Source organism: Nonomuraea sp. NPDC049141 (assembly GCF_040648415.1).
GTDB lineage: Bacteria > Actinomycetota > Actinomycetes > Streptosporangiales > Streptosporangiaceae > Nonomuraea.
On sequence record NZ_JBEZDR010000017.1, the window covers coordinates 1 to 115,343 of the forward strand.

The 115,343-nt window shown below is 68.7% G+C and carries 106 protein-coding genes, 2 tRNA genes, 1 pseudogene and 1 riboswitch (1 of these 110 running past the window's edge); of the genes and pseudogenes, 66 read left to right on the forward strand and 43 right to left on the reverse strand.

Features of this window, described 5'->3' with window-relative positions; translation table 11 throughout:
* Positions 1-350 precede the first annotated feature (350 nt).
* From AB0B91_RS41360 to AB0B91_RS41385, 6 genes are all read right to left on the reverse strand, one after another.
* A complete protein-coding gene (locus tag AB0B91_RS41360; RefSeq protein ID WP_358332277.1) occupies positions 351-2,915 on the reverse strand; it encodes a valine--tRNA ligase in 2,565 nt (854 codons plus the stop codon).
* Positions 2,916-2,997: 82 nt separating this feature from the next.
* Complete coding sequence (gene clpX, locus AB0B91_RS41365) at positions 2,998-4,281, reverse strand: ATP-dependent Clp protease ATP-binding subunit ClpX (RefSeq protein WP_358332280.1); 1,284 nt, start codon at positions 4,279-4,281, stop codon at positions 2,998-3,000.
* A 174-nt stretch (positions 4,282-4,455) separates the two neighbouring features.
* Positions 4,456-5,079: an ATP-dependent Clp protease proteolytic subunit gene (locus AB0B91_RS41370; protein WP_214637437.1), complete on the reverse strand. Its 624-nt coding sequence runs from the start codon at positions 5,077-5,079 to the stop codon at positions 4,456-4,458.
* Between the two features lie 10 nt (positions 5,080-5,089).
* Positions 5,090-5,722 carry an ATP-dependent Clp protease proteolytic subunit gene (locus tag AB0B91_RS41375; protein WP_358332908.1) on the reverse strand — a complete coding sequence of 211 codons (633 nt, stop codon included), beginning with the start codon at positions 5,720-5,722 and terminating at the stop codon, positions 5,090-5,092.
* A gap of 174 nt (positions 5,723-5,896) precedes the next feature.
* A complete protein-coding gene (tig, locus tag AB0B91_RS41380; RefSeq protein ID WP_358332283.1) occupies positions 5,897-7,279 on the reverse strand; it encodes a trigger factor in 1,383 nt (460 codons plus the stop codon).
* Between the two features lie 170 nt (positions 7,280-7,449).
* Positions 7,450-8,316 (reverse strand): helix-turn-helix transcriptional regulator, encoded by an 867-nt coding sequence (locus AB0B91_RS41385; protein ID WP_358332286.1) that lies wholly within the window; start codon positions 8,314-8,316, stop codon positions 7,450-7,452.
* 248 nt (positions 8,317-8,564) lie between these two features.
* Here AB0B91_RS41385 and AB0B91_RS41390 point away from each other — a divergent pair, with 248 nt between their 5' ends.
* Both AB0B91_RS41390 and AB0B91_RS41395 read left to right on the forward strand, forming a co-directional pair.
* Positions 8,565-9,026, forward strand: a complete 462-nt coding sequence (locus AB0B91_RS41390; RefSeq protein WP_246654869.1) for an ATP-binding protein — start codon at positions 8,565-8,567, stop codon at positions 9,024-9,026.
* A gap of 158 nt (positions 9,027-9,184) precedes the next feature.
* Positions 9,185-10,006: a M48 family metalloprotease gene (locus tag AB0B91_RS41395; RefSeq protein WP_358332289.1), complete on the forward strand. Its 822-nt coding sequence runs from the start codon at positions 9,185-9,187 to the stop codon at positions 10,004-10,006.
* A gap of 3 nt (positions 10,007-10,009) precedes the next feature.
* On the opposite strand, the gene AB0B91_RS41400 is transcribed toward AB0B91_RS41395, so the two are convergent.
* Both AB0B91_RS41400 and AB0B91_RS41405 read right to left on the reverse strand, forming a co-directional pair.
* On the reverse strand, positions 10,010-11,365 hold the full coding sequence (locus AB0B91_RS41400; protein ID WP_358332292.1) for a M1 family metallopeptidase: 1,356 nt from the start codon (positions 11,363-11,365) through the stop codon (positions 10,010-10,012).
* Between the two features lie 416 nt (positions 11,366-11,781).
* Entirely contained in the window at positions 11,782-12,558 is a 777-nt protein-coding gene (locus tag AB0B91_RS41405; RefSeq protein WP_358332295.1) for a hypothetical protein, read from the reverse strand.
* A 7-nt stretch (positions 12,559-12,565) separates the two neighbouring features.
* Between AB0B91_RS41405 and AB0B91_RS41410 the strand changes: the two genes are divergently transcribed.
* Entirely contained in the window at positions 12,566-13,060 is a 495-nt protein-coding gene (locus AB0B91_RS41410) for a hypothetical protein (RefSeq protein WP_358332298.1), read from the forward strand.
* A gap of 1,240 nt (positions 13,061-14,300) precedes the next feature.
* The gene (locus AB0B91_RS41415) at positions 14,301-16,190 is read left to right on the forward strand and encodes a hypothetical protein (protein WP_358332301.1); all 1,890 of its coding nucleotides are present in this window, start codon (positions 14,301-14,303) and stop codon (positions 16,188-16,190) included.
* 226 nt (positions 16,191-16,416) lie between these two features.
* Here the strand turns inward: AB0B91_RS41415 and AB0B91_RS41420 are convergent, their stop codons facing one another.
* The 3 genes from AB0B91_RS41420 to AB0B91_RS41430 form a co-directional block, all read right to left on the reverse strand.
* Positions 16,417-17,025, reverse strand: coding sequence for a hypothetical protein (locus AB0B91_RS41420; RefSeq protein ID WP_358332305.1), 609 nt, complete (start codon positions 17,023-17,025; stop codon positions 16,417-16,419).
* A gap of 76 nt (positions 17,026-17,101) precedes the next feature.
* A complete protein-coding gene (locus AB0B91_RS41425; protein ID WP_358332308.1) occupies positions 17,102-17,971 on the reverse strand; it encodes a Scr1 family TA system antitoxin-like transcriptional regulator in 870 nt (289 codons plus the stop codon).
* A 17-nt stretch (positions 17,972-17,988) separates the two neighbouring features.
* On the reverse strand, positions 17,989-18,735 hold the full coding sequence (locus AB0B91_RS41430; RefSeq protein WP_358332311.1) for a DUF6879 family protein: 747 nt from the start codon (positions 18,733-18,735) through the stop codon (positions 17,989-17,991).
* A 1,332-nt stretch (positions 18,736-20,067) separates the two neighbouring features.
* On the opposite strand from AB0B91_RS41430, the gene AB0B91_RS41435 reads away from it, so the two are divergent.
* On the forward strand, positions 20,068-20,895 hold the full coding sequence (locus AB0B91_RS41435; RefSeq protein ID WP_358332314.1) for a hypothetical protein: 828 nt from the start codon (positions 20,068-20,070) through the stop codon (positions 20,893-20,895).
* Positions 20,896-21,641: 746 nt separating this feature from the next.
* On the opposite strand, the gene AB0B91_RS41440 is transcribed toward AB0B91_RS41435, so the two are convergent.
* Both AB0B91_RS41440 and AB0B91_RS41445 read right to left on the reverse strand, forming a co-directional pair.
* A complete protein-coding gene (locus AB0B91_RS41440; protein ID WP_358332317.1) occupies positions 21,642-22,289 on the reverse strand; it encodes a 2'-5' RNA ligase family protein in 648 nt (215 codons plus the stop codon).
* Between the two features lie 9 nt (positions 22,290-22,298).
* The gene (locus AB0B91_RS41445; protein ID WP_358332320.1) at positions 22,299-23,084 is read right to left on the reverse strand and encodes a GntR family transcriptional regulator; all 786 of its coding nucleotides are present in this window, start codon (positions 23,082-23,084) and stop codon (positions 22,299-22,301) included.
* Positions 23,085-23,232: 148 nt separating this feature from the next.
* On the opposite strand from AB0B91_RS41445, the gene AB0B91_RS41450 reads away from it, so the two are divergent.
* The 9 genes from AB0B91_RS41450 to AB0B91_RS41490 all read left to right on the forward strand — a co-directional run bounded on the left by AB0B91_RS41450 (position 23,233) and on the right by AB0B91_RS41490 (position 29,386).
* Positions 23,233-23,562, forward strand: a complete 330-nt coding sequence (locus AB0B91_RS41450) for a hypothetical protein (RefSeq protein WP_358332323.1) — start codon at positions 23,233-23,235, stop codon at positions 23,560-23,562.
* Between the two features lie 93 nt (positions 23,563-23,655).
* Positions 23,656-25,029, forward strand: coding sequence for an FtsK/SpoIIIE domain-containing protein (locus tag AB0B91_RS41455; RefSeq protein WP_358332326.1), 1,374 nt, complete (start codon positions 23,656-23,658; stop codon positions 25,027-25,029).
* Positions 25,030-25,116: 87 nt separating this feature from the next.
* Positions 25,117-25,812 carry a DUF2637 domain-containing protein gene (locus AB0B91_RS41460; protein ID WP_358332328.1) on the forward strand — a complete coding sequence of 232 codons (696 nt, stop codon included), beginning with the start codon at positions 25,117-25,119 and terminating at the stop codon, positions 25,810-25,812.
* Entirely contained in the window at positions 25,809-26,225 is a 417-nt protein-coding gene (locus AB0B91_RS41465) for a hypothetical protein (protein ID WP_358332331.1), read from the forward strand. The genes AB0B91_RS41460 and AB0B91_RS41465 overlap by 4 nt, the downstream gene beginning before the upstream one ends.
* Positions 26,222-26,362, forward strand: a complete 141-nt coding sequence (locus AB0B91_RS41470; RefSeq protein WP_358332334.1) for a hypothetical protein — start codon at positions 26,222-26,224, stop codon at positions 26,360-26,362. Before AB0B91_RS41465 ends, AB0B91_RS41470 begins: the two co-directional genes overlap by 4 nt.
* Before the next feature lie 199 nt (positions 26,363-26,561).
* Positions 26,562-26,687, forward strand: coding sequence for a hypothetical protein (locus AB0B91_RS41475; RefSeq protein WP_358332337.1), 126 nt, complete (start codon positions 26,562-26,564; stop codon positions 26,685-26,687).
* Positions 26,684-28,054 (forward strand): replication initiator, encoded by a 1,371-nt coding sequence (locus tag AB0B91_RS41480; RefSeq protein WP_358332340.1) that lies wholly within the window; start codon positions 26,684-26,686, stop codon positions 28,052-28,054. Before AB0B91_RS41475 ends, AB0B91_RS41480 begins: the two co-directional genes overlap by 4 nt.
* The gene (locus tag AB0B91_RS41485; protein ID WP_358332343.1) at positions 28,047-28,232 is read left to right on the forward strand and encodes a helix-turn-helix domain-containing protein; all 186 of its coding nucleotides are present in this window, start codon (positions 28,047-28,049) and stop codon (positions 28,230-28,232) included. Before AB0B91_RS41480 ends, AB0B91_RS41485 begins: the two co-directional genes overlap by 8 nt.
* Entirely contained in the window at positions 28,229-29,386 is a 1,158-nt protein-coding gene (locus tag AB0B91_RS41490) for a tyrosine-type recombinase/integrase (RefSeq protein WP_358332346.1), read from the forward strand. Before AB0B91_RS41485 ends, AB0B91_RS41490 begins: the two co-directional genes overlap by 4 nt.
* A gap of 55 nt (positions 29,387-29,441) precedes the next feature.
* Here the strand turns inward: AB0B91_RS41490 and AB0B91_RS41495 are convergent.
* Positions 29,442-29,518, reverse strand: a tRNA-Pro gene (locus AB0B91_RS41495).
* A gap of 89 nt (positions 29,519-29,607) precedes the next feature.
* Here AB0B91_RS41495 and AB0B91_RS41500 point away from each other — a divergent pair.
* Positions 29,608-29,681, forward strand: a tRNA-Gly gene (locus AB0B91_RS41500).
* A gap of 363 nt (positions 29,682-30,044) precedes the next feature.
* On the opposite strand, the gene AB0B91_RS41505 is transcribed toward AB0B91_RS41500, so the two are convergent.
* Positions 30,045-30,647 (reverse strand): hypothetical protein, encoded by a 603-nt coding sequence (locus AB0B91_RS41505; protein WP_358332349.1) that lies wholly within the window; start codon positions 30,645-30,647, stop codon positions 30,045-30,047.
* Between the two features lie 374 nt (positions 30,648-31,021).
* Between AB0B91_RS41505 and AB0B91_RS41510 the strand changes: the two genes are divergently transcribed.
* The 9 genes from AB0B91_RS41510 (at position 31,022) to AB0B91_RS41550 (ending at position 38,402) form a co-directional block, all read left to right on the forward strand.
* Positions 31,022-31,513: a hypothetical protein gene (locus tag AB0B91_RS41510; RefSeq protein ID WP_358332352.1), complete on the forward strand. Its 492-nt coding sequence runs from the start codon at positions 31,022-31,024 to the stop codon at positions 31,511-31,513.
* 29 nt (positions 31,514-31,542) lie between these two features.
* Complete coding sequence (locus tag AB0B91_RS41515) at positions 31,543-32,085, forward strand: flavoprotein (RefSeq protein WP_358332355.1); 543 nt, start codon at positions 31,543-31,545, stop codon at positions 32,083-32,085.
* A gap of 100 nt (positions 32,086-32,185) precedes the next feature.
* Complete coding sequence (locus AB0B91_RS41520; protein ID WP_358332358.1) at positions 32,186-32,452, forward strand: hypothetical protein; 267 nt, start codon at positions 32,186-32,188, stop codon at positions 32,450-32,452.
* Between the two features lie 60 nt (positions 32,453-32,512).
* The gene (locus tag AB0B91_RS41525) at positions 32,513-33,148 is read left to right on the forward strand and encodes a uridine kinase (protein ID WP_358332361.1); all 636 of its coding nucleotides are present in this window, start codon (positions 32,513-32,515) and stop codon (positions 33,146-33,148) included.
* An 18-nt stretch (positions 33,149-33,166) separates the two neighbouring features.
* Positions 33,167-34,477, forward strand: a complete 1,311-nt coding sequence (locus tag AB0B91_RS41530) for a TrpB-like pyridoxal phosphate-dependent enzyme (RefSeq protein ID WP_358332364.1) — start codon at positions 33,167-33,169, stop codon at positions 34,475-34,477.
* Positions 34,478-34,735: 258 nt separating this feature from the next.
* A complete protein-coding gene (locus AB0B91_RS41535) occupies positions 34,736-35,515 on the forward strand; it encodes a DeoR/GlpR family DNA-binding transcription regulator (protein WP_219537457.1) in 780 nt (259 codons plus the stop codon).
* Entirely contained in the window at positions 35,512-36,582 is a 1,071-nt protein-coding gene (gene galT / locus AB0B91_RS41540) for a galactose-1-phosphate uridylyltransferase (RefSeq protein ID WP_214637421.1), read from the forward strand. The genes AB0B91_RS41535 and galT overlap by 4 nt, the downstream gene beginning before the upstream one ends.
* A gap of 69 nt (positions 36,583-36,651) precedes the next feature.
* A riboswitch (cyclic di-AMP (ydaO/yuaA leader) is annotated at positions 36,652-36,794 on the forward strand.
* A gap of 6 nt (positions 36,795-36,800) precedes the next feature.
* Positions 36,801-37,772 (forward strand): hypothetical protein, encoded by a 972-nt coding sequence (locus AB0B91_RS41545; protein ID WP_358332368.1) that lies wholly within the window; start codon positions 36,801-36,803, stop codon positions 37,770-37,772.
* A 36-nt stretch (positions 37,773-37,808) separates the two neighbouring features.
* Positions 37,809-38,402 carry a hypothetical protein gene (locus AB0B91_RS41550; protein ID WP_358332370.1) on the forward strand — a complete coding sequence of 198 codons (594 nt, stop codon included), beginning with the start codon at positions 37,809-37,811 and terminating at the stop codon, positions 38,400-38,402.
* Between the two features lie 9 nt (positions 38,403-38,411).
* Here the strand turns inward: AB0B91_RS41550 and AB0B91_RS41555 are convergent.
* Both AB0B91_RS41555 and AB0B91_RS41560 read right to left on the reverse strand, forming a co-directional pair.
* Positions 38,412-38,828: pseudogene (locus tag AB0B91_RS41555) on the reverse strand (M55 family metallopeptidase); the annotation flags it as partial.
* Between the two features lie 118 nt (positions 38,829-38,946).
* The gene (locus AB0B91_RS41560) at positions 38,947-40,251 is read right to left on the reverse strand and encodes a M50 family metallopeptidase (protein ID WP_358332373.1); all 1,305 of its coding nucleotides are present in this window, start codon (positions 40,249-40,251) and stop codon (positions 38,947-38,949) included.
* Positions 40,252-40,406: 155 nt separating this feature from the next.
* On the opposite strand from AB0B91_RS41560, the gene AB0B91_RS41565 reads away from it, so the two are divergent.
* The gene (locus AB0B91_RS41565; RefSeq protein WP_358332376.1) at positions 40,407-41,006 is read left to right on the forward strand and encodes a response regulator transcription factor; all 600 of its coding nucleotides are present in this window, start codon (positions 40,407-40,409) and stop codon (positions 41,004-41,006) included.
* Between the two features lie 191 nt (positions 41,007-41,197).
* Here AB0B91_RS41565 and AB0B91_RS41570 read toward each other — a convergent pair whose 3' ends face one another.
* Complete coding sequence (locus tag AB0B91_RS41570) at positions 41,198-42,313, reverse strand: PP2C family protein-serine/threonine phosphatase (RefSeq protein ID WP_358332379.1); 1,116 nt, start codon at positions 42,311-42,313, stop codon at positions 41,198-41,200.
* 118 nt (positions 42,314-42,431) lie between these two features.
* Here AB0B91_RS41570 and AB0B91_RS41575 point away from each other — a divergent pair, with 118 nt between their 5' ends.
* Both AB0B91_RS41575 and AB0B91_RS41580 read left to right on the forward strand, forming a co-directional pair.
* Positions 42,432-43,658 carry a GNAT family N-acetyltransferase gene (locus tag AB0B91_RS41575; protein WP_358332382.1) on the forward strand — a complete coding sequence of 409 codons (1,227 nt, stop codon included), beginning with the start codon at positions 42,432-42,434 and terminating at the stop codon, positions 43,656-43,658.
* A gap of 45 nt (positions 43,659-43,703) precedes the next feature.
* A complete protein-coding gene (locus tag AB0B91_RS41580; protein WP_358332385.1) occupies positions 43,704-43,850 on the forward strand; it encodes a hypothetical protein in 147 nt (48 codons plus the stop codon).
* Here AB0B91_RS41580 and AB0B91_RS41585 read toward each other — a convergent pair.
* Positions 43,847-44,314, reverse strand: a complete 468-nt coding sequence (locus AB0B91_RS41585; RefSeq protein ID WP_358332388.1) for a ribose-5-phosphate isomerase — start codon at positions 44,312-44,314, stop codon at positions 43,847-43,849. The genes AB0B91_RS41580 and AB0B91_RS41585 overlap by 4 nt on opposite strands.
* A gap of 103 nt (positions 44,315-44,417) precedes the next feature.
* Here AB0B91_RS41585 and def point away from each other — a divergent pair, with 103 nt between their 5' ends.
* Together def and AB0B91_RS41595 are read left to right on the forward strand one after the other, a co-directional pair.
* Positions 44,418-44,903: a peptide deformylase gene (def, locus tag AB0B91_RS41590; protein WP_358332391.1), complete on the forward strand. Its 486-nt coding sequence runs from the start codon at positions 44,418-44,420 to the stop codon at positions 44,901-44,903.
* A gap of 9 nt (positions 44,904-44,912) precedes the next feature.
* Positions 44,913-45,641, forward strand: coding sequence for an SDR family oxidoreductase (locus AB0B91_RS41595; RefSeq protein ID WP_358332394.1), 729 nt, complete (start codon positions 44,913-44,915; stop codon positions 45,639-45,641).
* On the opposite strand, the gene AB0B91_RS41600 is transcribed toward AB0B91_RS41595, so the two are convergent.
* Positions 45,638-47,041 (reverse strand): aldehyde dehydrogenase family protein, encoded by a 1,404-nt coding sequence (locus AB0B91_RS41600; RefSeq protein WP_358332397.1) that lies wholly within the window; start codon positions 47,039-47,041, stop codon positions 45,638-45,640. The two genes, AB0B91_RS41595 and AB0B91_RS41600, sit on opposite strands and share 4 nt — an antisense overlap.
* Before the next feature lie 137 nt (positions 47,042-47,178).
* Positions 47,179-47,811 (reverse strand): disulfide bond formation protein DsbA, encoded by a 633-nt coding sequence (locus tag AB0B91_RS41605; protein ID WP_358332400.1) that lies wholly within the window; start codon positions 47,809-47,811, stop codon positions 47,179-47,181.
* Between the two features lie 79 nt (positions 47,812-47,890).
* Between AB0B91_RS41605 and pepN the strand changes: the two genes are divergently transcribed.
* From pepN to AB0B91_RS41660, 11 genes are all read left to right on the forward strand, one after another.
* Entirely contained in the window at positions 47,891-50,449 is a 2,559-nt protein-coding gene (pepN, locus tag AB0B91_RS41610; RefSeq protein ID WP_358332402.1) for an aminopeptidase N, read from the forward strand.
* Between the two features lie 132 nt (positions 50,450-50,581).
* Positions 50,582-51,898 carry an ROK family transcriptional regulator gene (locus AB0B91_RS41615; RefSeq protein WP_358332405.1) on the forward strand — a complete coding sequence of 439 codons (1,317 nt, stop codon included), beginning with the start codon at positions 50,582-50,584 and terminating at the stop codon, positions 51,896-51,898.
* Positions 51,895-52,845, forward strand: coding sequence for a sugar ABC transporter permease (locus tag AB0B91_RS41620; protein WP_358332408.1), 951 nt, complete (start codon positions 51,895-51,897; stop codon positions 52,843-52,845). Before AB0B91_RS41615 ends, AB0B91_RS41620 begins: the two co-directional genes overlap by 4 nt.
* Positions 52,838-53,644 (forward strand): carbohydrate ABC transporter permease, encoded by an 807-nt coding sequence (locus AB0B91_RS41625; RefSeq protein WP_358332411.1) that lies wholly within the window; start codon positions 52,838-52,840, stop codon positions 53,642-53,644. The genes AB0B91_RS41620 and AB0B91_RS41625 overlap by 8 nt, the downstream gene beginning before the upstream one ends.
* A 15-nt stretch (positions 53,645-53,659) precedes the next feature.
* A complete protein-coding gene (locus tag AB0B91_RS41630; RefSeq protein ID WP_358332414.1) occupies positions 53,660-54,922 on the forward strand; it encodes a sugar ABC transporter substrate-binding protein in 1,263 nt (420 codons plus the stop codon).
* Between the two features lie 18 nt (positions 54,923-54,940).
* Positions 54,941-56,014, forward strand: a complete 1,074-nt coding sequence (locus tag AB0B91_RS41635; RefSeq protein WP_358332911.1) for a glycoside hydrolase family 15 protein — start codon at positions 54,941-54,943, stop codon at positions 56,012-56,014.
* Positions 56,011-58,284, forward strand: a complete 2,274-nt coding sequence (locus AB0B91_RS41640; RefSeq protein ID WP_358332417.1) for a TIM-barrel domain-containing protein — start codon at positions 56,011-56,013, stop codon at positions 58,282-58,284. Before AB0B91_RS41635 ends, AB0B91_RS41640 begins: the two co-directional genes overlap by 4 nt.
* A gap of 13 nt (positions 58,285-58,297) precedes the next feature.
* Positions 58,298-61,570: a TIM-barrel domain-containing protein gene (locus AB0B91_RS41645; protein ID WP_358332420.1), complete on the forward strand. Its 3,273-nt coding sequence runs from the start codon at positions 58,298-58,300 to the stop codon at positions 61,568-61,570.
* Positions 61,567-64,395, forward strand: coding sequence for a TIM-barrel domain-containing protein (locus AB0B91_RS41650; protein ID WP_358332423.1), 2,829 nt, complete (start codon positions 61,567-61,569; stop codon positions 64,393-64,395). Before AB0B91_RS41645 ends, AB0B91_RS41650 begins: the two co-directional genes overlap by 4 nt.
* 49 nt (positions 64,396-64,444) lie before the next feature.
* On the forward strand, positions 64,445-65,872 hold the full coding sequence (locus AB0B91_RS41655) for a serine/threonine-protein kinase (protein WP_358332426.1): 1,428 nt from the start codon (positions 64,445-64,447) through the stop codon (positions 65,870-65,872).
* Between the two features lie 55 nt (positions 65,873-65,927).
* Positions 65,928-66,875 carry a hypothetical protein gene (locus AB0B91_RS41660; RefSeq protein ID WP_358332429.1) on the forward strand — a complete coding sequence of 316 codons (948 nt, stop codon included), beginning with the start codon at positions 65,928-65,930 and terminating at the stop codon, positions 66,873-66,875.
* A gap of 94 nt (positions 66,876-66,969) precedes the next feature.
* Here AB0B91_RS41660 and AB0B91_RS41665 read toward each other — a convergent pair whose 3' ends face one another.
* The gene (locus AB0B91_RS41665; protein WP_358332432.1) at positions 66,970-67,332 is read right to left on the reverse strand and encodes a DUF5130 family protein; all 363 of its coding nucleotides are present in this window, start codon (positions 67,330-67,332) and stop codon (positions 66,970-66,972) included.
* A 5-nt stretch (positions 67,333-67,337) separates the two neighbouring features.
* Complete coding sequence (locus AB0B91_RS41670) at positions 67,338-67,628, reverse strand: hypothetical protein (protein ID WP_358332435.1); 291 nt, start codon at positions 67,626-67,628, stop codon at positions 67,338-67,340.
* 90 nt (positions 67,629-67,718) lie between these two features.
* Here AB0B91_RS41670 and AB0B91_RS41675 point away from each other — a divergent pair, with 90 nt between their 5' ends.
* Positions 67,719-69,464, forward strand: a complete 1,746-nt coding sequence (locus tag AB0B91_RS41675) for a serine/threonine-protein kinase (protein ID WP_358332438.1) — start codon at positions 67,719-67,721, stop codon at positions 69,462-69,464.
* An 8-nt stretch (positions 69,465-69,472) separates the two neighbouring features.
* Here the strand turns inward: AB0B91_RS41675 and AB0B91_RS41680 are convergent, their stop codons facing one another.
* Both AB0B91_RS41680 and AB0B91_RS41685 read right to left on the reverse strand, forming a co-directional pair.
* Entirely contained in the window at positions 69,473-70,168 is a 696-nt protein-coding gene (locus AB0B91_RS41680; RefSeq protein ID WP_358332441.1) for a winged helix-turn-helix domain-containing protein, read from the reverse strand.
* Between the two features lie 54 nt (positions 70,169-70,222).
* Positions 70,223-71,629, reverse strand: a complete 1,407-nt coding sequence (locus tag AB0B91_RS41685; protein WP_358332444.1) for an amidase — start codon at positions 71,627-71,629, stop codon at positions 70,223-70,225.
* 191 nt (positions 71,630-71,820) lie between these two features.
* On the opposite strand from AB0B91_RS41685, the gene AB0B91_RS41690 reads away from it, so the two are divergent.
* From AB0B91_RS41690 to AB0B91_RS41705, 4 genes are all read left to right on the forward strand, one after another.
* The gene (locus AB0B91_RS41690) at positions 71,821-72,594 is read left to right on the forward strand and encodes a nuclease-related domain-containing protein (protein ID WP_358332447.1); all 774 of its coding nucleotides are present in this window, start codon (positions 71,821-71,823) and stop codon (positions 72,592-72,594) included.
* 458 nt (positions 72,595-73,052) lie between these two features.
* Entirely contained in the window at positions 73,053-74,891 is a 1,839-nt protein-coding gene (gene ilvD / locus AB0B91_RS41695) for a dihydroxy-acid dehydratase (protein ID WP_358332450.1), read from the forward strand.
* Between the two features lie 312 nt (positions 74,892-75,203).
* Positions 75,204-75,686: a WYL domain-containing protein gene (locus AB0B91_RS41700; RefSeq protein ID WP_358332453.1), complete on the forward strand. Its 483-nt coding sequence runs from the start codon at positions 75,204-75,206 to the stop codon at positions 75,684-75,686.
* A gap of 81 nt (positions 75,687-75,767) precedes the next feature.
* Complete coding sequence (locus AB0B91_RS41705; protein ID WP_358332456.1) at positions 75,768-76,694, forward strand: serine hydrolase; 927 nt, start codon at positions 75,768-75,770, stop codon at positions 76,692-76,694.
* Positions 76,695-76,815: 121 nt separating this feature from the next.
* Here AB0B91_RS41705 and AB0B91_RS41710 read toward each other — a convergent pair whose 3' ends face one another.
* The 3 genes from AB0B91_RS41710 to AB0B91_RS41720 form a co-directional block, all read right to left on the reverse strand.
* Entirely contained in the window at positions 76,816-77,013 is a 198-nt protein-coding gene (locus AB0B91_RS41710; RefSeq protein ID WP_214637382.1) for a zinc ribbon domain-containing protein, read from the reverse strand.
* A gap of 9 nt (positions 77,014-77,022) precedes the next feature.
* The gene (locus AB0B91_RS41715) at positions 77,023-77,832 is read right to left on the reverse strand and encodes a GNAT family N-acetyltransferase (RefSeq protein ID WP_358332459.1); all 810 of its coding nucleotides are present in this window, start codon (positions 77,830-77,832) and stop codon (positions 77,023-77,025) included.
* A 78-nt stretch (positions 77,833-77,910) separates the two neighbouring features.
* Complete coding sequence (locus AB0B91_RS41720) at positions 77,911-78,420, reverse strand: HNH endonuclease (protein ID WP_358332462.1); 510 nt, start codon at positions 78,418-78,420, stop codon at positions 77,911-77,913.
* A 278-nt stretch (positions 78,421-78,698) separates the two neighbouring features.
* On the opposite strand from AB0B91_RS41720, the gene AB0B91_RS41725 reads away from it, so the two are divergent.
* The 5 genes from AB0B91_RS41725 (at position 78,699) to AB0B91_RS41745 (ending at position 83,205) form a co-directional block, all read left to right on the forward strand.
* Positions 78,699-80,762 carry a prolyl oligopeptidase family serine peptidase gene (locus tag AB0B91_RS41725; protein ID WP_358332465.1) on the forward strand — a complete coding sequence of 688 codons (2,064 nt, stop codon included), beginning with the start codon at positions 78,699-78,701 and terminating at the stop codon, positions 80,760-80,762.
* 8 nt (positions 80,763-80,770) lie between these two features.
* On the forward strand, positions 80,771-81,556 hold the full coding sequence (locus AB0B91_RS41730) for a helix-turn-helix domain-containing protein (protein WP_358332468.1): 786 nt from the start codon (positions 80,771-80,773) through the stop codon (positions 81,554-81,556).
* Positions 81,557-81,566: 10 nt separating this feature from the next.
* Entirely contained in the window at positions 81,567-81,917 is a 351-nt protein-coding gene (locus tag AB0B91_RS41735; RefSeq protein WP_358332471.1) for a VOC family protein, read from the forward strand.
* Positions 81,918-81,994: 77 nt separating this feature from the next.
* The gene (locus AB0B91_RS41740; protein WP_358332474.1) at positions 81,995-82,783 is read left to right on the forward strand and encodes a DsbA family oxidoreductase; all 789 of its coding nucleotides are present in this window, start codon (positions 81,995-81,997) and stop codon (positions 82,781-82,783) included.
* Entirely contained in the window at positions 82,780-83,205 is a 426-nt protein-coding gene (locus tag AB0B91_RS41745) for a PPOX class F420-dependent oxidoreductase (RefSeq protein WP_358332477.1), read from the forward strand. Before AB0B91_RS41740 ends, AB0B91_RS41745 begins: the two co-directional genes overlap by 4 nt.
* A gap of 227 nt (positions 83,206-83,432) precedes the next feature.
* Here the strand turns inward: AB0B91_RS41745 and AB0B91_RS41750 are convergent, their stop codons facing one another.
* On the reverse strand, positions 83,433-84,104 hold the full coding sequence (locus tag AB0B91_RS41750; protein WP_358332914.1) for a helix-turn-helix domain-containing protein: 672 nt from the start codon (positions 84,102-84,104) through the stop codon (positions 83,433-83,435).
* Between the two features lie 100 nt (positions 84,105-84,204).
* Here AB0B91_RS41750 and AB0B91_RS41755 point away from each other — a divergent pair, with 100 nt between their 5' ends.
* Entirely contained in the window at positions 84,205-85,197 is a 993-nt protein-coding gene (locus AB0B91_RS41755) for an NADP-dependent oxidoreductase (protein ID WP_358332480.1), read from the forward strand.
* A gap of 9 nt (positions 85,198-85,206) precedes the next feature.
* On the opposite strand, the gene purU is transcribed toward AB0B91_RS41755, so the two are convergent.
* Positions 85,207-86,058 carry a formyltetrahydrofolate deformylase gene (purU, locus tag AB0B91_RS41760; protein ID WP_358332483.1) on the reverse strand — a complete coding sequence of 284 codons (852 nt, stop codon included), beginning with the start codon at positions 86,056-86,058 and terminating at the stop codon, positions 85,207-85,209.
* Between the two features lie 92 nt (positions 86,059-86,150).
* Here purU and AB0B91_RS41765 point away from each other — a divergent pair, with 92 nt between their 5' ends.
* The 3 genes from AB0B91_RS41765 to AB0B91_RS41775 are packed head-to-tail and all read left to right on the forward strand — an operon-like array spanning position 86,151 to position 88,216.
* On the forward strand, positions 86,151-87,089 hold the full coding sequence (locus tag AB0B91_RS41765; RefSeq protein ID WP_358332486.1) for an inorganic phosphate transporter: 939 nt from the start codon (positions 86,151-86,153) through the stop codon (positions 87,087-87,089).
* A 22-nt stretch (positions 87,090-87,111) separates the two neighbouring features.
* On the forward strand, positions 87,112-87,744 hold the full coding sequence (locus tag AB0B91_RS41770) for a DUF47 family protein (RefSeq protein WP_214637371.1): 633 nt from the start codon (positions 87,112-87,114) through the stop codon (positions 87,742-87,744).
* Positions 87,745-87,763: 19 nt separating this feature from the next.
* Positions 87,764-88,216 carry an NUDIX domain-containing protein gene (locus AB0B91_RS41775; RefSeq protein ID WP_358332490.1) on the forward strand — a complete coding sequence of 151 codons (453 nt, stop codon included), beginning with the start codon at positions 87,764-87,766 and terminating at the stop codon, positions 88,214-88,216.
* 11 nt (positions 88,217-88,227) lie between these two features.
* Here the strand turns inward: AB0B91_RS41775 and AB0B91_RS41780 are convergent, their stop codons facing one another.
* From AB0B91_RS41780 to AB0B91_RS41815, 8 genes are all read right to left on the reverse strand, one after another.
* The gene (locus AB0B91_RS41780; protein WP_358332493.1) at positions 88,228-88,971 is read right to left on the reverse strand and encodes an MBL fold metallo-hydrolase; all 744 of its coding nucleotides are present in this window, start codon (positions 88,969-88,971) and stop codon (positions 88,228-88,230) included.
* 20 nt (positions 88,972-88,991) lie between these two features.
* A complete protein-coding gene (locus tag AB0B91_RS41785; RefSeq protein WP_358332496.1) occupies positions 88,992-89,774 on the reverse strand; it encodes a hypothetical protein in 783 nt (260 codons plus the stop codon).
* Between the two features lie 77 nt (positions 89,775-89,851).
* Positions 89,852-91,006, reverse strand: a complete 1,155-nt coding sequence (locus AB0B91_RS41790; protein WP_358332499.1) for a pyridoxal phosphate-dependent aminotransferase — start codon at positions 91,004-91,006, stop codon at positions 89,852-89,854.
* A gap of 56 nt (positions 91,007-91,062) precedes the next feature.
* The gene (locus tag AB0B91_RS41795) at positions 91,063-91,518 is read right to left on the reverse strand and encodes a hypothetical protein (RefSeq protein ID WP_358332502.1); all 456 of its coding nucleotides are present in this window, start codon (positions 91,516-91,518) and stop codon (positions 91,063-91,065) included.
* Between the two features lie 2 nt (positions 91,519-91,520).
* Complete coding sequence (locus tag AB0B91_RS41800; protein WP_358332505.1) at positions 91,521-93,236, reverse strand: tetratricopeptide repeat protein; 1,716 nt, start codon at positions 93,234-93,236, stop codon at positions 91,521-91,523.
* A gap of 197 nt (positions 93,237-93,433) precedes the next feature.
* Positions 93,434-94,642, reverse strand: coding sequence for a DMT family transporter (locus AB0B91_RS41805; protein ID WP_358332508.1), 1,209 nt, complete (start codon positions 94,640-94,642; stop codon positions 93,434-93,436).
* A gap of 306 nt (positions 94,643-94,948) precedes the next feature.
* Positions 94,949-95,464: a GNAT family N-acetyltransferase gene (locus AB0B91_RS41810; RefSeq protein WP_358332511.1), complete on the reverse strand. Its 516-nt coding sequence runs from the start codon at positions 95,462-95,464 to the stop codon at positions 94,949-94,951.
* Positions 95,461-96,999, reverse strand: coding sequence for an XRE family transcriptional regulator (locus tag AB0B91_RS41815; RefSeq protein WP_358332513.1), 1,539 nt, complete (start codon positions 96,997-96,999; stop codon positions 95,461-95,463). Before AB0B91_RS41815 ends, AB0B91_RS41810 begins: the two co-directional genes overlap by 4 nt.
* 398 nt (positions 97,000-97,397) lie before the next feature.
* Between AB0B91_RS41815 and AB0B91_RS41820 the strand changes: the two genes are divergently transcribed.
* From AB0B91_RS41820 to AB0B91_RS41835, 4 genes are all read left to right on the forward strand, one after another.
* Positions 97,398-97,586 (forward strand): hypothetical protein, encoded by a 189-nt coding sequence (locus tag AB0B91_RS41820; protein WP_250905750.1) that lies wholly within the window; start codon positions 97,398-97,400, stop codon positions 97,584-97,586.
* Positions 97,587-98,025: 439 nt separating this feature from the next.
* A complete protein-coding gene (locus AB0B91_RS41825) occupies positions 98,026-99,009 on the forward strand; it encodes a mechanosensitive ion channel family protein (RefSeq protein WP_358332516.1) in 984 nt (327 codons plus the stop codon).
* Positions 99,010-99,018: 9 nt separating this feature from the next.
* A complete protein-coding gene (locus AB0B91_RS41830; RefSeq protein WP_358332519.1) occupies positions 99,019-99,399 on the forward strand; it encodes a globin in 381 nt (126 codons plus the stop codon).
* Between the two features lie 16 nt (positions 99,400-99,415).
* Complete coding sequence (locus AB0B91_RS41835) at positions 99,416-100,915, forward strand: glycoside hydrolase family 13 protein (protein WP_358332522.1); 1,500 nt, start codon at positions 99,416-99,418, stop codon at positions 100,913-100,915.
* Here the strand turns inward: AB0B91_RS41835 and AB0B91_RS41840 are convergent.
* Positions 100,907-102,115: an MFS transporter gene (locus tag AB0B91_RS41840; RefSeq protein ID WP_358332525.1), complete on the reverse strand. Its 1,209-nt coding sequence runs from the start codon at positions 102,113-102,115 to the stop codon at positions 100,907-100,909. The genes AB0B91_RS41835 and AB0B91_RS41840 overlap by 9 nt on opposite strands.
* Complete coding sequence (locus AB0B91_RS41845; protein ID WP_358332528.1) at positions 102,112-102,492, reverse strand: thioesterase family protein; 381 nt, start codon at positions 102,490-102,492, stop codon at positions 102,112-102,114. The genes AB0B91_RS41840 and AB0B91_RS41845 overlap by 4 nt, the downstream gene beginning before the upstream one ends.
* A gap of 160 nt (positions 102,493-102,652) precedes the next feature.
* Between AB0B91_RS41845 and AB0B91_RS41850 the strand changes: the two genes are divergently transcribed.
* Together AB0B91_RS41850 and AB0B91_RS41855 are read left to right on the forward strand one after the other, a co-directional pair.
* Positions 102,653-103,549, forward strand: coding sequence for an SDR family oxidoreductase (locus tag AB0B91_RS41850; protein WP_358332531.1), 897 nt, complete (start codon positions 102,653-102,655; stop codon positions 103,547-103,549).
* Between the two features lies 1 nt (position 103,550).
* Positions 103,551-104,402, forward strand: a complete 852-nt coding sequence (locus tag AB0B91_RS41855; RefSeq protein WP_358332534.1) for a MaoC/PaaZ C-terminal domain-containing protein — start codon at positions 103,551-103,553, stop codon at positions 104,400-104,402.
* Positions 104,403-104,440: 38 nt separating this feature from the next.
* Here the strand turns inward: AB0B91_RS41855 and AB0B91_RS41860 are convergent, their stop codons facing one another.
* Positions 104,441-105,052, reverse strand: a complete 612-nt coding sequence (locus tag AB0B91_RS41860) for a TetR/AcrR family transcriptional regulator (RefSeq protein WP_358332537.1) — start codon at positions 105,050-105,052, stop codon at positions 104,441-104,443.
* Between the two features lie 101 nt (positions 105,053-105,153).
* Here AB0B91_RS41860 and AB0B91_RS41865 point away from each other — a divergent pair, with 101 nt between their 5' ends.
* The gene (locus AB0B91_RS41865; protein WP_358332540.1) at positions 105,154-106,308 is read left to right on the forward strand and encodes an acyl-CoA dehydrogenase family protein; all 1,155 of its coding nucleotides are present in this window, start codon (positions 105,154-105,156) and stop codon (positions 106,306-106,308) included.
* A gap of 1 nt (position 106,309) precedes the next feature.
* On the forward strand, positions 106,310-107,785 hold the full coding sequence (locus AB0B91_RS41870; protein ID WP_358332543.1) for a CoA-binding protein: 1,476 nt from the start codon (positions 106,310-106,312) through the stop codon (positions 107,783-107,785).
* Between the two features lie 68 nt (positions 107,786-107,853).
* Here the strand turns inward: AB0B91_RS41870 and AB0B91_RS41875 are convergent, their stop codons facing one another.
* Entirely contained in the window at positions 107,854-108,363 is a 510-nt protein-coding gene (locus AB0B91_RS41875; protein WP_358332546.1) for a VOC family protein, read from the reverse strand.
* A 154-nt stretch (positions 108,364-108,517) separates the two neighbouring features.
* On the opposite strand from AB0B91_RS41875, the gene AB0B91_RS41880 reads away from it, so the two are divergent.
* Both AB0B91_RS41880 and AB0B91_RS41885 read left to right on the forward strand, forming a co-directional pair.
* Positions 108,518-109,834: an MFS transporter gene (locus tag AB0B91_RS41880; protein ID WP_358332549.1), complete on the forward strand. Its 1,317-nt coding sequence runs from the start codon at positions 108,518-108,520 to the stop codon at positions 109,832-109,834.
* Between the two features lie 259 nt (positions 109,835-110,093).
* Positions 110,094-110,864 carry a PIG-L family deacetylase gene (locus AB0B91_RS41885; RefSeq protein ID WP_358332552.1) on the forward strand — a complete coding sequence of 257 codons (771 nt, stop codon included), beginning with the start codon at positions 110,094-110,096 and terminating at the stop codon, positions 110,862-110,864.
* 199 nt (positions 110,865-111,063) lie between these two features.
* On the opposite strand, the gene ettA is transcribed toward AB0B91_RS41885, so the two are convergent.
* On the reverse strand, positions 111,064-112,728 hold the full coding sequence (gene ettA / locus AB0B91_RS41890; protein WP_358332555.1) for an energy-dependent translational throttle protein EttA: 1,665 nt from the start codon (positions 112,726-112,728) through the stop codon (positions 111,064-111,066).
* 471 nt (positions 112,729-113,199) lie between these two features.
* On the opposite strand from ettA, the gene AB0B91_RS41895 reads away from it, so the two are divergent.
* Positions 113,200-113,499 (forward strand): hypothetical protein, encoded by a 300-nt coding sequence (locus AB0B91_RS41895; RefSeq protein ID WP_358332558.1) that lies wholly within the window; start codon positions 113,200-113,202, stop codon positions 113,497-113,499.
* A gap of 150 nt (positions 113,500-113,649) precedes the next feature.
* On the forward strand, positions 113,650-115,343 hold the 5' portion of the coding sequence (locus AB0B91_RS41900) for a serine/threonine-protein kinase (protein WP_358332561.1). It continues 979 nt past the right edge of the window; only the first 1,694 of its 2,673 coding nucleotides appear in the window; its start codon is at positions 113,650-113,652; its stop codon lies beyond the right edge, outside the window.

Genomic DNA, 115,343 nt, shown 5'->3' on the forward strand with positions numbered 1-115,343 from the left:
ATGGACATGACGGGGTTGTGCATCATGCACTGGCTTTTAACACACTGTTGAGTTCTCAAGAAACGGACGCGTACTCCCCAACCTGCGAGAGGCGCACATTTCGCTTTACCCATTTTACCAGATTTGGGCGATTCTTGTCAAATCGTCCGGATCCGGTTCGTTCCGGGGCAACCCTCTAAACTTACCCGAACTTCTCGTCCGTGTCCAATCGCATGCGGACACAGCCTGAAGCTCGGAAGTGATCAGAGAGTTTGGCAGGACCACTGCCCTGCGTTGAAGACTCTAGCAGCCCCAGCGCGGGGGAAGACCCAACTTCGGTAACGAATAGGTCTTCCCCCGGTGTGTCTCGCTCAAACCACCAAGCCGGCGAGCTGGCTCTCGAGCCGCGCGATGTCGGCCGCCGACTGCTCCGCACGCCCTCTGACCTTAGCGACCACGTCCTCGGGCGCCTTGGCCATGAACTGCTCGTTGCCCAGCTTGGCCGTGGCCTGGGCCGCCTCCTTACGGGCGACCGCCAGATCTTTCTCCAGCCGCTTGCGCTCGGCCACCACATCGATGGCGCCCGCGGTGTCGATCTCCACGGTCACCCCGCCCACGGTGAAGCGGGCGGTGGCTGAAAAGGCGTCAGACGGCTCGGTCAGCCGCAGGAGCGAGCGAATAGCCCCTTCCTGCCCCGTAAGAGCCGTGCCGACCAGCCCGAGCCGCGCGGCCACCTTCTGGCCGGGCTTCAGCCCCTGATCCGAACGGAACCGCCGAACCTCCGTCACCAGCTCCTGCAGCGCGACGATCTCCGCCTCGGCCACCGGATCGGTACGGCCGGAGTCGACCTGCGGCCACGATGCCACGACGACCGACTCGCCACCCGTGACGGCCCGCCACAGCTCCTCGGTGACGAACGGCACCAGCGGGTGCATCAGCCGCAGCAGCGTGTCGAGCACGTGGCCCAGCACGAGCCGCGTATGCTCCAGCCCCTCACCGAGCTGGATCTTGGCCAGCTCCAGATACCAGTCGCAGACCTCGTCCCACGCGAAGTGGTAGAGCAGATCGGACGCCTTGGCGAACTCGAACTCCTCGAAGGCCGCGTCGGCCGAGGAGATCACGCTCTGCAGCCGCGACAGGATCCATCGGTCCGCCGCCGTCAGGTCGAGCCCGTCGAGAGAGCCGGTGGCCGCGCCGTTCATCAGCGCGAAGCGCGTGGCGTTCCAGATCTTGTTACAGAAGTTGCGCGAGCCGGCCGCCCATTCCTCGCTCACCGCGACGTCGGCGCCGGGGTTCGCGCCGCGCAGCAGGGTGAAGCGGGTGGCGTCGGCGCCGAAGCGCTCGATCCAGTCGAGCGGGTCGACGACGTTGCCGAACGACTTGGACATCTTCTTGCCGTACTGGTCGCGGACCATGCCGTGCAGCGCCACCACGCGGAACGGCGGCTCGCCGTCCATGGCGTACAGGCCGAACATCATCATCCGCGCGACCCAGAAGAACAAGATGTCGTAGCCCGTGACCAGCACGGACGTCGGGTAGAAGCGCTCAAGCTCCGGCGTCGCGTCGGGCCAGCCCAGCGTGGAGAACGGCCACAGCCCTGAGGAGAACCAGGTGTCGAGCACGTCGGAGTCCTGGACGTAACCGGCGGGCGGGTCCTGGTCGGGGCCCACGCACACGACCTCGCCGGCCGGGCCGTACCAGACCGGGATGCGATGCCCCCACCAGAGCTGGCGCGAGATGCACCAGTCGTGCATGTCGTCGACCCAGTCGAAGTAGCGCTTGGCCAGCTCGGGCGGGTGGATGCGGGTGCGTCCGTCGCGCACCGCGTCACCGGCGGCCTTGGCCAGCGGCGAGACGTTGACGAACCACTGCAGCGACAGCCTCGGCTCCACCACGGTCTTGCAGCGCGAGCAGTGGCCGACCGAGTGGACGTACGGGCGCTTCTCGGCGACGATCCTGCCCTCGGCGCGGAGCGCGGCGACCACGGCGGGTCGCGCCTCGAACCGGTCGAGTCCCTCGAACGGCCCATGCGCGGTGATCACGCCGCGCTCGTCCATGATGGTCAGCGACGGCAGCGAATGGCGCCGGCCGATCTCGAAGTCGTTGGGGTCGTGGGCCGGCGTCACCTTGACCGCGCCGGTGCCGAAGGCCGGGTCGACGTGCTCGTCGGCGACAACCGGGATCTGACGGCCGGTGAGCGGCACCTCGACGAGCGTGCCGATCAGATGGGCGTAGCGCTCGTCCGAGGGGTGCACGGCCACGGCGGTGTCGCCGAGCATGGTCTCCGCGCGGGTGGTCGCCACCACGATCTCGTCGGAGTAGCGGATGGAGACGAGCTCGCCGTCGTCCTCGCTGTGCTCCACCTCGATGTCGGACAGCGCGGTGAGGCAGCGGGGGCACCAGTTGATGATGCGTTCGGCCCGGTAGATCAGCCCGTCGTCGAACAGCCGCTTGAAGATCGTTTGGACGGCCCGCGAGAGCCCCGTGTCCATGGTGAAGCGCTCGCGCGACCAGTCGACGCCGTCGCCGAGCTTGCGCATCTGGCCGAGGATCCGGCCACCGGACTCCTCCTTCCACTGCCAGACCCGCTCCACGAACTCCTCACGCCCGAGGTCGTGGCGCGACAGGCCCTGCTTGGCCAGCTCACGCTCGACGACGTTCTGGGTGGCGATGCCCGCGTGGTCCATGCCGGGCAGCCACAGCGTCTCGCGCCCCTGCATGCGGGCCCGGCGGGTGAGCGCGTCCTGGATGGAGTGGTCGAGCGCGTGCCCGATGTGCAGGACGCCGGTCACGTTCGGCGGGGGAAGGACGATGCTGTACGGCACGCGCGGGCTGCCCGGGTCGGCGTGGAAGAAACCTCCGGTTACCCAGCGCTCGTAGCTCCGGGTTTCGACGTCGGCCGGGGTGTACTGGGTAGGCAGCTCTGGCGTTGTCACAGTGACCAATTCTAGGGAAGGAGGAAAGCGAAACGCCCCGGGGAGTGGTACTCCGCGGGGCGCTTGGCCGAAAGGGAAAGGATCAGGCGGACTTTTCCCGCGGTGTGCGCTGCTGCTTCGCAGCGAGCTGGTCGCGGGGTACGAGCGTCGGGATGGCGTGTTCGAGCACCGACTCGCGGGTGATCACCACGCGTGCGACGTCCTGGCGCGACGGCACCTCGTACATCACCGACTGGAGCACCTCTTCGAGGATGGCGCGCAGACCGCGGGCGCCGGTGCCGCGCAGGATCGCCTGGTCGGCGATGGCCTCGAGCGCGCCGTCGGTGAACTCCAGCTCCACGCCGTCGAGCTCCAGCAGCTTGCGGTACTGCTTGACCAGCGCGTTGCGGGGCTCGGTGAGGATCTGGATGAGCGCCTCACGGTCGAGGTTGTGCACCGAGGTGATGACCGGCAGACGACCGACGAACTCGGGGATCATGCCGAACTTCAGCAGGTCCTCGGGCATCACGTCGGAGAAGATGTCGATCATGTCGACTTCTTCCTTCGACCGGATGATGGCGTTGAAGCCGATGCCCTTCTTGCCGATGCGCGACTCGATGATCTTTTCCAGACCGGCGAAGGCACCGCCACAGATGAACAGCACGTTCGTCGTGTCGATCTGGATGAACTCCTGGTGGGGGTGCTTGCGCCCGCCCTGCGGCGGCACGCTCGCGGTCGTGCCCTCCAGGATCTTGAGCAGCGCCTGCTGGACGCCCTCACCGGAGACGTCGCGCGTGATCGACGGGTTTTCGCTCTTGCGAGCGATCTTGTCGACCTCGTCGATGTAGATGATGCCGGTCTCGGCCTTCTTGACGTCGTAGTCAGCGGCCTGGATGAGCTTGAGGAGGATGTTCTCGACGTCCTCGCCTACGTATCCGGCCTCGGTGAGCGCCGTGGCGTCGGCGATGGCGAAGGGCACGTTGAGCATCTTCGCCAGCGTCTGTGCGAGCAGTGTCTTGCCCGAGCCCGTGGGGCCCAGCAGCAGGATGTTGCTCTTGGCCAGCTCAAGACCGTCGTCTCTACCTCGGTCGCCGGACTGCACCCGCTTGTAGTGGTTGTAGACCGCCACCGAGAGCGCCTTCTTCGCCTTGTCCTGACCGATGACGTAGGCGTCGAGGAACTCGTAGATCTCCCTCGGCTTGGGCAGGTTGTCCCACTTGAGCTCAGAGGACTCGGAGAGCTCCTCCTCGATGATCTCGTTGCAGAGGTCAATGCACTCATCGCAGATGTAGACGCCTGGACCGGCAATGAGCTTCTTGACTTGCTTCTGACTCTTCCCGCAGAAAGAGCACTTCAGCAGGTCTCCCCCGTCGCCGATGCGTGCCACCCCAGATACTCCTTTGCGTGGGACCGCCCTGCTCCCGCGATCCGTATCTACCGGACCGGGTCCGAACCGCTCAGGTTTCGACGTTACCGTCTTCTGGGCCCTCAGTGAGCCCCCTGGCGGCGAGTCGCACCGGAACGTGCCCTATTGGGCAGCGCTCCGGTGCGTCACATCTCATCAGGAAGCGACGGCCTGAGCTCGTTTCTTCCTCGACGGGATGATGTCGTCGATCAGACCATACGCCTTTGCCTCGTCCGCGTTGAGAATTTTGTCGCGTTCGATGTCCTTTCGGACTTCCGCAGGGCGCTTTCCGGAGTGCTTCGCCACGATCTCCTCCAGGAGGGAGCGCATGCGAAGGATCTCGCGGGCCTGGATCTCGATGTCGCTTCCCTGGCCGCCACCCTCGGTGGAGGGCTGGTGGATGAGCACCCTGGCGTTGGGAAGCGCGAACCGCTTGCCCGGGGTGCCACCGGCCAGCAGCACGGCCGCCGCGGAGGCGGCCTGGCCCAGGCAGACGGTCTGGATCTCCGGCCGGACGAACTGCATCGTGTCGTAAATCGCCGTCATGGCGGTGAAAGAACCGCCCGGCGAGTTGATGTAGATGCTGATGTCACGGTCGGGGTCGAGCGACTCCAGCGTCAGCAGCTGGGCCATCACGTCGTTGGCCGACGCGTCGTCGATCTGCACTCCGAGGAAGATGATGCGGTCCTCGAAGAGCTTGTTGTACGGGTTCATCTCCTTCACGCCATAGGACGTGCGTTCGACGAAGGAGGGGAGAACGTACCGGCTTTCGATGTTCACTTCAACTCCCCTAGGAGACGGCGCCTTGCGAGGGCACCTGCCTCGCGCTGCGCACGACTTGGTCGATGAAGCCGTAGTCCTTGGCCTCTTCGGCCGTGAACCAGCGGTCTCGATCGGAGTCGGACTCGATCTGGTCGAGCGACTGCCCCGTGTGGAACGCGATCCGCTCGGCCAGGGTCTTCTTCACATAGAGCATCTGCTCGGCCTGGATGGCGATGTCGGCGGCGGTGCCGCCGATGCCGCCGGACGGCTGGTGCATCATGATGCGCGCGTGCGGCAGTGCGTGGCGCTTGCCTCTCGCGCCCGCCGACAGCAGGAACTGCCCCATGGAGGCGGCCAGCCCCATGGCGACCGTGGCCACGTCGTTGGGCACATATTCCATCATGTCGTAGATGGCCATGCCGGCTGTCACCGACCCGCCAGGCGAGTTGATGTAGAGCCAGATGTCACGGTCCGGATCGTCGGCCGCGAGCAGCAACAGCTCGGCACAGATCCGGTTGGCGATCTCGTCGTTCACCTCCTGCCCGAGCACGATGATGCGCTCGCGCAGCAGGCGCTGGTAAAGCTGGTCCTCAAGCCGGAAGGACGAGCCGTTCTCACGGCCTCGCGACTCAGGCTGATAGAAGGTCGGCGGGCTGGTCACAGCGTCACCTTCCGATGCGTCGTAATCGATTGGCTTTGCCTGTGACCCTAACGCGCGGGGCACACAGGTCATGCCCCGTCTGCCTACTGTTCGCTGACGGCGCAGGTAAGGGCGCGCCGAGCAGCGCGAAGCCCCCGAACCATCCGGATCGGGGGCTTGGTGCCGTTTCTGTGGCTAGGCGTCGGCCTTCTCCTCGGCCGACTCGTCGGCGGGCTCCTCTTCGGCCTCCGCGCCGTTGAGCTCGGTGTAGATGGCCTTGAGGTCCACCTCGTTGCCCTCGGAGTCGACCACCTTGGCGGCGTCACCGACGACGGACTTGGCCTTGTCACGGACGATCTCGACCATGGCCAGCGTGAGCTGGTCGTTGTCGGCCAGGTGCTGGGCCAGCTGGTTGGGCTGGACGCCCATCTCCATGGCCCGGCGGACGACGAAGTTGGTCAGCTCCTGCTCGGAGACGCCCAGCTCCTCGCTCTTGACGATCTTGTCAAGGACGAACCCCACCTTGATGGCCTTGGCGGAGCTGCTGTCGAACTCGGCGAAGCGCTCCTCCTCGGTCGTCTGGTAGAGGCGGAAGAAGGCGTCGCGGCTCAGCCCGCTCTCGGCGATCTGGTGCTCGAGGTTGTGCTTGCGAGCGTCGACCTCGGCCTTGAGCGCGCTGTCGGGAATAGGCATCTCGATCTTCTCGAGCAGCGCGTCGACAGCCTTCTCACGGGCCTGGACGACCTGGTCGACCAGCTTGTTGCGGCGGGCCTGCTCGCGGATGCTGTCCTTCAGCTCGCCGAGCGTGTCGAACTCGCTCGCCAGCTGGGCGAACTCGTCGTCGAGCTCGGGCAGGACCTTCTCCTTGACCGTCTTGACGGTGATGATGACGTCGGCTTCCTCACCGGCGTTCTCACCGCCGACCAGCTCGGTCTTGAAGCTCTTCTCCTCGCCCGCGGACATGCCCACGAGCGCGTCGTCGAGGCCCTGCAGCACGGAGCCGGCGCCGACCTCGTAAGAGACCTCGTTGGCCTGCTGCTCCTCGATGTTGGCGCCGTCGATCTCGGCGCGCAGGTCCATCACGACGAAGTCGCCGGCGGCCGCGGGGCGCTCGACACCGGTCAGCGTGGCGAAGCGCTGGCGCAGCGCGTCGAGCTGGCTGTCGATGTCCTCGTCGGCGACCTCGGCGGAGTCGACGGTGATCTCGACGCCCGCGTAGTCGGGTACGTCGAAGCTGGGCCGGACGTCCACCTCGGCGGTGAACTCGACCTGCTCGCCGTCCTCGATCTTGGTGATCTCGATGTCAGGCTGGCTGACCGGGAAGACGTCGACCTCGTCGACGGCCTGGCCGTACAGCTTGGGCACCGCGTCGTTGAGGGTCTCCTCCAGCACCACCGCGCGGCCGAAGCGCTGCTCGATGATGCGGGCCGGAACCTTGCCAGGGCGGAACCCGGGGACGCGCACCTGCTGCGCGACCTTCTTGTACGCCGCATCCAGGCTCGGGCGCAGCTCTTCGAACGGCACCTCGACAGTGAGCTTCACCCTGGTCGGGCTGAGCTCCTCGACAGCGGTCTTCACGGGGTGGTCTCCTTGATCAAGCTTCGAGTGATCGCGGGCGCGTCCAGATTTGGTACGGCTCACGCGCCGCGCCCACATGAGCGGCGCTGGGCATGCTCCGCCTTGGCGGGATCCAAGCGCCGTTCGCCAGTCTAGGGTAGATGCGTACCCAACGACGACGAGACGACCCGTCAGAACTCCTCGGCGATCACCCGCAGCAGTTCGATGGTCTCATCGGGCGTCGTGCTGACGGCGCAGAGTCGCTCCATCACCTCGGTGTAGCGGTCGACGTCCTCGCGTTTGTCCAGGTAGAGAGCGCTGGCGAGTTGCTCGACGTACACCACGTCCGGCAGGTCCTGATCGGGGAAGCGCAGGACGGTGAACGCCCCGCCCTCGGCACTGTGGCCACCGAAGCTGAACGGCATGACCTGGATGGTGATGTTGGGCTGGCGCATCAGGTCGATGAGGTGTTCGAGCTGGGCCCGCATCACCTCGGCGCCGCCGATGGGGCGGCGCAGCGCGGCCTCGTCGATGACCGCCCAGAAGACCGGGCCGTCGGGCCTGTCGAACATGCGCTGGCGTTCGAGCCGGAGATCCACCCGGCGGGAGATCTCCTCCGCACCGATGCCGGCCGAGCCCGCCGTGACCACCGCCCGGGCGTATTCCTTGGTCTGTAAGAGGCCGGGGACGAACTGAACCTCGTAGGTCCTGATCCTGGCCGCTGCCTCCTCGAGGCCGACGTACGCCTGGAACCACGTGGGCAGGATGTCGTTGAACCGGTGCCACCAACCGGGCTCGTTCGCCGTGGCCACCAGATCGAGTACGGCTGCGCGTGCCTGGTTGTCCACGACCCCGTAAAGAGTCAGCAAATCGGCCACGTCGCGCTCCTTGAAGCCGACGCGACCCAGCTCCATGCGGCTGATCTTGGATTCGGACCCCCTGATGAGGTGGCCCGCTTCCTCGCGAGTAACGCCTTTCCCCTCCCTGAGCCTGCGCAGCTGGGAGCCCAGGAGGATGCGCAGCGCCGTAGGGCCGGAACCCGGCTGGTTCTGCGTCACTCTGCCTCCTATCAAGGTCCGCACACACAGTGACACCACATTGCCGCGTATGACAAGGTCTCAACCTGGTGTCCGAATTGGATACCCCTACCGGTAACCGCCCATGCGGCTGCACATTGCACATGCACGTGCATTTGGGTCTTGCAGCGACCGGGAGTCGTGTCCCATGATGGCCTAGTGCATATTGGGCCAAACATGCACGAACCCAGAAGCAATCGGGAGGTATCGGCGGGATGGTGGAGGACCCCTTGGCCACTGCCGATTGCCTGCAGATCACCCGTGAGGTGGGGTTCGACAGCCTGTTGAGCGCCGGGAAGCCGTACACGACCTCGTGTCCGCTGCCCTTCCAGGCCGACTCGGTGAAGACCGCCAGGGACGTGACGCGCTCCACGTTACGCGGGTGGGGTCTGCCGGAACTGGGCGATGACGCCGCACTGGTCGTGTCCGAACTGGTCACGAACGCGGTCAGGTACGCGATGTACGCCAGAGGCCGGCGGGAGATCCAGCTGCTGCTGATGCGGGTCGTCCCCCACGTGCTGCTGGCCGTGGCCGACCCGAGCGACGAGATCCCCACCCCCAAGGAGCCCGACTTCATCTCCGAGAACGGTCGCGGCCTTTACATCGTCGAGACCTACAGCCAGTGCTGGGGCTGGGACCCGCTGGCTCGGGGTGGCAAAGCTGTGTGGGCCCTCTTCCGTACCGAGGCCTGATTTATTACCCTTTCTTGAAGTGAAGGGGAGTACCTCCGAACACGCCTGATCGTCATGACGGCCCGCTCGGCCCGGTCAGGCGGGCCCTGTGTGGCGAGGGAGACCTTCCGGCCCGTCGTCGTCGGCTGGAGGTTCCGAAGGTGCGCATGCTCATCCCTATGGCCCTGCTCGTGGCCATCTACTCGGCTGTTCTGGCCGGTCTCGTGCTGATAGAGGTTCCAGTCCTGTACGTCGCCCTCGGAGCCGTCCTCGTCCTGCTCGTGCAGTGGTGGTCCACTGAGGCCATGGCGCGGCGGATGACCAGGGCCCGGTACGTCACGGCCGAGCAGGAGCCGGAGCTGCACGCCGTACTCGATCGGCTCTGCGCCTTGAGCGATGTGGCCAAGCCGCGGCTGGCGATCAGCCCGTCGCCCGCCCCGAACGCCTACACGGTCGGCCGCTCACGGCGCAGCTCGACGATCATCGTCACCGAGGGGCTGCGCGCCCGCCTGGAGCCGGGTGAGCTGACCGCGGTGCTCGCGCACGAGATCGCGCACATCCGGCACAAGGACGTGGCGGTGATGACGCTGGCGAGCTCGTTCGCGATCGCGCTGGCGACGTTCGCCAAGGGCACCGGGCGGGTTGCGGTGGAGGCTCCGGGGTTGTTCCTGGAGGAGTTCCCCTTTGGGCTGTTCATCGGGCTGGCGATGCTGGCGGGTGGTGCCGCCGCGGGGCTGGCCAGCTTCATCGCGCACCTGCCGCTGCGCTGGCTCAGCCGCTCCAGGGAACTGGCCGCCGACCGCGCCGCCGCCGACCTGCTCGGCCAGCCGGGCCTGCTCGCCTCGGCGCTGCTCAAGGTGCACGAGGAGGACGGCATCCCCCTCACGGACCTGCGGCGCGGAGTGCCCGCGTTGGGGTTGGTGGCCGGCCGTACGAAGAAGGGCCGCCTGATGGCCACGCACCCGCACGTGCACGTACGGGTGCGACGGCTCATGGGCTAGCCCTTACGATGTCGCCGGCGTCGTCGGCGAGTCGAGCCAGTCGTCGATCAGGGCGGTGAAATCTTCCCCTGTCTTGTTGTTCAGCCACGACACGAACGACGCCCGGTCCTGCGTGGTCCCCTTGTGCTCCTGCACCCACGCTCGCAGCGTCGCGAAGAACCGCTTGTCCCCGAGCTGCTTGCGGATCTCGTGCAGCATCAGCGCGGGACCGTAATACACGTTGCTCGCCCCGAACATGTCCGACTTGTAGTGCCCAGGCGGCCCCGCCATCTTGCGCAGCTGCCCGTCGACCGCCCGAGCGTCGCTGAGATAGCTCTCCAGCTTCTTGGACCCGTGGTCGCCGGCCCACTGCCACTCGAAGTACATCGCGAAGCCCTCGTTCAGCCACACGTCCCGCCAGGTCCGGGGCGTGACCGCGTCACCGAACCACTGGTGCGCCATCTCGTGCGCGACCACATTGGGCGTGAGGAAGTCAGGGGCCAGCGTCACCATCTGCTGGGTCTCCATCCCCGAGTCGCTGGTGACGACCACACCCGCGCTGGAGAAGGGGTATGGCCCCAGCCGCTTCTCCAGCCAGCGCAGGATGGCCGGCGTCTGCCGTACGACGGGAAGGTATTGCGAGTGGTCGCCCTTGCGGAGCCAGTACGTGATCGGGATCCCGCGCGGCCCCTTGTCGTTGAAGCGATCGTAGTGATCGATGGTGAGCAGCGTGACGTAGCTGGCCACCGACTCGGTCGACCGCCAGCGGTAGGTGTTCCCCTTCCGGCCCTGGAACCGCCCGTGCGCCACGGCCGCCCACCCGCGCGGAACCGTGACCGCCACGTCGTAGCGCGCCTCGTCGGACGGCTGGTCGTTCACCGGGAACCAGGTGAAGGCCCCGTACGGCTCCTGCAACGCCCACGCCGACCCGTCGCCCGCCGAGCGGAACCCGAGCGTGCTCGTGTCGGAGCGGTACTGCCCGGTGCGTACGGGCTTGGGAGTGCCGTGATAGCGGACGGCCACCTGGACCCGCTTGCCCGCCGCCATCGGGGAACGCAACGGGATCACCAGGTCGTCACCCGGATGCCGGGCCTTGACCTGCTTACCCGCGACCGTCACCTCGTCCACCTGCAACGCGTGGCCGAAGTCGAGCGCGATCTTGTCGATCTTCTTGACGGCTCTGACGGTGAGCAGGGCCTTACCGGTGAGCAACCGCTTGGACGGCTTCCAGTCCAGCTCCAGCCCGTAGTGGAGGACGTCGATCGCGGGACTGCCGTAGGCGGGGTAGACGGGGTCCGCCACCGGCTCCGAGCGCCCCTTGTCGGGCGCGCCCGGCGCGGCTACCGCCGCGGCGAGTAAGAGGGAAATGATCGAATTCACCGCGCCAAGGTAGTACGTCGTGGTTTGTCGCGATACCGCGCAACTACACGCGGAGGGCACCGATCAGCTGACACCGAGGAACGGCTGTCGTCCTCGTGACCCCACACGTACACGTCCGGCCTCCCCTCGCAAACCCGCGGAAGCCGGGGGTAAAGGCTACGGAATTTGGTAGATCTTTCTACATAGTTCACGTTATATAGCTTTTAGGACAGAGCAGCTGACCTGGCCTTTTACTCATAGATGATCTCTTAGTCATCTCTTGAGTGACACTTGACCTGCGCAAATGGCAAGGTACCCTCGCCCTACCACAGGCTTCCGGTTTAGCCACATCAGTCCTTAATCATCACTTGTGTCAGGATCTGCATGGGTAAATCCGGCCTAGTCCGGGAGATCCACATTTCCATGACATCAGAGATTCAGAAGTTCATCGACGCGGCCTTCAAGTCGACCTCGTGGTACCAGACCACCGAGGCACAACCCGGCCCCCACCGGCCCCAAGAGCAACCCGCCGACCGAACCTCCGAGGCACGATCCGTCACCCACGTCCCCCAGGAACAACCGGGCCCCCGGTCCACCGACGCGCAGATCACCGACGACCAACCCGGCCACCGGACGCCCGACGAGCGGTCCAGCAGCGACGAGGGCCAGCAGCAGTGGCCCGACCACCACGCTGACCCGACCGCTCCCCAGTCGACCTCCGACGCACCATCAGCCACACCCACCTCGACATCCGACGCGCCTTCGACCACAGCTACTCCACGGCCCACGTCAGACACACCGACTGCCACTCCCACCTCCGATACGCCTTCCTCCACGCCCACCACCACTCCGTCGGATTCGTCATCAACTACCCCAACCCCAACCCCCACCCCCACAACATCCGACTCGTCCTCCCCCACAGACACCTCCACGGCACCGGGCTCGCCCTCGCCCACGAATACCGCCACGACGTCGGACTCACCGTCAGCCGCGGCCACCTCCGAAGCCGAACCGACCGCCACCTCCACTGAAGCGGCGACCACCACTTCGTCCACGCCCACGCCAACCACGACCCCTACAACCGAGCTCGCCATCGCGGAGGACACCGCTGCCACGCCGACGGCGTCCAGCACCACGCCAGGAGCCCTCCCCACGCACCTCAACGCCGCGGTCACCAGCCCCTTGTCGAGCTTGTCCACTCCAACGGTGATCACCTCGGCCGTGGTAGTCGTAGCGGCCCTGCTGGTCGTGTTCATGATGCTGGTGGCCAAGTCCCGCCGCGGGACCCGCTTGGCCACCGCCGGATACGCGGAACCCATCCCAGCGGTCTCCCCCCACTCCAGCACTCCCGAGCCCGACGAGGGCGACCAGTGGAGGCTGCAACTCCTGGAAGCCCTCGAGGCCGCCGCCCGCGACGAACAGGAAAGTGCCCTACCCGGCGCGCTCTACGGACAGGAGAACCCGCGGTCCGAGCCCAGTTCGCCCGTACCCTTCTCCGGAACGGACCCCCAGGAGTCCGCCGCCTGGACTCCGCCATTCAAGCCCTTCAGTCCCCCTGACCCCCCGGAGACCTCTCCGTTCAACCCCTTCGCCCAGGCCGAGAGCGACCCCGACTCGGAGTACCACGGACGCAGCCGGCGCAGCGAACACCCCGACACCGATGAGGGTCTCGACGACGACACCCCGCCGGGAGACACCGCTCACTCCACCCCGTAGTCGGCGACGAAGGCGGCGAGCCGGGACACCGCATCCCGGCTTCGGGTCCAGGGCCGGGCGATCAGCCGTTCCAAGCCCAGGCACCACGTTCCGGTCGCTCCGACGAGCTGTAGACAAGCAAGAGGCCACCCCCGATCTTCTGGGGTGGCCTTCCTGCTGATCATGCTGGTCGGGGCGACAGGATTTGAACCTGCGACTTCTTGCTCCCAAAGCCACTTACGTGGGGGTAGCATCTCGGATCGAGCGGCGCTTGACCAGCAATAACGATCCACCAGAGTCCCCAAGCGTCCGAGAGCGTGCGTCGCGATTGTCACCCACTTGGTCACTCACTCGGCGCCAGCTAACCCTCCGTTCACAGGCTTGGTCCTACCTGCGTCTGGGGCGTAGCAACATGGACACGGCACCACCAACAAGCAGTGTCTCCCCGCCGTGTCCCGTCACGATGAGTACCGTCCTAGGCTGTCGGCTCGTCTTGAGGTCGGTCAACCTTGCCGGACCTCCTCCTGCCCCGATGCTCAGCCCAGGCGCTGACCAACTTGGTAGCAGCGAGAGTCATGTTCACCAGGCCAACCGCCAGTGCAAGTAATTGGGGAATGTACTCCACATGCTTGCCTTTCTGCTCGTGCCGAATACAGGAGCAGTGCAGCCCGACCGCTGGGGGTTCGGCCACAAAGTCGGAAGAAGCCGAACAAGCATCTTGGTTCTCCGACGTACAGGGCAGACTGGGCTAACGGTTCGCCGGTGTTCGAGCTGCGCAAGCGAATGCTGCGACATGTGAGAGGACGACGGGATGGGCTCGGCACCAGATCCGGCGGCAATACACACTCCCACTGAGCTGGCCGCAGCGCTGGACGCGCTGCGCGCGGAACGGCGGCTTTCTTACCAGGGCCTTGACCGAGCGGCGAGACCAGAGCGCCTGCCCGCCAGCACGCTGAGCAACCTCCTCAGACGTGGACGCTGCACAGAAGAAACGCTGTCGGTATTTCTCCGGGCCTGCGGGATCGTCGGGACAGAGCAGACCGGCTGGCGGGCAGCCTGGGAGCGCGCCCTGACGGACCGTCCGTCGCGATTAGGCATGATGAGGGTCGCGCAGGCGCTGCCGCGGCGATTGGGCGTGCATGCGGCTATCTCGGCTCCCGGAGCCACAGGCGAGCTCCCGACCTACGTGCCCAGGGACACGGACACCGCGCCAGACGGAATACGCGCCCTCCTGCGGAAAGCGATGGCGCGCGGTGGGCTTGTGCTGCTCGTAGGAGGCTCATCGGTAGGCAAAACCCGGTGCGCGTTCGAGGCGGTTCAGGCGCTGATGCCCCAGTGGTGGCTGCTGCACCCGGGCGATGTGGCCAGAGTCCGCGTCCTGGCTACAGAGACCGTTGCCAGAACCGTGGTGTGGCTTGATGAGCTCCAGCGCTATCTGGACGGACCTGATGGGCTAGCTGCGGACACCGTGAGAGCCCTACTGCACGACGGCGCGGTTATCGTCGCGACCTTGTGGCCCGACAACTACAGCGCTTACACCAGCCCGCCGGCTGGTGGCGCCGTTGACCCTTATGCGCGGGAACGGGAGTTGCTGAATCTAGCTGATGTCGTCCACATCAGCGGCGGACTCAGTGACACCGAACGCGAGCGGGCCCATCGAACCGCTGATGCTGATCCGCGCGTTCGGCTCGCGCTGGAGTCGAGCGATTACGGGTTCGCTCAGACCATGGCTGCGGCCCCACAACTGGTCGCGCGGTGGGTCAACGCCGATCCCTACGAGCGCGCGATACTCACGGTCGCCGTCGACGCTTTCCGCCTGGGTGCCCATGGCCCCTTGCCCCCAGGCCTTCTCCGGGCCGCAGCTCCTGCCTATTGCGATGCACGAACTCGGGGCGGGGCGCCACCCGACTGGTTCACAGCAGCCATCGCAGACACCACCCACCTCGTGCACGGTGCGGCCGCGTGTCTGGCACCAGTCGCCCAGAACATGGGTGAGATCACGGGCTACGTTCTCGCCGACTATCTAAAGCAGCACATCGCCGCGGAACGCCGCTCCGAGCCTGTCCCACCGGAGATCTGGCATGCACTGGCTACCTGGTTGAAGGAACCTGGCGACCTGGCCCGAGTGGCTGACAGTGCCCGGAAGCGAGTGATGTACAGCTTTGCGGAACGCCTGTATCGCCGAGCCATGGACGCGGGTGACTTCTACGCGGGCGTGCGTCTGTCCGAGGTCTTGATCGCAGAGGGTCACTCCGAAGAGGGTTTGGACGTCGTGCGCAGCATGGCCGAGGCCGGAGACATCGACGGCATACTGCAACTGGCTCGGGCGCTGGAAAAAATGGGCCAGATTGGGGACGCCGCCGCGGTCCTACGGGCGGTTGCGGATCAGGGGGAGAACATCGCCGCGCTCAGACTGATCGTCATTCTGTCAATCAATGAGCGGTGGGAAGAGGCGGCAGAAGAGCTGGCCACTCGCGCTACAGCACGGACGTGGCCTAAGGCCTCAGAACTCGCCGATTTGATCGCTCGACTCAATGAGAAACCGGGTACGCCGTTCCAAGCGGAGCTTGGTGACTGGCACGCCGCTCCTCGGCTGGCGGAACTGCTAGTTGAGCAGGGCCGTGTTGACGAAGGCCTGGCCTTGCTGCATGCACGGGAAAAAGTCGGCGACCTGACAGCCGCGAGCCGACTGGCCGAACTGCAGGCCCAGCACCGACCGGACGAGCTGAGGCGAGTGGCCGAGACTGGCTATAGCTGGGCGGCATCCCGATGGGCTCGCCTCCTACTGGATCAGGGGCGTATCGACGAGCTGAGGGCGCTCGCGAACACAGGCGAGGAATATGCCCAATACCGTCTGTGCGACTTCCTGATCCGCGAAGGGCGAATCGACGAGCTGCGCAGTATGGCTGATGACGGCAACGCGCCTGCGGCTACGAAGTTGGCAACTTGGCTGGAGAGGCAGGGCAATCTTGAGGAGGCCGCCACCGTGCTGTTCACTCGGCTGAACGCCGGCGATGCCCCCCACATCTTCACCGCCGATTCCATGACCCGCCAGTGGGTTAAGCTGCTGAAAGCTCAAGGACAGACCGAACTCGCTGAGCAAGTGAGACAGTCCGGAGTCACTCCGGAATACTGGAAACGAGATCCGTGAAACCTGCTTGTGGCCACGTCTCCTGCCGCGTGACTATCTGTTGCATCAGAAGCAAATATCGGAAACTTGGCCACTCAGAAGGCCAATCCCCGACTTCTTGCTCCCAGAGCCACTCACCCGTGATCCGCACCAGGGCTTGAACCACCACTGAGCTGCGGAGACAGTCATTTGGAGTTCGCCAGCGTCCGGGCTCGTGCGCCCCCATCGTCACCCAGAACCTCACCCATCATCGCTCGATCCGAGCGGGCCGCACGTCCCTCAGCCGGACGAGTAGCTCGCGGGCGAGTGCGAGTTCGAGGTCGGGATCGCTCAGGAGGACGACCGCATTGCGTTCGTACGGCACCACGGGCGGTAGGCAGGGCAAGAACAGATCAGCGCGCACTCCGTACGGAATGCTGTCGCCAACGGTCACGACCATGGCATTGTGCCGGAGATGCGGGCAATAGGTGATCGCCTCGGGGATGCATGCCTTGCATGTTGGCGGCGCGTTGGTGAAGCCGTCGCGCTCGTGGCAGCCTCCCTCGGACGACAGGAGCCACGAGATCCGCCCCGTGTCCGGATCCACCGCTGAGCGCGCACACACTTGGCACAGCCGCTTGGCCATGCAGCGCCACTGCCGCCGCGTGTTCACCGTCTTGAAGTCCGGCCGCCCCGACCGTCTGAAGTTCTGCCGAAGCCGCAGTACGCCATAAGCCCAGTCCCCCGCTCTCGGCGCGTCGTAGCTCAGCTTCAGCCCGCCTGGGCGTGGCACGAACTTCAACGACTGCCGGACGACATCCCCGGTGTAGCCGATGACGAACGGCACCCGGAAGCTGGTCGTGATCGGATTCCTCACTGTCTGTACAGGGAGCACGCACCGACCGTAGGCATGGCCCTCTACCAGGCTCAATGAAGTTGCCGAGGTTTGCCCACTACCCGTTCGACAGGGCCTCCCGTGCCTGCTGGATCAGCCGCCGCGCCGGCTCGCCGACCACGGCCAAGGCGTGCAGCCGATCCCACGCGCGCAGGTACATGGCGATCTCGGAGGGGTTGGTGATGGTCAAGTAGCCGGACACCAGCTCCACGGTCACCGATTCCTCGTCGGTGATGTCGAACGACTCGTCCGGAGCCACACCGCGTCGATGGACCGTGCGAGGGATGATTGCGAGCGACACCGATGGCCGGCGCATTGCCTCCAGCAGGTGCCGTAGCTGCTCGGCGTGTACCTCGTCGGCATACGGCCGGTACCACAGGACGTCTTCCTCCAGCACGAACAGAAACCGGGCATCCCGCCGCCGCAGGCAGCCTTGCCGATCCATCCGCTCGGCCACCGCTGCGGCGACGTCGTCCACGTCCACGCCTTGCTCCAGGCGCACCTGGGTGAGCGCGGCCGTGGTGTACGCCGCGGTTTGCAGCAGGCCGGGGATGACCTTCGTCTGGTAGGCCCGCATGAGGCGGGCGCGCTCATACTCCTCGCGCACCGACTCCTGTGCCCTCTTCAGGCCGCCCCGGTTGAGTTGCTTGTACGTCACCCACATCCCGGCCACGTCGCGCAGCTCGGCGAGCAACTCCTGTTCCCGCTCCGGAGGGACATCGCACACCCGGCACCACACCCGCAGATCCGCTGCCGTGATCGGTCGAGCAGCGTGCTCGATCTTGGAGACTTTGGATACGCCGTGCCACCCGGCCAGCTCCGCGAGCCTGCGCCCAGTCAGGCCCGCGTCTTGTCGGATCTCCCGAAGCTGGTCAGCCAAGCGTCGCCGCGCCGCCTGGACGCTGGAGGAAGAGGTGGACGAAGGCAAAGCGGCACTCGTAACTTCTAGGGCCGGTAGTCCTCGTGCGGGATGGCGCGCTCCCAGGCCATCTCGAACGCCCCCACGACCTGCGCCACCCGGCGGGGGTCGCTGACGTGTTCGTACTGCCTCAGGCTTGTCCCGTCGCCCGCGTTGAAGTTGTAGCGCACGATGCGCTGATCGAACATCCAGAAGTCCGCGCCGGGCAACATCAGGTCGTACGCCTGCCTCCTCGGCAACCAGCGCAGTTCCTCACCGGCCTTGACGTTCCCGTAGCTGATGGCGTGCTCCCACCGGATGTAGTCGCTGACCGGTTCGGCCACGATCCGCAAGCGCCGCATCCGGACTCCGCGCGCCACCGCCACGCCGATCAGCTCGACCCAGTCGTCCCACTCATAGTCGGTGCTGCCGTCCTCCTGCCATTTCAGGAAGGCCGGGTCGGTCGTGTCGTAGGTGTCGCGCATCTCCAGATGCACGGCGGAACGCTCGGCGTTCTCCAGCATCCGCTCGAAGCTCGGCAGGCCAGGGCCCTGCTTGTTCCGCTCGTAGATGCCGCTGACGGCCTCCATCACGATGGGGGTCATCCGCTGCGGATGCCAGACCACAGACTCGTCAGCAGCGATCGGGGAATCCCGGGCGATGCGCTCCAAGACTGCCGGATCAGTGACAGTCCGGCCCTGGAAGTACATGTCGCCCGTCTCCGGATCCACGAACACAGCAGGACACTCGTTCTTCGGCGAGTCGGGATCCATGCCCACAAAGTCCAGTGCCATATCGTGCTCCCTCGCGTCTGTACGACTAGCCTCCCCGCACTCCGTGAGCTTGTACGCACGCAACGTGGTCGTCAAGTGGTCCGCAGAATCCGCCGTACGCGCCCCGTTACTTCGTGCGCGACATAGCCCCCACCTTCTGTTTACAAGGGCAAGGCATGCGGCCTGTGGATCATCTTTACGTCGCTCTGAACGGCAGGCATGGATGGCCACCACCGTACGGTTGTGTGAGTCGGCGTTGCTGTACAGCGGACATCAGCCCTCGGGCTCGGTGGCAAGGACCGACGAAGTCGGTCCGCGGCAGCGATCGCCCCAGCCAGCAACGTTGAGTGCCGAAGTGAGCGATCGACACGGCGCCAACCGTTCTGATGCTTCTCGTGCAATGGCAAGAAGACGCTGTGAGCCTGTGGATAGGGACTACGATCTCTGAGCTTGCACACGGAGCGTTCAGCTTGGCCATCTCCGTACGCCAGGCTCCTGGAACGTCCGCCCATGATCAGCAGAGCAGTGATTCCACCTCGCGAGAACACTAAGTGTCATGCTCGCTGTGAAAAGATCAGAACAATAACTTTCGGAAGCAAATCTTCAGAGCGTCCGCTAGGATGACTTTCTTTGGGGCCAACTTCTATCTTCGGCGGATCTCGTGAACCAGAGTGCGGGGGAATCTGTTCTCGAGTATCTCGACCTTGCCCTAAAGCACCTGGGAAGCGCAAGCGGAGATCTTGACATACCAGATCCGATAGCTCATGCAGATCTTCAGGCTGGCTGGCCTTCGTATAGGGAGAGCCTGGTTCGCAAGGTACTGAGCAACGACTATGCTCCCGCTCATGTCGAGATTGTAGATCTCCCTAAGGACGTAATATCCGTTCGCCCGCTTGCTCGATTGCGTCCCGAGCATCGCCTCGTTTACGATGCAGCGGTTTTTGCTGCAGCGAATAGCATCGAATCTGCAATTCCTCGTGGGGTCTATAGCTACCGATGGTGGAAGAAACGGCAACGTCTAGTCGGCCCTGGCAAGATGTGGATCACTATGCAGAGGGTCGCCAAAGCGCTTCATAACAAGAAGCCATCCCTCTTGCTGGCCCGCACCGATGTCACTGCCTTCTATGAGCATATTGAAGTCGATCAATTAATAGAGGACCTTGGTGCGCTGGATGTTCCAGCATGGTCCATTGAGGTTCTCGAAACTTTCCTGCGAGCCTTCAACGGCTTGAGCCATGCATGGGGGCTACCGCAAGGCCCAGACTCCTCCGGCATCCTGGCGAACCTATATCTAATTCCCTTGATATGGAACTCTCGCGAAGAGGGTACCGCCACTTCCGATACTCGGACGATATGTACATCTTCGCCGATGACTGGCTTAGGCTTCGCGAGATAATCGTGGAGGCGAATAAGCTGCTACGGTATCGCCATCTTAATCTGGCAGGAAATAAGACTAAAATTATCAGCAGTCATGATGTTCCTGACGAGTTCGAGGATAGCGAGAAGGACGCCATCAGCTATGGCATAAGTGTTGCTGATGGCGATGCAGAGGATGAGTTGCGAGCCTTCTTCGACAAGGTCGTCACGCAAGAGCCGGTAAGAGCTAGAGATCTTAAGTTCAGCCTCGGCAAGTTCAAGATCATCGAGGATGACTATGCCGTCAAGTGGCTTCTCGCCAACATGGGTGAAGTTCCTCACCTCGCCCGTGAGGCGCTGGCATACCTTAGCCTCTTTCACAAAGAGAACCCTGCAATCGGTGTTGCAGTTGTAGATCTGCTCACTAACAGTAAGCTCTTCTTGTATCCGTACGCCGAGCAGCATCTCCTGATATACATGATTCAAAATGCTGTGCAATCCAAGCGAGGGATTAAGGCGGCGTGGGATCTATTGCTAGATCGAAACAAGGAGAGTTTCGTGCGCGAGTTTGCTGCACGCTACCTTGGTCTCTATGGTTTTAAGGGTGGCGCCTCACGCCTTAAGCAGGAGTTTCAGCAGGAGCAGAATCATAGGGTGCGCCGAGCTTTATTGGTGGCCTGTTACGAAGGAGGACAATGCTCCGATCAGTGGCTGTCCGTCGTTGCAGATTCCGATCCTGAGCTAAGGCTCAGTGTCGAGTATTTGAAGCAGCGGCCCGAGAAAGTTCCCGTTCCGGCAACTGGAAGAGAATATGACTTTACCTGACGATGGACTTCGTCCCTACCTTATAGAGCTGGATAGGCTATATGAAGATGCATCTTATTCGGCGCAATCATATTTCGAGGCGGCTAAGTCAGCTGAATTTTGGGGGAAGGCTATAGTCTTCATTCCGGCAGTGGCAAGCGCTGCTGCGGCCCTCCTGGTGGCGCTTGGAAGTGATAAGCAGTGGGGGGGCGATTGGCGCTGTTGCTGGCGCCGTCGCTGCGACTGCATCTTTTCTTGGATCGGGAAAGCAAGCCAGCTCGTTTAAGGATTCCGGCCGCCGTTTTACCGAGTTGCGCCATAAAGCCAAGCTAGAGCGGTCTTTAGCGATGAAGCGGCCAAGCGAGACGGAGCTTGAGGAGCAGCTCCGACTACTCCGCAAAGAGTACGGTGAGGTAGTTTCGAGCAGCGAGCTAATTTCCAATCGAATATTTAAGCGTGTGCAGCGGCGTGTTGGCGCGGGTGTACTCTCGTATGAAAAGTCAGATGAGGGCGCAAAGGGCGCGGCTCACACTTGATGGCAGCAGTTCGGAAATACCTATCAAACAACAGTCGCGGTTTCCAGCGAAAAAGGCTGAACAGTTTCGATCAACGCACGCTGGTGCGGCGGGGTGGCCGGGCGGGACCGGCCCGGAGAGGCCGCACGCCCGCCCGGACCGCCCGGCCGCCCGCCGCCCATCGGGCGGCGGCTTGAACCCGTATAGAAGGTTGTAACCACTCAAGATCAGACGACCACCGAGTGTTGGTCTCTATCGAGCCCCGAGAACCACCGTCGCGCGGGTCGTCCAGCGATATAGCCACTCGGGATCAAGAACCCGGTTCTGCACGATCAGCGCAACCTGCTCGACGTCGACACTGACCGGCTCGGCTTCGACCGCGCTCAGGACGTCGAGGTAGGGCCTGGCGGGTCCTGGTGCGTTGATGTAGGTCAGGCTGACGTGGGGGCGAAAGCCCTTGGCTTGCTCTGCTGCCGTGGGCGCGTTCCCCATCACCTCGGCGATGCCGCTCCTGATCTCTCCCCAAATCTGATGCAGCGGCTCCGCGGGAGTCGGAGTCAGCACAACTCCCTCACCGAGCAAGGTCGGCCGGTGGAAGGTCAGCTCAACGGGAGCCAGCTTGCCCAGACGGACGCGTACGGCCTCGGTGATCTGGTCAAGCTGCTCCTCGGACACCTCGTCGACGAACCCGACCCCCTGCACGGTGAGGTGTAGCCACCGTGCGGGTATCGGATTGTGCTCCTCGATCACTCCAAGGGCCGCTTGGTAGCGCTCGGCGAGCTGATGCAGTTGTGGCGCGTGCTCGAAGGTCAGGTGCCAGGTGTAGACCAGGCGGCCCGGGCGCCACCCTTCCCGAGGCCACCAGTGCGAGCGCACCTCGTCGACATCGTGGATGCTCATTGAACCGCCTCAGATCTGCGAGGGAACGTCGGGAGCTTGCTCGTTCTGCTCGATGTCGTACTCGTCGATGATCGTGACGCGGTCGGCCGGCCAGATGGATTCCGACACCTCCAGGACGGTGTCGTCCTCGGAGCGGGCCGTGTGGATGACGTGCATGACCTGGCCGCCTTGCGGCAGGCCGAGCGTGGCGGCCTCCTCGGGGGTGGCGTTGCGGGCGATCCACTGGTCGCGAGCGTGGTGATAGCGCTTGCCGCTGAGGTCTTCGATGCACAGGAACAGTGCCTTGGGGACGACTGCGCGCTCTTCGAGGGAGGTTCCGCGCGCGATGTCCGCAGGGATGTAGCTGGCGCCGATCTCCTCGGGGCTGTTGGTCTCCTGGTCGTACAGGACGCGGCGGCGGGTGATGACCTCGGTGCCTTCGGGGATGCCCATAGCCTCGGCGATGCGGGCCGGCGCTTTCTCCGGTCCGGCGAAGACGATGTCGTGACGCAGGTGCGAAGTGAGGAGCTTCTGGTCACAGCGGGCTCGGCCGTAGCGGTGGCGGGAGCGTCGTTCGAGCCGGTGGTCTTGCCGTACGAAGGTGCCGATGCCGTGCTTGGACTCGGCGAGCCCTTCCGCGCGCAACACGCCGACGGCCTGGCGAATGGTCGGCAGGCTCACCCTGAACCGCTCTGCAAGGGCCGTTTCCGCGGGCAAACGTTCGCCTGGCTGGTAGCGGCCTTCCCGGATGTCCTGCCGTAGCTCTTCCGCGATCTGCTGGTACTTGGGGGCGAACCCGCCCAAACCTGATGTCACTGTTTCCGCCTCGTGGTGATCGAACAGTAAAAACTGCTCTGACGGGCACTCTACTCCTCATTAGGAGTTGACGACAGGACCGCTGCGGGTAATCATCATCTCAGAAGTCCTCATTAGGAGTTGAGGACCTAAGGTCTGGAGGACCATCATGCGCAACATCCCCGTCGACATCACCACCCTGGCGTTCACGGTCGCGGGCGAGCCCGAGCCCAAGATCGTGGACCGCGCTACGGGCGAGGTGAAGAGGGACGCGGAGGGAAGGGAGCTCTACACCATCCCGCTCCTGCCCAAGCCGAACGACGACCGGCGCAATCCGGTGATCGTGGTGACGTTCCCGAGTGTGGCGTTCCCGCAGATCCCCGAGGGCGTGCAGGTCCGCCCCGTCGGCCTGGCGGCGTTCTTCTGGTCGATGAACGGCCGCTCCGGTCTCGGCTTTCGCGCCGAGGCCATCACGGTGGCCAATCCGAAGGCGGCCTAGCCGCAGGTACACCCCTGGAGCGGGCGCATCGCCTGGCAGCTAACCGCCCGCTCCGGGGCCTTCCTTTCGCAGTATGAAAGGAACGTTCCAAGTATGTCCGGCTGGCTGATTCCGCTGGCCATCACGGTGGCCTCGGTCTGCACGGCTCTTTTGGTGTGGCGGGCGCTGCACCCGGTCTCGTTCTGGCTCATCGTGGGCTACCCGCTGAAGACCGGCCACGTCTACTTCACCTGGGGCAACGTCGCCCTGGGATGCACACTCACCCGTAAGCGGCGCCGCTGGCGCTACACCCTCGATGGTCTGCCGGTCGTCGGGCAGGCGGCCATCTCTCTGTCACACAAGCGGAAGGTCCGCCGCGTCCAGATCGACAAGCCACCCCGGCTCGGCGTCATCCGCCCGTGCCACCTCGGCTTCCGGGTCAACATCAAGCTGATGGACGGCCAGACGCCGGACGACTACAACGCCCGGCTGTCCAACCTCGCGCACGCCTGGCGCGTGCACTCGGTACGACTCATCTCGTCCAAGCCGGGTCGGGTCACGCTGCTGGCCACCCGAGGCGATCCACTGTCCGAGGTATGTATCCCGGTGCTGTCCGAAGGGCTGCTGCGGGTGCGGGTCGGACTGCTGGAGACCGGCGCGCCATGGGTGGTCGACTTCCGCACCGTGCCGCACTGGCTTAATACCGGCGCGACGCAGTCCGGCAAGTCCACCCTGCTCAACGCCCTGATCACGGGTCTGTCCTCGCAGCCGGTGGCGCTGGTGGGCTTCGACCTCAAGGGCGGCGTGGAGTTGACCGCCTACGGGTCGCGCCTGTCGGCCATCGCCACCGAGCGGGCCGAATGCGTCGGCCTGCTCGACGACCTGATCTGCCTGGTCAAAACCCGCATGGCATTGTGCCGGGCCAACAAGGCGCGCAATATCTGGAAGCTCCCACAAGACCTCCGCCCGACGCCGGTCGTGGTCCTGGTGGACGAGGTGGCCGAGCTGTTCCTGATGGCGCACAAGGGCGAAAAAGACGAGATCGCCTCGACCGCCACCGCCCTCCTCAGGTTGGCCCAGCTCGGCCGAGCCTTCGGCCTCTACCTGTTCGTCTGCGGCCAGCGGGTCGGATCCGACCTCGGCCCCGGCGTCACCGCCCTACGATCCCAGCTCTCCGGCCGAATCTGCCACCGGGTCAACGACCCCGAGACCGCGACCATGACCCTCGGCGACACCGACCCTGCCGCCCTGGATGCGGCCCGGCAGATCGCCGCCAACATGCCCGGTACCGCCATCGTCGTAGCCGATGACGGCCGCTGGTACCGCGCCCGATCCATCTACGTCAGCGAAGAGACTGCCGAGGCCGCCGCCCAGGCGCATGCGGACCTCGCTCCCAAATGGGCCGATCTGCTCACCGCCACCGATCAGACCATCACCGTGACGGACGCGGAGTTGGAAGCCCTCGCCCGCGAAGTAGAGCCCACCTAACACCAGCCTTTACGGCCGGCCGCGAGCCTCATCGCGCCAGGTCCCTACCCCGCCCATGCCCAAAACCCGGAAGGGAGGTGCTCCGATATGGGAAGCATCCGCTCGCGCCTGCTCGACACCGGCCCTGTGGTCGTCCTGGCCGCCATCGCCGCTGTCGGCTCCTTCACCCACATCAGCGAGTTGGCCGCCGCGCACGGGCAACTTGGCTGGCAGTCCTGGGCGGTCGCCGTGTGCATCGACCTGATGTGCGTGATGGCCGCCCGTGAACTCCAACGCGACAAACGCACCGGCCGTCGCCGACCCGGCCTCGTCTCCTGGCCCGCGCTCGTACTGACCGGCGGCATCGTGCTCACCCTGGCGGCGAACCTGGCCACGGCTCACCCGAGCGTGTGGGGCTGGATCACCGCCGCCACTCCGGCCGTGGCGTTCCTGGTCGCGGTCTCGATGCTGGAGCGTCGCGCCTCCCACAGGTCCCCAGCACCCGACGAAGAGTCGGTGACCGAGGACAACACCAGCCCGGCCGCGATCACCGATTCGGCCACTTCCGACGTGCCCGCGCTGGACGCCGCAGCACCGCACTTGGCCGTACAGGTCGCCGAGCAGCGCCCGGCAGAGCACGGGCCGTCGCCGGCGCTTCTGGCCTACGCCCGCCGCCTGGCCGACGAGCACCAGGCCACCCACCACCGCCCGATCACCGGCGAGCACCTCGCCACCCGCATGCACGTCTCCGCCCACCTGGCCGCAGACCTGCTCACCCAGATCCGAAAGGAACCCGTCGCATGACCCACCCGACCCCGATCGAGCTGGCCGAAGCCGCCCGTGCCTGGGCCCGAGGCTCGTACTCGATGGAAGCCGCCGTCGAGCTGCTCATCCAGCACGGCGTGTGGCTGCACCGCCCCGAGTTCCGGCGCTACGCCATCGACTACGTCACCGCCACCTACACCCGCATCCCGTACGCGGTCATCGACTGGCAGGCCGCACACACCGCCCTGTCCAGCGGACGCCTGCCCTGTTCCGGCTCTGAAGCCGCCATCTTGCGTATCGCCCTCTCACTCGCCGACGGCCTGCCGGTCGAGCTCGGACCCGCCATCACCCGCCTGGACGCCACCAATCTCGCCCGTGTCCTGGCCGCCATCGGCCACGCCAGCGGTAACCGCGTCGCCTGGATCACCACCACGCAAGGAGACCCGGCATGAGCCAGCTGTACTGCCGCCGCTGTCTCGGCTCCGGCGCCGTGCTCGCCTACCGCAGTCAGCTCCAGTCCAACGGCCAGACCCTCGTGATCGAGACCAAGGAGACCTGCCGCACGTGCCAAGGAAGAGGGACCCGATGACCGTCGACGAGATCCGTGCCTACGCCTGTGCCACCTGCAACGGCACCGGCCTGTACGACGGCGACACCTGCCGCGACTGCTCCGGCACCGGCATCGACAACCACAACTGATCAACGACGCCACCACGGGACGGCTCAAGCCTGGCAGCCCGCCGTCCCCGTGGGGCGTCACCCTCCGCACTCAACGAAGGAACTCCAGTATGCGCGACCGGCACTGCCCGGAATGCGGCGGATACGGCTCCGTCCGCGTCCGTTCCATCCGTACCCACCGGCTGATCACCATCTACTGCCCGTGCTGCGAAGGCACCGGAGAGGAGGCACCGTGACTGAAGCTCCTGAGCTACCCGCGCCCCTCAGCGCCCTCGTCGGCCCGGTCATCCGCGACCTCGCCCGGCGCTCCAACTACGACGTGACCCGCTGGCTGCACCAGGTGGACCGGCTGCGCGGCTGCCGGGAACCCATCCGCCTCACCGGCGAGTCGACCACCATCAACGCCGACACCGGAGAGCTACTCCGCCACTACACCACCACGAACGAACCGCACGGCCAACTCCTCGTCCGCTGCGGCAACCGCCGCACGTCACGCTGCCCGGCCTGTGCCGAGACCTACCGGCGGGACACCTTCCACCTCATCCGCGCGGGCCTGCTCGGCGGAGACAAGAACGTCCCGGCCATCGTCCGCACCCACCCGAGAGTGTTGGCCACCTTCACCGCCCCCACCTTCGGCCCCGTCCACCGAGGCCCCGGCAAAGACGGTGTGATCCAGATCTGCCACCCGCGCCGGAACGGCCCATCCTGCTTCACCCGCCACCAGCAAGGAGACCCTGCCATCGGCCAACCGCTCGACCCTGACAGCTACGACTACACCGGCCATGTCCTGTGGAACGCCTACGCCGGAGATCTGTGGCGACGCTTCACCATCTATCTCCGCCGGCATCTGGCCGCCGCCGCTGGCCTGACCCGCAAGACCTTCAACGAGACCGTACGCATCTCCTTCGCCAAGGTCGCCGAGTACCAGGCCCGTGGCGTCGTCCACTTCCACGCCGTCATCAGGCTCGACGGCCGGACCTCCGACGACATACCGGCCCCACCACCGGTCTGGGCCACCGTCGAGTTGCTCGACGACGCGATTCACTCTGCCGCCCGCGCCGTACACCTGCCCGCACCCGACCTCGGCCAGCCCACCGACGAACTCACCTGGGGCGACCAGGTCGACGTCGTACACATCGCCTCGGCCGGCCCCGGCGATGACATGAGCGAAGGGAAGGTCGCGGGCTACATCGCCAAGTACGCCACCAAGGCCGCTGAGACCTCAGGCACCCTCGACCGGCCCCTGACCAGCGCCTCCATCCTGCAACTCCACCGCCTCGACATCGCCGACCACCCCGCCCGCCTCATCCGCACCGCCTGGACGCTCGGCAACCCAGCCGCACACCCTGGCCTCGTGCACCTTCGCCTCCGAGACTGGGCGCACATGCTCGGCTTCCGCGGGCACTTCTCCACCAAGAGCCGCGCCTACTCCACCACCCTCGGCGACCTGCGTCAGGCTCGGGTCGACTGGACCCGCGCACGCTTGCCGTACGACCCGGAAACCACCTTCGTCCTCGGCCATTGGCAATACGCCGGGCAGGGCTTCACACCAGGCGAATCCGCCTTGGCTGCCTCAATCGCGCCGGAGGTGGGCCGTGGCTGACGACACCCAGCTCTACCGCGTCCCGGACGCCATGCAGAAGCTCCGGATGAGCCGCAGTGTCATCTACGAGCAGCTCCGCGCAGGGCGCCTCCGGTCGGTCAAACAGGGCCGCTGCCGCCTGATCCCGGCCAGCGCCCTCGCCGAGTACATCGCCCTGTTGCAGCGGGAGGCGTCATGACCAAGCGCCGCAGCCGCGGGGACGGTGGCCTGCACTGGGACGAGTCCCGGCAACGCTGGATGGCCTCACTCACGGTTGGCTACACACCGGCCGGGAAGCGCATCGTGAAGAAGGCCAGTGGCAAGACCAAGACCGCCGCCAAGGACAGGCTCAAGGAGATCGTCCGCGACTACGAAGACGGCCTGGCCATCGCTCCCGCTGATTACACGGTTGAACGAGCCGTGACCGACTGGCTGACGTACGGGCTCAGCGGTTGTGATGCCAGCACCGTCGAGTCCTACAGGTCCTTGTGCAACAAGCATGTCATTCCGGCCCTGGGCAAGCGCAAGCTGCGTGACCTCAGCGCGGAGGATGTCGACAAGTGGCTGGCGACCAAGTCGAAGACGCTCAGCACTCGTTCCTTGCAGATCATCCGGTCCTGCCTGAACCGCGCCCTCAAGCGGGCGATGACAAGGGACAAGGTCAAGCGGAACGTGGTGGAGCTCTGTGCGGTGCCCGTGGGCAAGGCGGGCCGTCCGTCCAAGGCGTTGACGTTCGCCCAGGCGGGCGCCGTACTCAAGGCTGCGGAAGGAACGCGGCTGCATGCGTACGTGGTGGTGTCCCTCCTCACCGGGGCACGCACCGAGGAGCTGAGAGCGCTGACATGGGATCACGTGGACCTGGAAGGAGACCCGAACGCCAACCCTCCCGTCCCGCCTCACGTGGCGGTGTGGCGCTCTGTAAGGGCCGGCGGGGACACCAAGACCCGCAGGTCCCGGCGTACCCTGGCACTCCCCCGCCGCTGCGTGGACGTTCTCCGGCAGCATCGGGACGACCAACGTCGTGAGCAGGGCGACTCCTGGAACACCAGCGGACTGGTGTTCGCCTCAGCGGCAGCAACCCCGCTCGACGCTTCCAACGTCCGGCGCGCGTTCCGCAATGTCATCAAGGACACCGAAGGGCTCAACTCTGCCGAGTGGACGCCCAGGGAGCTGCGCCATAGCTTCGTCTCGCTGCTCTCGGACAACGGCATCCCACTGGAGGAGATCTCCCGGCTCGTCGGCCACAGCAGCACGGCCGTGACCGAGGCCGTCTACCGCAAGCAGATCCGGCCCGTCCTCCAGGCCGGTGCCGTGGCCATGGACCGCATCTTCGAGAGCGGCACAGAGCCGTAGTCACTCAGTTAGTCACTCAGAAGGCCCCTTCCGATCATGGAAGGGGCCTTCTGGCTGGTCGGGGCGACAGGATTTGAACCTGCGACTTCTTGCTCCCAAAGCAAGCGCGCTACCAAGCTGCGCCACGCCCCGTCTCGCCGGGTACGCACGCGCTCCGTGACTCCGGTACGCTTACGCCCTGACGACCGGTTGAAGTCTAGACCAGACTCCGACTGGTTCGCGCGGACGTAGCTCAATGGTAGAGCCCTAGTCTTCCAAACTAGCTACGCGGGTTCGATTCCCGTCGTCCGCTCCAAAGCCGAAAGGCCAGGTCAGCCGCATGAGGTGACCTGGCCTTCGTGATTTTCGCTACTTCTACTCGATCTTCCGCGCCCCGCCGGCTCCTTGCCTGACGATTGTGCGATGGCCTGGTCGGCCCTGTGTCGCGTGCCGGTGGATCAGCGCCGCTCGCGTGGAGGAGTGACCCATACGGGGCATCAACTCGCGGCGGCTCGCCCCTGTGGACGCGGCGAGGGTGTTCGTGCTGGACCGAGACCGCGTCGGGTTTGCCCTGGCGGAGGCGATGAGCGCGCGGGCGCGGCGCTCGAGTGCGGATCCAGTTGCCTCGCTGCTTGGCAGCCGTCGTCGCGCGCCATACCGACTGTGATGTGTCGTCGGGTCAGCTGGATTCGCACAGTCTGTTGAGCTCCGCGACGTCTGTATTGATATCCGTGATCACCTGGTTGGGATCGCCGCCGGTCATGCCGGTCAAACGGAAGTTCAGTTCCCGGAATTCGGCGGCCAGCCGACTGATTTTCGATCCCACTACTCCTTCCGCGTCGAGTACCGCGCTCATCAGGTCGCTGTACGTCTGCTGAGCCGCGGCTGCCTGGCTGCTGCGGATGGCCCCCGCGTTCCGGCGATATGCGGTCAGCGCCGCCGCCGCGTCGTCGCAGCCGCCGGGCCGGATCGCTGACAGCGGTTCGGCGGAAGCGGGGACCGCTCGCGTGGAGCTTGGCTTTGGTGGCTTGGGTGTGCTGGATTTTGGCGATGGGCGCGGGGTCGGCGGTGCGGGCCGGGTGGTGACCGGGTCTGATGACGGTGACTGCTGGGCCGGGGTGGTGGCCGGGTCCGACGACGGTAACTGCGGGGCTGGGGTGGGGACCACCGCGTCGGGCTGGGACTGCGGAGGCGGGGCCGGCGGCGCAAGGTAGGCGACCAGCGCGACCACGGCGGCGATCGCACCCGCCAGAGCGCTCACTGCTGTCCAGTTCAGGCGCAAGCCTGTTCCCCCGTCCGTCGTCGGCCGCTGCGCTGATCCATTCTCCGTCATGGCCTCATCGTGGCCGAGCCGCCCAGCTCGGTCCAGAATGCCTTCTGCTGATCTTCATGAACAGAACGCCTATAAAGGCGGGGGTGATGAAACAGCTGCGGCGGCCGGAAGGGGTTGGTGGGAAAACGGCGACGCCCTGTAGAGGCTCGACGCCCTGTAAGACCGTCGCCAGTGGGCGCGTGCCCCCTTGCGTGCCCGATAGGGCGGTGATCAAGGGGGGAGGAGCGGGGACTCGCAAGCAGGGCCGCACGGCCCTCTGACCAGATCTCTGTTCCTTCTACTCGATCTTCAGCGCCTTCCCGAGCGCTTGCGCGATGGCGGTCATGAGCTCCCGTCGGCTCGGCGAGGGGGTTGCCCGCCTCCGCGTGCCGGGAGAGTGCCGGGAGATCGTGGGAGCGGAGATTGGGGAGCCCCACAGCGATCTGAAGCTTGTTCCAGGTGGTTCGCCGTACGAAAGCGCTTGGATCTTCCTCTGGCAGTACGGAAATGCCAAGCTGATGCTCGTGGAGCGACACGGAGATCGCAGATCATTACGCACCCAAATTCGTGCGGCCAATGCCAAAGGGATGGATCGGCAGGGCGCTTGGGCGAACTGGTCTGGGCTGTTCCTGGGTCTTCTCATCGTCATCCCCCGAGTAGCCGAGATCTTGACGGGGACTCCAGACGGGTTCGTCACCGCTCACTGGGGTCCGGCAGCTCATTGGGTAGAGCAGATCATCTACATGATCGCCGGCTGCTTCATGGCGGTGACCTCCGGGGAAGCGCTGATATACAGGTACCGCCGCCGCCTGCGACCATCGTCGGGCGATGAGTAGCGGCCGACAATCACGTGGGGAGTGGGCGCGTGACCCGATCCGGCAACGTTCTCTACGTCATCGTGTGCGCGGCCGGACCGGCCGGGGACGTCGGCCGGCTGGTCGGCCTGGCCCAGGGGGAAGGGTGGATCGTGCAGATCATCGCGACGCCCGCCGCGCTCGCCTTCATCGACGGTCCGGCGTTGGAGCGGCAGACCGGTCGGCCCGTTCTCAGCCAGTACCGCAGGCCGGACGAGCCGAAGGCGCCACGAGCGGATGCGATCATCGTCGCGCCGGCGACCTACAACACGGTCAACAAGTTCGCCCAGGGCATTGCCGACACCTATGCGCTCGGCCTGCTCTCCGAGGCCCCGGGGCTTGGGATTCCGGTCGTCGTCGTGCCCTTCGTCAACAGCGCCCTGGCCGCACGCGCGCCCTTCGTACGCAGCATGGAAGACCTGCGTGCCGAAGGGGTCCGCGTGGTGTTCGAGCCCGGCCAGTTCGAGCCCGACGCCCCGAGCTCCGGAGACGACCTCATCGACGCCTACCCCTGGAAACGCGCGCTCGACGAACTTGGCGAATCGGGCCCTTAGGAGTCATCGCGGTCGGTTTCGCCTGTTTCCGCGCCTGGTGAGCCAAGCTCGGTTACGCTCATGATCTCGGAAAACGGGGCGTGCCCGATAGGGAGGCCGTATGGCGGACAAAGGGATCACGACGATCGGCCGGTGCTACGGCTGCAAACGTACCTTCGGCTACGACCCCGAACGCGTCACCATGTTCCTGGTCGACCCCGATACCGCGCTTCCTCCGAACATGACCGCGACGGGCACAACGCGCGACCCCACGCCGGAAGCGCTGGCCCGGTCGAGGCACGTGCCCGTCTGCCCCGACTGTGTGCGCAGGGCAGCCGAGCGGGCCAGGCAGGACGACGGGTCCACGTGGCCGCGCGGCACCGCCTGATCAAGCGCGCCACGGCGCACCGCCTGATCGACCGCGGTACGACCGCGTAGGCTCGGATCGATGCGTGCGCGAGCGATCTCCCGAGAGGCCCTTGTCGAGGAGTTGGCCGAGCGGATCGCGGGTCTGCCGCGCGGGTCCTACGCGCGGGTCGCCATCGACGGAGCGCCGCCCGCCCATCCCGAACGGCTGGCGGACGAGCTGGTCGCGCCGCTCAGGATGCGTGGCAGGGCCGTGTTGCGGGTGTCGGCCGCCGATTTCCTGCGGCCCGCGTCCCTCAGGCTCGAGTACGGCCGGACGAACCCCGACGCCTTCTACGACGACTGGCTCGACACGGGAGCGCTGACCCGGGAGGTGCTCGGGCCGCTGGGGCCCCGGGGGTCCGGCAAGGTGCTGCGAGCGCTCTGGGACAGCCGTGCCGACCGCGCGTACCGCCTGCCGTACCAGACGCTGCCTGACGGGGCTGTGCTGCTGCTCGACGGGACGCTGCTGCTGGGCCGGGGGCTGCCGTTCGAGGTGAGCGTGCATCTGTGGCTGTCCGAGGGGGCGCTGGGGCGGATGACCGGGGAGAACGAGCGGTGGCGGCTGCCCGCCTACGCGCGCTACGAGCGGGAGGCCGATCCGCTGCGGGGCGCCGACGTGGCGGTGCGCGCTGATCATCCCGCGCGTATGGCGGTGCTGATTGAGGGAGGGCGGTAACCGGCGCACACTGAGTCGGTGACTCCCAGCAACTGGTACAACATCGTTCCCGATCTGCCCGCGCCGCCGCCTCCGCCGCTGCATCCGGGCACGCGGCAGCCGGTGGGACCCGACGATCTGGCGCCGCTGTTCCCGATGGAGCTGATCGGCCAGGAGGTGAGCACCGAGCGGTACGTCGCCATCCCGCAGGAGGTGCTCGACGTCTACCGGCTCTGGCGGCCGACCCCGCTGCTCCGGGCGCGGCGGCTGGAGAAGGCGCTCGGCACGCCTGCCCGGATCTACTACAAGTACGAGGGCGTCTCCCCCGCCGGGTCGCACAAGCCGAACACCGCCGTCCCGCAGGCCTACTACAACGCCCGCGAAGGCGTACGGCTGCTCACCACGGAGACCGGCGCCGGACAGTGGGGCTCGGCGCTGGCCTTCGCCTGCGCGCAGTTCGATCTGGAGTGTCAGATCTGGATGGTCCGCGCTTCCCATGATCAGAAGCCCTACCGGCGCTCGCTCATGCAGGTGTACGGCGCGACGGTGCACGCCAGCCCCTCGACCGTGACCGGGGCGGGCAGCAAGGTATTGGCGGACGACCCCGACTCGCCGGGCAGCCTCGGCATCGCGATCAGCGAGGCGGTCGAGGTGGCGGGCGCGAACCCGGACGCCCGCTACGCGCTCGGCTCGGTGCTGAATCACGTGCTCATGCACCAGACGGTGATCGGCGAGGAGGCGCTGGCCCAGTTGGCGGAGATGCCCGATCTGATCATCGGCTGCACCGGAGGCGGTTCGAACTTCGCCGGGCTCACCTTCCCGTTCCTGCGCGAGAAGCTGGCCGGGAACCTCGACGTGACGCTACGCGCCGTCGAGCCCGAGGCCTGTCCGTCGTTCACGCGGGGCGTCTACGCCTACGACTTCGGCGACACGGCCGGCCTCACACCGCTGCTCAAGATGCACACGCTGGGCCACGGGTTCGTGCCCGACCCGATCCACGCGGGCGGGCTGCGCTATCACGGCATGTCGCCGTTGCTGTCGCACATGTACGAACTGGGGCTGTTCGAGGCGGTGACCAAGTCCCAGACCGAGTGCTTCGAGGCAGGTGTGCGCTTCGCCCGTACCGAGGGCATCGTCCCGGCACCCGAGCCGACGCACGCGCTGGCCGAGACCATCGCCGAGGCGCTGCGGTGCAGGGAGAGCGGCGAGGAGAAGGTGATCCTGACCGCGCTGTGCGGGCACGGCCACTTCGACCTGGCCGCCTATGATCGTTACCTGTCCGGGCGCATGCAGGACTACGCCCTCCCGCAGGAGCGCATCGATGAGGCCCTGCACGACCTGCCCGGCTAGGCCGCTTCACCGGCCGGGGTGAAGGGAGCTCACCGCGGCCGGTCCGCCGTCAGTTCGCGTTGGGGCGCTTGCCGTGGTTGGCCTTCTTCTTCTTGCGTGCCTTGGTCTTGCGAGATCGCTTGGCCATGGATGCCTCCAATGATCGGGTGCGCGTTCTCAACCTCTCGTGCCACGGTCTACCGCACAAGCCATGCGACCTAACATTCCCCAACATATCCGTGTCATAATTTGGTGGAATCTGTTGGAAGGAGCGGGGGCGTGCTCGCACAGCAGCGCCAGCAGGCGATCCTCGAACGCGTGCGCAGCAGCGGCGGCGTTCGGGTGGCCGACCTCGTTCGCGAGCTCGGCGTCTCAGACATGACGGTCCGTCGCGACCTCGAAGTGCTCGCCGAGCGCGGGCTGCTGGAGAAGGTACACGGCGGCGCGACCGCGCTGGGTCCCGGCTCGACCGAGGAGCCGGGCTTCACCGCCAAGTCCGCCCGCCAGCAGCAGGAGAAGGAGGCCATCGCGCGCCGCGCCGCCCAGCTGGTACGGCCCGGCACCGCGGTGGCGCTCTCGGCCGGGACCACGACCTGGGCCCTGGCCCACCACCTCGTCTCGGTGCCCGAGCTCACGGTCATCACCAATTCGATCCCCGTGGCCGACGTCTTCCACCGCAGCCCGCGCGCCGACCGCACGGTTGTGCTGACCGGCGGCGTACGCACACCGTCCGACGCCCTCGTCGGCCCGGTCGCGGTGGCCGCGATCCGCCGGCTGCACGTGGACACGTTGTTCCTCGGGGTGCACGGGATGAGCGTGCGGGCCGGGTTCACCACGCCCAACCTGCTGGAGTCGGAGACCGACCGGGAGCTGGTGACCGCGGCGCACCGGCTGGTCATCCCCGCCGACCACACCAAGTGGAACACCGTCGGCATCAGCACGATCGCCGAACTGACGGAGGCCGACGTGGTCATCAGCGACTCGGGGCTGCCCGAGGAGGCACGCATGGAGCTGGGCGAACGCGCCGGCGAACTGATCATCGCGGAGGACTCGCAGTGAAACGCACCATCACCCACCTGGCCGACGGCCGAGAGCTGATCTACTTCGACCGGCGCGACGACGCCGACCGGAGCGCGATCGACCGGCGGGCGCTCGACCCCAGGCCGGTGGCGTCGGAGCTGCGCTACGATCCGCTCACCGAGGAGTGGATCGCGATGGCGGGACACCGCCAGACGCGTACGTTCCTGCCTCCGGCCGACGAATGCCCGCTGTGCCCGTCGTCTGAGACACGGTCGTCGGAGATCCCGGCACACGACTATGACGTGGTGGTCTTCGAGAACCGCTTCCCCTCTTTTTCCGGAAATTTCGGGACTTATGAGGATGCCGGGGGGCTCAGTGAGGTCCGGCCGGGTGTGGGGAGGTGTGAGGTGGTGTGTTTCACCTCCGAGCACTCGTCGTCGTTCTCGCGGCTCTCCGATGAGCAGGTGGGCCTGGTCATGGAGGCGTGGGCCGACCGTACGGCCGAACTGTCCGCGATCGAGGGCGTGGAGCAGGTCTTCTGCTTCGAGAACCGGGGCGAGGAGATCGGCATCACGCTGCCGCACCCGCACGGGCAGATCTACGCCTACCCGTACGTGACCCCGCGGACCAAGCTCCAGCTCGGCGCGGCCTCCCGGCACCGGGGCGGCAACCTGTTCGCCGACGTGCTGGCGGCCGAGCGGGCCGCCGGGGTGCGTGTGGTGGCGGCCAACGAGCTGTGGACGGCGTTCGTACCCGCCGCCGCCCGCTGGCCGTTCGAGGTGCACGTGTATCCGCACAGGCAGACGCCGGACCTGGCCGCGCTGACGGAGGAGGAACGCGCCGCCTTCGCGCCGCTCTACACCTCCGTGCTGCGGGCGCTCGACGGGCTGTTCGGTGTCGCCATGCCGTACATCTCGGCCTGGCACCAGGCGCCGGTGCGGCAGGACCGTGACCTGGCCTATCTGCACCTGGAGCTGTTCAGCATCAGGCGGGCGCCCGGGAAACTCAAGTATCTGGCGGGCTCGGAGTCGGCCATGGGCGCGTTCGTCAACGATGTCCTGCCGGAGGAGGCCGCACGCATGCTTCGATCACAGGTAGATCTCTAATTGATTTCTGCTTGAAGTCGCCATGACCTTGGGTTTACCACTAATATCCCCTGAAGCACCGACCGAAATGGTCGGTGTTGGCCTAATCCCGGGTGCGTGACCTGGGAGCCGGGGACCCATCGCATCTTGGGGTGAATCCACTTCGGTGGTAAGGCGGCATCTCCCTGCCCGAACCCGTCAGCTAACCCGGTCGGCAGTCAGGGAGAGGAACCCCTCACGTGGCGACTGCGTCCCCCACGGGTCTTGCCATCGGTCTCATCACCGCCACCTGTGTGGCCTTCGGAGCCTTCACGGCCGTACCGGCTTCGGCCGCGCCGGCCGCGCCCAAGCCCAGCGAAGCCAAGCTCCGCGCGGAGCTGAAGGAGCTCGACCAGAAGGTCGACAAGCTCATCGAGACCTACAACCTCAAGCGCGTCGAACTCGCCAAGGCGAAAGAGGACTCGGAGACGACCAAGAAGCGGCTCGCGGCGGCGGATGCCAGCCTCGTCACCGCCCAGAAGCGCGTCGCCGAGCTCGCGCAGCTGCAGTACCAGAACGGCACCGGCTCGCTGCCGAACCTCACGTTCCCGAGCGACAGCTCCAGCGCGGCGGTGCTGGAGCAGCTCACGGCCTCGCAGCAGGCGATCGTGCAGAGCGTGGCCACCCTGAGGAACCTGAAGAAGGCGGCCGCGGACCAGGCGACCGCCCTGGAGACGAAGATCCGCGACGACGCGGCCAACGTGGCCAAGCAGCGGGACGACGCGCAGGACCTCATCAAGGACATCCAGAAGAAGCTGAAGGACCTCATCCCGTTCGGCCCCGGCCGCCGCTCGGACGGCAGCTGGGCGCCCGAGCTCCCGTCCGGCGCCGACAACATCACCGCCCGCATGCGGGTGATCCGCGGGCTGATCCAGAAGGACTTCTCACTGCCGTTCGAGGTCGGCTGCTTCCGCTCGGGCGGCGGCGGCGAGCACCCGCTGGGGCGCGCGTGCGACTTCATGATGAGCACCGGCGGCACCATGCCCACCGAGGCCAACCAGGCACTCGGCAACCGCATCGCGGCCTGGGCGATCGAGAACAAGGACAAGCTCGGGGTCAAGTACGTCATCTGGAAGCAGCGGATCAATCAGGGCTCGGGCTGGAGCCCGATGTCCGACCGCGGCAGCATCACCGAGAACCACTTCGACCATGTACACATCTCGATGTTCTGACAAGGGGACCCGCGGCCGAGAAAGGTTGATCACCTCATGTTCGATGACATCGTCGCTCGTTACCACGACATGCTGGATTACCTTGGACTCGACACCTTCGCGTACACGGTGACGGTCCCCGACTCCGGAGTTCTGTCGGTCGAGGATGCCGTGAGGCGCCTCCACTTCGACCATGCCCCCAATGAGCCGCACCGCAGGGGCGCCCTCCACCTCTATCAGGTCGGCTCCGGGGTCGTCACTCTGGACTGGGTCAACCTCGGTGACCGTGAGCAGATGATCCAGAGGCTGGCCGGCGACGGCTTCCGGCACTGGTACGTGTCCTTCGACATCAACGGCAGCACCAGCATGTACGTCCGGTACGGGGTCGCTGAGGGATACCTCGACCATCCCGAGCCGGCCTCCTTGCCCTCCACACCATGGACAGACCTCCTCGGCCCTCTGATGCCCTTCACCAAGATCCTCGCCGGCGGCTACGACAGCGAGGGCGCGGCGGCATCAGTGGACATCACGGCGGCGTGCCTGGCCGTGGTGGAGCTGGAAAGCGGTGTTCGCCTTGACGAGGACCTGATGCACAGGCCTCATTCGGCGCTGCCGATCCCCCTACAGGCCCTGGCACCGGCCGGCGCCTGAGGTGGTGATTCAGCGGCTGAGATAGTGGCTGGTCAGCGCGGACCAGACAAGGAGCACGTCCAACGCCGTCCTGGGACTGGCAGCCTGATAGCGGACCGTACGCGCGCCCGTCCGCTCGGTGCCCGGCACCAGGGCGGCCAGCTCCACGGCCCCATGGGGCCGTAGTTCGGCCTCGATGGCCAGTTCGTCGGGGACGGTCACCGGCCGAAGCGTTCCCGAGATGGCGCCGGCCACGGCGCGGGCCGCCCTGGCGGCGATGGCCGCCCGGGCGACCGCCGGGTGCTTGCTGCGCGTGGCCGTGCGTCCCAGCGCTGTCTTCACCGGGACGGTGACCACGCCAGGAAACGTCTTCTCCGCGACCGCGCAGATCACGTCGTCTCCTGTGACCAGCCCTATCGGGACGCCCACGGCCGCGGCCACCAGGGCGTTGAGTTCGGCTTGGGGTCTCCGACCACGTAGTCGGCGCGCCGGTCGAGCCGCTCGCCGAGCAGGTTGTCGGCGGGCCCGTGGCTTCGCGGGTACGCCGTAGCTGCCAGAAGGCGGGTCAGCCGGTGAGGGTGAGCGGGTTGATCAGGTCGGCGTAGACAAGCAGGCCGGCCATGATGATCATGACGAAGGCCAGGGCGTAGGTGAGCGGGAGCACCTTGGCGATGTCCACGTACCCGGGCTCGGGGCGGCGCCTGACGCGGGCGTAACCGCGCTTGAGGCCCTCCCAGAGACCGCCCGCGATGTGGCCGCCGTCGAGCGGCAGCAGCGGGATGAGGTTGAACATGCCGATCGCCAGGTTGAACCCGGCCAGCAGGTTGACCAGGAAGGCGACCTTCTGCTTGCTCGACAGGTCGGAGGAGAGGATCTCACCGCCCATGCGCCCGGCGCCCACGACGCCGACCGGGCCCTCGGGGTCGCGCTTGTCGCCGGAGAACGCGGCGTGCCACACGCCGACCATCTTCTGCGGCAGGTTCAGCAGCGACTCGGCGACCCGGCCGGTGAGCTGGCCCATGTAGCCGACGACGACGCCGAGGCTCTGCGGCTGCATGACCTCGGTGGGCATGACACCGAGGAAGCCGACGTTCTTGTCGATCTTCTTCGGGTCGGTGGCCGAGGGCCGGTCCTGGGAGATGAGGGTGACGTTGAGCGTCATCGGCTGACCGGCGCGGATGATGCCGACGGCGACGGGACCGGGGCGGTGCGAACGGATCAGGCGGGTGGCGTCGTCCCAGGTGGTGATCTTCTGGCCGCCGAAGGAGACGATCCGGTCCCCGGGCTTCATGCCGGCCTGGGCGGCCGGTGTCGGCTGGTCGGTGGCCCGGCAGTCGGTCCGCTGCTCGCTGACCGGGATCACGCAGGTGTTGGTCTTCGGCGACACCACGGGGGTCAGCGTGGGCAGGCCGATGCCGACGAGCAGGACGGAGAAGAGGATGAACGACAGCACGAAGTTCATGAACGGGCCGCCGGACATGATGATGACCTTCTGCCACCACTTCTTCCGGTAGAACACCCGGTCCTCGTCGCCCGGCCGCACCTCTTCCTGCGCCACGTCGCGGGCGGACTCGATGAGGCCCTGGAACGGGCCCGTGGAGCTGCTCCTCAACCTGGTCGGATCGTCGCCGGGCCGTGGCGGCAGCATGCCGATCATGCGGATGTAGCCGCCCAGGGGGATCCACTTGATGCCGTACTCGGTCTCGCCCCGCCGGATGGACCAGGCGGTCGTGCCGAAGCCGACCATGTACTGGGGCACCCTGACGCCGAAGATCTTGGCAGGCACCAGGTGGCCGAGCTCGTGCAACGCGACGGACGCCATCAGCCCGATCAGGAAGACGATGATCCCCGCGAGGTAAAGCCAGTTCATCTAGTCCCGCTCCAGGGCAGACAGAAGGTCTCGACAGCCCCAGAGTAGTCGAAGTCCTCACGCCTCGATGGCTTGCGCACCCTTTGCGAGCTCGGCAGATTACGTTGACAGTACGCGATCAAGCGATCACTCTGGGAGATGACGGAGGTGGAGCCTTGATCCGGATTCTGGTCGCCGAGCATCTGCCGCTGGTCCGGCGCGGACTGGTCGCTTCGCTCGACGCGGAGCCCGACCTGAAGGTGGTCGCCGAGGTGGCGGACGCGGAAGGCGTCCTGCCCGCGGCGGCGGCGTGCGCGCCCGACACCGCGGTCATCGATCTGGACCTGCCCGGCGGGGGCGGCCTGTTTCCCGCGGCCCGGCTGCGCGAGCGGGGCTGCCACGTGCTCATCCTGTCGGCGCAGGCCAAGCCCGGTCAGGTGCGCAGGGCGTTCGCCACGCACGCGCTCGGCTTCATGAGCCTCGACGTCGCGCCCGAGCAGCTCGCCGAGAGCCTGCGGCTGGTCGCCGCCGGGCGCCGCGCGGTCGACTCCGACCTGGCGATCGCCGCGCTCCAGTCGGCCACCAACCCGCTGACCAGACGCGAGCTCGACGTGCTGCGGATCGCGGCGGGCGGGGCCCGTTCGACGGAGATCGCCGACCAGCTCTTCCTGTCGGTCGGCACCGTACGCAACCACCTGTCGCGGATCATGTGCAAGACCGGGGCCCGCAATCGCATCGACGCGGTCCGCATCGCGAGCGACTCGGGCTGGCTGTGAGAGCCGGTTGTGAGAGCCGGTTGTGAGGGCTGGCCGCGAAGGCCGGCTGTGAGGACCCACCGGCTGTAGAGACCGGGCCCCGGTGAAGCCGCGCCGCTCCACCGGGACCCGGAGCGGTGAACCCTTCGAGGATCTCAAGATCGATCAGGCACTGCCAGTGACCGTGTTCACCGCTTGACCCGTGTGATTCGTCACGGGCGCCAGATGAGAACCAGCGCGCAGTCGTCGTTGTGGCCCGACGCCATGGCGTTGACCAGGGCGCGAGCGCCGTCGCGGAATCCCGAGGTGAGCAGCCGCTCGGCCTCCCCGAGCAGCTTGTCGAGCCCGGCGTCGATGTCGCGTCCCGGCTGCTCGATCAGCCCGTCGGTGTAGAGCAGCAGCGCCTCGCCCTTGCGCAGGGTGCCGCTGTCGGGCTCGCAGTGCAGGTCGGGGACCACACCGAGAACGACGCCCTTGGCCGTGGCGACCTGCCAGGTGCCCGCGCCCGCGTCGAACTTGACCACCGGCGGGTGACCGGCCGAAGTGATCGTGTAGTCGCCCGTCGCCAGGTCGAGGCGTACGTGCACGGCCGTCACGAAGCCCTCGTCACCGCGCTGGCGGTGCAGGTAGGTGTTGCAGGCCGGCAGGAAGTCGACGCCCGAGCCGAGCAGTCCGCCGAACGTGCCGGACAGCAGCAGCGCCCTGGTGCCCGCGTCGACACCCTTGCCCGACACGTCGACGAGCGCGATCTCCACCTTGTCCCCGTCGCGCATGGAGACCAGGAAGTCGCCGCCGAAGGAGGAGCCGCCCGCCTGTTTGAGCACGACCTTGCCGCCCCAGTCCTTGGGCAGCGGGGGCAGCTCGCCCTGACTCTTGAGCCGGTCGCGCAGCTCCAGCAGCATGGCGTCGCCGCGCAGCCCCTGCACGCCGAGCTTGCCGCGGGTGCGGGCCATCAGCACCGCCAGCACCGTGGTGAAGCCGATCGTCACCATGAGCCCCATGCCGATCCGGCCGATCCCGAGCGTCCCTGCGATGTAGCCGAGCGAGATGGCCACCGCGACGAGCAGCTTGATCAGACTGCCCAGCCGGAGCTGCAACCCGCCCACGAGGAGGATGAGGATGAGCAGCGAGGGCGAGAACCACTCGGTCGAGATCTGCGCAGCCAGCAGTCCGATGACGAGCGTCAGCATCGTCAACGTGACCATCAGGTTGCGGTCTCGGGCCAAGGAGCCTCTTCTGAGGAACCGGACCGCGGACACCAGAAACGGCACCCGCACAAGGATTGCGCGGAGCCGTGGTGGAATCAGCGGCGCCGGACGGGAACTCATGATGCGCCTGACTGTATCGGTCTGGCCTCCCTTTGGGCAGCCCACTTGACCAAGGCCTTGATCATTAAGGACGTATATTGGGTGGCCCTCCCCCTTTGCCCGCTCCTACCTTGGACGGATGACGTATCCGATCCGTCCGGTGAACGAGGCCGAGTGGCCGGCGTTCGCCGAGGTGCTCTCCGAGGGGTTCGGCTGGGCGCCGCATCCTCAGGAATCAGAACGATTCAAGGCGCAGACCGAGTTCGATCGGACGCTTGCCGCGTTCGACGGCGACGTCATAGCGGGCGTCACCGCCGTCTTCTCCTTCACCATGACGGTCCCCGGCGCGCAGATCCCGGTCGCGGGCGTGACGGCCGTCAGCGTGCTCCCCTCCCATCGCCGTCGCGGCGTGCTGTCGAGCCTGATGCGCAGGCAGCTGTCCGACGTGCGCGAGCGCGGCGAGTCCGTCGCCGCCCTGTACGCCTCCGAGTCCGTCATCTACGGCAGGTTCGGGTACGGCAGAGCGTCGAGCGAGATGGGGTTCAGCATCTCCAAGCACGGCTCGGCCTTCGTCGCGAACGCCCCCACGGACCCGTCACTACGCATCAGGGTGGCCAAGCCGGCCGAGGCCCGAGCCGAGTTCGAGCGGCTGTTCGCCTCCGTCGTGGCCGCGCGCCCCGGGCGTTATCTCCGTAACGAGCAGTTCTGGAGCGCTGTACTGGCCGACGAGGAGTTCGACCGGCACGGCAACGGGCCGCTCCGCTCGGTGATCGCCGAGGATGACCGGGCCGTGCGTGGTTACGCGCTGTTCAGGATCAAGGCGAACTGGGACGACGACGGCGTGCCCAACGGGCTGCTGAAGCTGCAGGAGCTGGAGGCGGCCGACCCCGCCGCCCGCGCGCTGCTGTGGCGCAGCGTGCTCGACCGCGATCTGATCTCCCGGGTGGAGGGCGGCAGGCCGGTGGACGACGCGCTCATCGCGCTGCTCGCCGACCCACGGCAGCTCCGGGCGAGCTGCGCGGACGAGCTGTGGGTACGCCTCGTGGAGGTGGACCGGGCGTTGACCTCGCGGGCGTACTCGTCGGCCGTCGACGTGGTGATCGAGGTCGAGGACGACGTATGCCCGTGGAACGCCCGCCGCTGGCGGCTCAGCGCCGACGCCTCCGGCGCCGAGTGCAAGCCGGTGGAGGACGAGCCCGACATGTCGCTGCCGGTCTCCTCGCTCGGCTCGGCGTACATGGGCGACGGCCTGCTCGCGGCCCAGCTCGACGCGGGGCTGCTGCGCGAGCACTCGGCGGGCTCGGTGCGCAGGCTCGACGCGGCCATGGCGTGGAGCCCGAAGCCGTGGGCGGGACTGTCGTTCTGACGTCGGCCCTTCTGACGTCGGCCCCTCTGACGTAGGCTCGCGGGCATGGCGCTGCAGAGCTTGCAGATCACCGCGATCACCGCGATGCGGGCCCGCGACGTGTCGCGGCCCTCCAAGGAGCAGCAGGAGGCCGCCGACCGGCGGCCCCTGCGTGACGAGATGCCCAAGCGCGAACCCAGGCGGCGGGCTTAGGGCAGAGAGGGCAGCTGGCCGATCGTCTCGTAGCTGGCCACCTGCGCGATGCGGCGGGCGTGTCGCTCCGAGCCGGAGAACTGCGTGGCGAGGAAGGTCTCCACGAAGCCCGTCGCCTCGTCGGCGGAGTGCATGCGCGCGCCGAGGGAGACCACGTTGGCGTTGTTGTGCTCGCGGGCGAGGCTGGCCGTCTCCTCGCTCCAGGCCAGGGCGGCACGGATGCCGCGCACCTTGTTGGCGGCCATCTGCTCGCCGTTGCCCGACCCCCCGATGACGATGCCCAGGCTGCCGGGATCGCCGGCGACGCCCTCGGCGGCCCGCAGGCAGAACGCCGGATAGTCGTCCTCGGCGTCATAGACGAACGGACCGCAGTCGGTCACCTCGTGACCGTGGTCCTTGAGCCAGGACACGAGGTGGTTCTTGAGCTCATAGCCGGCATGGTCGGCACCGATGTAGACACGCACGCGACCAGTCTTCCACAGCGCCGCCCGCGTCCCTCGCACCAGCGCGTCGGCTGGCTAGAGTAAGGAGCCATCGGTAATCCAGTCCTTACGGGAGCAGACCATCATGCGCGAGATCCGCGTCGTCGGCGATCCTGTGCTGCGCACGCCCGCCGAGCCCGTCGAAGGCTTCGACCGCGAGCTGCGCCGCCTCATCGACGAGATGTTCCAGGCGATGTACGCGGTGGACGGCGTCGGCCTGGCCGGGCCGCAGATCGGGGTGTCGCGGCGGCTGTTCGTCTATGACATCAGCGGACGCAAGGGGCACATGGTCAATCCCACCCTGACCGTGGACGATCCGGAAGAGGCGCTGGACGAGGAGGGCTGCCTGTCGGTGCCCGACCGGCAGACGGGCACGCCGATCTACGCCCCGGTGGCGCGGGCCTCGGGCGTGACCGTCGAGGGGTTCGACCGGCTCGGCCGCCCGCAGCGGGTCAAGGCGCGCGGCTCACTGGCCCGCTGCTTCCAGCACGAGAGCGATCACCTCGACGGGCAGCTGTTCGTCGACCGGCTGCCGAAGACGGAGTCCCGCAAGATCATGATCAGGACGTAGGTTGGCGGCATGAGCGATTTTTCGGGCAAGGGCGCACTGGTAACAGGGGGCTCCCGGGGCATCGGCCGGGCCATCGTCGAACGGCTGGCCGGTGACGGGGCCGATGTGATCTTCACCTATCGCAGTGACTCCGAGGCGGCCAAGCAGGTGGCCGCGGCGACCGGAGCGCATGCCGTACAGGCCGACCAGGGGGACAGGGCCGATCTGGACCGGCTGTTCGCCGAGGCGGAGGAGCGGTTGCCCGGGCTCGACATCCTGGTCGGCAACGCGGCACAGACCGGCCAGGGGCTCATCGCCGATATCACGGACGAGACCTACGAGCGGCTGTTCGCGGTCAACGCGCGTTCGACGTTCCTGGCCATCCAGTGGGCGGGGCGGGTGATGCGCGACGGAGGGCGGATCATCAACGTCTCGACGCTCAACACCCGGGTGCCCGGCCCGGGGATCTCCCTCTACGCGGCGAGCAAGGCGGCCGTCGAGCAGTTCACCAAGGTCGCGGCGCGCGAGCTGGGCGGGCGCGGCATCACCGCCAACATCGTCTCCCCCGGCGCGACCGACACCGACATGCTGCGTGACAGCAACCCGCCCGAGGCGCTGGAGCGGATGCCCGGGTTCACCGCGTTGCAGCGGCTGGGGCGGCCCGACGACATCGCGGCCGTGGTCGCGTTCCTGGCCGGACCCGACGGACGGTGGATCACGGGACAGAATCTGCTGGCGACGGGCGGAATGCTGCTCTAAAGCTGCATTGCCTTGATCTCCAGGAACTCCTCCAGCCCGTGTTCGCCCAGTTCGCGGCCGATGCCCGACTGCTTGTAGCCGCCGAACGGGGCGAGCGGGTTGAAGGCGCCGCCGTTGATCGCCACCTGCCCGGTGCGCAGCCTGCGGGCCACCGCGACCGCGCGTTCCTGGGTGCCCGCCCACACCGCGCCGGCCAGGCCGTAGGGAGTGTCGTTGGCTATGTGGACGGCCTGGTCCTCGCTGGTGTACGGGATGATCGTCAGGACCGGGCCGAAGATCTCCTCCTGCTCGATCGTCATGCCCGGCTCGACCGCGGCGAAGACGGTCGGCTCGACGTAGAAGCCGCGCGGGTGCGGGGCTTCGGTGCCGCCGGTCACCAGCCTGGCGCCCTCCTCCTCGCCGCGGTTGATGTAGCGGACCACGCGGTCGCGCTGGGCGGCGGAGACGAGCGGGCCGATCCGGGTGGTCTCGTCGAACGGGTCGCCCACGGTGTAGCGGCGCGCCGTGTCGACGGCCAGGTGGACCGCGTCGTCGTACTGGTCGCGGTGGACGATCATGCGGGTCCACGCCGAGCAGGTCTGGCCGGCGTTGACGAAGCAGTTGGCGACGCCGACCTTGACGGCGGCGCCCAGGTCGGCGTCGGGCAGGATCAGGTTGGCGGACTTGCCGCCGAGCTCCAGCGCCACCCGCTTGACCGACTCGGCCGCCAGCGACGCCACCCGGCGCCCGGCGGCCGTCGAGCCGGTGAAGGAGATCATGTCGACCTCCGGGTGCGCGGCCAGGGCCTCGCCCACCACCGGGCCGCGCCCGCTGACCAGGTTGAACACGCCGGCGGGCAGGCCCACCTCGTGGAAGATCTCGGTCAGCGCGTACGCCGCCAGCGGCGCCACCTCGGACGGCTTGAGCACGACCGTACAGCCGGCGGCCAGAGCCGGGGCGACCTTGCAGATGATCTGGTGCAGCGGGTAGTTCCACGGGGTGATCGCGGCGACCACGCCGACCGGCTCCTTGACCACCAGCGAGTTGCCAATGCGCGACTCGCGCGGATGGCTCTCGGCCAGCCGGGCGTAGGCGGCCAGCACGCCCGCGGGCATCAGCGTCTGCACCTTGAGCGCGAAGCCCAGGGGTGAGCCCATGTCGGTCGCGATGGTCTTGGCGATGTCACCGGCCCGCTCGGTCAGCAGCTCGGCGACGGCGCCCAGCAGCTTGCCGCGCTCGGCGGCGGGCGTGGCCGACCAGGACGGGAAGGCAGCGCGCGCGGCGCGCACGGCCGCCTCTACGTCCTCGGGGGCGCCGGCCGGCACCCGGTCGATGATCTGCTCCGTGGCCGGGTTGACGACCTCGATGGGCTCGCCGGAGACCGAAGCGGTCCAGGCACCGCCGATGTACAGCTGACGCATAGCCCCCATCCTTGCTCGCCCGCCGTCGCAAAGCGAGGGCGTGGCGCCTCGTGCGGCTCCTCCAAAGGAGGGTACGGCTGGGCGCCAAGGATGGATGCGGATTGCGCCGCTACAGTTCAGCCACTTCGAGCTGAAAGTCAGTCGAAACTCGGTCGCCGGGTGCGCGAACGCTTGAGCTCGAAGAAGTCGTCGAACTCGGTGACCAGCAGCACGCCGTCCCAGAGCCGGCCCGCGTCCTCGCCCCGCGGGATGGTGGTGACCACCGGCCCGAAGAAGGCGTTGGCGCCGACGCGGATGACGGGGGTGCCGACCTCCTGGCCGACCAGGGTGATGCCCTCGTTGTGCGACTTGCGGATGGCCTCGTCGTACTCCGTCGAGTCCATGGCCTCGGCCGCGAGGCCCTTGTCGAGGCCCACGGCCTCGAGCGACTCCTCGGCGATGGCGCGCAGGGTGGCGAGCTCGCGGTCGCGGCCCTCGTTGTGCAGGCGGGTGCCGAACTCGGTGTAGAGGCGGCCGATGTACTCCTCGCCGTGCCGGTCGGCGGCGGCCGCGATGACGCGGACGAGCTTCAGGCCCTTGGCGTTCGACGCGCGGTAGTCGTCGGAGACGTCCTTATCCTCGTTGAGAACGAACAGGCTCATAATGCGCCAGCGAGGATCAATCGGACGGACCTTCTCGACTTCGAGTAGCCATCGTGACGTCACCCAGGCAAATGGGCAGAAAGGATCGAACCAAAGCTCTACGGGGGTCGTGTCTGTCACGTGGGCCATAACCTGGGGTATCGATGTCCTATTCCTTGCGTGGCAGGATACCGACAAAATAAGACGAAGTGGCGAAAAGGAGTGGAACTTGGCAGGCAACCTGACCCGGGACGAGGCTCGCGAGCGCGCCCGGCTGTTGAAGGTCGAGTCGTATGAGGTCGCACTCGACCTGACCGAGGGAGACGAGCGCTTCGAGAGTGTCACGACCGTCCGGTTCAGCAGCACCCAGCCGGGGTCGGCCACGTTCATCGATCTCCACGGCGCGCACGTCCGCAAGGTCACGCTCAACGGTGACGACCTCGACGTCTCCGCCTACGACGCCGAGAAGGGGCGCTTTCCGCTCCCCTCCGTGGCCGAGTCGAACGAGCTGCGCGTCGACGCCGACTGCGTCTACATGCGCAGCGGCGAGGGGCTGCACCGCTTCGTCGACCCGGTGGACCAGAAGATCTACCTGCACAGCCAGTTCGAGACGGCCGACGCGCACCGCATGTACGCCTGCTTCGACCAGCCCGATCTCAAGGCCACCTTCCAGCTCACCGTGCTGGCCCCGGCCGACTGGGAGGTCGTCTCCAACGCGGCGGCCACCTCGACCGAGCGGCTGCCCGAGCAGGTCGGCAAGCACGGCGCGGTGCCGGCGGCCAAGCGCTGGCTGTTCCCGGCCACAGCGGTCATGTCGACCTACATCACGGCGCTGGTGGCCGGTCCTTACCACAAGGTGACCTCCGAGCATGACGGCATCCCGCTGGGCATCTACTGCCGCGCCTCGCTCGCCGAGCACCTGGACTCCGACAACATCCTGGAGGTCACCCGGCAGGGCTTCGACTTCTTCCACCAGGTGTTCGGTGTCCGCTACCCGTTCGGCAAGTACGACCAGCTGTTCGTACCCGAGTTCAACGCCGGCGCGATGGAGAACGCGGGCTGCGTGACGTTCCTGGAGGACTACATCTTCCGGTCCAGGGTCACCGACGCCGTCGTCGAGCGGCGCGCGGAGACGATCCTGCACGAGATGGCGCACATGTGGTTCGGCGACCTCGTGACCATGCGCTGGTGGGACGACCTGTGGCTGAACGAGTCGTTCGCCACCTACATGTCGGTGCTCGCCCAGGCCGAGGCGACCCGGTGGGGCAAGGGCGCCTGGACGACGTTCGCGAACGTGGAGAAGTCCTGGGCCTACCGCCAGGACCAGTTGCCGTCCACGCACCCGATCGCCGCGGACATCCCGGACATGCAGGCGGTCGAGGTCAACTTCGACGGCATCACGTACGCCAAGGGCGCCTCGGTGCTCAAGCAACTGGTCGCCTACGTCGGGCTGGACAACTTCCTGGCCGGGGTGCGCGACTACTTCGGCGAGCACGCCTGGGGCAACACCGAGCTGAAGGACCTGCTCGGCGCGCTGGAGCGGACCTCGGGGCGCGACCTGTCGTCGTGGTCGAAGGAGTGGCTGGAGACCGCCTGGGTCAACACGCTGCGCCCGTCGTTCACCGTCGCCGACGGCCGCTTCGAGACCTTCGAGGTGCTGCAGGAGGCGCCCGCCGACTACCCGACGCTGCGCTCGCACCGCGTCGCGATCGGCCTGTACTCGCTGGCCGACGGCGTGCTCACGCGGACCAAGCGGGTCGAGCTGGACGTGGTGGGCGCCAAGACGAGCGTCGCGGAGCTGGTCGGGGAGGAGCAGCCCGACCTGGTCCTGGTCAACGACGACGACCTGACCTACGCCAAGATCCGCCTGGACGAGCGGTCGCTGCGGACGCTGGTCGACGGCGGCATCGCCGCCTTCACCGAGTCGCTGCCCCGGGCCCTGTGCTGGTCGGCCGCGTGGGACATGACCCGCGACGGCGAGATGTCCACCCGTGACTACGTCAAGCTGGTCATCTCGGGCATCGGCACGGTCAAGGACATCACGGTCCTCCAGACCGTACTCCGGCAGGCGCGGATGGCCGTGCAGCAGTACGCCGACCCGGCGTGGCGGGCCGAGGGCCTGTCGCTGCTGGCCACCGAGCTGCGCTCGCTGCTCGCCACGGCGGCGCCGGGCTCCGACCCGCAGCTCGCCTTCCTGCAGGCGTTCGCGCCCACGGCCACGTCCGACGCCGACCTGGCGATACTCTCGGGCATCCTCGACGGCTCGGCCGTGCCCGAGGGGCTGACGGTCGACACCGACCTGCGCTGGACGCTCATCCACGCGCTGGTCGTCGGCGGCAAGCTCAGTGGTGCCGACATCGACGCCGAGCTGGCGCGCGACGCCACCGCCACCGGCGAGCGGTCCGCCGCGCTGTGCCGGGCGGCCATCCCGACGGCCGAGGGCAAGGCCGCCGCGTGGGCCGCGATCGTGGGGGGCAAGCTGGCCAACCACATCGCGCGTACGACGGTCAACGGCTTCCAGGATCCGCACCACCCGGAGCTGCTGGCACCGTACCGGGAGAAGTACTTCGCGGAGATCGGCCGGATCTACCGGGAGTGGACGTTCGACCAGGCGCAGACGTTCACGGTCGGCTGCTTCCCCGCGCTGCTCATCGAGCCCGAGACCGTGCGGGCGGCGGAGGACTACCTGGCCAAGGAGCAGCCGCCGCAGGCGCTGCGCCGGATGATCCTGGAGGGCGCCGACGGCGTCAGCCGGGCGCTGCGCAACCGCGCGAAGGACGCGTCCTAGCGCGTAGCTCTTGAGAAGGGGGCCTCCGGTGACGGAGGCCCCCTTTCGTGTGCCCGGACTCTTGACAGCGGCCTGCCATGGCTTCATATTTTCACCACTAACTTTATTTCTAAAGAAAGTCGTTCTCATCACATGGCAGGTACTGATCGCGGTGATCTCACGAGGACGGCGATCCTCGCGCTGCTCGGCACCGTCGGGCCGCTGAGCCGCACCGAGATAGCGCGCGAGCTGGATCTGAGCCCGGCGAGCGTCACGCAGCTCACGCGCGAGCTCATGGGCTACGGCATGCTCGAGGAGCTCGACCTCAAGCCGTCGCGCGGCGGGCGGCCCGCCCAGCGGCTCGGGCTGGTGGGCAGCGCGGGCCGGGCGCTCGGCGTGAAGGTGACGGCCGACCATCTGGTGCTGGTCGACGTGCGGCTCGACGGCGAGGTGCTCGGGGCCTGGGAGTGCGCGTTCGACCCGTCGGCCCCCGAGGCGCTGGACCGGCTGGCCGACGCCGTCGAGTCGGTGGTCTTGGGCACCGGGCACGGACTGACGGCGCGTACGCCCACCTCGACCGGCGACGGGCAGGTGCCGCCGCTGCTCGGGATCGGGGTCGGGGTGCCCGGCAGCGTGGAGGACCAGGCGGTCGGCACGGTCAACGCGCCGACCCTGGGATGGCAGGCCATGCCGGTGGGCGAGCGGCTGCGGCGGCGGCTCAAACTGCCCGTGCTGGTCGAGAACGACGTCAACGCGCTGGCGGCGGCCGAGCGGCTGTACGGCAGGGGGCGGACCCATCGGGACTTCCTGGTGCTGACCATCGGGCGCGGCGTCGGCGCGGCGATCGTGGCCGACGGGCGGGTGTACCGGGGTGCCAGGGGCGGGGCCGGCGAGTTCGGGCACGTGCCCGTCGATCCGGCCGGGCCGGTGTGCGGGTGCGGGGCGCGCGGCTGCCTGGAGGCGTACGTCGGCTCGGCGGGCCTGCTGGCCGCGGCCCGCGCCAAGAATGGCGGTTCGGCCTCCTCGCCGGAAGGCGCGGGCTCCGTTCCGGAAAGCGCGGGCTTTCCGGAAGGCGCGGGGTCGGCGGGTGGCCGGTCGGCGGCCGTGACCGCGCTGGGGCGGGCCGGGGCCGCGGGGGATTTGGTGGCTCGGGAGGTGTTCGCCGAGGCGGGGGCCGTGCTCGGGCGGGCCGCTGCCGGGCTGATCAACGTGGTCGATCCCGAGGTCGTGGTGGTGCTCGGCGAGGGTACGGCCGATTGGCCGCTCTGGCAGGCGGGATTCGATCCGGCCGTCAGAGCGCAGTTGTACCCGGGGCGGCGGGACATCTCGATCGAGGTGGAGAGCTGGGACGACACCAGCTGGGCCCAGGGCGCGGCGGCCCTCGTGCTGGCCACCCCCTTCGACGCCGCCGGGGCCGCCGGCGAGCAGGGCCGCCTGGTGCGGGCCCGCCTGATCGGGACGACGCCATGACCCGCACGGACGCCATGACGGCCGACCGCACAAGCTCCGGGCACGCCCGCCGTACCGGCGCCAGGACCGCGCCACGGCGACGGTGGCGGTATGCCGGGACCGTGGCCGTGTTCCTGCTGCCCAGCCTGATCCCGCTGACCCTGTACACGCTGATCCCGATGGTCGCCTCGTTCTGGACGAGCCTCCACGAATGGGACCTCATCACCGAGATGCGCTGGGTCGGCCTCGGCAACTACCTCGAACTGCTCGGCGACGCCGGGACCAGGGCCGCGTTCCTGCACACGCTGTACTTCATCGCCGGTTACCTGCCGCTCGTCTACCTGGGCGGGCTGGGGCTGGCGCTGCTGCTGAACCGGGCGATGCCGGGGCGCGGGCTGCTGCGCGGCGTCTACTTCCTGCCCGTCATCACCAGCTGGGTCGTGGTGGCGCTGATGTGGAAGTGGCTGCTCAACCCGGCCAGCGGGGTGGTCAACTGGGCGCTGGGGCTGTTGGGCGTCAGCGGGCCCGGCTGGTGGACCGATCCCGACTGGGCGATGCCGTCGATCATCTTCGCCTCGGCCTGGAAGGACCTGGGCTTCGTGATGATCATCCTGCTGGCGGGGCTGCAGGCGATCCCGAAGGAGTTCCAGGAGGCCGCCATGGTCGACGGGGCGACGGCCTTCCGCCGGTTCAGGCACATCACGCTGCCGCTGCTGTCGCCTTCGTCGTTCTTCGTGGTGGTGATCTCGCTGATCAACGGCTTCCAGGTCTTCGACCAGGTGAAAATCATGACGGGTGGCGGGCCCGGTGGCGCGACGCAGGTCGTCGTGTCGCAGATCTACGACCTCACCTTCAGGTACGGCCGGGCGGGCGCGGCCTCGGCGCTGTCGTGGCTGCTGTTCGCCCTGGTGCTGCTCGTGACGATCGTGCAGATCCGGGGGCAGAGGCGGTGGGTGACCTATGGGTAAGACGCTCCGCTACCTGCTGGTGGGCCTCGGCGCGATGGTCATGCTGTTCCCGTTCGCCTGGGCGGTGATCACGTCGATCACGCCGGGCGACGCGGTGCTGGCCGTGCCGCCGGACTTCACGCCGGACAACGCGAGCCTCGACGCGTACGGCAAGCTGCTCGACACGCTCCCCTTCTGGCGGATCGTGGCGAACAGCGCCTGGATCGGGGCGGCCTCCACCACGCTGCAGCTCGTCACCAGCGCGATGGCCGCCTACGCGTTCGCCAGACTGCCGTTCCCGGGCCGGGGGGCGCTGTTCTCGGTCTACCTGGCGACGCTGATGATGCCGCTGCCCGTGCTGGTCGTGCCGCTGTTCATCGAGATGCGGACGTTCAACCTGGTCGACACGTACTTCGCGCTGCTGGCGCCGACCATCGCGTCGGCGTTCGGGGTGTTCCTGCTGCGGCAGGCGATCAACCAGGTGCCGAAGGAGTTCGACGAGGCGGCCGTGCTGGACGGCGCCGGACATTTCCGCATTTTTCTGTATGTGGTGCTGCCGCTGATCAGGCCGGCGCTGGCGACGTTCGCCATCTTCGGCTTCATGGCCAGCTGGAACAGCTACCTCTGGCCGCTGATCATCATCAAGTCGCCCGAGTTCATGACGCTGCCGCTGGGCCTGGCCACGCTGCACGGCCAGTTCACCACCGAGTGGGACGTGGTCATGGCGGGCTCGGTGATCAGTGTGGTGCCGATCCTCATCCTGTACGTCTTCGCGCAGAAGCACGTCATCGCCAGCGTCGCGCAGAGCGGGCTCAAGTAAGTAAAGGAACCCCCCATGTCACAAAGAATCAGGGTCGCCGCTTCCCTGGCGGCCGCCGCGCTGCTCGCCACCGCCTGCTCCCAGGGCTCGGCGACGAAGGCCCCGTCCGGCGAGGGCGGCAAGGTGACGCTGCGGTACTTCACGTTCTCGGCCGCGCCCGACCACGTGAAGGACCTGGACAAGATCGAGAAAGCCTTCGAGAAGGAGAACCCGAAGATCGACGTGGTCGTGGAGACCGCGCCCTTCGACGAGTACTTCACCAAGCTCCAGACCAGCATCGCGGGCGGCACCGCACCCGACACCTTCGAGCTCAACTACGAGAACTTCGTCACCTACGCCAGCGCGGGCTCGCTGCTCGACCTCGACACGGTGAAGGGCGACGGCGACCCGTCGGTGTACGCCAAGGAGTCGCTCGACGCCTTCCAGCGCGACGGCAAGCAGTACGCGCTGCCCGCGTCGTTCTCCACGGTCGTGCTCTTCTACAACAAGGACCTGTTCGACAAGGCCGGCGTGGCCCCGCCGACGGCCGAGTGGACCTGGGCCGACGAGCAGGCCGCCGCCGCGAAGCTGACCGACAAGAAGAAGGGCGTCTTCGGCGACTTCCAGCCGGTGCAGTTCTTCGAGTTCTACAAGACGCTCAAGCAGGCGGGCGGCGAGTTCCTGTCGGCCGACGGCAAGAAGTCGGCCTTCAACGGCCCGGCCGGGGTCAAGGCGGCGCAGTGGCTGGTCTCCAAGGTGGGCAAGACGATGCCGACCGAGGCGGAGATCGGCGGCACCGCCGACTACGACACGAACCTCTTCAAGTCCGGCAAGCTCGCCATGTGGCACAACGGCATCTGGCAGTTCGCCGGGCTGAAGGACGCGCCGTTCACCTGGGACGTGGTCGTCGAGCCGGGTGACGCCGCCAAGGCCAGCGCCGTCTTCCACAACGCCGTCGCCGCCTCCTCGGGCACAAAGCACGGCAAGGAGGCGTGGGCCTGGGCCCGGTTCCTGTCGTCGTCGAACACCGCGGCGACCACCCGCGTCGAGTCGTCCTGGGAGCTGCCGCCGGTCGCCGACCAGGCGGTGCTGTCCGGCTACCTCAAGGACCCGAAGCCCGCCAACCGCCAGGCGGTGTTCGACTCGCTGAAGTCGATCGCGCTGCCGCCGGTCATCAAGCGCCAGCAGGAGATGCAGGACGCCGTGACCAAGCAGCTGACCGAGGCCGCCGCCGGGCGCAAGCCGGTGGAGGAGGCGCTCAAGACCGCCGCCGCCGACGTCGACGCCCTGCTGTCTTAGGAGAAACCGTTGACCCTCGTGTCGCACAGCCTCGACGTGATCCAGAGGCTTCAGTCCCCCACCGGCGCCTACCCGGCGTCCCCGACTTTCTCCGCCTACCGCGGCTACTCGTGGCTGCGTGACGGGGCGTTCATCGCCGAGGGGGTGAGCAGGCACGGCGACGCCGCCGGTGCGGACGCCTTCCACGCCTGGTGTGCCCGGGTGATCGGCGACCGGGCGGGGCAGGTCGACTCGCTCGTCTCGCGGGCGGGGCGCGGTGAGCCGGTCTCGCCCGCCGAGATGCTGCCGACCCGGTTCACGCTCGACGGCGTGGACGGGGACGTCGACTGGTGGGACTTCCAGCTCGACGGGTACGGCACGTGGCTCTGGGCGCTGCGCGAGCACTCCTTCCGGCAGGGCCGGGCGGTTGCGGGGGTGGAGAAGGGGGTGCGGACGGCAGCCCGGTATCTCACCTCGTTCTGGGACATGCCGTGTTACGACTGGTGGGAGGAGCACGTCGAGCAGCGGCACGTGGCGACGCTGGGGGCGGTGCACGCGGGGTTGCGGGCGGCCATCGCGCTGGGCGTGCTGAGCGGGCCGGAGTCGGCGGCGGCCGGACAGGCGGTGGACGGCATCGCCGCCCTCGTGACCGCCGAGGGTCTGGTCGGCGGGCGTCTGACGAAGTGGCTGGGCAGTGACGCCGTGGACGCCAGCCTGCTCGCGTGTGTCGAGCCGTTCGGGCTCTACGCGGCCGATCATCCGGTCGGCGCGGCGACGGTGACCGAGGTGGAGCGGCAGCTCGCCGTGGACGGCGGGGTGTACCGGTACCTGACCGACACCTTCTACGGCGGCGGGCGGTGGGTGCTGCTGGCCGGGTTCCTCGGCTGGAACCACGCGCGGGCCGGGCGGCATGAGGAGGCCCTGCGGTACCTGGACTGGATGGCGGCCCAGGCGACCGCCGAAGGTGACCTGCCCGAGCAGGTGTCCGATCGGCTGCTGGCGCCCGAGCGGCTCCAGGAGTGGCTCGACCGGTGGGGCACCGTGGCCACGCCGCTGCTGTGGTCGCACGGGATGTATCTGATTCTCGCCGACGAGCTGGGGGTGCGGGCATGATCCGGCATCGGCCGTACGGGTCCGGGCATCCGTACGCCACGACCGAGGACCAGCGCGTGCCGGCCTGGCCGGTGGAGGGCGAGGCTGTGGAGCTGCGGGTGCGGGCTTCGGCGAAGGTCGTCTCGGTGGTGTGCGAGTGGGCCGCCGACGGGGCGGCGCCTGTCGAACTGCCGCTGACCAGAGCGGGTGCCGCACCGGACCCGGACGCGGCGGACCCGGACGCGGCGGACCCGGACGCGGCGGACCCGGACGCGGCGGAAAAGGCGGAGACCGTTGACGGCGGGCATCTGGCCGCGGCGCAGGCCAGGGCCGCGCGGGCCGCCGCCGGGTCTTGGGTGACGCGCTCGCCCGTACTGCGCGCCGGGCAGCGGTACGCCTACCGGTTCCGGGCAGCGATGGACGGCGGTGCGAGCCGTACCAGCCGGTGGTTCGAGGTGACGGCGGCGGCGTGGGGCCGGACGGGCGGGAAGCTCGTCGTGCGCGGTGCCGACCGGGTGGTGCCGGGGAGCGTGCGGTGGCTGGTCGGCGGTGACGGCGCGCGGCGGGTGCGGTTCGAGCTGGCGCTGGCCGACGGTGAGCACGTGGTGGGCTTCGGCGAGCGGTTCGACGCGGTGGACCAGCGTGGGCGGCGGCTGGACGCGGTGGTGTTCGAGCAGTACAAGGCGCAGGGGGCGCACGGCAGGACGTACCTGCCGATGCCGTTCGCGCTCGTGGTCGGCGGGGCGGCGAGCTGGGGGTTCCACGTCGAGACGTCCAGGCGGACCTGGTACGACGTCGGCGCGTCCCGGCCGGACCGGCTGGTCGTGGAGGCCGAGGTGGGGCCGGACGGCGAGCCCGCGGTGCGGCTGTACGACGGCGAGACCCCGGCCGGCGTGCTGCGGGACTTCCTGGACGAGGTGGGGCGGCCGACGGAGCTGCCCTCGTGGGTGTTCCGGTTGTGGGCCAGCGGCAACGAGTGGAACACGCAGGACCGCGTGATGGCCGAGATGGACCGGCACCGCGAGCACGACATCCCGGTCGGCGCGCTGGTCATCGAGGCGTGGAGCGACGAGACGACGTTCACGGCGTTCCGCGGGGCCGCGTACGAGCCGTCGGAGGAGCCGCACCGGCTGGCGGACTACACCTTTCCGCCGGACGGGCCGTGGCCGGACCCCAAGGGCATGGTGGACGAGCTGCACCAGCGGGACGTCAAGGTGCTGCTCTGGCAGATCCCGCTGCAGAAGATGCGACCGCACCCGCGGCACCAGGCCGCCGTGGACGCCCGACAGCTCGTCGAGCACGGCTACGGGGTCCGAGAGGCCGACGGCCGGCCGTACCGGAACCGGGGCTGGTGGTTCCCGCTGGCGCTCATGCCCGACCTGTCGTCGCCCGAGGTCCGCGACTGGTGGACGGCCAAGCGGGCCTACCTGGTGGACGAGGTGGGCGTGGACGGGTTCAAGACCGACGGCGGCGAGCACGCGTGGGGCCATGACCTGCGTTACGCCGACGGGCGCAGGGGCGACGACGGCAACGGCCTCTTCCCCGTGCACTACGCGCGGGCCTTCGGCGAGCTGCTGGAGCGGTACGGCAAGGCGCCCGTGACGTTCAGCAGGGCCGGGTTCGCCGGCTCACAGCCGCACGGCGTGTTCTGGGCCGGGGACGAGGACTCGACCTGGGCGGCGTTCCGGTCGTCCATCAGGGCCGGGATCACCGCGTCGGCCTGCGGGATCGTCTACTGGGGCTGGGACCTGGCCGGGTTCTCCGGTGACCTGCCCGACGCCGAGCTCTATCTGCGGGCGGCCGGGGCGTCGGCGTTCATGCCGATCATGCAGTACCACTCGGAGTTCAACCACCACCGCGTGCCCGTCAGGGACCGCACTCCGTGGAACGTGGCCGAGCAGACCGGCGACGACCGGGTGCTGCCGGTCTTCCGGCGGCTGGCCAAGGTGCGCGAGCGGCTCGTGCCGTACCTGACGGGACAGGCCCGCCAGGCGGTCGGCGGCGGGGCGCCGCTGATGCGCGGGCTCTTCTTCGACCATCCGGACGACCCGCGCGTCTGGGATCGGCCGCTGCAGTACAAGCTGGGCGACGCGTTGCTGGTGGCCCCGGTGACGGCGCCGGGCCTCACCGAACAGCCGGTCTACCTGCCTCGCGGCGAGTGGGTCGACGTCTGGACCGGTCACACCCATCGCGGCGGGCGTGAGGTCACGCTGCCCGCGCCGCTCGACCATCCGCCGGTCCTTTGTACGGCGGAGCACTGGCCACACCTCTCCCCCGTGTTCACGACCTGATAGGAGCTCCCCCGTGATCCGGTTACGGTCGGGCGTCATCGTCGCGGTGATCGCCCTGCTGGCCTCCCTCGTGACCGTCCCCGCGTACGCGCTCGACGGCATCTTCCACAACCCGACCGGAATCGACGACCTCTACTCCAGCGAGCCGACGGAACGCGCGCCCCGCGACCCGATGGCCGGGGACGCGGTCCAGATCAACGCCACCACCTGGCCCATCGAGACCGGCCAGACCGTCTGGGTGACGTGGACCAAGAACGGAACCGCCCAGACCCCGATCGGCGCCGCCTGGGATCACAACAGCGGTAACAACAGCTACTGGAAGATCAACCTGGGCTCCTTCGCCCGAGGCGACAAGATCTCCTACACGGTCAACGCGGACGTGAACGGGGGCGGGCAGAAGAGCACCGGCCCGTTCGCGTTCACCGTCACCTCGTGGAGCACGGTGACGAACGTAACCGGCTACACGAACAACAGCACGTCAGTAGATGTCACGACCGGTGACAGCGCGGGGAGCTTCACGCCGAAGATCCGCTTCGCCTTCCCAGCACTCGACCGCTTCCGCACGCAGATCGCCCCCAGCGGGCAGGGTCTGAATATTTCCGGTGTGACCGGCTACACGGTGACGGACTCCGCGAGCACCTTGACCATCTCCACCGCGTCCCTGGTGCTGAAGATCCAGAAGTCGCCCTACCGGCTGTCGGTCTACAAGGGCGACGGGACGACGCTGATCACCCGGCAGTACGACCCGGCCACCTTCAGGAACATCGGCTGGGCCAGCGACGGCGCCACCACGGTCACCAAGATCGAGGACCACTTCATGTCGCCGTCGGGCGAGCGGTTCGAGGGCTTCGGCGAGCGCTACGACCGCCTCGACCAGCGCGGCACCGACGTGCACAACTACGTCTACAACCAGTACCGCGACCAGGGCAGCACCCGGCGCACCTACCTGAGCGTGCCGTTCTTCCTGAATTCGGCCGGCTACGGGATCTACCTCCCCAGCACTCGCTACGCGATCTTCAACCTCAACACCCACCTCAGCGACCTGGCGGGGTTCACCGTCGACACGGGCGGCGCGCTCGACTCGACGCTGGACTACCACTTCTTCGCCGGCACGCCCGCGGAGATCGTGGACGACTACACCGCGGTCAGCGGCCGGCCGGAGCTGCCGCCCAAGTGGGCGTTCGGCGTGTGGATGTCGGCCAACGAGTGGAACACCCAGGCCGAGGTGGAGAGCGAGCTGGACAAGGTCGGCACGAACAGGATCCCGCACACCGCGATGGTGCTGGAGCAGTGGAGCGACGAGGCCACGTTCTACCTGTGGCACGGCGCCACGTACACGCCCTCCACCGGCGGCGGGAAACTCGCCTACAGCGACCTGACGTTCCCGGCGGGCGGTGAGTGGCAGGACCCGAGGGCCATGGTCGCCAACGCCCACGGCAAGGGGATCAAGATGATCCTCTGGCAGATCCCGGTGTTCAAGGAGAACTTCGACACCAATCCCCCGACCGCGCCGCAGCAGCATCTCAACGACAAGACCTACGCCCAGGCGCAGGGATATATCGCGAAAAATCCGTCCAACGCGCCGTATCGGATTCCGACCGGGCAGTGGTTCGGCGACAGCATGGTCCCCGACTTCACCAGCGCGGCGGCGACGAGCTGGTGGCTGAGCAAGCGCGACTATCTGATGAACGACGTCGGCATCGACGGCTTCAAGACCGATGGCAGCGAGGCGATCTTCGGCCGGGGCGTCACGTTCGCCGACGGCCGCAAGGGCGACGCGATGCACAACGCCTATCCGAACAGCTACACCAAGGCGTACCGCGACTACGTCAAGGCCGAGAACGCGGACAACGTGATCTTCAGCAGGGCGGCCACGTCCGGCGGCCAGCAGAACTCGATCTTCTGGGCCGGTGACCAGAACTCCAGCTTCTCGGCCTTCCAGGAGGCGGTCAGGGCCCAGCTCAGCGCCGGGCAGTCCGGGGTGCCGTACACGGCCTGGGACCTGGCGGGCTTCACCGGTGACTTCCCCAGCGCCGAGCTCTACCTGCGGGCGGCGGCGCAGGCGACGTTCTCGCCGGTCATGCAGTACCACTCCGAGAAGTCGAACCCGGGCACGTCCGAGGCCCGCACGCCGTGGAACGTGCAGGCGCGCAGCGGCGACACGACGGTCGTGCCGACCTTCCGGAAGTTCGCCGACGTCCGGATGAACCTGATCCCCTACCTGTACACCGAGGCCAAGGCCAGTTCGACCACCGGTGCGCCGATGATGCGGGCGATGAGCTTCGCCTTCCCCGGCGACGCGACGGCCGCGGCGCAGGACCAGCAGTATCTGTTCGGCTCCCAGTTGCTCGTCGCGCCGGTCACCACGCAGGGCGCGACGTCGAGGAACGTCTACCTGCCCGCCGGCGAGTGGTACGACCTGTGGAACGGCGGCCGCTTCACCGGCCCCGGCACCAAGTCCTATGCCACGGCGCTCGACACGATCCCGGTCTACGCCAAGCCGGGCGCGATCATCCCGCTCAACCTCAACACGGACTACGAGCTCGGCGGCGAGATCGGCAACAGCGTCACCAGCTATCCGAACCTGGTCTTCCGGATCTACCCGTCGGGCAGCTCCTCGTACTCCTACTTCGAGGACTCGGCGAACGCGAACCGGACCATCAGCTCGGCCGAGAACTGGGGCGGCCACCAGGTGACCGTGACCGTGCCCGCCCTCACCACGACCGGCACGCTGCAGGTGGCGAGCACGAAGCCCACCTCGGTGACCGGCGCGACCGCGCGCGCCACGCTGGCGGCGCTCCAGGCGGCGGCCGAGGGCTGGTGGTGGGACCCGGTGCGGCAACTCACCTACGTCAAGCTGGCCGCCAGCACGTCGGGCAGGACCGTCACGCTCAACGGCGTGGACAAGGCGGCGTACGAGGCGGAGTTCGGCACGGGCACGGGCACGACGACCAACACCGACCACGCCGGGTTCACCGGCACCGGGTTCGCGGACGGCTTCGCGAGCTCGGGCGACGCGGTGAGCTTCCAGGTCAAGGCGGACGCGGCGGGCAACCACCAGCTCAAGTTCCGCTACTCGACCACGGTGGCGAGCACCAGGACCGTCTACGTGGACGGAGTCTCGGCAGGCACGCTCACGCTCCCCGCCCAGGCGAACTGGGACACCTGGGCCACCGCCACACTCACCACGACCCTCACCGCGGGCGCGCACACCGTCAAGATCGCCTTTGACGCGGCCAACACCGGCGGCATCAACCTCGACAACCTGGTGGTGGGAAGGCCATGAAACGTGCGTTGGTCATGCTCGCGGTCCTGCTCGGCACCTTCCTCGTCGCGGGCGAGGCTCAGGCGGCCGTCCAGCGGGTGCAGTTCACCAGCGGATCGACCTACCTGATCGTCGAGTTCCTCGACGACGACCTCGTCCACTTCGAGCTGGCAGCGGGGACCAGCCCCGGCACCGGATCGGCGCTGTTCACCACACCACAGGTGGCGAAGAAGGACTACACCGGACCGTCCACCTTCAGTCAGAACGGCAACACGCTGACCACGGCCTCGATGAAGGTCGAGGTCACGGCCGGCACGCTGTGCGTACGGGTCTCGGACCCGGCCAGGCTGCTGTACGAGGCGTGCCCGCGCAACCTGACCCAGGCGTGGAAGGGCCTGACGATCACCAAGGGCTCGATCCAGAACGCGTACGGGCTGGGCGAGCAGTTCTTCATGGGCGGCAGCTCCGACGGCGACTGGGTCGGGCGTAGCCGTACCCCCGGAGGCACGTACGGCAACGCGATGGCCTACGACACCGACAACGGGCCGGTGGGCAACGCGCAGATCCCCGTGCTGTTCGGGGTCGGCGCGTCGAACCTGAACTACGGGCTGCTGCTCGACCAGGTCTACAAGCAGGAGTGGAACCTGACCGGCGACCCGTGGACCGTCGACACCTGGGGCGACCAGCTCAGGTGGTACACGATGACCGGACCGGACCTGCCCGACCTGCGCAAGGACTACATGGAGCTGACCGGCCGGCCGCCGGTGCCGCCGAAGAAGGCGTTCGGCATGTGGGTGTCGGAGTTCGGCTACGACAACTGGGCCGAGATCGACAACCGGCTGAACGGGTTACGGGCCGCGAAGTTCCCCGTGGACGGGTTCGTGCTGGACCTGCCCTGGTTCGGTGGAGTGACGGCAGGGTCCGACAACACCCGCATGGGCACGCTTTCCTGGGACACGACCAACTTCCCCAACCCGACGACCACTATTTCCGACTATCAGGCGACCAAGGGCATCGGCCTGATGACCATCGAGGAGTCGTACGTCGGCAAGAACCTCGCCGAGCACGCCGACCTCGCCACCCGCGGCTACCTCGTCAGGGCCGGCTGCGCGACCTGCTCGCCCGTCTACCTCACCACCAACGACTGGTGGGGACGCGGCGGCATGATCGACTGGACGCAGGACGCCGCGGCCGACTACTGGCAGACGACCAAGCGCCAGCCGCTCATCGACCAGGGCATCATGGGCCACTGGCTGGACCTCGGCGAGCCGGAGATGTACGACGCGTCCGACTGGACGTCCGGCGTCCTGCCCGGCAAGCACGCCCACGCCGACTACCACAACGTCTACAACCTCAAGTGGGCCGAGAGCATCGCCAGGGGCTACGCCTCCAGCACCAAGCGGCCGTTCGTCCTGGCCCGCTCGGGCGCGGCCGGGATGCAGCGGTACGGCGTGGCCATGTGGTCGGCCGACATCGGCTCCAAGCTGACCGCGCTCGCCCAGCAGCAGAACGCGCAGCTGCACATGTCGATGTCGGGCATCGACTACTACGGCTCCGACATCGGCGGTTTCCGCCGCGAGATGCTCGACTCCGACCTGAACGAGCTCTACACGCAGTGGTTCGCCGACGGCGCCTGGTTCGAGGTGCCGATCAGGCCGCACACCGAGAACCTGTGCAACTGCGCGCAGACCTCTCCGGACTCGATCGGCCACACGGCCAGCAACCTGGCCAACCTCCGGCAACGCTACGAGCTCGCGCCGTACTACTACTCCCTGGCCCACCGGGCCTACCTGTACGGCGAGCCGGTGGTGCCGCCGCTGGTGTACCAGTACCAGAACGACGCGAACGTCCGCGAGATGGGACATGAGAAGCTCATCGGCCGCGACCTGCTCGTAGGCGTCGTCGCGGGCGCGAACGAGCGCAAGCGGGACGTGTACCTGCCCGCGGGCTCCTGGTTCGACTACGCCACGGGCGAGAAGCTCACCAGCACCGGCCAATGGTTCACCGACCGGCCGCTCTGGGTCGGCGGCGCGTTCCGGCTGCCGGCGTTCGCCAGGGCGGGGGCGATCATCCCGAAAATGTACGTGGACGACAAGACCATGAACGTGGTGGGCAAACGGACCGACGCCACCACCAGGAACGAGCTGGTGGCCCGGGTCTACGCCGACGCGACGGCCTCGAACTTCACCCTGTACGAGGACGACGGGGCCACGACCGGCTACCAGAGCGGGGCCGTACGGACGACACAGCTGAGCCAGCAGCTCAGCGGCGGCACGGCGACCGTCACGGTGGCCGCGTCCAGCGGCACCTACACCGGCGCGCCCGCGAGCCGGACGAACGTGGTCGAGCTGGTCGCGGGCACGCAGGCGTCCGCCGTCACGCTCAACGGCACCGCGCTCACCCAGCACGCCACCAAGGCGGCCTTCGACGCCGCCACCAGCGGTTGGTACAACGCGGGCGGCAACCTGATCGTCGCCAAGTCGGCGAGCACGGGCGTCACGACGGCCAAGACGTTCGCGTTCACGATCGGGCAGGCGCCGGCGTCGATGACGTTCAGGTGCGACAACGGCACGACCACCGCGGGCCAGTCCGTCTACGCCGTGGGCAGCGTCCCGCAGCTCGGCGACTGGTCGGTGGCGAGCGCGGTCAAGCTGTCGCCGACCGCGTACCCGACCTGGACCGGAACGATCGCCAAGCTGCCGCCGAACACCTCCGTCGAGTGGAAGTGCGTCAAGCGCCAGGAGGCGAACTTCCCCGACACCGCCGATCAGTGGCAGCCCGGCGCCAACAGCACCTTCACCAGCCCCGCCACGGGAACGGGAGGCACTACCACAGGGGCCTTCTGACCGCCGGATCCGGCGCGTCCATCGAGGTCGCGATGTTAGCCTCGAAGACGTGCTCGGATCCGGGACCACACTCAACGACCGCTACACGCTGGTCAGCCGCGTGGGCGGCGGGGGCATGGGCGAGGTCTGGCGGGCCTCCGACACGGTGCTCGGCCGGACCGTGGCGGTCAAGGTGCTGATTCCCGCGCTGACCGAGGATCCGAAATTCGCCCAGCGCTTCCAGAACGAGGCCAGGGCGATGGCCACGCTGCACCATCCCGGCGTGGTCGACGTCTACGACTACGGCACCTGCGAGGTCGACGGGCGCCGGGTGAGCTTCCTGGTGATGCAGTTCGTCGAGGGCGAGTCGCTCGACCGCGTGCTGCGCCGCGAGGCGCTCGACCCGGCGACCACCATGCGGCTGATCGCCGAGGTCGGCGACGCGCTGGCCGCCGCCCACGCGCAGGGCATCGTGCACCGCGACGTCAAACCGGCCAACCTGATGATCCGCCTCGACGGCAGCGTTGCGCTCACCGACTTCGGCATCGCCCACTCGGTCTCCGCGGTCCAGCTGACGGCCACGGGCGCCATGCTCTGCTCGGCCGGCTACTGCGCCCCCGAGATGGCCACGGCCAGCGACGTCACCCCGGCCGTCGACGTCTACGCGCTCGGTGTGGTCGCCTACCAGTGCCTGACCGGGCACCTGCCGTTCGATGGCGACACCCCGGTCCAGATCATCTACAAGCACCTGCACGCCCCCGTCCCGGACCTGCCCGCCGACGTGCCGCCGGGGCCGCGCCAGGTCGTGACGAGGGCGCTGGAGAAGACGCCGGACCGGCGCTGGCCGTCGGCCGCGGTGATGGCAGAGGCGGCGCGGAAGTCCTTCGACGCGCCTGACTCACTGGGCTCGCCGTCCTCACTGGTCTCGCCGTCCTCACTGGGTTCGCTGTCCTCGCTGTCCTCGCTGTCCTCGGCGTCCTCAGCGGACTCACCGGACGTGCCGCCCGCGCCAGACTTGCCGGACTCGCCGGACTCGCCGGACTCGCCGGATTTACTGGATCTGCCGCCCACGCCACGCAGCCGCCGCGCGCTGACCGCCGCGCTGGCCGTGGCCGTCGCGGTCCTGGTGACCCTGGCAGTCGCCGGGTCGGTGTGGATCCGCAGCGACCAGGCGGCCGAGCAGAGCGGCAGTGTCCTGGCCCCCGTCACGCCCGCCTCGAGCACCCACCCGGCCTCCGCCACACCGAGCAAGAAGCCGCTGGTGCCTCCGTCGAAGCACTCCCCCACCACCCGGCCGATCATCTCCCAGACGCCGACCGCCACCGCGACGTCCACCCCCCGCCCGACCGTGACCAAACCGACGACCACCCCGACCCCCGACGACCCCGAGCCGACCGACAAGCCCACCACGCCCGAGCCGACGGAGCCCACGATCGAGCCGCCGGTCAGCGAGCCGCCGAGCGACATCCAGTGCATCAAGGCGCCCTGCCCGAGCTAGCCTCCTGGCCGCCGTGTCCGGACCGGCGGTCATCGGGCCATGAGAAGGTAATCGGGTGGATACGACTCGCGATCTGCTCGTAGCGCTGGCCCGTCGCTACGCCTTCGCCGACCTCGGGGCGCTGTGCCCGTCCGAGGAGATCGCCGGCGTGTGCGAGTTCGGTCAGCGGCTGCTCTCACTGGACGCGGAGGACTTCGCGGCCGAGGCGAAGACCGTGCCCGCGGAGCTGCGGCGGCGGGCACGGGCCTGCCACATGCCGCAGACCGCGCGTGAGCAGCCACGCGGCGCCCTGGAGTCGCTGCGGCCCGCCTACGGGCTACTGCTGGAGGTCATCGCCATCCGCTGGCACCGCCGCGAGCTGAGCCCGATGATCGCCGCCGTCCACATCGCCAGCGAATACCTGCCGCTGCTGGCCTACGAACCCCACCTCGGCCACGCGGGCGACCCCGCGCGCTGGCCCGCGGGGCTGAGCGCGCCGGGCAGCAGGTTCGGCGTGATCGGCGACCGCGAGTGCGACCACACCAAGTCCGAGCAGTCGGCCACCAACCGGACCCTGCGGGTGGCGAGCGAACCTCCCGAGGGCTGGCGCGCGTACTTCGACCGGCAGCACAGCCAGGTGGCGGGCGCGCTGGCCGTCTGCATCGCGACCTGCCGCAACCCGTGCACGGCGATGGACTGGATCGAGCCGGAGGAGCGCGCCGACCTGCATGTGCGGGCCCGCACCGCGCTGGCGTTCGCGGAGACCCCGCTCGTACGCCTGCGGCACGCGGCGCCCGTCGGCCACGGCTTCGGCGTGCCCTCGCCGGAAGAGGTGCTCGACGCCTGGGAGCGCAGCCGGTCCGTGCTCGACAAGAACGAGATCGGCTCGGCCGCGCTGAAGGACGACGGGTTTCCGCTGCCCGGCCTGCCCGCGCTGTTCTCGGCCGTCGCCCGTGCCCCGATCGCGCCCGCCACGCTGCTGGCCGGCGTCAGCGAGCACGTCGCCGGCCTGCTGCTCCGCTGACACCCTGGAAGCCTCCAGGCTGACCGCGCCGCCTGCCTCGCTTAGAAAGGCGGGGTGGGCGTCGCCTACCGCGGGGGCGCAGGCGACGCCCGCTCTATCGCCGGGCGGTGGCCTGCTCGCCCAGCGTGCCGATGCCGTACAACAGCCCGCCCACCAGGTCGCCGACGCTGAACGCGGTGGCCATGGACATCGCGGTCATCCGGCACGCGCTGTCGGGCAGCCTGCGCCGGGCGCTCTCGCCGGTCACGATCTCCAGCGCCCGTCCGGCGACGTCCACGAAGATCACCACCGCCTTGTCGGCCTCGTCGCCGAGCGCGGCGTGCAGCCGCTCGGCGAAGTGCCGCCGGCCGCCGACCGGGGCGCCGAGGAAGGCGCCGAAACGCAGGCCGCTGCGCCGCTCCGCGAGGTGGAGCGCCTGCCTGATGTCGTCGGCCTGCGCCGAGGTCAGTCCACGCATCGCCATCACCACCCCGCCGAGGCGCCGCCGACGCGGCTGCCGGGCTCGGCCGTCGCCGCCATCGCGACCCAGTCGGACTCGGGCACCGGCGCCCACCGCGCGACCTGGTCGGCCAGAACCAGGCCCGACGTGCTCACACCGTGCTCGCTGCCGGACGGACCGCCCAGCCACACCGGGCCCGTCTCCGTCCTGCGCGTCGAACCCCGCCCGGGCACCATGACCACCAGGCTGATCAGCACGAACAGACCGAGCGAAACCCCCAAGAGAAAAGCCAGAATCTCCAGCGCGCTGTCCACACCACGAACGTAATCCCGGTTCGGCTGTCCGGCCAGACCCGGTCGTGAGAGAGTCTGACTCAAGATCCCCCAGACGAGGTCAACTTAACTGTGGATGCGATCGGAAGGTATCCCGTCGAGCGCGTTCTCGGCTCGGGCGCGTTCGCGTCTGTGTGGCTCGGCCGTGACGACCGGCTCGACTCCTATGTGGCGATCAAGGTGCTGGCCGACAACTGGTCCGCCGAACCGGCCGTGCGCGAGCGGTTCGTCAAGGAGGCCCGGCTGCTGCGCCAGGCCGACTCGCCGCGCATCGTCCAGGTCTACGACATCGGCGAACTCCCGGACAGCCGCCCATACTTCGTCATGACTTATGCCGACATGGGGTCTTTGGCGGGGCGCGTCCTCGACGGCCCGCTGCCGGTCCCCGAGGCGCTCCGCATCCTCGGCGAGATCGCCGAGGGCGTGGCGGTGCTGCACCGGCTCGGCATCGTGCACCGCGACCTCAAGCCGTCGAACGTACTGTTCCGCTCGCTTCCGGGCGGTGGCGAGCGCCTCATGGTGGCCGACCTCGGCGTCGCCCGGTCGCTGGCCGACGCCACCAGCCACACCATCGCGGCGGGCTCGCCCGGCTACATGGCGCCGGAACAGATGCGCCTCGACGGCGCACCGGACGAGCGGGCCGACGTGCACGGGCTGGGCGCCATGGCCTACCACCTGCTCACCGGCCAACTGCCCGCCTCAGGTCCGGTACGCCTGGCACCGCACCGGCTGCGGCCGGAGGTGCCGGTACGGGTGGGGGCGGCCGTCATGAAGGCCATCGACCCGGACCCGGACCACCGCTGGCAAAGCATCGCCACCTTCGCCACCGCCCTTCTGCCCCCTGCCGACGGGCTCCCGGAGCCGAATCCCGAGCGGCGACTGATGGCGGCAGACATCGGCCCCGAGGCCACGGTCCACAGAAGCGACCGCGCCGGTGCAAGCATGGTGGCGGGCGATGACGCGAGTGCCGACGCAGGCGAAGAGAACGTCGCAGGTGCGGAAGTTGGCGCCGACGCAGGCGTTGGCCTTGGCTCGCAAGCTGGCCCAGGCGCGGGCGCAGGCCCCGACGAGGGCGCGGAAGTGGACGCGGGTACGGATCCGGGCGCGGGGCGGGGCAAGGGGGTGGTGGCCGGGGTGGGAGCTGTGGGTCTTGCCCTGGCTCTGGTCGTCGCGGTGCTCACGCTGCGCCCCGTCGACCAGCCGACCACGGCGCTCGGCTCGCCGTCCGGATCTCCAGGCTCGTCCGAGTCAGCGGGACCGACCGGATCCGCAGGACCAACCGGATCCGCAGGACCAACCGGATCCGCAGGACCAACCGCGACGGGGCGGCCGACCGGAAAAGGGGGTCTGCGGGTGGGTATGGGGCTGCGGGACGATGCGGGCATCCCCCAGAAGTACCGGAGCCTGATCATCCAGGCGGGCACCTGGTGCGACGACGTCGAGGGGCTGTCGCCGGCGCTGGTCGCCGGTGTGCTCAAGATGGCCAGCGACTTCGACCCCGACCTGAGCGACCCCACCGCCGACGAGTACGGCATCGCCAGGTGGACCCCCAGAGTCCTCCAGTACTGGCAGCCCAACGGCAGCGACGACCCGGTGCCCAAGCCGCCCTTCTCCCCCGAGCTGTCCATTCCCGCCATGGGCCGCTTCTTCTGCGGGCTCGGCCCCCAGGTCGCCACTGTGCCGGCGGATCCGGCCGCCAAGCTGGCCGCTCTCTACGTCTCCGGTGTGGTGCCGGTGCGGCGGGATCAGGGCGTACCGGCCAAGTGGAAGACCCACGTGCAGCAAGTCCTGAAATATCGGGACCAGTATCAGTCCTAATGGACCTGTCACGGCAGCAGTCGCAGGTCCGCGTCCGTGACCAGGTCGAACCGGAGGGCCAGGTTGATCAGCGCGGCCCGCTGCCAGTCGGCCTTGCCGCCCTCGTCCGGCCGCTTGACCCTGAGCTTGGTCCCGGCCAGGTAGTCGATGTGGAAGTTCACGCCGCTCCTGGTCAGTTCGTGTCCCGCCAGCCGCTCGATCAGCTGCGGCACCGTCGGGACGACCGTGCTCGACGGGTCGTGCAGCCGTGCCTCGCAGAGCGCGACCAGGATGAGGAAGTACTTGGCCGTCCGGTCGAGCGGGAAGACGCCCCTCGTCGTGGCGCCCGTGCCGGGGACCGCCGCCGACGTGCCGTACACGTGCTCGGGCGCGAACACCAGGAAGCCGGTCGTGCCGTGCTCGGCCGGCAGGATCACCCGCGAGAACTCGAACGGCACCGGCATCCCCATCCGCAACGGCGGCACCTTGACGAACTCGCCGCCGCCCTCCGGGTTCTCCACCACATAGGTACGTTCGGCGCTGAGGTTGCTGATGAGCCAGTAGTCCTCGACCGCCTGGATCCGCCCCGCCAGCCGCGACACGGCCCGGTCGGCCACCACGATGTCGACCGGGACATCGTCGGCGCCGCGACCGAACGTGGCAGTCTCGCCTGGCTTGAGGTCGGCCGCCACGGCCGTGTCGGTCTGGATGAGTACGGTACGCATGCGGATGGTTGTACGCCTTTGCCCGGCAACCCACCAGCTATAAGGTTCCAGGGGCTACCAGACGGGCGGTCGCCGGTCGCCCCAGAAGCCGCCTCTGGCCGACTCGACCTGGGCCGACAGCGAGATCAGCGTGCCTTCGCCGCCCAGGCGGCCCGCCAGCATGACGCCGATCGGCAGCCCGTCGGCGGTCCAGTGCAGGGGCAGGTTCACGGCGGGCTGGCCGGTGACGTTGTAGATCGCGGGGAAGGCGGCGAACCGCTTCATCCGCTCGAACGTCTCCTCGACGTCGTCCACGTCCTCGAACCAGCCCACCGGCCGCGGCGGCTGGGTGACGGTCGGAGTGAGCACCGCGTCATAAGCGTTGGTCACCGCGAGCGCCGCCCTGGTGGCCAGCTGCAGGGCGGCCTGGGCCTGCAGGAACGCCGGGGCGGAGGTGGCGAAGCCGTGCTCGCGCAGTCGCCTGGTGAGCGGCCGGAGCAGTTCGACCTGGTCGTCGGCCACGGGGTGCATGCACGCGAAGGCGTGCCACATGATGGTGAACACCGGCACGGTCTCAGCCCCGAACGGCGGGTCGATCTCGACGACCTCATGGCCGAGCGCGGCCAGCGTCGCGGCGGCGGCCTCGTAGGCGGCGAGCACCTCCGGAGCGACGTCGGCCCCGGGCACGACCGGCTGGGCGTAGCGGGCGATGCGCAGCCGTCCGGGCTCGCGCGTGGCGCACTCCAGGAACGTGCCGTCGTGCGGCGGCGCGAGGTACAGGTCGCCGGGGCTGTTGTGCGCCATCACGTCGAGCAGCGCCGCGGCGTCGGCGACATTGCGGGCGAGGGGGCCGTTCGTCGACAGGCCCGCGAGGTCGGGGATGATCGGCGCGAAGCTGATCCGGCCGCGGGTCGGCTTGATGCCGAACAGCCCGCACACCGACGCCGGGATACGGATCGAACCGGCTCCGTCGCTGCCCTGCGCGGCCGGCGCCAGCCCGGCGGCCACGGCCGCGGCGGCGCCGCCGCTCGACCCGCCCGCCGAGGTGTTCAGATCCCATGGCGAGCGGGCGGGCGGCGAGAGGTAGGTCTCCGTGTAGCAGGGCAGTCCGAACTCCGGCGTCGCGGTCTTCCCCAGCATCACCGTGCCCGCGTCACGCAGGCGCTCGACCACCGTGTCGTCCACGGGTGCGACGAATCCCTGGTATGTCGAGGACCCGAACATGATCGGGACGTCCTTCACCAGGTTAAGATCCTTTACAGGGATCGGCACTCCGGCGAGCGGTCCGTCTGGCAGCTCCTTCGTCAGACGACGCGCCTGTTCGAGTGCTCTCTCTGCGGTCACGGTCACATACGCGCCCACTCGCGGATCGATACGCTCGATCCGATCGAGGTAGTGCTGAGTGAGTTCGACCGGCGAAATCTCCTGGTCACGGATGGCTTGCGCCTGCTCGAGCGCCGACAGCTCGTGAAGTTCTCGCACGCTACCGCACACTAGGCTTCTCTAGAGAAGAACGTAATAGATACCCGGAAAACGGGCGTAGAACACGGTGAGCTGGGCCATAAAACTATGGACAAGGCAACACTAGGAAACGACAAGACCCTCGGGCTACGGTGAGTTACGTGGACTCCGATCATCAGCGAGAAGACGGTCACACCTCGTCACCCATCTGGGTGAGTGACCGACCCGAAGGCGAGCCGGCCCCCGCCAAGCACTCGGCGCCCACGTCGACCTACGCGCCCATCGAGCGCGCGTCCCTGGGCAGCCTGCTCCAGCAACCGCGTGTCCGCCGCCTGCGCAATCGCGCGCTGCTGGCGGTCCCGGTCGGCGTGGTCGTGGGCTTCCTCGTGGGCGACTGGCGGGTAGGCGTGACCGCAGGCGTGCTCGCGGCCATCCTCGACACCGTCTACCGAGCGCGGTCCAAGTCGACCGTGCCGGCCTGGCGGCGTTCGTCCATCGCGGAGCGCCGTACCGAGGCCCAGCTGCGCAAGCTCGAACGGAACGGCTACCGCACGCTGCACGCCAGGGCGATCCCGGACAGCGAGGCCCAGATCGACCACCTCGTGGTGGGCCCGACAGGCGTGTACGCGGTCGACTCCGAGAAGTGGGACAAGCGGCTGCCCGTACGCGTCCAGATGGGCAAGAAGCTCTTCCACGGGCCGTTCGACATGAAGCCGCGTCTCACCGAGGCCAAGTGGGAGGCGTCGCGGGCCAGCGAGCTGATCAGCGAGGCCTACGGCAAGGAGATCTCGGTCGTGCCCTCGCTGGCCATCTACGGGCCACCGGTGCCGTGGAAGATCATGACGATCCGCGGTGTGGACGTCTATGAGGGCGGCCGTGCCCGTAAGTGGATCACCAAGCGGGAGCGGGCGCTGACCAAGGCCGAGATCGATCGCCTGCACGAGATCGCGGCCCAGGTCCTGCCCGCCCGATACGGCGAGGACTGAGCAGCCTGAAAGAGTGCCGCCGGCGGCGGCACTCAAGGCATGCCGCCCTGACGACGCACCGCGAAAGCGTCCCGTCCTGACGACGCACCGCGCAGGCGTGCCGCGCCAAGAGCGCATGAGGGACCGGCCATTCGCACGTGACCGTCGTCAGCAGTGCGTTCGTCGTGCCGCCCGAGCCGGGCCCGGCGACGTGATCGAGCCGTCCGACCCGGGTCCGCACCACGTCCGCACCACGTCCGGGCCTGGTCCGCGCCACGTCCGGGCCTGGTCCGGCCGCTGCCCTGGAAGGTGGGCGGCGACGGCATCGACGAGACGGCCGGCGTCTGGGACGGCAAGGGTCGGCTCGTGGCCGGGTCCACGCGGTTCGCCACCGTACGCGTTCCGAGCGATGGACAGTTGTCTCAACACCCGGGCAATGGTCGTACCATGTGAAGACTCGCAACGATGGGAGAAGTCCAATGCCCGCCCTCAGGTCACGTACGGTCACCCACGGCAGGAACATGGTCGGTGCCCGGGCCCTGCTCCGGGCGACCGGCGTAGCCGGGAGCGATTTCGGCAAGCCCATCATCGCCGTGGCCAACAGCTTCACGCAGTTCGTCCCCGGCCATGTTCATCTGCGCGATGTCGGCGACGTGGTGTCCGCCGCGATCCGCGAGGCGGGGGCGATCCCGCGTGAGTTCAACACGATCGCGGTCGACGACGGCATCGCGATGGGCCACGGCGGGATGCTCTACTCGCTGCCGTCGCGCGAGCTGATCGCCGACGCCGTCGAGTACATGGTCCAGGCCCACTGCGCCGACGCGATGATCTGCGTCTCCAACTGCGACAAGATCACGCCGGGCATGCTGCTGGCCGCCTTCCGGCTGAACATCCCGACGATCTTCGTCTCCGGCGGGCCGATGGAGGCGGGCAAGACGCCCGGCCGCAAGCTCGACCTGATCGACCCGATGGTCGCCGCCGCCGACAGCAGCGTCTCCGACGAGGATCTGCTGGAGATGGAGGAGAACGCCTGTCCGACCTGCGGGTCGTGCTCGGGCATGTTCACCGCCAACTCCATGAACTGCCTGGCCGAGGCGATCGGCCTCGCGCTGCCTGGCAACGGCACGATCCTGGCCACGCACAAGGACCGCAAGAAGCTGTTCGAGGACGCCGGGCGCCAGCTCGTGGAGATCACCCGCCGCTACTACGAAGAGGACGACGAGTCGGTGCTGCCGCGCTCGATCGCCACCAGCGAGGCGTTCGAGAACGCGATGACGCTGGACGTGGCGATGGGCGGCTCGACCAACACGATCCTGCACATCCTGGCCGCGGCCCGCGAGGCCGAGGTCGACTTCGGGCTCAAGGAGATCAACGAGATCTCCCTGCGCGTGCCGTGCCTGTGCAAGGTGGCTCCGGCGACGAACAAGTACCACGTCGAGGACGTGCACCGCGCGGGCGGCATCCCGGCCATCCTGGGCGAGCTCGACCGCGCCGGGCTGCTCCACCGCGATGTGCCGACGGTCAACGGCGGCACGCTCGGCGAGACGATCGCCGCCTGGGACCCCCAGTCGCCCACGGTGCGGCCCGAGGCCGTCGAGCTGTGGCACGCGGCGCCGGGCAACGTCCGCACGGTCAAGCCCTACTCGCAGGACAACCGCTGGGACTCCCTCGACCTCGACCGGGCCGACGGCTGCGTGCGCGACCTGGAGCACGCCTACTCCGCGGACGGCGGGCTCGCGGTCCTCTACGGCAACATCTCGCGGGACGGCGCCGTGGTGAAGACGGCCGGGGTCGACGAGTCGATCTGGAAGTTCAGCGGGCCGGCGGTGGTGTTCGAGTCGCAGGAGCAGGCGGTCGAGGGCATCCTGGGCGACCGGGTGAAGGAGGGCGACGTGGTCGTCATCCGCTACGAGGGGCCGAAGGGCGGGCCGGGCATGCAGGAGATGCTCTACCCGACGTCGTTCCTCAAGGGCCGGGGCCTGGGCAAGGCGTGCGCGCTGGTCACCGACGGCCGCTTCTCCGGCGGCACGTCCGGGCTGTCGATCGGGCACGCCTCTCCGGAGGCGGCTGAGGGCGGCATGATCGCGCTGGTCGAAGACGGCGACACGATCGAGATCGACATCCCCAACCGGTTGCTGGAGCTACGCGTCCCCGAGGCCGAGCTGGAGGCCCGCCGTGCGCGCCTCCTCACCGACCTGGGCGGCTACCGCCCCCGCGACCGCAACCGCCCCGTCAGCGTCGCTCTCCAGGCGTACGCGGCCATGACCACGTCGGCCTCCACCGGCGCCTCGCGCGACCTCACGCAGTTGTCTCGATAGCTTTTTCTAGACAGCTATTTTTTACGGCCCCGCACGGTGGGCCCCACCCACCGTGCGGGGCCGGGGTCTGTCCAGGGGCACGCTCCTCCGGTTCACCGGCTGGGCGCCGTGACGTGCGTCTTCTTGGCCATGGCTTCCGTATGGTCATACCGGTGGCGACAGCCCGGCTTTGTCCGTGATGCCGGGTGGCGGCGGGCCGTGGTGGCAGGCGACTTTCCAGCCCTTATCCGGGCGATACAGGGTGCTTACCAGGCGTACAGGCTTTCGAAAACTGTCGGTGGTCGTCTCTATTGTGGGGGTATGGCTACAGGCGTGAACTCTCACACTCGCCCGCTGACCACCGCCGAGATCGCTGCCCTCGCCCTGTCCCTCGCTCATCTGGGGTCCGGTCCGCAGGCCGTCACCGCCAGGCGCGGTCTGCAACACGCGTTCGAGCATCTGGAGCTCGACGACGACGTCATCGCCACCACGCTCACGACGCTCACCGAACCGTTGCCCGTGGACATCGCGTCGCGGGCCAGGCTCATCGCGGATGCCATCACCAGCCGCATGATGGTTCGCCTGCACTATCGGGATGCCTCCGGACATGTCACGGCTCGCGATGTGGAGCCCGTGACGTGTCTGGTGCATCGCGAATACTGGTATCTCGTCGGGGTCTGCCGGATGCGGCGGGCCATCCGGGCGTTCCGCTTCGACCGGATTCTCGCGGTCGAGCCGACGCTGACTCCTTCCCGGCCGCACCTGGCCGACCGGTTCCTGCCGTTCCAGCGGCGCAAGCGGGCTCGCGCCGCGTAAGCAGCTCCCTGCCGGGGAACTGGGCGAGCCTTGACCCTCCGCACCCCAGCCGTTGGCGCGGCGGGTGGCAGGCTCCCGCTCATGCTTCTTCGAGGGATCCTGCTGGCTCTGGTGGCCGGGGTGTCCGGCTGCGCCAATGGCGGCGTGGCCGGCGCTCCTCCCGCGATGGCGGACGCTCCTTCCGCCTTGGCGGTCGCCCCTGAGCGGCTGCCCGGCGGTGGGGCCGCGGCCATCCAGGTGTCCAACGCCGCCCAGTTGCCGAAGGCTGCGCGCCAGTCGCTCGACCTGGCGCTGGATCGCTACCTGCAAGGGCGGCCCGGCCGGACGGCGGTCTCGGTGCAGGACAGGACCACCGGCGTCCAATACGCCTTCCACGAGGGGCAGCCGTTCATGCTGGCCAGCGTGGCCAAGGTGGACATCCTGCTGGCGCTGCTGCTGCAGGCGCAGCGCGAGCACCGGCAGTTGGACGCCCACGAGCGCGCGCTGGCCGACCGCATGATCCGCTACAGCGACAACGAGTGCGCGCACGATCTCTACGTGGCGATCGGCCGCCAGGCGGGCCTGACCAGAACCCTGCACCGGCTCGGCGTGCGCGACACGTATCCCGGCGCCGGACGGTTCTGGGGCTCGACGCGCAGCAACCCGTCAGATCAGGTGAAGGTGCTCGGCGTGCTCACCGACCCGGACGGTCCGGTCTCGGCCGCCAACCGCCGCTACGCGCTCGGCCTGATGTCGTCCGTGGCCCCGGACCAGGCCTGGGGTGTCAGCGCCGCGGGCGGCAAGGTGGCCCTGAAGAACGGCTGGCTGCCCGCCGAGGCGCACGGCGGCCTGTGGACGATCAACAGCGTGGGCCGCCTGCTCGTGGCGGACCACGAACTTCTGATCGCCGTGCTGTCGGAACGGAGTCCGGACATGCCCACGGGCATCACGACAGTCGAACGCGTGGCCGGCCTGGCGGTCAAGGGATTCACCGGTGCACGTGCGCACGTCACGGCGCTCGGCCGGTGAACCGGAGGAGCGTGTCCCTGGACAGACGCCAGCCCCGTGCGGCGGGTGGGGCTCACCGGGCCGGCCGTAAAAAAGAGCCTCAAACCAGGCTGCGCTGATCAACTACAGCAACCCACCGCAGCTAACTACAGCACCCCCCACCACAGCACCCGCCCGAGCGCGGGGCGGCGGCGCCGCCGGTCATGGCGACCGTGGAGAGCAATCTGACGGTGTCGTCGTGCCCCTCGGGGCACGCGGCCGCCTCGTCGGAGGCGGACATCGGACGGGTCACCTCGAAGGTCGACCCGCAGGCACGGCAGCGGAAGTCATAGCGCGGCATGCCCAAAGACTACGGCAAAGATCCGAAGCTCACCTGGGCGTAGTCGGAGACGGGTTCGTAGCCGATCGACCGGTAGACGGCGTTGCTCGTCGGGTTGGCCAAGTCGGTGAAGAGCACCACCTGCTCGCAGCGCGTCTCCAGCGCGACCTGGCTGGCGAACGCGGTGACCGCGGCACCGTACCCACGCCTGCGACGGGTCGGCGGCGTGTACACCGGCCCGATGCGGCAGACCCCGCCCGCGGCGGGCGACAGGGCGGCCAGCGACACCGGGGCCCCGTCCGCCTCCCACAGGAAGAGCTGCCGACCGGCCAGCCGCTGCTGGACCTGCTGAGCGGGGTCCCGGCCGATGCCCAGCCCCACCTCGTCGCCGAACGCCAGGAACCAGGCGACCAGCAGCGGGAAGTCGGAGACCTCCGCAAGCCGGCCGCGGCCCGCCGTGTCGGGGATGGTCAGGGTGCCGAGGCGGTAGAGGCGCTCCGACAGCACGGAGCCGGGTTCGCCGAGCGCCTCGGCGAGCGCTTCGGTCAGCTCCAGCGGGCCCATGACCTCGGGGATCTCCCCCTTCAAGGCTTCGACCAGCGGCGCGATGGACTCGACCGGCATGCGGGCCAGCCCGACCGGATGCGGCGGGGTGCGGAACGCCGCCCCGCGGACCTCACCGCCGCTGGTCCACCAGCCGAAGTAGGCGTCGTCGGCCGGCATTCCGGCGCGGATGTTCGCCAGCACGGTCAGCGGCACCGTGTTGCCCACGGGGTCGGCGAGCAGGAACGCCTCGGCGACGGCCGCGTACTCCTCAACGTCGGTGGTGAAGGTCCACATGTCCTGGGATCCTGCCAGGAGCCGCGAAGGCGGACAAAGACATTTCAGGCCCGGATCCGAGGGATCCGGGCCCGAAGGTCAGGCAGCGGCTTCCAGGTAGGGCGCCCATTGGGGGTCGCCGACGAGCGAAGCGCCGATGAGCCGCCAGTGAGCGCCCCGTGGCACCGCCGGGGCGACGCGTAGCGTCCACCCCAGCTCCTCCAGGAACTTGTCGGCTTTTCGGTGGTTGCACGGCGTGCACGAGGCGACGCAGTTCTCCCAGGTGTGGGGGCCGCCCCTGGACCGGGGGACGACGTGGTCGATGGTCTCGGCCCGCATGCCGCAGTAGGCGCAGCGATAGTCGTCGCGCCGCATGAGCGCGGCCCTGGTCAGGGGGATGCGAGACCGGTAGGGAATACGGACGTATCTGCGGAGCCGGATCACCGAGGGGACGTCCAGCGTGCAGGTCGCGGAGCGCAGGACCGCGCCCCGGCCGTCACGATGGACGATGTCGGCCTTGTCCCGCAGCACCAGCACGATGGCCCGATGCAGCGAGAGGGTGGTGAGTGGCTCGTAAGTGGCGTTGAGCAGCAGGACTTGGCGCGTCATCGGGCCTCTCCCTGCTGCATGGGTATCAAGGGGGACATGCCGTGGCATGTCCCGGCTGTCGGCCCCTCCTGGGGCACTGGTGCTTCCGTCACGTGGACCTCCGCCGGACGGTCCAGCGGATGGTCACCACGGCACCGTCCTATCACCAAGTCTGACGTTTACCGCATGCTCCCCGCCACCCCATAACCCCCAGCCGGAATGACCAGAGGGACGCACGGTACGTTTTATGCCCACTTCACCAGGGCTTTACGCACGCTGCATGGCAGTAGGGTTCGGGCATGACGCGAGAGCCCTACCCCACAGCACGCCGCGCGGAAAGCGACGAGATTTTGCACGACACTCCCGTCGCGGACCCCTATCGATGGCTTGAGGATCCCGACAGCCCGGAGACACAGGGATGGCTGCTCGCGCAGGCCGACCTGTTCAAGCGGCAGAGCGAGCCGCAGCGGTTCAAGGACCGCATCGCCGAGTTGCTCAGGTCGGGTTCCGTGGGGGTGCCCGCGTGGCGCGGCACGCGTCACTTCTTCAGCCGCCGCACGCCGGACCAGGAGCACGCGGTCTACTACGTCTCCGACGGCGACGGAGCCGGCGGCACGGAGCGGGCGCTGATCGACCCCATGGCGCTCGACCCGTCGGGCCTGACCACGTTGGACGCCGTGCAACCCGACAAGGAGGGCCGCCTGCTCGCCTACCAGATCTCGGTGGGCGGCAACGAGGAGTCGGTCCTCTATGTCATGGACGTGGCCACCGGCGCCCGGGTGGAGGGCCCGATCGACCGGTGCCGCTACTCCCCCATCGCCTGGCTGCCCGGCGGCGAGGCGTTCTACTACGTGCGCCGGTTGCCGAGCACGGAGCTGCCGGAGGGCGAGTCGCAGTTCCACCGCCGCGTCTACCTGCACCGCGTCGGCACGTCCACCGAAGACGATGTGATGATCTTCGGTGAAGGCCTGAAGATGACCAACTACTACGGCGTCTCGGTCTCACGTGACGGCCGCTGGCTGCAGATCTCCGCCAGCGAGGGCACGGCGCCGCGCAACGACCTGTGGGTGGCCGACCTGACCGCGTCCCCGCCCGACCGGCCCGATCTCCAGGTCGTGCAGGAGGGCGTGGACGCCCAGACGGGGCTCTCGTTCGGCCGCGACGGCAAGCTGTACGTCCACACCGACCGCGACGCGCCGCGCGCCCGGATCTGCGTCACCGACCCGGCGACGCCCGGTGTCGAGGCCTGGCGCGACCTGATCCCCGAGGACGCCGAGGCGGTGCTGTCCGACTTCGCGATCCTCGACGACCTCGACCGCCCGGTCATGCTGGTGGGCTGGACCCGCCACGCGATCAGTGAGATCACGGTGCACGACCTGGCCACCGGCGAACGGATCGGCGAGGTGCCCGCGCCCGGCCTCGGCTCGATCGGCGGCATCTCCGAACGTCCGGAAGGCGGCTACGAGGCCTGGTTCGGCTACACCGACAACACCACGCCGCCGACCATCCAGCGCTATGACGCCAGGACCGGCGAGACCACGCTCTGGGCCGCCTCACCGGGCGCGGTGGACGTCCCGCCGGTGCGCACGTCCCAGGTCGTCTACCGGTCGAAGGACGGCACCGACGTCCGCATGCTGGTCATCTCGCCGGTCGACGGCGACGGGCCGCGTCCGACCATCCTGTACGGCTACGGCGGCTTCGGGCTGTCGATGACCCCCGGCTACTCCGCGTCGGTGCTCGCCTGGGTGGAGGCGGGCGGCGTCTACGCGATCGCCAACCTGCGCGGCGGCGGCGAGGAGGGCGAGGACTGGCACCGCGCCGGCATGCTGGGCAACAAGCAGAACGTCTTCGACGACTTCCACGCCGCGGCCGAGCACCTCATCAAGACCGGAGTGACGACGCCCGAGCAACTGGCGATCTCCGGCGGCTCCAACGGCGGGCTGCTGGTGGGCGCGGCGCTGACGCAGCGTCCCGAGCTGTACGCGGCCGTCGCCTGCTCCGCGCCGCTGCTCGACATGATCCGTTACGAGCAGTTCGGGCTGGGGGCGACCTGGAACGTCGAGTACGGCTCCGCCGCCGATCCCGAGGGGTTCGGCTGGTTGCTGGGATACTCGCCGTATCACCATGTTCGCGAGGATGTGGCCTACCCCGCGACGCTGTTCACGGTCTTCCAGTCGGACACGCGGGTGCATCCGCTGCACGCGTGGAAGATGTGCGCGGCGCTCCAGCACGCGTCCACGGGTGCGGGGCCGATCGTGCTGCGCAACGAGACCGAGGTGGGTCATGGCGCCCGTTCGATCAGCCGGTCGGTCGAGTTGTCGGCTGACACGTTGACGTTCCTGGCCAGGCACACCGGCCTATAGTCGGAAATATGAGCATGCTGGGGCTGGCCATGATGGGGGCCGTCCCCAGCGGTGCTCTGCGGCCGTACGTGACGCGGCTGACCGCGTACCGGGAGCACTACGCCTCGCCGTTGACGCGGTCCGAGGCGGCGATGCCAGGTGCGGTGCTGATCCTCGGGTTCGGCGCGGCGATGGGGGTGGGCGAGGCGCGCGTCACGTCGTTCACCGGCGGGCTCAGCGACCGCTTCACCGTGACCCGCACGCTCGGCCCGGCCGAGGGCGTGCAGGTGTCCCTCACCCCGTTCGGGGCGCGGCGGCTGTTCGGGGTGCCGATGCGCGAGCTGACGAACCTCGTGGTGCCGATCGAGGACCTGCTCGGTGCCTGGGCCCACAGGGCCGTCGAGCGGCTGGGCGAGACGGCGTCCTGGCCCGAGCGGCTGGCCCTGACCGACCGGCTGCTGACGGAGCGCATCCTGGCCGGGCCGGAGCTCAGCCAGGAGGTTCCGTGGGCGTGGGCGCGGCTCCTCTCCTCAGGCGGCCGCGTGGGGCCGTCGTGGCTGGCCTCGTCGCTCGGCTGGAGCCACCGCCATCTCGTCGCCCGCTTCCACGACCAGGTCGGCCTCACGCCGAAGACGGCCGCCCGGGTGATCCGCTTCCAGTCCGCGCTGCGCCTGCTCCAGTCCGGCCGGGCGATCGCCGGCGTCGCCGCCGACTGCGGCTTCTATGACCAGGCGCACATGAACCGCGAGTTCAGGGTGCTGGGCGACACGACGCCCGGTCAGATTCGTCCAAGACCCGCGGCTGCCCCCGTCTGATACTGACCGCATGACACGAACCGTTTACGCCCTGGCCCGCTACCAGAACTGCGCGAAGGCCATCGACTTCCTGACCGCCGCCTTCGGATTCCGGGTGCACGAGGCGTCCAAGAACGACCAGGGCGTGGTCACCCACGCCGAGCTCCTCGTCGGGGACGACCTGATCATGGTCGGGGAGGGCAGGCCGGGCGGTCCCGGGATGTACATCGCCGTCGACGACCCCGACACGCACCTGGCCCGCGCCCAAGCCGCCGGGGCCACGATCACGATGGAGCTCACCGATCAGCCGTACGGGTCGCGCGAGTACGCCTGCGCGGATCCCGAGGGGAACGTCTGGTACTTCGGGACTTACCGCCCTTAAGCCCTTTGGGTGGCCCTGCCGGTGCCCGTCTTGACGCGGCCTTCCTCACCCGCGCCGGGACCGGCAGGTTGGGGCGTATGACCAGCGAAACAACGGCCATCGGCCGTCCCATACGGGTTGAGGTGTACGCCGACCTCGCGTGCCCCTGGTGCCGACTGGGCACGCACCGCTTCCATCGTGCGGTGGAGGAGTTCGGTGGCGCCGCCGAGCTCGTCCACCTGCCGTACCAGCTCGCCGCCGACGCCCCGCAGGAGGCTCGGCCGCTGATGGAGGCGATGACCGAGATGTTCGGCCGTGAACAGGCGGCCTTGATGACCTCGGGCATGACCGAGTTGGGGGCGAAGGAAGGGGTGGAGTATCGGTTCGATCGGGCGGTGGCGGTCAACACGTTCGCCGCGCATCGGCTGCTGTGGTTCGCGCTGCGGGAGCATGGCGCGGGGACTCAGGCGACGCTCGCTACGGCGCTGTACGAGTCGCACTTCCGTGACGGCGGCGATCTCGGCGACCACGCCGTGCTGAGCGACGCGGCGGCGCGGGCCGGCGTACAGGGGGCCGGGGAGTTCCTCGCCTCGGCGGAAGGCGTCACCGAGGTCCGCGAGCAGGTCGCCGCGGCGCGGGCGTCTGGGATCACGGCGGTGCCGACCTTCGTCTTCCCCGGCGCCGAGCCGCTCAGCGGCTCGCCCGACACCGCCACCCTGCTCGCCGCCCTGCGGCGGTCATCCAGCATGTCCCCCGGCCACGAGCCGCGACCGGCCGCCACTGCCCTCGACCCGGCGGCGCGGCCGGCCGTCGAGTCTCTCGACCCGGTGTCGCGGTCGGCCGCCACGACCCGCACCGGCTCTCGGGGATCTCGGGAGGAGGCGTGACCACGTTCACCGAGGTGGAGATCTCGTACCTGACCAGCCAGCCGCTGGGTCGCTTCGCCACGGTCGGCGCCGGGGGCGGGCCGCACGTGACGCCGGTGGGTGTCTTCTACGACCCCGAGACCGAGGTCATCGTGATCGGCAGCGTCGCGGACATGGTGGCGAGCAAGAAGTTCCGCGACGCCAGGGCTCGGCCGGACGTGGCGCTCGTGGTCGACGACCTGGCGTCCGTCGATCCGTGGACACCGCGGGGCATCGAGATCCGCGGCCTCGCTGAGACGCACCTCGACGGCGGCGAGAAGCTGGGTGAGCGGCTGGGAGCCGGGTTCCCGTTCGACGCCGCGTGGATCGGCATCCGGCCGCGACGCGTCCTGACCTGGGGACTCGACGGCGACACGTACGCCCTCTCCGCCCGCGACGTCTGACGGCACGGCGCAAGGGCCCCGGACCAATCCTCCGCCCATGCCCGATGCGCCCTGAGTGACCGCTCACTCCCGCCCGGTCCCCCGACGCGCCCTGAGTGACCGCTCACTCCGGCCGATCCCCGACGCACCCTGAGCAACCGCGCACCCGTGTCCGGCCCTGCGACGCGCCCTGAGCAGCCGCGCACGCCGGACGCGCCCTCAACACCCGACGCGTCCTCAACGGCCGCTCAGGCGTGGCGCGCAGCCGCCGTGAAGTGCGTCTCCTCCGGAGCGGGGACCGGGAGCGGGTGGGCGGCCGCGGGACGCAGCCCATCGAACATCATGCTGAGATAGCGCCGCCAGAGCCCCGGCACCGTGTCACCGAGTGGCGCGGTGGCCTGCGAGGCGGCGTTGATCAGCAGCACGATGTCGTGCCCGGTGACATCGTCGCGCACGGACCCGTCGCGCCTGGCCTCGGCCGTGAGCGCCTCCGCGACGGCCGCCAGCCGCTGACTGGCCCGCCGCACCTGCGGATCGGCCCGCGCGATCGCCCCCGCCGCCTGGCAGAAGGCCCGATCGCCGACCTGCGCCTCCACGCCCGCGCTCATGAACGCCAGCAACGCGTCCGCGCCACGCGCCACTGCAGGCCCCGCACCGACACCCGCGCCCGTATCCACACCCGCCGCCGCTTCCGTCCCCCGCAGGAGCGCCTCGCCGGTGGCGGCGAGGCCGTCGAGTTGGTCGGCGAAGATCGCCGTAATGAGCTGCTCCTTGGTGGCGAAGTGGCGGAACACGGTCCCCTTGCCGATCCCGGCCCGTACCGCGATCCGCGCCACCGAAACGTCCATCCCATGCTCCGCGAACTCCGCGGCAGCCGCGTCGAGCAGCAACCGCCTGTTACGCATGGCATCGGCCCGCATCGTCCCCACGAACCGACCCTATCGCAACCGGACCGGCCGGTCATATTATGCTCAACGCTCGTAACATGACCAACCGGTCCGGTTAAGCGAGGAGACACTCATGCGGGCATTGGTGGCACGGCAGTACGGGTCAGCGGACGTACTGGCGATGGAAGACCTCCCGGCACCGGAACCAGGCCCCGGCCAGGTGCGGGTGCGGATCACCGCCGCGGGACCGAACCCGGCCGACCTCCGCACCCTGAGCGGGGTGATGCGGGAGATGGCTCCGCTGGTGTTCCCGCACGTCCCGGGCAGCGACTTCGCCGGTACGGTCACCGGCGTCGGCGAAGGAGTCTCCCGATTCACCCCAGAGGACGAAATATTCGGCTTCGGCCTCCCCTACGGGGCCAAGGCCATGGCGGACCTCTCCGCCACACCGCCTTCCCTGACCACGGGCACCATGGCCGAATACGCGATTTTCGACGCCGACACGCCGGCCCTGGCCCACCGCCCGCCGGACCTGCCCGCCGACCAGGCCGCCACTCTCCCGATCGCCGGCTTGACAGCCCTGCCCCTGCTGCGCGCCGGAACATTCACGCGCGGCATGAAGGCGCTCGTGATCGGCGCGGCCGGCGGGGTCGGCGGCGCGGTGGTCCCGCTGCTGGCCGCGCGTGGCGTCCATGTGATCGCCACCGCGATACCCGACGACGAGCCCTACGTTCGCGCGCTGGGAGCCGCCGAGGTGATCGACTACCGCTCGGCCGATCCGGGCGCGGAGACCCTGCGCAGCCACCCGGACGGCGTGGACACCCTGGTCAACCTGGCCCAGTCGGGCCCCGCCCTGGTCGGCACGGCCCGCGCCATCCGGCCGGGCGGGCGGCTGCTGAACATCGCCTTCCCCAGCCCCGACCCCGCGACCTTCCCCGACGTTCGGGTGGACACCGTCTACACCCGGGCCGCCCCCGGCGACCTGGACGAACTGGCCGCGCTGGCCGTACGCGGAACCCTGCCGAACACCGTCACCCACCGCTACGGCCCAGCAGAAGCCCCGCGAGCCTATGCAGCCCTCGCGAACAGCCACACGATCGGCAAGCTCGTCGTCATGTGGTCATGAGGCCACGGGTCAGCGGGGGAAGATGACCGTCTTGTGGCCGTCGAGCAGCACCCGCTGCTCGGCGTGCCACTTCACGGCCCGCGCCAGCGCGACGCACTCCACGTCCCGGCCCATCGCCACCAGGTCCTGCGGGGAGTGGCTGTGGTTCACGCGCGCCACCTCCTGCTCGATGATCGGGCCTTCGTCCAGGTCCGACGTGACATAGTGCGCGGTCGCGCCGATCAGCTTGACGCCCCGGTCATGCGCCTGGTGGTACGGCCTGGCGCCCTTGAACGACGGCAGGAACGAGTGGTGGATGTTGATGGCCCGGCCCGCCAGCTTCTCGCAGAGATCCTCCGACAGCACCTGCATGTATCGCGCCAGCACCACCAGGTCCACCTGATAGTGCTCGACCAGCGCCAGCACCTCCCCCTCCTGCCTGGCCTTGGTCTCGGGCGTGACGGGCAGGTGGTGGTAGTCGATGCCGTACGACTGGGTCAGGGGCCGGAGGTCGGGATGGTTGGACGCGACGGCGACGATCTCGATGTCCAGGGACTTTGCGCGCACGCGGTAGAGCAGATCGTTCAGGCAGTGGTCGAACTTGCTGACCATGATGAGCACGCGCGGCTTCCTGGCCACCTCACGCAGCTTGACCTCCATGCCGAACTCCGGCGCCAGGGCGGCGAAGGCCGTACGCAGGTCGTCCTCCGGCACCGGCGCCGCGAACTGGACCCGCATGAAGAACCGCCGCGCCTGCTCATCCCCGAACTGCTGGCTCTCGATGATGTTGCAGCCGCGTCCGGCCAGCAGGCCTGAGACGGCGGCCACCACACCGGGCCGGTCGGGGCAGGACAGGGTCAGGATGTACTCGGCAGAGGTCATGGTTTCACTCTCGCGGGCAGAAGATCGTGGGGTGGCTACTGGCTGACCTGGGCAGAGTACCTCTCGCCGGCCTACTCATGGAGCGAGCGCCCTTGGAATCCGCCGTACTGATCGCGATCGCGTGCCTGTTCGCGTTCGTGTCCGGGATGAACGACGGCGGCGCCCTGCTCGCGACCGGGCTGAAGCTGCCGGCGATCCGTCCCGCGGTCGGCATCCTCACCCTGGTGGTGCTGGTGGCGTTGGTGCCGCTGGTCACCCATCGGGTCGCGCTGACGTTCGTGAACCGGCTGGCCACGTTCCATGGGACGGGGGCGAAGATCGCGATGTCGGTCGCGGTGGTCGCCGCGCTGATCGTGGTCATGACGCTCAGCGCGAAAGGCCGCCCGACCAGCCTCACCCTGGCCATCGTCGGCGGCCTCACCGGGGCCGGTCTCGGCTGGGGACTGCCGGTCTCGGCCGGGTCGGTCGCCCTGGTGCTGGCCTTCGGCCTGGCCGCGCCCGTCGTGGGCGGCCTGCTGGCCTGGGTGGTGATTCCACTGCTGGTCAAGGTGACGACCAGCCGCGGGCTGCCGCGCTGGCATTGGGCGGGCTTCCTGCTGCAGACCATCGCCTACTCCGCCAACGACGGCCAGAAGATGCTCGCCATCTTCATGATCGCGATGGGTTTCTCGAACGCGCCGCTCACCTACACCTCGCTGGGGGCGCTGCTGTTCGGGCTCGGCGCCGGCTACGGCCTGCCCAGGGCGGGACGCACGCTCAGCCGGGAGATCATCGTCTCCCGGCCCCTGCACGGCGTGACGGCCGAACTGGCCTCGGGTACGGCGGTGATCGCCTGCTCGGCACTGGGTATGCCGGTGAGCATGACCCAGGCCATCGCCGGCGGCCTGATCGGCGCCGGCGTGGCGCAGGGCGCCGGCCGGGTCCGCTGGTACGCCGCCGTCAAGATCGTCAGCGCCTGGCTGCTGACGCTACCGGCGAGCGCGCTGCTGGCCGGGGTCGCGGCGTACGTGGTGAAGGCGCTGACGGGTTGAACGCGGGGAGAGGGGGCTGGGCGTGAAGCGGTTGCGGCGGATCCGGGCGCTGATGTCGGGACACATGGACAGCGCGCTGAGCGAGGCCCTGCTCGGCCAGTTGGCGGCGACCAAGGAGGGCGCCTGGCTGGCGATGGCCATGATCGGCGGAGAGGTGGGCAGGACGGGCGCGCACGAGAAGATGCGCGTGATCGAGCACCTCGGCGACGAGGAGCGGCGCCACCTGGTGGAGGAGCTCAAGTCGGCCCTGGTCACGCCGATCGACCGGGAGGACCTGTTCCGCCTCTCCCGCTCGATCGACGACGTCCTGGACTCGCTGCGCGACTTCGTCCGGGAGTCCTACCTGTATCGGGTGCCGGACCAGATCCGCTTCACGCCGCTCCTCGACCAGGTCATCGAGGGCATCGACGCCCTGGAGAACGCCGTACGCGTCCTCGCCTCGCACCCCTCCGCCGTGGTCCACGACGCGCTGGCGGCGAAGAAGACGGGCGGCTCCATCAGGCGCATGTACCAGTACGAGATCGCCCGCATATTCTCGGGCGAGCTGACGGCGAACGCGATGAAGGAACGCGAGCTGGTGCGCCGCCTGGAGATCGTCGGCGTGGCCATCGGCGAGGCCGCCGACGCCATCGCGGACGGCGCCATGAAACGCTGACCCCTGGACAGGAGGACACGTGGAGGCCCAGATCAGCAGTGACCGTCCCGCCGCGCGGGTGGTCTGCGTGGACGCCGACGGCCGGGTGCTGCTCCTGCGGTGGCGTGACCACGTCAGTGGCGAGGCGCTCTGGGAGCCGCCGGGTGGCGGGATCGACCCCGGCGAGACGCCCCTGGAGGCGGCCGCCCGGGAGCTGACCGAGGAGACCGGCCTGCCGGGGGCGGCGGTCTCCGATCGATGGGTGCCCGTCCATCGGGACTTCACCTGGCTCGGCGTGCGGTACGTGAAGACCGAGCCGTTCTACCTGGCCTGTTTCGCCAGGCGAACCCCCGAGGTGGATCCGGGTGAACTCACCGAGGAGGAGGCTCGGGCCTACCTCGGCTACCGGTGGTTCACCCCCGACGAGCTGCCGCACGGCCTCCAGCCGCCCGAGCTGGCCGAAGTGATCGCCGAGCTCACCGCCCCGGCCTGAGGACGGCACGGTCACAGTTCCAGGGTGAGGCCGCCCGTCGCCACGGCGAGTTCGCCGCCATACGTCTTGGCGGCCGCTGCCAGCGCGGGCTCGGGCAGGCTGTCCGGCCACAGGTGGGTCAGCACCAGCCGGGCCACACCGGCACGAGCCGCCGTACGGCCCGCGTCGAGGGCGCTCGACAGATAGGGCGCGTCCTCCTCGGGCACCCGTTCGGGATAGGTCGCCTCGGCCAGCAGCACGTCGGCGTCCCGCGCCAGCTCGGCCAGCTCGGGGGCGGGCCCGGTATCGCCCGTGTACGCGACCACCCGGCCGCCGCCGGTCAGCCGGAGCCCCGCGTTGGGCACATGGTGCGGAAGCGACCAGGTGTCCAGGCGGAAGGGCCCGATCTCGTACGGCCTGCCAGGAGCCAGGTCGTACAGGAGGAAGCTGCCGGCCAGCATGCGAGCCTTGTCCAGCGCGAGCACGGCGGTGAGAGCGTCAGGCGGCGCGTACACCGGCAGGGCGGCCGGCGGCGCGTCGCCCAGGGCGCGGGCCCGGAGCAGCGGGTTGAGGTCGGCGCAGTGGTCGGGGTGGCCGTGCGTGACCAGCACCGCGTCGATCTCCTCGGCGGCCGTCAAGGCCAGCAGCCTGGGCAGCGTGGCGTAACCGGGGTCGATGAGCACCCGGAACCCCTCATGCTCGACCAGGTAGCCGCTGCACGCCTGCCCGGCCGCGGGCCACGCCCCGCAGCCGCCAAGCACCGTGATTCGCACCATGGTCAGGAAACATAGCGGCTTCAGGACGCGCGGCGGTGGCCCAGCTCCGTCAGCGTGGTCAGCATCAGCCCGCGCAGCAGCCCGCCCGCCACCTTCTCGTGCTCGCCCTCCACCGACAGCCCCTCGGTCACCCGGGCCCGGTAGATCTCCCGCTCCCGCGGGTCGGTGTAGGGCTGCGCCGTCATCCCCACCACGACCGTCACCCGGGTGCCGCCCCTGGGCAGCACCGCCACGGCATGCGTGCGCAGGACGGCCTCGTCCGGGGCGCCGTACCAGCCGCACTTGATCCCGGCCTCCGACGAGCGGAGCGCCTCACGCGCGCCGAACTGCTGCTCGCCCGTGACCTCGCGCATCCACCCGAGGATCGTGCCCGCCACCGGGTCGCCGGCGGCCGCGGCCTGGGCGAGCGCGGCGTAGGCGGTGGCGACCTCGTCGGCGGCCACCTCCACCGAGCCGAACCTCGACGGGTCCCCGTTGGGCGGCGCCCAGCCGACGCCCGTGCGCTGGTAGATGTCGTCCAGGATGACCCGGGGCCCGACCGCGAGCCAGAGATTGAGCGTGTCGGAGTTGGACGAGACGACCACGGCCGGCTCAGCGTGGCGGCGCCAGCGTTCGGGGTCGGGGAAGTGCGCGGCCGTCACCCACGCGTACAGCGGCTTGAGCAGCGAGGCGCAGCGCAGCCGGGCCAGGCCGGAGCGGACGCTCACGACGCGGGCGGGCGGGCCGCCGTAGCCACGCCTGATGCCCGCCGCCTGGGCACTGGCTCCTTCTTGGAGGTCACGCAACAGCTCGTCGAAGGACACAGGTTCAACCGTAGTCGTAGTGGGTGACCTGCCAGCGCCCTTTCGTACCACTCCGTGTCCGGCGGGTCGCGGGGTGCTCAGCCCTCCAGCGCGGCGTCGAAGCGGGCTCGGAGGTCGGACAGGCGTTTGACCGGCTCGGCGCTGAAGACGAGCCGGACGTGCCGGCCCGCCACCGCCTCGCCCCACGCGGTCATCGGCGTGGCGGCGATCCGGCCCTTGTCCAGCAGCCGGGCGGACAGCTCCGGCGCCGTCAGGCCCACGGCCGTCGCGTCGAACAGGCACGACCAGCCGCCACCGGCCCGCACCACGGGCAGGCCGGACAGCTGGGCGATGACGGTGTCGTGGCGGGCCTGGTACTCGGCCACCGCCTCGTCGACGCCCGCGCCGGCCGGGTCGGCGAGCGCCGCCGCCGCGCCGAGTTGCGCGTAGCCGCCCGCCACCGTCGTGTTGTAGATGGCCGCCACCCTGATGCGGGCCATGATGTCGGCCGGGCCGGCGATCCAGCCGATCCGCCAGCCGATCATGCGGTATTCCTTCGACACCGAGCCGATCGTGATCGTCCGCTCCGCCAGGCCGTCCACCTGGCAGGGGTTGATCCGCGGTTGCCCGTCGAAGACGATCCGCTCCATGGCCGCGTCGTAGATGAGGTACGCCCCGGTGCGGGCGCAGGTCTCCGCGATCGCCTGCCAGTCCTCCAGGGAGAAGATCACGCCGGACGGCATCGAAGGGCTCATCAGCAGCAGCGCCGCCGCCTCGCGTACCCGGCCGAGGGCGTCCCGGTCGAGCCGCCAGCGGCCGCCGTCGACCGTCAGGGGTAGGAGGTGCGGGCGCGCGCCGGACAGCCGTACGCGCTGGAACAGGCCGGCGTAGGTGGGGTCGGTGAGGACGACGGGGTCGCCCGGCTCCGTCGTGGCGAGCAGCGTCGGCATGACCGCCGACGTGCCGCCGGAGGTGATGACCACCTGGCTCAGCGGGTCGTAGTCGAGGCCGGTGCGCCGGCGTAGCTCGGCCGCCACCGCCTCGCACAGCACGGGCAGGCCGGTGAGCGGCAGCCAGCTGTTGCCCGTCCCCTCCGCGAGTGCCCGCGTGGTCGCGGCCACGGCGAGGGGTGGGGGCGGGACGTCGGTGTCGAGATTCTCCAGGCGGAGTACGTCGGGATCTGTCCCGGCCGCGGCGGCGACCTCGTCGAGGCCGATGGGCTGAACCTGGGCGAAGCGGGAGTTCGGTCGCATGACACACCTCCACTGTTCCGTATACGGAACGACGTTCTCCCAGACCGGCCCCCGTGTCAAGGGCCGCGCCACCACCAGGCGACCGCGATCGCGCCGAACACGAGAGCCGGCACGCCGGCCGAGACGAGCAGCCGCCTGCCCCTGGCTACCTCCCGGTCCGTCACGAAGGCCGCCATGGCGCCCGCCACCGCGAACGCCACCGCCGCCGTCACCACGTGGGCGAACCTGGACGACCAGGACGGGAGCACCTCACCCACCAGCCCGACGAGCAACAGCATGGCCGCCGTCACCCAGGCCACCCGGAAGGCCGGCCGTACCTCCGCCCGATCGAGCGCCACGACCGACAAGGCGAACGTGCCCACGGTGATCACCAGGAGGGTGCCGAGGGCAGGGGGCAGGCAGTTCCAGTCCTCGCAGCCGATGGCCGTCCATCCGATGCGGGCGGTGGCCCACCAGAGAACACCCAAGGCGGCGTAGACGGCGGCCGCCCTGGCCGCCCGTTGCTTCGGCATGCCTACATACTGGTCGACCGGAGACGGGCCGCCTGCTCGTCGTCGGCCGCCGCTTCGGCCGGGTGGCCGAGGGCGCGATGCACGACGGCGCGGTTCTCGTAGAGGGCGGGCTGGCCGGGTTCCAGCGCGATGGACCGCGTCAGGTCGGACAACGCGCCCGCCCAGTCGCCCGCCTCGTAGCGCAGGACGCCCCGGTTGCCCCAGGCCGCCGCCAGCTCGGGGGCCGCCTCGACGGCCAGGTCCAGCGCCCGGCGCGCCTCGCTCAGCCGTCCGGCCGCGGTCTCCAGCTGGCCCAGCACGACCAGCAGGTACGGGTTGCCGGGCGACTGGGCCAGCCCGATCGTCACGTCGGCCCTGGCCTCCTCGTCCCGCTTCAGCATGGCCAGCAGGCCCGCCCGGTTGATGTAGGCGTCCAGGTAGGCCGGGTCCAGCTCGATCACCCGGCCGAGGTCCATGAGGGCACCGGCGAAGTCTTCGCGCACGATGCGCAGCTCGGCCCGGTTGTAGTACGCCTCGGGCAGCGGTGGTCCGGCCAGCATCGCCCGCTCGTAGTCGGCCAGCGCCTCCCCGTGCCGCCCGAGCCGGTAGAGCAGGTTGCCTCGGTCGAGGTAGTAGTCGGGGAACGACGGGTCGATCGCGATGGCCGCGCCGTACTCCTCCAGCGCCTCCTTGTCCCGCCCGAGCGTCGCCAGCAGCTGGGCGCGGTTGGCCAGCAGCACCATCCGGTGCACCGGGTGCCGTTCCCCCAGCTCGTCGGCCAGGGCGAGAGCCGACTCCACCAGGGCGAGAGCCGCGTCGGGGTGGCCCCGCCGCAGCTCGATCAGCGCGAGCCCGTTGCGGTCGAAGCCGAGTTTGAAGGCGCGTTCCACGGGGTCGGGCAGCAGGCTGGAGATGGCTATCGCCTGGTTCATCCAGCCCGCGGCCCGGCCCAGGTCGCGCTGGGCGGCGTCGGGGTGGCGGGCGTCGAGCATGGCGGTGCCGTACGCGCTGGCCGAGTGGACGGCGGGATCCTGGCTCGACCGGCGGGCGGCCTCCCACAGGATGCGGGCCTCGAGTGTCTGGCCGAGCGCGCCGAGCGCGGTCGCGGTGCGCTGCGCGAAGAACCACCACCGCTCGCTGCCCGGCTCGGTGAGCGAAAGCCCGCGCTGCCCCAGCTCGGTCAGCGCGTGCAGGAAACCCTCTCTCGTGCAATGGTCGACGAGTTCGCGCAGCTCATCGACGTCACGCGCATCCTCGGAAGGTTGCGGGCCGTCGGCGTAAACCATGATCATTAAGATGTCCGGCGGGATCCGGCGCATCATCACGTCGAGCAGTTCGGTATCGGTGGGGTCGGCCTCGGCCGCGTTGGACACCGCCAGCGCGCTGCCGGGCGGCACCACCGCGCGGACGAACTCCGCGATCCCGTTGGCCAGCCGCAGCGACCGGCGCGGCGCGGGCACCAGAATGCGCTCGTCATCGGCCAGGTCCGCGTCCAAGGACATCCTTCGAGCCGGCACCCGGTCACATAGACCGGGTGCCGCCGCGCGGATCTCGATGTCATGGGCCGCCACGAGATCCTTGGAGCTGTCCAGGGCGGCCGGGACCAGGTGGTGCAGCAGCGCGGATCCGACGGTGTAGGGACCGTGCGGTCGTCTGTGCCCGTTGATCACCGGCATCAGCAGCTCAACGGCCTCCCATCGGGCGGGCGGCGCCCCCCGAGCCCTGAGATGCTCGATCACCCCTTATGGATGACACTGGAGGTCCCGGCAAGCCTCGCGGTGCCAGGCTTGCGGACGGCGATGCGCTTCATGATGCACCTTCCACTGTGGGTTAATATTCACCACTATCGGACACTTCAGCGAATATCAAGATTTATGGCGAATAAGTGGGCGGTGCATCAATAAGAACCTCTTGTTTTTTGACTGCAATTAGTGGCCTATTGGGACCGAAACCAACGGGAGATTGACACCGTCCTCTTGTGTCCAGATTTTTCGACCAACGCGCACAGACAACGGCCGGAGAGGTCGATCGACTGGCAGCCTTCGTGAGAGAGATTCTTCGCTTTGACGATGTTGATGGCCTGTTCGATCAACCGATCGAGACTGGGCTCCCTTGTCCCCTTGTGCGCATGCGCGTTCCACGGGCACGCCTCAGGGCGTACACATGCGCTCTTCGTGGGGTACGACACCACGGACCGCTCTAACTTCAGCGGGTCGTCCCGCTTGATCTTCAGGTCGGCCAGCACCTTCCTGGCCTTCCGGCTCGCCATGACCAGAGACCGGTCGCGCCCGTCCCCCGGTGAGCCCCTCCCGGGCACCGCCAGGAGCATCGCGACCGCCATCAGCCCGCCGCCCACGACCATGCTCGGGCCCACCTGCTCGTGGAACCAGATCACCGCGATCGCCGTCACCCAGAGTGGCTGTGACGACATCAGCACGGCGCTGGGGACAGCGGGCACGTGCGCCTGGCCGTACGAGCGGGCCAGGAAGCCCAGAGCGCACGAGACGACGGACAGGTGGGCGAGTATCCCCCAGTCGGGCAGGCTGGCGGGCACAGCGATCCCGTCGCGCACCGCCAGCACGCCGCTCATGGCGCCGATGGTGGCGAGCTGGATGACGGTGAGCGCGTACGCGTCGAAGGCCTTCTCGGCGCGTGAGAGCCGCGCGAGCAGCAGGGTGTGGCCGGAGTAGAGCGCGGCGGCGGCGAGCGTCACCCCGAGCGCGAGCACGGAGATCTCCCGGCCCTCCGTGCCGCGCATCAGCGTGAAGACGGTCATGCCAGCCAGGGCCAGCCCCACCCCCGCCCAGACCCGGCGGGGCACCCTGACCCGAAACATCACCAGGGCCAGGATCGGAGTGATGACCACGTTGCAGCCGACGGCGAATCCCGATACGGCCGAGGGGAGACTGTCGAGCGCGATGGCCTGGGCACACTGTCCGACCCCGAACATGATGCCCAGGATGACCCCGTTGATCCAGGTGTCCCGCGACAGGCGCCAGAGACTGCGCGGCCGGATCAGAAAGAGCGTCAACGCCGCGAGGACGTATCGCTCGGCGAGCAGGTCCTCGACGGGTAACCGCAGGATGAGATCTTTCATCAGCGGGAACGCCGACCCCCATGCGGCACTGACGAACAACAGAAGCACGGCTCCCGTGAGGGGTCGGGGAGCGGGCACGACTGCCATGCCAAAAAGCATCTCACTACAATCAGCAGCCGTCGGTGTACAGCCAGCAGCCGGTGATGTTCCTCTACCACCGAGAGGAACGAGCCTCACCCGCAGTTGCGTACATCCGTATCCGCAGGAGTGTTCAGTGCACTATTTCCGCCACATCCGCTCACCTGCACCCACGGCATGACTACGGAGCGTGCCCGACCGTGCATAGGCACGGGCGGGCACGGCCGCGTAAGGGCATGTCCGTAAATAAGAGAGCGAGGATGGGCGAGTGCGGCGCTACGACTCCAGCGCGTCCGCCGACTCGACGGCCAGCCGGCCGCTGCCCGGCCGGAGGCGTTTCTCGCCGTAGACGACGATCAGGTCGCCGACCCGCCGCCGGGAGATCTCCCGCCAACCGTGCCGCTCGTACAGTGCCAGGGCGGCTTCCTGGTTGAGCGTGGTGTCGCCGCGTACGAGGTGGAATCCCAGCTCCACCGCTCGTTCTTCCAGAGCCAGCAGCATGGTGGCGCCGAAACCGCGCCTCTGGAAGCCGGGATGGACCCGTAGCCGGCACACTTCGGCCGTCTCCGAGTCGATGGGTCTCAGCCCGCCCATGGCCACGACCCGCGAGCCGAGCTCGCCGACGAGGAAGTCGCCACCGCACGCCAGGTAGAGCTCCTGGATGCGGGGGAAGTCGTCGTCGTAGTAAACACCGTCGCCCGGCGCCAGTCCCACCTCGGCGAGGCAGATCTGATGCAGGGCGAGGATGGTGTCAAGGTCAGACCAGCGATAGCGCCGGATCTTCAGCTTCATGCACCGCCATTCCCTTCCCCGATGGCCAGCTCAGAAGGACGCAGTTCTTCCTGGAACGCGGCCAGGTCGGGATGATTAGCGTCCCGCGCCTTGATCGACTGTTCGAGCGCGACAGCCGGGCGCATGATGAAATCGGTGCGGTATTCGGGGCCGAGGAGCTTCAGCGCCTCGGTGCCCATGCGGGCGGCCTCCCCGACTTCCCCTTCGATCAGGCGGCATTGCGCGCGGTCCAGCCTGATCAACGTCTGGTCGATGATGTGATCCTGGTACTTGTCGAGGGCCTGGTCGAGTACGACCTCGGCCTCCAGGGTCTGGCCGAGCTTCGTGAGCACGTCGCCCTGGTAGAAGTACAGCTGGCGTTCGGTGTAGCCGAAGGCCATGTCCTCGCGTTCGTGTGACTTCATGTGCGAGAAAGCGTTCCTGGCCCGCGCCAGCGCGCGTTTGGCCTGGTCGACGACCTCTTTCTTGCTGTCGGTGCCCGAGATCATGGCCAGCGCGCGGGCCTCGACGACCGGGGCCATGGCCTGCGCGGCACACGGTGTCTGGCCGGCCAGGTCGCGGCTCTTCTTGGCCAGGTTGAGCGCCTCGCGGGCATCGCCGTAGTAGAGCGGGACGAGCGCCTCGCGGGCCGTCACCCAGGCGCGCAGCGCGCGGTCGCCGGTCTCGTCGGCGGCCGTGCGGCCGGTGCGGAAGAACGCGCGGGCCAGCCGGTGGTCGCCGAGGTTGATCATGATCATGCCGCTCAGCCCGGCGAGCTGCGCGGCCATGCGGCACAGGCGTTCCTGCAGGTCGATGGGCTGGCGGAAGGACATGGCGCTGCGTACGGCGCTGAGTTCGAGCAGCACGTCGCACAGCAGCCGCAGCGGCGCGGTGGTGGTGTACTGCCGGCCGAAGGCGAGCGTGGCCTCCTCCCACTGGTCGAGCATGGCGGGAGAGACCGTGGCCGACACGAGGATGTTGTCCATCCGCCGCCTGATGCCCTCGGCCGCGCCCAGCACCTCGCCGTCGAACTTGGCGGTCTGGGTGCTGTTGGACAGCAGCTTCAGCAGCGTGCGGCGCAGGATGTTCTCGTCCTCCTCGTCGGAGGGGGACGGGACCGTGTCCGGTTGCGGGTGGACCAGCAGCTCGCGCGGGGAGTTGCTCCCGGCGTGGGCGCGCTCCTTGACATCGGCTCCGAGCACCCCCGGCATCCGGTGGCCATGGCCGCAGATGCACGGACCGTCATAACCGAGGGCGCCCGGCTCGACCCGGTAGACCGAGCAGAGGTAGTGGAGATATTCGGGACCCGGCCGTTTCAGCCCGCTCTCGTAGGCGGACAGCAGGGTCTCGCCGATGCCGGGCGGGGCCTTGGCGTCCCGATCGAACAGGGCTCTGACCTGCTCGATGACGTCGGCCAGCGCGATGCCGTGCGCGAGACGATGCCCTTTGATCTTGGTGGTGCCGAACTGGGGCCCACAGTGTTCGTGGATCTCCTCAGCGATCTGAGCGGAGGTGCGCCCGGCGGCGAGCCCTTTGGCCCGGATCCGCCGCGCCATCTCCGTCTCTCTGTGCTGCCTGCCGGACATCCCGGCCCCTCTCACGCATGTCCCGTCGGTCCGCAACTGCTAACCGAGCGTAGCCTTCAGGTCGCGCTGTGCCTACCAATGACTATGGCCCATTGCTGACGCCTTGGAAACGCCTTCTTGAAGGTTGTGGTTAAGGATCGTCCTCCAGCGGACTGTTTCTTACATCCCACGAGGGAGAAGCGGCTCCCCGGAAGCGGAAACGCGTCGTTGCGCGCTCAGCCGAGTTGAGTCATCTTTGGCCCACCAGCAACGATTCAAGGGAGGGACGAAAGGTGGGGGACGACAACTTTGGGCACCTGGAGCGTTTAGTGTCGGAACTCGACGCTCGCGGGTTGCTCGCACGAGTGGTTCGAACCCAAAGTGGGCGGGTGTTCGTCCGGGTAATCAACCCGAACGCGACAAGCCTTACCGAGAACGTCACCTGCCGGCCTACTGCGGTCGCCGAGCTTCCGGACTGGTGGTACTGCTGGTCCTGGGGCGAGCGAATGCACACGGCCGATGACCCGGCTGGTGCGGCGACCAAGGTCGCACGCGTGCTCGCCGCCGTGGGCGAGTGATCCAGCGGTGATCCGGGTGGAGCGCAGCCACCACGGCTCACCGCACCCATGGCGGCTCCTCGGAGCCGGCGGGGTGGTCGGTGCGGAGGGTCTCCTGCCTACACCGCAGGGGCTCTGGCCATCCCGCCGGTTCCGCTTCTCGCGGGACTCGTGCTTGTACGGCCAGCCAGCCGTACACAGGAGATGCCCTCCAGGTCCGCCTGGAGGGTGTTCGGGGGACCCCTCCCGGAAACGGCGCGGGACATGCTTCCGGGTGTGTGTCCCAGCCGAGCCGTACGTCACCGGAGCGTCAGGCCCCGCCCTCCGCGGCCCAGGGGGCCTGATGACCCCGTCTTCCCCGGCGTGATGTGACTGCGGCCGGTTCGGTCGGCGGTATCTTTTGGAGCGATCCGCTCGAAAAGACCGCCGACCGAACTGCTTCCGGAAGGGGATCCAACCAGTGCTCCTGCTGGCAACGCCTGTGCTCACGTCGGGTCCGTTCGACCCCACACAGCTCGCCAATCAGGTGAGCAAGGCCTGCGAGAACGACACATTCCTCTGTGGCTTCCTGCAGGACTGGCTGCCCGTGGGTGCCTTCGCACCGATCATCGCCACGATCATCACGGTCATCTTGATCCTGCTGATCGCCCTCATCGTGCGGAACATCGCCAAGCGCCTGATCACCCGGGTGGTCAGCAGCGCTTCGTCCGGCTCCTCGCTCACCGGCCGGTTCCGCAGGTCCGGCGCCGCGACCGAGGGCATCGACGCCCTCCTCAACGAGCGCCGCAAGCAGCGCGCCGAGACCATGGGGTCGGTGCTCAAGCACATCGCCTCGGTGGTCATCATGGGCACCGCCGTGCTGACCGTGCTCGACCGGCTGACGATCCCCATCGCTCCCCTGCTCACCAGCGTCGGCATCCTCGGCGTGGCGATCGGTTTCGGTGCGCAGGAGCTGGTCAAGGACTTCATCGCGGGCATGTTCATGCTGCTGGAGGACCAGTACGGCGTGGGCGACGTGATCGACTCGGGCGCCGCCGTCGGCACCGTCGAGGCGGTCACCCTGCGGGTCACCAGGCTGCGTGACGCCGACGGCCGCGTCTGGTACGTCCGCAACGGCACCATCACCAGGGTCGGCAACGAGTCGCAGGGCTGGTCGCGGGCCTACCTCGACGTCCCCGTCGCCTGGAACAGCGACATCACGACCGTACGGGCCATCCTGGAGCACGTGGCCGAGGAGATCTGGGCCGACCGCGACTTCCGCGAGACGCTCATCGTGGAGGAGCCCGACGTGTTCGGCGTGGAGCAGCTCTCCGACAGCTCGCTGGTGTTCCGGATCTCCGCCAAGACGCTCCCGGCCAAGCAGGCGCAGGTCGCGCGGGAGCTCAGGCTGCGGGTGAAGACCGCGCTCGACGGCGCGGGCATCCCCATGGTCGCCAGCGCATAGGCTTGTACGGTGACTGAAACCTCCTTCTACGACGCCGTCGGTGGCGAGGAGACCTTCCGGCGACTCGTACACCACTTCTATGAGGGGATCAAGCAGGATCCGCTGCTGCTCCCGCTCTACCCGGAGGAAGACCTCACCGGGGCCGAAGACCGGTTGCGGGGGTTCCTCGTCCAATACTGGGGCGGCCCCAACACCTACAGCCAGGAGCGCGGGCATCCGCGGCTGCGGATGCGGCACAACCCGTTCGTCATCGGCGAGGCCGAGCGCGACGCCTGGCTGCGGCACATGCACGACGCCGTCGAGTCGCTGGAGCTGCCGCAGGACCTGGAGACCAAGCTCTGGGACTACCTGGTCTACGCGGCCCACAGCATGGTGAACTCCCCGACATAGCGGGCATGACGGCCCCATGGACATCCCCTGGTGGCGTGACGCCGTCGTCTACGAGATCTATGTCCGCAGCTTCGCCGACGCCTCGGGAGATGGCGTCGGCGATCTCGCGGGAGTACGCGAGCGCCTGCCGTACCTGGCGGAGCTCGGGGTCGACGCGATCTGGCTGACCCCTTTCTACCCCTCCCCGATGGCCGACGGCGGCTACGACGTGGCCGACTACCGCGGTGTCGATCCACTGTTCGGGACGTTGGGCGACTTCGAGTCGCTGGTCTCGGAGGCGCACGAACTCGGGCTGAAGGTCCTCGTCGACGTGGTGCCGAACCACAGCTCGTCCGAGCACCCCTGGTTCCAGGCCGCGCTGCGCGGCGAGCACCGCGACCGCTACATCTTCCGCGATCAGCCCAACAACTGGCAGTCCACGTTCAGCGGCCCGGCATGGACGAAGCTGCCGGACGGCCAGTACTACCTGCACCTGTTCGCCCCCGGCCAGCCCGACTTCAACTGGCGCAACCCCGAGATCCACCGGGAGTTCCTCGACGTCCTGCGGTTCTGGCTGGACCGGGGTGTCGACGGGTTCCGCATCGACGTGGCGATGGGCCTCTACAAGGCGAAGGGGCTGCCCGACGTCAAGGACCAGTCGTTCAAGGCGGTCTCCCCGGTATGGGGGCAGCCCGAGGTGCACGAGGTCTACCGGGACTGGCGCAAGCTGCTCGACGGCTACCCCGGCGAGCGGATGGCCGTGGGCGAGGTGTGGACGGACAGCTCCGAGGACCTGGCGCTCTATGTGCGCCCCGATGAGCTGCACCAGAGCTTCAACTTCGCCTGGCTGCAGGCGCCCTGGTCGGCGACCGCGTTCAAGAAGGTCATCGACGACACCCTGGCCGCGGTGCCGTTCGCCACCTGGGTGCTGTCCAACCACGATGTCGTACGGCACCGCACCCGCTACGAGACCGCCGACCCGGGCACGGGACTGATGAGGGCCAAGGCGGCGCTGCTCACGATGCTGGCCCTCCCCGGGTCGGCATATCTCTACCAAGGGGAGGAACTTGGCCTCCCCGAGGTGAAGGATCTTCCCCCGGAGGCGCGGCAGGACCCGGTCTTCATCCAGTCGAAGGGCAAGCTGGCCGGCCGTGACGGCTGCCGGGTGCCGCTGCCGTGGTCGGCCGACGGGGGGTCGCTCGGGTTCTCCCTCGATGGGGTGGCGCCGTGGCTGCCGCAGCCGACCGGCTTCTCGGCACTCAGCGTGGCGGCCCAGAGCGCCGACTCCGCCTCGACACTGGCCTTCTACCGCCGGGCCCTGGCCTGCCGTCGCGAACTGGTGCGCGAGATCCCGTACACGCTGGAATGGCTGGACTCCCCCGAAGACGCGCTCTTCTTCGCCCGAGGGTCGCTGATCTGCGCCGTCAACTGCGGCACCGAGCCGGTGCGGCTGCCGCCGCACGACGGCGTCCTGCTGGCCAGCGGGCCGCTCGACGGCGACCTGCTGCCCCCCGACACCGCCGTCTGGCTACGCTGACGCGTCCTCCCCTTGTGCGGGCCGGGGCTGGCCCTGTTCGGCGGTGGCGTGCCGCTCGCCGCGGGCGGGGATGACGGGCAGCGAGATCAGCGCGCACGCCAGCCCCGCCGCGAACCCGGCCCAGTAGCCGGTGGCCGTGATCAGCACCCCGGCCAGCGGCGTGACGCCCAGGGACACGATGTTCTGGATGGTGTTGTGGGTGCCGAGCACGCGCCCCGCGGACGCGGGACCGGCGAGCTCGCCCGCCGAGAGGTAGGCGAGGCCGTTGCCCGCCACGGTGATCACCGCGGCCAGCGCCAGCATGGCCGGGCCGAGCCAGGACTCGGTGACCGTGCCCAGCACCAGCAGGGCCAGCACGGCCAGCGAGCCGAACGTCAGCAGCCGCAGCGGCGCCATGCGCAGGCCGGTCCTGTCGGACCAGCGTCCGGCCGCGATGCGCACCACCGCGCCGCCGATCGCCGCCACGCCGAACAGCTGTCCCGCCCGTACGCCGTCCCAGCCGTAGACGCCGACCAGGCAGGCCACGCCGTACGTGCTGACGACGACCTGGGGCACCACGTGCAGCGCGCTGGTCGCGTGCACCCGCCACAGCGCGGGCTGCCGGTACGGCGAGGCGGCGGGCGCCGTCCGCGAGCCTGAGATCGCGTGTGGCGGCTCGGCCAGGAAGAGAGCGGCCAGCACGGCGGCGAGCAGGCTGACTCCGGCGCAGACGAAGAACACGCCCGAGATGCCATGGGCCCGCGCGATCGGCGGCAGGACGAACGCGGCGACGGCCATGCCGAGCGTGTAGGAGACCTGGCGCAGGCCCATCGCGACGCCGCGCTCCGGCGGCTCGAACCAGCGCAGCACGATCCGGCCGCCGCCGACCATGGCCGCGGACCCCATGGCCCCGGCCAGGGCGAGCAGCGGGATCATCGCCCAGATCTCGGTCACGAAGGCCGCGGCGGCGAGCAGCGCGGCGGCCAGCCCGACGCCGATGCCGAGCACCAGCCGCTCGCCCCGCCGGTCGGCCAGCATGCCCCAGGCGACCAGGGAGAACAGGAGGCCGATGCCGGGGGCGTTGCCGATGATCCCGGCGACGGGCAGCGAGACATCGAAATATCGCTGGATATCCGGCATGACGAGCGGCAACCCGAACAGTCCCAGCGTGACGCTGGCGTGCGCGTTGACCCCCAGCGCGAGCATCACCCAGCGTTTCATACCGTCATGAACCGCCGTAGGTAGGCGCGTTCATCGGAGGCGAGCCGGCGCGGCGCGGCACGTTCCACGTCGTAGGCGACGATCACCGAGGTGGCCCGGACGAACAGTTCGTCGTCGTCGCGGATCTCGTGCTCCAGCGTGAACCGGACCGCTCTGAGGTCCGTCACCCAGGTCTCGACCCGGACCGGCTCGGCGCGGAATCCGAGCGGGCGCAGATAGTCGATCTCGTGACGGGAGACGACGAGCCCCTTGAAGGGGGCGTCACCGGCCTTGTACGGATCGATGTGGAGCATCCCCAGACGGGCGTCCTCCAGATAGTCGAAGAAGCGGACGTTGTTCACGTGCCCGAGAGAATCGATGTCCGCGAATCGCACCATTCGGGGGAAGATATGCCGCTGGGCCAGGGAATGTTCAACCACGGTGGCCACCGTACCTGTCCCGGTCAGGTGGCCCCGCTCCGGGCCGCCCCACGTCTTTCATTTCTAGATTTCGATACTAGAATTCAGTTCGCATCGGCAGTCGAGAGCGAGGTGCCACATGAGCGGGATCGTCGAGGGTCGCGTGGTGATCGTCACGGGCGCGGCCAGGGGCATCGGGCGCGGCCACGCGCTCGAGTTCGCCCGGCAGGGCGCGAAGGTCGTGGTCAACGACCTGGGCGCGGAGGTCGACGGCACGGGCTCGTCCGACGCGGCGGCCGCGGTGGTCGCGGAGATCGAGGCGCTGGGCGGGGAGGCGATCGTCAACGGCGAGGACGTCTCCGACTTCGACGGGGCGGCCCGGCTGGTCCAGGCGGCCGTCGAGCGCTTCCGCGACCTGCACGTGCTGGTCAACAACGCGGGCATCCTGCGCGACCGGATGCTGGTCAACATGACGGCCGACGAGTGGGACGCGGTCATCAGGGTGCACCTGCGCGGCACGTTCGCGCCGCTGCGCCACGCGGCGGCCTACTGGCGTGCCAAGTCCAAGGCCGGCGAGCGAGTGGACGCGCGGATCATCAACACCACCTCCTCTTCCGGCATCTACGGCAACCCTGGCCAGGGCAACTACGGAGCCGCGAAGGCGGGCATCGCGGGCCTGACGGTCATCGCGGCCAAGGAGCTGGAGCGGTACGGCGTGACCGTGAACGCGATCGCCCCCGCCGCGCTCACCCGGATGACCGAGAACCTCGCCCCGAGCGGCACCGGCGCCGATCCCGACGACATCGCCCCGCTGGTGGTCTGGCTGTCCAGCGCGGAGGCCCGGGGCATCACCGGGCGGGTGTTCAACGTGCGGGCGGGGGTGATCAGCGTCGCCGAGGGCTGGCACGCCGGTCCCGGCGTCGACAAGGGCGGCCGGTGGGACCCGGCCGAGCTGGGCGCGGTCATCCCGGCCCTGGTCGACAAGGCCGCGCCCAACGCGCTGACCAACGGCCTGATCCCCGGACGGGAGGAGTGACATGGCGCTCGACCACGACCTGATCGGCATCGAGAGCCCGCCGCACGACCGCGTGTGGTCGGCCAAGGACACCATGCTGTACGCGCTCGGCGTGGGCGCGGGGGTGGAGGAGTTGGCCTTCACCACGGAGAAGAGGCAGCGGGTGCTGCCGACGTTCGCGGTGCTGGCCGCGCAGGCGCCGGCCGGGCGGCGGCTCGGCGACTTCGACCCCGCCCTGCTGGTCCACGCCGAGCAGGCTTTCGAGCTGCACCGGGAGCTGCCGGCCGCGGGTGGAGTACGGACCACCTCGAAGGTGACCGGGATCTATGACAAAGGGTCCGGCGCCCTGGTGACCAGCGAGGCCCGTGCCGTGGACCCGGAGAGCGGCGAACTGGTGATCACCAGCCGCAGCGCGGCCTTCATCAGGGGCGAAGGCAGCTTCGGCGGCGAGCGGGGGCCGCGCGACGAGTGGACACCGCCCGACCGCGCGCCCGACCACAAGGTGACCTGTCCGACCCGTCCGGAGCAGGCGCTGGTCTACCGGCTGTCGGGCGACTTCAACCCGCTGCACTCCGATCCGGAGTTCGCCGCCAGGGCCGGGTTCGACCGGCCGATCCTGCACGGGCTGTGTACGTACGGGGTGACCGGCCGAGCGCTGCTGCACGCGGTGGCGGGCTCGGATCCGGGGCGGTTCGGGGCGATGTCGGGCCGGTTCACCAGCCCGGTCTTTCCCGGCGAGTCGCTCACGGTCTCGATCTGGGTGGACGGCCCGGCCGTCTTGTTCCGGACCGCCAAGGACGACGGGACGGTGGTGATCGACAGAGGGCGGGCGATGATCAACCCGCCGCGGGAATCGGTCGGCGGCGTGCGGTGATCAGCCTGCCACCTGGATCGGACGGCGGCGTGCGGTGATCAGCCCTCGGCCAGCACTCTGAGGGGGTCGAGGCGGCGGATCAGCGTCATCGCCGCCTCGATCACGTCGTGGGCGTCGTTCTCGGTGTCGCTGGTGGCGACCTCGCGGGCCGCCTCGCCGATGATGCTGGTCAGCGCGGCGACGGTGAACCGGTCGAGGGGGTCGGCGCCGGCGCCGAGCAGCACGGCGTTCTGGCGTACCCACTCCCGGCCCCGGGTGCGGCGGACCAGCTCGAACCCCGGCGGCCCGTCCCCGTCGATGAACAGCCTGACCAGGTCGCGCCGCTCCCACGCGCCCGCGAGATAGGCCCGCGCCCCGGCGATGAGCAACTCGACGGGGTCGTCGATGCCCGCCTGCTTGGCCCGCGACACGCTGGCGGCCGCGGCCTCCTCGTGCGCCGCCTGGTGGTCCTCGTAGAGCGCGAGGAACAGCTCGGTCTTGCCGCCGAAGTGGTGGTAGAGGCTGCCGACGCTGGAGCCGGCGCGGGCCACGACCTCGGAGACGTTGGCCTCGGCGAATCCATGCTCGCCGAAGACCTCGCGGGCCGCTATCAGCATGCTCTGGCGGGTCTGGGCTGTGCGGCTCCACTCCCACGACGACTTCCTTGCCATGCGTCCCATCGTAGCTGGATCAATTCTAGAATTTGATTCTTGACAGGAGCGCGTGCCGACTGGCTTCCTAGAGGAACGTTCTAGAAATTGGGGAGGCGGTCATGGACTTCTCGCTCAGCGCCGAGGAACGTCAGATCCGCGACACCGTCCGCTCCTTCGTCGAGAAGGAGATCATGCCGCTGGAGCCCGAGGTCCTGCGCAACGAGCGCGAGGGCCGCCCGGCGCTCGCCCCGGAGGTCCTCCGCGACCTGCGGGACCGGGCGAGGAAGATGGGCTTCTGGGGCATCAACACCCCCGAGGAGTACGGCGGAGCCGCGCTGGGCCCGGTCATGTCCGCGATCATCGTCATGGAGCTGGGCAGGAGCTTCGTCCCGTTCATGTTCGGCGGCAGCGCCGACAACATCCTCTACGCGGGCACCGCCGAGCAGCAGGCGCGTTACCTGCTCCCGACGATCGAGGGCGAGCGCCGCTCCTGCTTCGCGATCACCGAGCCGGGCGCGGGCTCCGACGCGCGTAACATCCGCACCCGTGCGGTCCGTGACGGCGCCGAGTGGATCATCAACGGGGAGAAGACGTTCATCACCGGCGGCAGCGAGGCCGACTTCGTCATGGTGTTCGCCGTGGCCGAGCCGTATGGCGTGACCTGCTTCCTCGTCGACCGCGACATGGGCTGGACGTCCGAGCCGATCAAGACCATGGGCGAATGGGGTCCGGCGTCGCTGGTGTTCCAGGACGTCCGGGTCCCGGAGGCGAACATCCTCGGCGAGCTGGGCAAGGGCTTCGAGCTGGCCATGCAGTGGATCGGCCAGGGCCGCTACATGATCCCGGCGCGGGCCATCGGCTCGGCCGAGCGCATGCTGGGGATGGCCATCGATTACGCCAAGATCCGCAAGTCGATGGGGCAGACGATCTCCGAGTACCAGGCGATCCAGTGGATGATCGCCGACTCGCAGGTGGAGATCGAGGCGGCCAAGTGGCTGACGCTGTACGCGGCCTGGCGGGTGCAGGAGGGCCTGGACGCCCGGCACGCCGCGTCGATCGCCAAGCTCAACGGCGCGATCATGGCCAACCAGGTCGTGGACCGGGTGCTGCAGATCCACGGCGGCATGGGCTACACCAAGGAACTGCCGATCGAACGCTGGTATCGAGAGCTGCGCCTGCTGCGCATCTTCGAGGGCACCGACGAGATCCAGCGCCGCACGATCGCCCGCAATCTGATCAAGGGCCACGCCCGTTTGGGCACCATCGGGGAGTGACATGTCAGTCGAGGCACTGTTCAACCCGGGGTCCATCGCGCTGGTCGGTGCCACCGACAAGTCGGGGTGGTCGATCAGCACGCTGGTCAACCTGCGTACGTACGGCTTCGCCGGGCCCGTATACCTGGTCAACCCGCGCGGCGGGACCGTGCACGGCTCGCCTGCCCATCGGAGTCTGGCCGCCGTTCCCGGGCCGGTCGATCTGGCCTACGTCATGGTGCCGACGTCCGCGGTGCTGGGGGTGCTGCGGGAAGGAGCCAAGCTGGGGATCCGGAATTACGTGATCCTCACGGCGGGCTTCGGCGAGGCGGGGCCCGAGGGTGTCCAGCAGGAGTCGGAAATTTCAGCTTTTGCTGAGGAAAATGATCTTACGATCCTGGGGCCGAACGGCAACGGCTACATCAACGCCGCCGCCGGCATCACCCCGTACGGGCTGCCCATCCCCCAGCCCCTGCTGCGCGGATCGGTAGGGGTCGTGCTGCAGAGCGGGGCGCTGGCCAGCTCCGTGCTCGGCTTCGCGCAGGCCCGCAACGTCGGCATCAGCCTGCTGACCTCGATGGGCAACGAGGCTGTCGTGACCGTCACCGACGTGGTCGACCATCTCGTCGACGATCCCGCCACGAAGGTGATCGCACTGTTCCTGGAGACGATCAGGGATCCGGCCGAGTTCGCCCGCGTCGCCGGGCGGGCGCTGCTGGCGGGCAAGCCGATCGTGGCGCTGAAGATCGGCCGCAGCAGGCTCGCCGCGCACACCGCCCAGGCCCACACCGGCGCGGTGGTCGGCGACGACGACGTCATCGACGCGACGCTGCGGCGGCTCGGTGTGATCAGAGTTCGCTCGCTGGAGGACCTCATCATCACCGCCGGGCTGCTGGCCTCCGTGGGGCCGCTGCCCGGGCGGCGCGTCGGCGTCGTCACGCCGTCAGGCGGCGCGTCGGAGATCATCGCCGACCGGGCCGAGGACGAAGGGCTGGAGCTGCCGCCGTTCGCGCCCTCGACGGTGGCGCGGCTGGCGGAGATCGTCCCGTCCTTCGGCACCGTGCAGAACCCGCTCGACGTGACCGGCTACGTGCTGATCGACCGTACGCTGCTGGGCCGGGCACTGGCGGCGGTGACCGCCGATCCGGGGATCGACCTGGTCATGCTGCTGTCGGAGCTGCCCCGGGCCGCGCCGCCCGATCCCGCTCCGGTCGTCGCCCTGTACGCGGCCAGCGCCCGGCGGATCGCCGAGTCTCCGGTGCCGGTCGTGGTGGTGAGCAACGTGCTGACGGACGTCACGGAGTTCGGCAGGGCGGTGCAGGAGGAGACCGGGTTTCCGTACGTGGTGGGCGGGATCGAGCACGGGATGTCGGCGATCGGCGCAGCCGTCCGCTGGTCGGAGGCCCGTACTCGCGCTCTCGCCGACCTGGAGACGCGCGCCCCCGGCAGCTCGCCGACGACCCCCGAGGATGCTCCGTCGGCCGACCCACCCGGATAGCCCGCCTCGACCGGCGCGGGTGGGGAGTCCTCAGCCCGCGCCCGAAGAGTCGGCCTTGGTCGGCGCGTTTAGAGGCTGGGGACCCCGTTGCCGTTGCGGCCGTGTCCGGCGAGCACGTCGTCCAGCGACGGCCGGGGCTCCGCGCCGCGGGGACCCACCTGGGCGAGCTGGATCAGTACGCCGTGCGCCTCCTTGGGGTGCAGGAACACCTCACGCCAGCGCTGGTCGCGGACGTTCAGGCCGTGGAGCCGGTAGCCGCGCCCGGTCAGCTTGGCCACGGCGGCGTCGAGGTCGTTGACGTGGAAGTTCAGGTGGTGGACGCCGCCCCTGCCGCGGGTCAGCTCGAAGAAGCTGTCGAAGAAGTCCGACCCGGCCAGCGGCTCCATCAATTCGACCTTGCCGCCGCCCTCGTACGTGAGCTGCAGGGTGCGGTAGCCACTCCGCCGGTTGTCGCCGCCGCCGCCGAGATGCCGGCCCCCGAGCAGATCGCGATAGATCGGCAGCAGATCCCGGATACGGGGCGCCGCCACGGCTGTGTGGTCGAAGGTCACCTCCAGCCCGTCCAGTTCCAGGTCCATACCCGACTCCCTTCCTAGAATCTGATTCTAGATCTTAGCGGAGCGCACCGCACTCTTGACGTGGGGCGTTGTGAGGCGCAGCATTTCGGAAATAGATTCTAGAGCTACCTTCTAGAACTCGTGGCGGGGGCCTGCACGACGAGAAAGGCGAGTCATGAGGCTGTCTTACGTTCGCGAACTCGACGAGTACCCCACCGGCGCCCGACGCATGAAGATCCTCGCGATGGCCGTGCTCGCCATCCTCATCGGTTCGTACGAGGGGCAGATCGCCCCCGTGGTCCCGCTGCTGCTCAAGGACCTGCACATGACGCTGGCCACCTACGGCGCCGTGTCGGGCGCCGCGGCCGTCGCCGGGGCGATCGCCTCCATCCTGGGCGGCCGGCTCACCGACCGGCTCGGCCGGGTGCGGCTGCTGGTGCCGCTGATGATGCTGACCGCCGTGTGCTGCTTCGCCATGACGCTCGTACACAGCCCGCGCGACCTGCTACTCGCCCGCATCCTGCTGGCCTTCGTGGACGGCGTCGCCATGGCCAGCACCGCGCCCCTGGTCCGCGACTTCTCGCCGCGGCTGGGCCGGGCGCAGGCGTTCGGCTTCTGGACCTGGGGGCCGGTCGGCGCCAACTTCCTCGCCGCGGCCATCGCGGGCTGGACACTGCCGATCTTCAATGACTCGTGGCGCTCGCAGTTCGTCATCATGGGCTGCTTCTCGCTGGTGATCTCGCTCGTCATCGCCGTCAACATCGCCGACCTCTCCCCCGAACTGCGAGCCAGGATCCAGCACACCGAACAGGCCGCCACCCAGGTCGTCGATCTGAGCGAGCCGGCCCGCCTCCGCTCACTGTTCGCCAGGCGCAACATCTGGGCCCATGTGGTGGGCATCTCGCTCTGGCTGGTGCTCTACCTCACGCTGTCGCTGTTCGGGCCGACTATGCTCGTCCAGTCACTCGGCATCAGCACCGCCCAGGCGTCCAGCATCATGGCGGCGTTCTGGAGCCTGAACCTGATCACGCTGATCATCACCGGGCGCCTCTCGGACCGTACGCAGCTGCGCAAGCCGTTCTCGCTGGGCGGCACGATCGCCGCGGTGCTCGTCACCGCCTACCTCGCCGTCGTACTCGGCCAGGAAGGCGTCTCGACGGGCACGCTCATGCTGGTGGGCGCCCTGCTCGGCGGCTCGCTGGGCGTGGCGTACGCCCCCTGGATGGCCAACTACTCCGAGGACGCGGAGGACGCCGACCCGCGCCTGCAGGGTACGGCCTGGGGCCTGTTCGGGTTCCTCACCAAGGGCATCGCGGTGATCGGCCTGCTCGTCATCCCGTACGTGGTCAAGGTCACGAACTGGCAGACCTGGCTGTTCATCGCGCTTGGCTGTTTGATCCTGTTCATCCCGGCGATCGTGATGTTCAACGGGCCGTGGCGGCGCACCGCCCGCACCCCGGTCGCCGTCGCCCTCGGGGAGGCCGAAGGATGACCAAGCTGTCCGCCGTCTACACCGAGCTCTAAAAGCGCCGCCTGCGCCGGCCCTGAGACGTCTACGAGCTCGCCTTCGCCCTGGACGTCGTCCGTCCGGCGCGAGCGCATGACGTAGCAGGCGTGCCGTTGGTAGGCCGGTCGCGCCGGATGGCGAGCTGATCACCCAGACAGCCGGGTCGAGTCGCGCGACTCTGCCACAACTAAACACTGGCCGGCGCTACGATGGGCGGCCAATCGATCAGGTCATTCAGGAGGGCATGTCGGTGGATTTCGGGGTGCTGGGCGTGCATGCGCATCCGGACGACGAGGCGATCTGGACGGGTGGGACCCTGGCCAAGTACGCCGACGAGGGGGCCAGAACCGCCGTCGTCACGTGCACCTGGGCAGCGGGCACCCATCGGGCCGGTGAGCTGGAGCGTTCTCTGGCAATCCTCGGCGCGGGCGAACCACGGGTGCTCGGCTACGCCGACGCGGGCAAGCCCGAGTCCGCGCCGGGCCGCCCCCGCTTCGTGGACGTGCCCCTCGACGAGGCGGTGGGACGGGTGGTCGAGCACATCAGGGAGTTCCGGCCCGACGTCGTGCTCACCTTCGATGGATACGGGTCTTCCGGACATCCCGACCACGTGCATGTACATCGGGTGACCATGGCCGCGGTCGAAGCGGCGGGCTATGACCAGCTCTATCCGGACGCGGGCAATCCCTGGCGACCGCGCGCTCTCTATCTGGCGACCATTCCGCGATCTGTCGTGATCTCACACTGGCAAGCAGTGTTCGGAACACCTCCTGAGCCGGGCCAGACGCTGCCGGGCGTCTCCGATGAGCAGATCACCACCCACCTCGACGTCGAGCGGTGGGCAGAACGCAAGTGGGCGGCCATGCACGCGCACGAGTCCGAGGTTGGCCGCGGCGCGTCAATGACCTTGCTCACTTCACTGCCGGAGCAGGCCCGCGCCCAGATGCTGGCGAACGAGTGGTATCGGCGCGTCTCCTACACCGGTGACCCGGAGACCACCCTCGCAGGGTCTTGATCTTGAGCCTTGAGACGAGACACGGATCGCCATCCCTCTTGGGAAGGCCGCGCGAACCACCGCCGGGTAGCTGCCGGAATCCGAGCTGAGCCTGACGACCCCATCCGCGGGCAGGCAGAAAAGCAGCGGCCCCGAAATCACGGGGCCGCTGCCTTTCGATCATCGCGCCAATGGTGTCGTACGGAGGGCGCCGAGAAAATCAGTCGCGGTGCAGCTTGCGGTAGGTGATGCGGTGGGGGCGGGCGGCATCCGCGCCCAGGCGCTCGATCTTGTTCTTCTCGTAGTCGGCGTAGTTGCCCTCGAACCAGAACCAGTTCGACCCTTCCTCCCACGCCAGGATGTGCGTGGCGATGCGGTCGAGGAACCACCGGTCGTGGGAGGTGATGACCGCGCAGCCCGGGAAGTCGAGCAGCGCGTTCTCCAGCGAGGAGAGCGTCTCGGTGTCGAGGTCGTTGGTGGGCTCGTCGAGCAGGAGGACGTTGCCGCCCTGCTTGAGGGTGAGCGCCAGGTTGAGGCGGTTACGCTCGCCGCCCGACAGGACGCCGGCCTTCTTCTGCTGGTCGGGCCCCCTGAAGCCGAACGCCGCGATGTAGGCGCGGGACGGCATCTCGACGTTGCCGACCTTGATGTGGTCGAGCCCGTCGGAGACGACCTCCCAGACGTTCTTGTTGGAGTCGATGCCGCCGCGGCTCTGGTCGGCGTAGGAGATCTTGACGGTGTCGCCGACGGTGATCGCACCGCTGTCGGGCGTCTCACTGCCGGTGATCATGCGGAACAGCGTGGTCTTGCCGACGCCGTTGGGGCCGATGATGCCGACGATGCCGTTGCGCGGCAGGTCGAACGACAGCTTCTCCATGAGCAGCCGGTCCTCGAAGCCCTTGCTGAGGTCGTCGGACCTGATCACCGTGGTGCCCAGACGGGGGCCCGGCGGGATCTGGATCTCGTCGAAGTCGAGCTTGCGGTGCTTGTCGGCCTCGGCCGCCATCTCCTCGTAGCGCTGCAGACGCGCCTTGCTCTTGGTCTGGCGGGCCTTCGGGTTGGAGCGAACCCACTCCAGCTCGTCTTCGAGGCGCTTCTTGCGCTTGACGTCCTTCTGACCCTCGACCTTGAGGCGCTGCGTCTTGGCCTCAAGGTAGGTGGAGTAGTTGCCTTCGTAGGCATAGGCGCGGCCGCGGTCGAGCTCGAGGATCCACCCGGCGACGTTGTCGAGGAAGTAGCGGTCGTGGGTGACGGCCAGAACGGTGCCCGCGTACTTCTCCAGGTGCTGCTCCAGCCACTGCACACTCTCGGCGTCGAGGTGGTTGGTGGGCTCGTCGAGCAGCAGGAGGTCGGGCGCCTCCAGCAGCAGCTTGCACAGGGCGACGCGGCGGCGCTCACCACCGGACAGCGTGGTCACGTCGGCGTCCGGGGGCGGGCAGCGCAGGGCGTCCATGGCCTGTTCGAGCTGGCTGTCGACGTCCCACGCATTGCGGTGCTCAAGCTGGTCCTGCAACTTGCCCATCTCGGCGAGGAGCTCATCGCTGTAGTCGGTGGCCATCTCCTCGGCGATCGCGTTGTAGCGCTCGAGCATCGCCAGCGTCTCGGCGACCCCCTCCTGCACGTTGCCGAGGACGGTCTTCTCCTCGTTGAGCGGGGGCTCCTGCTGGAGCATGCCCACGGTGAAGCCCGGCATGAGTTTGGCCTCGCCATTGGAAGGCTGCTCCAGGCCGGCCATCATCCGGAGCAGCGTCGACTTTCCGGTGCCGTTCGGGCCGAGGACGCCGATCTTGGCTCCCGGCAGGAACGACAGCGTGACGTCGTCAAGGACAACCTTGTCGCCGTGCGCCTTGCGCACGCGCTGCAGCGTATAGATGTACTCCGGCATGGCATCTAGCTTAGGGGCTCTCGACCCGGGCTTCCGCCGCTCCGCCGCCCAACTGCGATATAGCCGGCCGGACGGGCGCGTCATGCGGTGGGGCGGCGGTGCGCATGGGCATGGTGGTGGAGGTCTCGTCGCGTGGGACGATCCCGCTGCGGGCTCGTCAGGTGGCCTCTTCGCTTGATGACGTGAATGGGGATCGTTATTTGTCGTTGCCGGCCCTGACGGCTGGAGCCCCTGCGGCCGAAGGGCCGTTGCCGACTCGCCTGCCTGTCGCCGGAGCGGCTGATCGACGCCGGGGACGCGGTGGCGGACGAGATGGGCGACTGCCCGCAGTGGGGCCGGGCCCCGCTCGTCTGCCTCGTGCTCATAGGTCTTCGACATAGCCGGCAGCGATGTCGTCGGGTGGGTTGGCGTACAGGCGCAGGTAGCGGTCGTTGGCGTGGCCGAGGCGGCGTTCGAGTTCGGGGGCGGCGGGTGACGATGGAGGCGCCGGAGAGGAACAGCGCGGCCGGGGGGATGCTGGTGGCGGCGTACTCGACCCGGTCGACCACGTTCTTGACGGTGCGCACCTGGGCGGCGGCCAGGGCCCGCACCTTCGGAGTGGGCAGCGGCAGCGCGGCGGCCTTTGAATCGCTCGAGATGGCGGGTCACCTTGCCGGTGACCTCCGCCGAGCGGACCCCGCGCACCGCCAGGTCGAGATTGCGCTCGCTCCAAGCGGTGAGGCTGTCGTCGGCCGGATCCAGGCGCTCAGAAAGGCCGACTGCCTTCCGTGAAGTGATTCCGCTGCGATCCGGCCCGAGGGACGGGTCGGCCGACCTGGGCGTCTGGTGCGGCATGGCGCCAAATTACTTCACGGAAGAACCTTTTCCTGAAAGGATCTGGGCTTGTCGTGCGTACAGAGCTTTCTGTCGAAAGGGTGACGTATGGAGCCGCTGCGGGCGGATGATCCCCGGCAGGTGGGGCCTTTCCGGCTGAAGTGCCGGCTGGGCGGCGGCGGCATGGGTCAGGTGTTCTTGGGCCGTTCCCCGGGCGGCCGGCCGGTCGCGGTGAAAGTGGTACGGCCGGAGCTGGCCGGCGATGCGGGGTTCCGGGCCCGGTTCACGATCGAGGTGCAGGCGGCCGAGGATGTCGGCGGGTTCTACACCGCGCAGGTGGTGGATGCCGACAGCAAAGCTGATCCCCCGTGGCTGGCCACCGCCTACATCCCCGGCCCGTCCCTGCACCAGGCCGTCGCCACGCACGGACCGCTGCCACCTACGTCGATCGGTGTGCTGGGGGCGGGCCTGGCCGAGGGCCTGGCCGTGATCCACGGCCTCAAGCTGGTGCACCGCGACCTCAAACCCGGCAACGTGATCCTGGCCGCCGACGGTCCCAGGATCATCGACTTCGGGATCGCCCGCGCGTTGGACGCCACCTCCCACACCGTCACGGGGGCCGTGATCGGTACTCCGGCCTTCATGTCACCCGAACAGATCCGAAGCGGCGAGGTCGGCTCTGCCAGCGATGTGTTCGCCCTGGGAGCGGTGCTGGTGTTCGCCGCCACCGGCTGCGGCCCGTTCGGCGACGGTCAGACCCACGCGATCATGTACCGCATCCTTAATGACGACCCCGATCTGACCGGCCTGCCAGAGGACTTGGCCGACCTGGTGGGTGCCTGCCTGGCCAAAACTCCTGAGAAACGGCCTGGTGCCGCCGCTCTCGTCGACCGGCTCGCCGCACAGGCCGGGGGCACCACGCGATGGCTCCCGCCCACGATCACCGCGGTGATCAGCCAGCTCGAAGAGGACATCTCCGATCCTTCTGGCGGCGCGTCGATCCCTGGTCGGGTCGTCGATCCGAAGCGCCAGTCGGCGTTCGACCATGCCTTAAGGATCGCCCATTCCATCAACGATCCCGAGGAGCGGGAACATACGCTGTGGGACGTTGCCAAGGCGATTGCAGATGCTGATCCCGACCACGCGGAGCAGCATCTGCAGCGCATCCCCTCGGCGGAAGTGCGAGCAGTGGCTCTGCTGGCACTCGCCGAGGAGCTGTCCGACACCGACCGCGCCCAGCAGTTGATCGGTCACGCCGAACAGCTTGTGGTTCAGCTCCTCGACGATGGTTCGGACATCATGAATGAGGGAGTGATCGAGTTCCTGATCGACCAGCTCATCGGCGTGGATCCCCAGCGGGCGCTTGCGGTGCTGGACCGCGTTGAGCGGCGTGTCGTGGACTTGGACAAGCCCGAGGTGCGCGCCAAGGCGCTGGCCGCTGAGGCCGGCAGGGAGGCCGCCACCGCCCCTGACCGCGCCATCAGGCTGATGGGCCAGGCGGTAGAAATGGCCCGCCTGATCCCACCCGATCCCGGCTATGCGCCCCGTCTGCCCGGCACGATCGCAGAGATCGCCAGTATCGGTTATGCCGCCGACCGGGGACATGCCGAGCGTTTGATCGACCTTGCCGAAGCGACCGCGTTCGCTATGAAGGAAGGCGAGCGGGACTGGGCACTGAAGTGGATCGCCCGGGCGGTGGCGGAGGTCGACCCCGCCCGGGCGGAACAGCTCATCAACAAGATCACGGAGGGGTACGTCCGCGCAGCCGCCTGGGAAGGCATCCTGCAGACGGCGGCCTCCAC

Bases quoted from the DNA above. Each gene is read 5' to 3' on its own strand.
- AB0B91_RS41395 (WP_358332289.1), top strand. From the start codon at position 9,185: ATGGCCCTGCTCGTGGCCATCTACTCGGCTGTTCTGGCCGGTCTCGTG.
- AB0B91_RS41430 (WP_358332311.1), bottom strand. From the start codon at position 18,735: ATGGCACTGGACTTTGTGGGCATGGATCCCGACTCGCCGAAGAACGAG.
- AB0B91_RS41435 (WP_358332314.1), top strand. From the start codon at position 20,068: ATGTACATCTTCGCCGATGACTGGCTTAGGCTTCGCGAGATAATCGTG.
- AB0B91_RS41440 (WP_358332317.1), bottom strand. From the start codon at position 22,289: ATGAGCATCCACGATGTCGACGAGGTGCGCTCGCACTGGTGGCCTCGG.
- AB0B91_RS41450 (WP_358332323.1), top strand. From the start codon at position 23,233: ATGCGCAACATCCCCGTCGACATCACCACCCTGGCGTTCACGGTCGCG.
- AB0B91_RS41455 (WP_358332326.1), top strand. From the start codon at position 23,656: ATGTCCGGCTGGCTGATTCCGCTGGCCATCACGGTGGCCTCGGTCTGC.
- AB0B91_RS41460 (WP_358332328.1), top strand. From the start codon at position 25,117: ATGGGAAGCATCCGCTCGCGCCTGCTCGACACCGGCCCTGTGGTCGTC.
- AB0B91_RS41465 (WP_358332331.1), top strand. From the start codon at position 25,809: ATGACCCACCCGACCCCGATCGAGCTGGCCGAAGCCGCCCGTGCCTGG.
- AB0B91_RS41470 (WP_358332334.1), top strand. From the start codon at position 26,222: ATGAGCCAGCTGTACTGCCGCCGCTGTCTCGGCTCCGGCGCCGTGCTC.
- AB0B91_RS41475 (WP_358332337.1), top strand. From the start codon at position 26,562: ATGCGCGACCGGCACTGCCCGGAATGCGGCGGATACGGCTCCGTCCGC.
- AB0B91_RS41490 (WP_358332346.1), top strand. From the start codon at position 28,229: ATGACCAAGCGCCGCAGCCGCGGGGACGGTGGCCTGCACTGGGACGAG.
- AB0B91_RS41510 (WP_358332352.1), top strand. From the start codon at position 31,022: ATGAGCTCCCGTCGGCTCGGCGAGGGGGTTGCCCGCCTCCGCGTGCCG.
- AB0B91_RS41520 (WP_358332358.1), top strand. From the start codon at position 32,186: ATGGCGGACAAAGGGATCACGACGATCGGCCGGTGCTACGGCTGCAAA.
- AB0B91_RS41525 (WP_358332361.1), top strand. From the start codon at position 32,513: ATGCGTGCGCGAGCGATCTCCCGAGAGGCCCTTGTCGAGGAGTTGGCC.
- AB0B91_RS41550 (WP_358332370.1), top strand. From the start codon at position 37,809: ATGTTCGATGACATCGTCGCTCGTTACCACGACATGCTGGATTACCTT.
- AB0B91_RS41560 (WP_358332373.1), bottom strand. From the start codon at position 40,251: ATGAACTGGCTTTACCTCGCGGGGATCATCGTCTTCCTGATCGGGCTG.
- AB0B91_RS41570 (WP_358332379.1), bottom strand. From the start codon at position 42,313: ATGAGTTCCCGTCCGGCGCCGCTGATTCCACCACGGCTCCGCGCAATC.
- AB0B91_RS41575 (WP_358332382.1), top strand. From the start codon at position 42,432: ATGACGTATCCGATCCGTCCGGTGAACGAGGCCGAGTGGCCGGCGTTC.
- AB0B91_RS41580 (WP_358332385.1), top strand. From the start codon at position 43,704: ATGGCGCTGCAGAGCTTGCAGATCACCGCGATCACCGCGATGCGGGCC.
- def (WP_358332391.1), top strand. From the start codon at position 44,418: ATGCGCGAGATCCGCGTCGTCGGCGATCCTGTGCTGCGCACGCCCGCC.
- AB0B91_RS41595 (WP_358332394.1), top strand. From the start codon at position 44,913: ATGAGCGATTTTTCGGGCAAGGGCGCACTGGTAACAGGGGGCTCCCGG.
- AB0B91_RS41600 (WP_358332397.1), bottom strand. From the start codon at position 47,041: ATGCGTCAGCTGTACATCGGCGGTGCCTGGACCGCTTCGGTCTCCGGC.
- AB0B91_RS41605 (WP_358332400.1), bottom strand. From the start codon at position 47,811: ATGGCCCACGTGACAGACACGACCCCCGTAGAGCTTTGGTTCGATCCT.
- AB0B91_RS41615 (WP_358332405.1), top strand. From the start codon at position 50,582: ATGGCAGGTACTGATCGCGGTGATCTCACGAGGACGGCGATCCTCGCG.
- AB0B91_RS41620 (WP_358332408.1), top strand. From the start codon at position 51,895: ATGACCCGCACGGACGCCATGACGGCCGACCGCACAAGCTCCGGGCAC.
- AB0B91_RS41625 (WP_358332411.1), top strand. From the start codon at position 52,838: ATGGGTAAGACGCTCCGCTACCTGCTGGTGGGCCTCGGCGCGATGGTC.
- AB0B91_RS41630 (WP_358332414.1), top strand. From the start codon at position 53,660: ATGTCACAAAGAATCAGGGTCGCCGCTTCCCTGGCGGCCGCCGCGCTG.
- AB0B91_RS41640 (WP_358332417.1), top strand. From the start codon at position 56,011: ATGATCCGGCATCGGCCGTACGGGTCCGGGCATCCGTACGCCACGACC.
- AB0B91_RS41650 (WP_358332423.1), top strand. From the start codon at position 61,567: ATGAAACGTGCGTTGGTCATGCTCGCGGTCCTGCTCGGCACCTTCCTC.
- AB0B91_RS41665 (WP_358332432.1), bottom strand. From the start codon at position 67,332: ATGCGTGGACTGACCTCGGCGCAGGCCGACGACATCAGGCAGGCGCTC.
- AB0B91_RS41680 (WP_358332441.1), bottom strand. From the start codon at position 70,168: ATGCGTACCGTACTCATCCAGACCGACACGGCCGTGGCGGCCGACCTC.
- ilvD (WP_358332450.1), top strand. From the start codon at position 73,053: ATGCCCGCCCTCAGGTCACGTACGGTCACCCACGGCAGGAACATGGTC.
- AB0B91_RS41705 (WP_358332456.1), top strand. From the start codon at position 75,768: ATGCTTCTTCGAGGGATCCTGCTGGCTCTGGTGGCCGGGGTGTCCGGC.
- AB0B91_RS41710 (WP_214637382.1), bottom strand. From the start codon at position 77,013: ATGCCGCGCTATGACTTCCGCTGCCGTGCCTGCGGGTCGACCTTCGAG.
- AB0B91_RS41715 (WP_358332459.1), bottom strand. From the start codon at position 77,832: ATGTGGACCTTCACCACCGACGTTGAGGAGTACGCGGCCGTCGCCGAG.
- AB0B91_RS41720 (WP_358332462.1), bottom strand. From the start codon at position 78,420: ATGACGCGCCAAGTCCTGCTGCTCAACGCCACTTACGAGCCACTCACC.
- AB0B91_RS41725 (WP_358332465.1), top strand. From the start codon at position 78,699: ATGACGCGAGAGCCCTACCCCACAGCACGCCGCGCGGAAAGCGACGAG.
- AB0B91_RS41730 (WP_358332468.1), top strand. From the start codon at position 80,771: ATGAGCATGCTGGGGCTGGCCATGATGGGGGCCGTCCCCAGCGGTGCT.
- AB0B91_RS41735 (WP_358332471.1), top strand. From the start codon at position 81,567: ATGACACGAACCGTTTACGCCCTGGCCCGCTACCAGAACTGCGCGAAG.
- AB0B91_RS41740 (WP_358332474.1), top strand. From the start codon at position 81,995: ATGACCAGCGAAACAACGGCCATCGGCCGTCCCATACGGGTTGAGGTG.
- AB0B91_RS41750 (WP_358332914.1), bottom strand. From the start codon at position 84,104: ATGCGGGCCGATGCCATGCGTAACAGGCGGTTGCTGCTCGACGCGGCT.
- AB0B91_RS41755 (WP_358332480.1), top strand. From the start codon at position 84,205: ATGCGGGCATTGGTGGCACGGCAGTACGGGTCAGCGGACGTACTGGCG.
- purU (WP_358332483.1), bottom strand. From the start codon at position 86,058: ATGACCTCTGCCGAGTACATCCTGACCCTGTCCTGCCCCGACCGGCCC.
- AB0B91_RS41780 (WP_358332493.1), bottom strand. From the start codon at position 88,971: ATGGTGCGAATCACGGTGCTTGGCGGCTGCGGGGCGTGGCCCGCGGCC.
- AB0B91_RS41790 (WP_358332499.1), bottom strand. From the start codon at position 91,006: ATGCGACCGAACTCCCGCTTCGCCCAGGTTCAGCCCATCGGCCTCGAC.
- AB0B91_RS41795 (WP_358332502.1), bottom strand. From the start codon at position 91,518: ATGCCGAAGCAACGGGCGGCCAGGGCGGCCGCCGTCTACGCCGCCTTG.
- AB0B91_RS41810 (WP_358332511.1), bottom strand. From the start codon at position 95,464: ATGAAGCTGAAGATCCGGCGCTATCGCTGGTCTGACCTTGACACCATC.
- AB0B91_RS41815 (WP_358332513.1), bottom strand. From the start codon at position 96,999: ATGGCGCGGCGGATCCGGGCCAAAGGGCTCGCCGCCGGGCGCACCTCC.
- AB0B91_RS41835 (WP_358332522.1), top strand. From the start codon at position 99,416: ATGGACATCCCCTGGTGGCGTGACGCCGTCGTCTACGAGATCTATGTC.
- AB0B91_RS41840 (WP_358332525.1), bottom strand. From the start codon at position 102,115: ATGAAACGCTGGGTGATGCTCGCGCTGGGGGTCAACGCGCACGCCAGC.
- AB0B91_RS41845 (WP_358332528.1), bottom strand. From the start codon at position 102,492: ATGGTGCGATTCGCGGACATCGATTCTCTCGGGCACGTGAACAACGTC.
- AB0B91_RS41850 (WP_358332531.1), top strand. From the start codon at position 102,653: ATGAGCGGGATCGTCGAGGGTCGCGTGGTGATCGTCACGGGCGCGGCC.
- AB0B91_RS41855 (WP_358332534.1), top strand. From the start codon at position 103,551: ATGGCGCTCGACCACGACCTGATCGGCATCGAGAGCCCGCCGCACGAC.
- AB0B91_RS41860 (WP_358332537.1), bottom strand. From the start codon at position 105,052: ATGGCAAGGAAGTCGTCGTGGGAGTGGAGCCGCACAGCCCAGACCCGC.
- AB0B91_RS41865 (WP_358332540.1), top strand. From the start codon at position 105,154: ATGGACTTCTCGCTCAGCGCCGAGGAACGTCAGATCCGCGACACCGTC.
- AB0B91_RS41870 (WP_358332543.1), top strand. From the start codon at position 106,310: ATGTCAGTCGAGGCACTGTTCAACCCGGGGTCCATCGCGCTGGTCGGT.
- AB0B91_RS41875 (WP_358332546.1), bottom strand. From the start codon at position 108,363: ATGGACCTGGAACTGGACGGGCTGGAGGTGACCTTCGACCACACAGCC.
- AB0B91_RS41880 (WP_358332549.1), top strand. From the start codon at position 108,518: ATGAGGCTGTCTTACGTTCGCGAACTCGACGAGTACCCCACCGGCGCC.
- AB0B91_RS41885 (WP_358332552.1), top strand. From the start codon at position 110,094: ATGTCGGTGGATTTCGGGGTGCTGGGCGTGCATGCGCATCCGGACGAC.
- ettA (WP_358332555.1), bottom strand. From the start codon at position 112,728: ATGCCGGAGTACATCTATACGCTGCAGCGCGTGCGCAAGGCGCACGGC.